The 113,696-nt window shown below is 64.5% G+C and carries 108 protein-coding genes and 1 other RNA gene (2 of these 109 only partly in view); 62 read left to right on the forward strand and 47 right to left on the reverse strand.

Annotation, left to right across the window (positions count from 1 at the left end):
* From DT603_RS00440 to DT603_RS00460, 5 genes are all read left to right on the forward strand, one after another.
* Positions 1-131, forward strand: partial view of a DUF885 domain-containing protein gene (locus tag DT603_RS00440; RefSeq protein ID WP_162347888.1) — the 3' portion only. It extends 1,651 nt beyond the left edge of the window; the window shows 131 of its 1,782 coding nt (coding positions 1,652-1,782); its start codon lies off the left edge, out of view; it ends in the stop codon at positions 129-131.
* A 160-nt stretch (positions 132-291) separates the two neighbouring features.
* Positions 292-726, forward strand: coding sequence for a 30S ribosomal protein S6 (rpsF, locus tag DT603_RS00445; RefSeq protein ID WP_162347889.1), 435 nt, complete (start codon positions 292-294; stop codon positions 724-726).
* Between the two features lie 11 nt (positions 727-737).
* A complete protein-coding gene (rpsR, locus tag DT603_RS00450) occupies positions 738-968 on the forward strand; it encodes a 30S ribosomal protein S18 (protein ID WP_162347890.1) in 231 nt (76 codons plus the stop codon).
* A gap of 180 nt (positions 969-1,148) precedes the next feature.
* Positions 1,149-1,598, forward strand: a complete 450-nt coding sequence (gene rplI, locus DT603_RS00455) for a 50S ribosomal protein L9 (RefSeq protein WP_162347891.1) — start codon at positions 1,149-1,151, stop codon at positions 1,596-1,598.
* 253 nt (positions 1,599-1,851) lie between these two features.
* Positions 1,852-3,246 carry a replicative DNA helicase gene (locus DT603_RS00460; protein WP_162348325.1) on the forward strand — a complete coding sequence of 465 codons (1,395 nt, stop codon included), beginning with the start codon at positions 1,852-1,854 and terminating at the stop codon, positions 3,244-3,246.
* Between the two features lie 36 nt (positions 3,247-3,282).
* Here the strand turns inward: DT603_RS00460 and DT603_RS00465 are convergent, their stop codons facing one another.
* The gene (locus DT603_RS00465; protein ID WP_162347892.1) at positions 3,283-4,143 is read right to left on the reverse strand and encodes a hypothetical protein; all 861 of its coding nucleotides are present in this window, start codon (positions 4,141-4,143) and stop codon (positions 3,283-3,285) included.
* Positions 4,144-4,277: 134 nt separating this feature from the next.
* On the opposite strand from DT603_RS00465, the gene alr reads away from it, so the two are divergent.
* From alr to DT603_RS00485, 4 genes are all read left to right on the forward strand, one after another.
* Entirely contained in the window at positions 4,278-5,477 is a 1,200-nt protein-coding gene (gene alr / locus DT603_RS00470; RefSeq protein WP_162347893.1) for an alanine racemase, read from the forward strand.
* Between the two features lie 24 nt (positions 5,478-5,501).
* Positions 5,502-6,932 carry a cryptochrome/photolyase family protein gene (locus DT603_RS00475; protein ID WP_162348326.1) on the forward strand — a complete coding sequence of 477 codons (1,431 nt, stop codon included), beginning with the start codon at positions 5,502-5,504 and terminating at the stop codon, positions 6,930-6,932.
* 49 nt (positions 6,933-6,981) lie between these two features.
* On the forward strand, positions 6,982-8,451 hold the full coding sequence (locus DT603_RS00480) for a WS/DGAT/MGAT family O-acyltransferase (protein ID WP_162347894.1): 1,470 nt from the start codon (positions 6,982-6,984) through the stop codon (positions 8,449-8,451).
* 111 nt (positions 8,452-8,562) lie between these two features.
* Positions 8,563-9,240: a YiaD family glycine zipper/OmpA-like lipoprotein gene (locus DT603_RS00485; protein ID WP_162347895.1), complete on the forward strand. Its 678-nt coding sequence runs from the start codon at positions 8,563-8,565 to the stop codon at positions 9,238-9,240.
* Positions 9,241-9,845: 605 nt separating this feature from the next.
* Here DT603_RS00485 and DT603_RS00490 read toward each other — a convergent pair.
* Positions 9,846-10,319 carry a hypothetical protein gene (locus DT603_RS00490; protein WP_162347896.1) on the reverse strand — a complete coding sequence of 158 codons (474 nt, stop codon included), beginning with the start codon at positions 10,317-10,319 and terminating at the stop codon, positions 9,846-9,848.
* A 458-nt stretch (positions 10,320-10,777) separates the two neighbouring features.
* On the opposite strand from DT603_RS00490, the gene DT603_RS00495 reads away from it, so the two are divergent.
* The 4 genes from DT603_RS00495 (at position 10,778) to DT603_RS00510 (ending at position 14,818) form a co-directional block, all read left to right on the forward strand.
* Positions 10,778-11,041, forward strand: coding sequence for a ribbon-helix-helix domain-containing protein (locus tag DT603_RS00495; RefSeq protein ID WP_343037698.1), 264 nt, complete (start codon positions 10,778-10,780; stop codon positions 11,039-11,041).
* Between the two features lie 242 nt (positions 11,042-11,283).
* On the forward strand, positions 11,284-13,017 hold the full coding sequence (locus DT603_RS00500; protein ID WP_211368219.1) for a class I SAM-dependent DNA methyltransferase: 1,734 nt from the start codon (positions 11,284-11,286) through the stop codon (positions 13,015-13,017).
* Positions 13,014-14,156 carry a restriction endonuclease subunit S gene (locus tag DT603_RS00505; protein ID WP_162347897.1) on the forward strand — a complete coding sequence of 381 codons (1,143 nt, stop codon included), beginning with the start codon at positions 13,014-13,016 and terminating at the stop codon, positions 14,154-14,156. The genes DT603_RS00500 and DT603_RS00505 overlap by 4 nt, the downstream gene beginning before the upstream one ends.
* Before the next feature lie 2 nt (positions 14,157-14,158).
* Positions 14,159-14,818 (forward strand): Fic/DOC family protein, encoded by a 660-nt coding sequence (locus DT603_RS00510; protein ID WP_162347898.1) that lies wholly within the window; start codon positions 14,159-14,161, stop codon positions 14,816-14,818.
* Here the strand turns inward: DT603_RS00510 and DT603_RS00515 are convergent.
* The 3 genes from DT603_RS00515 to DT603_RS00525 all read right to left on the reverse strand — a co-directional run bounded on the left by DT603_RS00515 (position 14,793) and on the right by DT603_RS00525 (position 16,176).
* Positions 14,793-14,993: a hypothetical protein gene (locus DT603_RS00515; RefSeq protein WP_162347899.1), complete on the reverse strand. Its 201-nt coding sequence runs from the start codon at positions 14,991-14,993 to the stop codon at positions 14,793-14,795. The genes DT603_RS00510 and DT603_RS00515 overlap by 26 nt on opposite strands.
* A 437-nt stretch (positions 14,994-15,430) precedes the next feature.
* Complete coding sequence (locus tag DT603_RS00520; RefSeq protein WP_162347900.1) at positions 15,431-15,814, reverse strand: HVO_A0114 family putative DNA-binding protein; 384 nt, start codon at positions 15,812-15,814, stop codon at positions 15,431-15,433.
* On the reverse strand, positions 15,811-16,176 hold the full coding sequence (locus tag DT603_RS00525) for a toxin-antitoxin system TumE family protein (protein WP_162347901.1): 366 nt from the start codon (positions 16,174-16,176) through the stop codon (positions 15,811-15,813). The genes DT603_RS00520 and DT603_RS00525 overlap by 4 nt, the downstream gene beginning before the upstream one ends.
* A gap of 101 nt (positions 16,177-16,277) precedes the next feature.
* On the opposite strand from DT603_RS00525, the gene hsdR reads away from it, so the two are divergent.
* The 8 genes from hsdR (at position 16,278) to DT603_RS00565 (ending at position 23,489) form a co-directional block, all read left to right on the forward strand.
* On the forward strand, positions 16,278-18,593 hold the full coding sequence (gene hsdR, locus DT603_RS00530) for an EcoAI/FtnUII family type I restriction enzme subunit R (protein WP_162347902.1): 2,316 nt from the start codon (positions 16,278-16,280) through the stop codon (positions 18,591-18,593).
* 135 nt (positions 18,594-18,728) lie between these two features.
* On the forward strand, positions 18,729-19,751 hold the full coding sequence (locus DT603_RS00535; RefSeq protein ID WP_162347903.1) for a PDDEXK family nuclease: 1,023 nt from the start codon (positions 18,729-18,731) through the stop codon (positions 19,749-19,751).
* A gap of 38 nt (positions 19,752-19,789) precedes the next feature.
* Complete coding sequence (locus DT603_RS00540) at positions 19,790-20,173, forward strand: hypothetical protein (protein ID WP_162347904.1); 384 nt, start codon at positions 19,790-19,792, stop codon at positions 20,171-20,173.
* A 14-nt stretch (positions 20,174-20,187) separates the two neighbouring features.
* A complete protein-coding gene (locus tag DT603_RS00545; RefSeq protein WP_162347905.1) occupies positions 20,188-21,054 on the forward strand; it encodes a competence protein CoiA family protein in 867 nt (288 codons plus the stop codon).
* A 158-nt stretch (positions 21,055-21,212) separates the two neighbouring features.
* Complete coding sequence (locus DT603_RS16175) at positions 21,213-21,653, forward strand: LuxR C-terminal-related transcriptional regulator (RefSeq protein ID WP_162347906.1); 441 nt, start codon at positions 21,213-21,215, stop codon at positions 21,651-21,653.
* 110 nt (positions 21,654-21,763) lie between these two features.
* The gene (locus DT603_RS00555; protein ID WP_162347907.1) at positions 21,764-22,303 is read left to right on the forward strand and encodes a DUF4199 domain-containing protein; all 540 of its coding nucleotides are present in this window, start codon (positions 21,764-21,766) and stop codon (positions 22,301-22,303) included.
* A 216-nt stretch (positions 22,304-22,519) separates the two neighbouring features.
* Positions 22,520-22,792 (forward strand): hypothetical protein, encoded by a 273-nt coding sequence (locus DT603_RS00560; RefSeq protein WP_162347908.1) that lies wholly within the window; start codon positions 22,520-22,522, stop codon positions 22,790-22,792.
* Between the two features lie 145 nt (positions 22,793-22,937).
* Positions 22,938-23,489, forward strand: coding sequence for a YdeI/OmpD-associated family protein (locus DT603_RS00565; protein WP_162347909.1), 552 nt, complete (start codon positions 22,938-22,940; stop codon positions 23,487-23,489).
* A 234-nt stretch (positions 23,490-23,723) separates the two neighbouring features.
* On the opposite strand, the gene ssrA is transcribed toward DT603_RS00565, so the two are convergent.
* Positions 23,724-24,123, reverse strand: a transfer-messenger RNA (tmRNA) gene (gene ssrA / locus DT603_RS00570).
* 174 nt (positions 24,124-24,297) lie between these two features.
* Here ssrA and DT603_RS00575 point away from each other — a divergent pair.
* Complete coding sequence (locus DT603_RS00575) at positions 24,298-25,368, forward strand: lipase family protein (RefSeq protein WP_162347910.1); 1,071 nt, start codon at positions 24,298-24,300, stop codon at positions 25,366-25,368.
* 43 nt (positions 25,369-25,411) lie between these two features.
* Here DT603_RS00575 and smpB read toward each other — a convergent pair whose 3' ends face one another.
* Positions 25,412-25,906, reverse strand: coding sequence for an SsrA-binding protein SmpB (smpB, locus tag DT603_RS00580; RefSeq protein WP_162347911.1), 495 nt, complete (start codon positions 25,904-25,906; stop codon positions 25,412-25,414).
* A gap of 66 nt (positions 25,907-25,972) precedes the next feature.
* On the opposite strand from smpB, the gene DT603_RS00585 reads away from it, so the two are divergent.
* A complete protein-coding gene (locus DT603_RS00585) occupies positions 25,973-26,401 on the forward strand; it encodes a type II toxin-antitoxin system RatA family toxin (RefSeq protein ID WP_162347912.1) in 429 nt (142 codons plus the stop codon).
* Positions 26,401-26,661, forward strand: coding sequence for an RnfH family protein (locus tag DT603_RS00590; protein ID WP_162347913.1), 261 nt, complete (start codon positions 26,401-26,403; stop codon positions 26,659-26,661). Before DT603_RS00585 ends, DT603_RS00590 begins: the two co-directional genes overlap by 1 nt.
* 14 nt (positions 26,662-26,675) lie before the next feature.
* Here the strand turns inward: DT603_RS00590 and DT603_RS00595 are convergent, their stop codons facing one another.
* Complete coding sequence (locus DT603_RS00595) at positions 26,676-27,071, reverse strand: outer membrane protein assembly factor BamE (protein ID WP_162347914.1); 396 nt, start codon at positions 27,069-27,071, stop codon at positions 26,676-26,678.
* A 115-nt stretch (positions 27,072-27,186) separates the two neighbouring features.
* Here DT603_RS00595 and fur point away from each other — a divergent pair, with 115 nt between their 5' ends.
* Positions 27,187-27,588 carry a ferric iron uptake transcriptional regulator gene (fur, locus tag DT603_RS00600; protein ID WP_162347915.1) on the forward strand — a complete coding sequence of 134 codons (402 nt, stop codon included), beginning with the start codon at positions 27,187-27,189 and terminating at the stop codon, positions 27,586-27,588.
* Between the two features lie 149 nt (positions 27,589-27,737).
* On the opposite strand, the gene recN is transcribed toward fur, so the two are convergent.
* The gene (gene recN / locus DT603_RS00605) at positions 27,738-29,405 is read right to left on the reverse strand and encodes a DNA repair protein RecN (protein ID WP_162347916.1); all 1,668 of its coding nucleotides are present in this window, start codon (positions 29,403-29,405) and stop codon (positions 27,738-27,740) included.
* A 95-nt stretch (positions 29,406-29,500) separates the two neighbouring features.
* On the opposite strand from recN, the gene hrcA reads away from it, so the two are divergent.
* From hrcA to recJ, 13 genes are all read left to right on the forward strand, one after another.
* Entirely contained in the window at positions 29,501-30,544 is a 1,044-nt protein-coding gene (gene hrcA, locus DT603_RS00610) for a heat-inducible transcriptional repressor HrcA (protein ID WP_162347917.1), read from the forward strand.
* 88 nt (positions 30,545-30,632) lie between these two features.
* Positions 30,633-31,163, forward strand: coding sequence for a nucleotide exchange factor GrpE (gene grpE / locus DT603_RS00615; protein WP_162347918.1), 531 nt, complete (start codon positions 30,633-30,635; stop codon positions 31,161-31,163).
* A 98-nt stretch (positions 31,164-31,261) separates the two neighbouring features.
* Entirely contained in the window at positions 31,262-33,181 is a 1,920-nt protein-coding gene (dnaK, locus tag DT603_RS00620; protein WP_162347919.1) for a molecular chaperone DnaK, read from the forward strand.
* A gap of 99 nt (positions 33,182-33,280) precedes the next feature.
* Positions 33,281-34,408, forward strand: coding sequence for a molecular chaperone DnaJ (gene dnaJ, locus DT603_RS00625; RefSeq protein WP_162347920.1), 1,128 nt, complete (start codon positions 33,281-33,283; stop codon positions 34,406-34,408).
* Positions 34,409-34,441: 33 nt separating this feature from the next.
* On the forward strand, positions 34,442-35,314 hold the full coding sequence (locus DT603_RS00630) for an alpha/beta fold hydrolase (RefSeq protein WP_162347921.1): 873 nt from the start codon (positions 34,442-34,444) through the stop codon (positions 35,312-35,314).
* A 414-nt stretch (positions 35,315-35,728) separates the two neighbouring features.
* Complete coding sequence (locus DT603_RS00635; RefSeq protein WP_162347922.1) at positions 35,729-36,937, forward strand: aminotransferase-like domain-containing protein; 1,209 nt, start codon at positions 35,729-35,731, stop codon at positions 36,935-36,937.
* Positions 36,938-37,124: 187 nt separating this feature from the next.
* Positions 37,125-37,838, forward strand: a complete 714-nt coding sequence (dapB, locus tag DT603_RS00640; RefSeq protein WP_162347923.1) for a 4-hydroxy-tetrahydrodipicolinate reductase — start codon at positions 37,125-37,127, stop codon at positions 37,836-37,838.
* 160 nt (positions 37,839-37,998) lie between these two features.
* Entirely contained in the window at positions 37,999-39,117 is a 1,119-nt protein-coding gene (gene carA / locus DT603_RS00645; RefSeq protein ID WP_162347924.1) for a glutamine-hydrolyzing carbamoyl-phosphate synthase small subunit, read from the forward strand.
* Positions 39,118-39,171: 54 nt separating this feature from the next.
* Entirely contained in the window at positions 39,172-41,079 is a 1,908-nt protein-coding gene (locus tag DT603_RS00650; RefSeq protein ID WP_162347925.1) for an alpha/beta hydrolase family protein, read from the forward strand.
* 19 nt (positions 41,080-41,098) lie between these two features.
* Positions 41,099-44,341, forward strand: a complete 3,243-nt coding sequence (carB, locus tag DT603_RS00655) for a carbamoyl-phosphate synthase large subunit (protein ID WP_162347926.1) — start codon at positions 41,099-41,101, stop codon at positions 44,339-44,341.
* 37 nt (positions 44,342-44,378) lie between these two features.
* Complete coding sequence (gene greA, locus DT603_RS00660; protein WP_162347927.1) at positions 44,379-44,855, forward strand: transcription elongation factor GreA; 477 nt, start codon at positions 44,379-44,381, stop codon at positions 44,853-44,855.
* 12 nt (positions 44,856-44,867) lie between these two features.
* Positions 44,868-45,794, forward strand: a complete 927-nt coding sequence (locus tag DT603_RS00665; protein ID WP_162347928.1) for a phosphoglycerate mutase — start codon at positions 44,868-44,870, stop codon at positions 45,792-45,794.
* Entirely contained in the window at positions 45,791-47,512 is a 1,722-nt protein-coding gene (gene recJ, locus DT603_RS00670) for a single-stranded-DNA-specific exonuclease RecJ (protein ID WP_162347929.1), read from the forward strand. Before DT603_RS00665 ends, recJ begins: the two co-directional genes overlap by 4 nt.
* On the opposite strand, the gene DT603_RS00675 is transcribed toward recJ, so the two are convergent.
* Positions 47,487-48,713: an acyltransferase family protein gene (locus DT603_RS00675; protein ID WP_162347930.1), complete on the reverse strand. Its 1,227-nt coding sequence runs from the start codon at positions 48,711-48,713 to the stop codon at positions 47,487-47,489. The two genes, recJ and DT603_RS00675, sit on opposite strands and share 26 nt — an antisense overlap.
* A 151-nt stretch (positions 48,714-48,864) precedes the next feature.
* Here DT603_RS00675 and DT603_RS00680 point away from each other — a divergent pair, with 151 nt between their 5' ends.
* The 5 genes from DT603_RS00680 to DT603_RS00700 all read left to right on the forward strand — a co-directional run bounded on the left by DT603_RS00680 (position 48,865) and on the right by DT603_RS00700 (position 56,227).
* A complete protein-coding gene (locus tag DT603_RS00680; protein WP_162347931.1) occupies positions 48,865-49,743 on the forward strand; it encodes a LytR/AlgR family response regulator transcription factor in 879 nt (292 codons plus the stop codon).
* A gap of 72 nt (positions 49,744-49,815) precedes the next feature.
* A protein-coding gene (gene prfB, locus DT603_RS00685) for a peptide chain release factor 2 (protein WP_162347932.1) occupies positions 49,816-50,941 on the forward strand; the annotation gives its coding sequence in 2 pieces (ribosomal slippage) (positions 49,816-49,890 and positions 49,892-50,941; 1,125 coding nt in all).
* A gap of 147 nt (positions 50,942-51,088) precedes the next feature.
* Entirely contained in the window at positions 51,089-52,609 is a 1,521-nt protein-coding gene (gene lysS / locus DT603_RS00690; RefSeq protein WP_162347933.1) for a lysine--tRNA ligase, read from the forward strand.
* Positions 52,610-52,910: 301 nt separating this feature from the next.
* A complete protein-coding gene (gene rpfG, locus DT603_RS00695; protein ID WP_162347934.1) occupies positions 52,911-54,050 on the forward strand; it encodes a cyclic di-GMP phosphodiesterase response regulator RpfG in 1,140 nt (379 codons plus the stop codon).
* Positions 54,051-54,052: 2 nt separating this feature from the next.
* On the forward strand, positions 54,053-56,227 hold the full coding sequence (locus tag DT603_RS00700) for an ATP-binding protein (RefSeq protein WP_162347935.1): 2,175 nt from the start codon (positions 54,053-54,055) through the stop codon (positions 56,225-56,227).
* A gap of 138 nt (positions 56,228-56,365) precedes the next feature.
* Here DT603_RS00700 and DT603_RS00705 read toward each other — a convergent pair whose 3' ends face one another.
* A complete protein-coding gene (locus DT603_RS00705) occupies positions 56,366-57,235 on the reverse strand; it encodes a crotonase/enoyl-CoA hydratase family protein (RefSeq protein WP_162347936.1) in 870 nt (289 codons plus the stop codon).
* A gap of 243 nt (positions 57,236-57,478) precedes the next feature.
* Positions 57,479-59,170 (reverse strand): long-chain fatty acid--CoA ligase, encoded by a 1,692-nt coding sequence (locus tag DT603_RS00710; RefSeq protein WP_162347937.1) that lies wholly within the window; start codon positions 59,168-59,170, stop codon positions 57,479-57,481.
* Positions 59,171-59,265: 95 nt separating this feature from the next.
* Here DT603_RS00710 and DT603_RS00715 point away from each other — a divergent pair, with 95 nt between their 5' ends.
* Positions 59,266-59,739, forward strand: a complete 474-nt coding sequence (locus DT603_RS00715) for a nuclear transport factor 2 family protein (protein ID WP_162347938.1) — start codon at positions 59,266-59,268, stop codon at positions 59,737-59,739.
* A 35-nt stretch (positions 59,740-59,774) separates the two neighbouring features.
* Here DT603_RS00715 and DT603_RS00720 read toward each other — a convergent pair whose 3' ends face one another.
* Complete coding sequence (locus tag DT603_RS00720; RefSeq protein WP_162347939.1) at positions 59,775-60,353, reverse strand: hypothetical protein; 579 nt, start codon at positions 60,351-60,353, stop codon at positions 59,775-59,777.
* 82 nt (positions 60,354-60,435) lie between these two features.
* Positions 60,436-63,198: an aconitate hydratase AcnA gene (gene acnA / locus DT603_RS00725; RefSeq protein WP_162347940.1), complete on the reverse strand. Its 2,763-nt coding sequence runs from the start codon at positions 63,196-63,198 to the stop codon at positions 60,436-60,438.
* Between the two features lie 206 nt (positions 63,199-63,404).
* Here acnA and DT603_RS00730 point away from each other — a divergent pair, with 206 nt between their 5' ends.
* The 3 genes from DT603_RS00730 to acnB are packed head-to-tail and all read left to right on the forward strand — an operon-like array spanning position 63,405 to position 66,672.
* Positions 63,405-63,650, forward strand: coding sequence for an AbrB/MazE/SpoVT family DNA-binding domain-containing protein (locus DT603_RS00730; RefSeq protein WP_162347941.1), 246 nt, complete (start codon positions 63,405-63,407; stop codon positions 63,648-63,650).
* Positions 63,647-64,054 (forward strand): PIN domain-containing protein, encoded by a 408-nt coding sequence (locus tag DT603_RS00735; RefSeq protein WP_162347942.1) that lies wholly within the window; start codon positions 63,647-63,649, stop codon positions 64,052-64,054. The genes DT603_RS00730 and DT603_RS00735 overlap by 4 nt, the downstream gene beginning before the upstream one ends.
* A 32-nt stretch (positions 64,055-64,086) precedes the next feature.
* Complete coding sequence (acnB, locus tag DT603_RS00740) at positions 64,087-66,672, forward strand: bifunctional aconitate hydratase 2/2-methylisocitrate dehydratase (RefSeq protein WP_162347943.1); 2,586 nt, start codon at positions 64,087-64,089, stop codon at positions 66,670-66,672.
* 70 nt (positions 66,673-66,742) lie between these two features.
* On the opposite strand, the gene hflD is transcribed toward acnB, so the two are convergent.
* Genes hflD through DT603_RS00760 form a run of 4 tightly spaced genes read right to left on the reverse strand, consistent with a single transcriptional unit; the run spans position 66,743 to position 69,443 of the window.
* Positions 66,743-67,357, reverse strand: a complete 615-nt coding sequence (hflD, locus tag DT603_RS00745; RefSeq protein WP_162347944.1) for a high frequency lysogenization protein HflD — start codon at positions 67,355-67,357, stop codon at positions 66,743-66,745.
* Entirely contained in the window at positions 67,354-68,472 is a 1,119-nt protein-coding gene (gene mnmA, locus DT603_RS00750; RefSeq protein WP_162347945.1) for a tRNA 2-thiouridine(34) synthase MnmA, read from the reverse strand. Before mnmA ends, hflD begins: the two co-directional genes overlap by 4 nt.
* Positions 68,469-68,945 carry an NUDIX hydrolase gene (locus DT603_RS00755; protein WP_162347946.1) on the reverse strand — a complete coding sequence of 159 codons (477 nt, stop codon included), beginning with the start codon at positions 68,943-68,945 and terminating at the stop codon, positions 68,469-68,471. Before DT603_RS00755 ends, mnmA begins: the two co-directional genes overlap by 4 nt.
* A complete protein-coding gene (locus DT603_RS00760; protein WP_211368220.1) occupies positions 68,946-69,443 on the reverse strand; it encodes a hypothetical protein in 498 nt (165 codons plus the stop codon). It abuts the gene before it with no gap.
* 83 nt (positions 69,444-69,526) lie between these two features.
* On the opposite strand from DT603_RS00760, the gene clpS reads away from it, so the two are divergent.
* Together clpS and clpA are read left to right on the forward strand one after the other, a co-directional pair.
* On the forward strand, positions 69,527-69,847 hold the full coding sequence (gene clpS, locus DT603_RS00765; protein WP_162347947.1) for an ATP-dependent Clp protease adapter ClpS: 321 nt from the start codon (positions 69,527-69,529) through the stop codon (positions 69,845-69,847).
* Positions 69,848-70,011: 164 nt separating this feature from the next.
* Complete coding sequence (clpA, locus tag DT603_RS00770) at positions 70,012-72,294, forward strand: ATP-dependent Clp protease ATP-binding subunit ClpA (protein ID WP_162347948.1); 2,283 nt, start codon at positions 70,012-70,014, stop codon at positions 72,292-72,294.
* Positions 72,295-72,316: 22 nt separating this feature from the next.
* Here the strand turns inward: clpA and DT603_RS00775 are convergent, their stop codons facing one another.
* From DT603_RS00775 to trxB, 6 genes are all read right to left on the reverse strand, one after another.
* Entirely contained in the window at positions 72,317-72,682 is a 366-nt protein-coding gene (locus DT603_RS00775) for a hypothetical protein (protein WP_162347949.1), read from the reverse strand.
* 194 nt (positions 72,683-72,876) lie between these two features.
* Positions 72,877-73,095 (reverse strand): translation initiation factor IF-1, encoded by a 219-nt coding sequence (gene infA / locus DT603_RS00780; RefSeq protein ID WP_055943174.1) that lies wholly within the window; start codon positions 73,093-73,095, stop codon positions 72,877-72,879.
* 83 nt (positions 73,096-73,178) lie between these two features.
* Positions 73,179-73,922: a leucyl/phenylalanyl-tRNA--protein transferase gene (gene aat, locus DT603_RS00785; protein ID WP_162347950.1), complete on the reverse strand. Its 744-nt coding sequence runs from the start codon at positions 73,920-73,922 to the stop codon at positions 73,179-73,181.
* Positions 73,923-73,930: 8 nt separating this feature from the next.
* Positions 73,931-75,070, reverse strand: a complete 1,140-nt coding sequence (locus DT603_RS00790) for a GNAT family N-acetyltransferase (protein WP_162347951.1) — start codon at positions 75,068-75,070, stop codon at positions 73,931-73,933.
* Positions 75,070-75,960 (reverse strand): metallophosphoesterase, encoded by an 891-nt coding sequence (locus DT603_RS00795; RefSeq protein ID WP_162347952.1) that lies wholly within the window; start codon positions 75,958-75,960, stop codon positions 75,070-75,072. The genes DT603_RS00790 and DT603_RS00795 overlap by 1 nt, the downstream gene beginning before the upstream one ends.
* A gap of 31 nt (positions 75,961-75,991) precedes the next feature.
* The gene (gene trxB, locus DT603_RS00800) at positions 75,992-76,960 is read right to left on the reverse strand and encodes a thioredoxin-disulfide reductase (protein WP_162347953.1); all 969 of its coding nucleotides are present in this window, start codon (positions 76,958-76,960) and stop codon (positions 75,992-75,994) included.
* A gap of 287 nt (positions 76,961-77,247) precedes the next feature.
* On the opposite strand from trxB, the gene DT603_RS00805 reads away from it, so the two are divergent.
* The 10 genes from DT603_RS00805 (at position 77,248) to DT603_RS00850 (ending at position 88,826) form a co-directional block, all read left to right on the forward strand.
* A complete protein-coding gene (locus DT603_RS00805) occupies positions 77,248-79,623 on the forward strand; it encodes a DNA translocase FtsK 4TM domain-containing protein (RefSeq protein ID WP_162347954.1) in 2,376 nt (791 codons plus the stop codon).
* 10 nt (positions 79,624-79,633) lie between these two features.
* On the forward strand, positions 79,634-81,595 hold the full coding sequence (locus DT603_RS00810; RefSeq protein WP_162347955.1) for a DUF3857 domain-containing protein: 1,962 nt from the start codon (positions 79,634-79,636) through the stop codon (positions 81,593-81,595).
* Positions 81,596-81,680: 85 nt separating this feature from the next.
* Positions 81,681-82,304, forward strand: coding sequence for an outer membrane lipoprotein periplasmic chaperone LolA (gene lolA, locus DT603_RS00815; RefSeq protein WP_162347956.1), 624 nt, complete (start codon positions 81,681-81,683; stop codon positions 82,302-82,304).
* A 121-nt stretch (positions 82,305-82,425) separates the two neighbouring features.
* A complete protein-coding gene (locus DT603_RS00820; RefSeq protein ID WP_246191534.1) occupies positions 82,426-83,727 on the forward strand; it encodes a replication-associated recombination protein A in 1,302 nt (433 codons plus the stop codon).
* Between the two features lie 3 nt (positions 83,728-83,730).
* Positions 83,731-84,135: a fluoride efflux transporter CrcB gene (gene crcB / locus DT603_RS00825; RefSeq protein WP_162347958.1), complete on the forward strand. Its 405-nt coding sequence runs from the start codon at positions 83,731-83,733 to the stop codon at positions 84,133-84,135.
* Between the two features lie 328 nt (positions 84,136-84,463).
* On the forward strand, positions 84,464-85,741 hold the full coding sequence (locus tag DT603_RS00830; protein WP_162347959.1) for a hypothetical protein: 1,278 nt from the start codon (positions 84,464-84,466) through the stop codon (positions 85,739-85,741).
* Between the two features lie 100 nt (positions 85,742-85,841).
* A complete protein-coding gene (locus tag DT603_RS16010) occupies positions 85,842-86,273 on the forward strand; it encodes a hypothetical protein (RefSeq protein ID WP_162347960.1) in 432 nt (143 codons plus the stop codon).
* Between the two features lies 1 nt (position 86,274).
* Complete coding sequence (locus tag DT603_RS00840; RefSeq protein ID WP_162347961.1) at positions 86,275-86,964, forward strand: C39 family peptidase; 690 nt, start codon at positions 86,275-86,277, stop codon at positions 86,962-86,964.
* 3 nt (positions 86,965-86,967) lie between these two features.
* The gene (locus DT603_RS00845) at positions 86,968-87,480 is read left to right on the forward strand and encodes a hypothetical protein (RefSeq protein ID WP_162347962.1); all 513 of its coding nucleotides are present in this window, start codon (positions 86,968-86,970) and stop codon (positions 87,478-87,480) included.
* Positions 87,477-88,826 (forward strand): acetate kinase, encoded by a 1,350-nt coding sequence (locus DT603_RS00850; RefSeq protein WP_211368222.1) that lies wholly within the window; start codon positions 87,477-87,479, stop codon positions 88,824-88,826. Before DT603_RS00845 ends, DT603_RS00850 begins: the two co-directional genes overlap by 4 nt.
* Before the next feature lie 63 nt (positions 88,827-88,889).
* Here DT603_RS00850 and DT603_RS00855 read toward each other — a convergent pair whose 3' ends face one another.
* From DT603_RS00855 to DT603_RS00900, 10 genes are all read right to left on the reverse strand, one after another.
* Positions 88,890-89,960: an SAM-dependent methyltransferase gene (locus tag DT603_RS00855; protein WP_162347963.1), complete on the reverse strand. Its 1,071-nt coding sequence runs from the start codon at positions 89,958-89,960 to the stop codon at positions 88,890-88,892.
* A gap of 20 nt (positions 89,961-89,980) precedes the next feature.
* Positions 89,981-90,760 carry a DUF1295 domain-containing protein gene (locus DT603_RS00860; protein WP_162347964.1) on the reverse strand — a complete coding sequence of 260 codons (780 nt, stop codon included), beginning with the start codon at positions 90,758-90,760 and terminating at the stop codon, positions 89,981-89,983.
* The gene (locus tag DT603_RS00865) at positions 90,757-91,302 is read right to left on the reverse strand and encodes a DUF2878 family protein (protein WP_162347965.1); all 546 of its coding nucleotides are present in this window, start codon (positions 91,300-91,302) and stop codon (positions 90,757-90,759) included. Before DT603_RS00865 ends, DT603_RS00860 begins: the two co-directional genes overlap by 4 nt.
* Positions 91,299-92,534 (reverse strand): SAM-dependent methyltransferase, encoded by a 1,236-nt coding sequence (locus DT603_RS00870; protein WP_162348331.1) that lies wholly within the window; start codon positions 92,532-92,534, stop codon positions 91,299-91,301. The genes DT603_RS00865 and DT603_RS00870 overlap by 4 nt, the downstream gene beginning before the upstream one ends.
* 53 nt (positions 92,535-92,587) lie before the next feature.
* Positions 92,588-93,442 carry a DUF1365 domain-containing protein gene (locus tag DT603_RS00875; RefSeq protein ID WP_425500912.1) on the reverse strand — a complete coding sequence of 285 codons (855 nt, stop codon included), beginning with the start codon at positions 93,440-93,442 and terminating at the stop codon, positions 92,588-92,590.
* The gene (locus DT603_RS00880; RefSeq protein ID WP_162347967.1) at positions 93,433-94,680 is read right to left on the reverse strand and encodes an NAD(P)/FAD-dependent oxidoreductase; all 1,248 of its coding nucleotides are present in this window, start codon (positions 94,678-94,680) and stop codon (positions 93,433-93,435) included. The genes DT603_RS00875 and DT603_RS00880 overlap by 10 nt, the downstream gene beginning before the upstream one ends.
* Positions 94,677-95,681: an acyl-CoA desaturase gene (locus tag DT603_RS00885; RefSeq protein WP_425500921.1), complete on the reverse strand. Its 1,005-nt coding sequence runs from the start codon at positions 95,679-95,681 to the stop codon at positions 94,677-94,679. The genes DT603_RS00880 and DT603_RS00885 overlap by 4 nt, the downstream gene beginning before the upstream one ends.
* 81 nt (positions 95,682-95,762) lie before the next feature.
* Positions 95,763-96,536, reverse strand: a complete 774-nt coding sequence (locus tag DT603_RS00890) for an anti-sigma factor (RefSeq protein WP_211368223.1) — start codon at positions 96,534-96,536, stop codon at positions 95,763-95,765.
* On the reverse strand, positions 96,533-97,105 hold the full coding sequence (locus DT603_RS00895; protein ID WP_162347969.1) for a sigma-70 family RNA polymerase sigma factor: 573 nt from the start codon (positions 97,103-97,105) through the stop codon (positions 96,533-96,535). The genes DT603_RS00890 and DT603_RS00895 overlap by 4 nt, the downstream gene beginning before the upstream one ends.
* Positions 97,106-97,172: 67 nt before the next feature.
* Complete coding sequence (locus tag DT603_RS00900; RefSeq protein ID WP_162348333.1) at positions 97,173-97,550, reverse strand: DUF4345 domain-containing protein; 378 nt, start codon at positions 97,548-97,550, stop codon at positions 97,173-97,175.
* 365 nt (positions 97,551-97,915) lie between these two features.
* On the opposite strand from DT603_RS00900, the gene DT603_RS00905 reads away from it, so the two are divergent.
* On the forward strand, positions 97,916-98,338 hold the full coding sequence (locus tag DT603_RS00905) for a hypothetical protein (RefSeq protein ID WP_162347970.1): 423 nt from the start codon (positions 97,916-97,918) through the stop codon (positions 98,336-98,338).
* A gap of 33 nt (positions 98,339-98,371) precedes the next feature.
* On the opposite strand, the gene DT603_RS00910 is transcribed toward DT603_RS00905, so the two are convergent.
* Entirely contained in the window at positions 98,372-100,138 is a 1,767-nt protein-coding gene (locus DT603_RS00910) for a M4 family metallopeptidase (protein WP_162347971.1), read from the reverse strand.
* A 33-nt stretch (positions 100,139-100,171) separates the two neighbouring features.
* On the reverse strand, positions 100,172-101,785 hold the full coding sequence (locus tag DT603_RS00915; RefSeq protein ID WP_162347972.1) for an amidohydrolase family protein: 1,614 nt from the start codon (positions 101,783-101,785) through the stop codon (positions 100,172-100,174).
* Between the two features lie 289 nt (positions 101,786-102,074).
* Here DT603_RS00915 and fnr point away from each other — a divergent pair, with 289 nt between their 5' ends.
* A complete protein-coding gene (fnr, locus tag DT603_RS00920; protein ID WP_162347973.1) occupies positions 102,075-102,839 on the forward strand; it encodes a fumarate/nitrate reduction transcriptional regulator Fnr in 765 nt (254 codons plus the stop codon).
* Between the two features lie 17 nt (positions 102,840-102,856).
* On the opposite strand, the gene DT603_RS00925 is transcribed toward fnr, so the two are convergent.
* The 11 genes from DT603_RS00925 to DT603_RS00975 all read right to left on the reverse strand — a co-directional run bounded on the left by DT603_RS00925 (position 102,857) and on the right by DT603_RS00975 (position 112,447).
* Positions 102,857-103,582, reverse strand: coding sequence for a sulfite exporter TauE/SafE family protein (locus DT603_RS00925; RefSeq protein ID WP_162347974.1), 726 nt, complete (start codon positions 103,580-103,582; stop codon positions 102,857-102,859).
* Positions 103,572-103,796, reverse strand: coding sequence for a cbb3-type cytochrome oxidase assembly protein CcoS (gene ccoS, locus DT603_RS00930; protein WP_162347975.1), 225 nt, complete (start codon positions 103,794-103,796; stop codon positions 103,572-103,574). Before ccoS ends, DT603_RS00925 begins: the two co-directional genes overlap by 11 nt.
* Complete coding sequence (locus tag DT603_RS00935; RefSeq protein WP_162347976.1) at positions 103,793-106,228, reverse strand: heavy metal translocating P-type ATPase; 2,436 nt, start codon at positions 106,226-106,228, stop codon at positions 103,793-103,795. The genes ccoS and DT603_RS00935 overlap by 4 nt, the downstream gene beginning before the upstream one ends.
* An 8-nt stretch (positions 106,229-106,236) precedes the next feature.
* The gene (locus tag DT603_RS00940; protein WP_162347977.1) at positions 106,237-106,794 is read right to left on the reverse strand and encodes a FixH family protein; all 558 of its coding nucleotides are present in this window, start codon (positions 106,792-106,794) and stop codon (positions 106,237-106,239) included.
* Positions 106,794-108,341, reverse strand: a complete 1,548-nt coding sequence (locus tag DT603_RS00945) for a 4Fe-4S dicluster domain-containing protein (RefSeq protein ID WP_162347978.1) — start codon at positions 108,339-108,341, stop codon at positions 106,794-106,796. Before DT603_RS00945 ends, DT603_RS00940 begins: the two co-directional genes overlap by 1 nt.
* Before the next feature lie 6 nt (positions 108,342-108,347).
* Entirely contained in the window at positions 108,348-108,644 is a 297-nt protein-coding gene (locus tag DT603_RS00950; protein WP_162347979.1) for a hypothetical protein, read from the reverse strand.
* Positions 108,641-109,603, reverse strand: coding sequence for a cytochrome-c oxidase, cbb3-type subunit III (gene ccoP / locus DT603_RS00955; protein WP_211368224.1), 963 nt, complete (start codon positions 109,601-109,603; stop codon positions 108,641-108,643). Before ccoP ends, DT603_RS00950 begins: the two co-directional genes overlap by 4 nt.
* Complete coding sequence (locus tag DT603_RS00960; RefSeq protein WP_162347980.1) at positions 109,600-109,758, reverse strand: cbb3-type cytochrome oxidase subunit 3; 159 nt, start codon at positions 109,756-109,758, stop codon at positions 109,600-109,602. Before DT603_RS00960 ends, ccoP begins: the two co-directional genes overlap by 4 nt.
* Before the next feature lie 3 nt (positions 109,759-109,761).
* Positions 109,762-110,376: a cytochrome-c oxidase, cbb3-type subunit II gene (gene ccoO, locus DT603_RS00965; RefSeq protein ID WP_162347981.1), complete on the reverse strand. Its 615-nt coding sequence runs from the start codon at positions 110,374-110,376 to the stop codon at positions 109,762-109,764.
* A 10-nt stretch (positions 110,377-110,386) separates the two neighbouring features.
* Complete coding sequence (gene ccoN, locus DT603_RS00970) at positions 110,387-111,862, reverse strand: cytochrome-c oxidase, cbb3-type subunit I (protein WP_162347982.1); 1,476 nt, start codon at positions 111,860-111,862, stop codon at positions 110,387-110,389.
* 255 nt (positions 111,863-112,117) lie between these two features.
* Positions 112,118-112,447 carry a hypothetical protein gene (locus tag DT603_RS00975; protein ID WP_162347983.1) on the reverse strand — a complete coding sequence of 110 codons (330 nt, stop codon included), beginning with the start codon at positions 112,445-112,447 and terminating at the stop codon, positions 112,118-112,120.
* A 98-nt stretch (positions 112,448-112,545) separates the two neighbouring features.
* Between DT603_RS00975 and DT603_RS00980 the strand changes: the two genes are divergently transcribed.
* A protein-coding gene (locus DT603_RS00980) for an aminotransferase-like domain-containing protein (protein ID WP_162347984.1) crosses the window boundary here: on the forward strand, positions 112,546-113,696 show its 5' portion. It continues 256 nt past the right edge of the window; the window shows 1,151 of its 1,407 coding nt (coding positions 1-1,151); it begins with the start codon at positions 112,546-112,548; its stop codon lies off the right edge, out of view.

Raw genomic sequence — 113,696 nt, forward strand, 5'->3', positions numbered from 1 at the left:
GCCGCGAGCTGGGGCCGAAATTCGACCTGCGCGAATACAACGATGCGGTCCTGGAAACCGGCTCGGTCCCGCTGGAGGCCCTGGAGCGCCATATCGACGCCTGGATTGCCGCCAAGAAGAGCGCCGGATAGCCTGCGGCTTGCAGCTAAGTCATTGAGCTGACATAATTTCCGGCTTCCCGCGGGCCTGGCTTGCGGGATTCCTTGCCCCACCGCGTCCCCCCATCTTCAGCCGGGGGACGGCCGGGGGGCTGTCCGGCCCATCAGGGCCACATCCGAAAGGGTTACAACGATGCGTCATTATGAAGTCGTGTTCCTGGTCCACCCTGACCAGAGCGAGCAAGTGCCGGCCATGATCGAGCGTTACAAGACGCTGGTCGAAAATGGCGGCGGCAAGATCCACCGCCTGGAAGACTGGGGCCGCCGTCAGCTGGCGTACCCGATCCAGAACCTGGTCAAGGCCCATTACGTGCTGTTCAACATCGAAGTCGAACAGGCGATCCTGGCCGAACTGACCGAAAGCTTCCGCTTCAACGATGCGGTGCTGCGCCACCTGATCATGAAGCGCGATGAAGCCGACACCGAAATGTCGATCATCATGAAGAGCAAGGACGAGAAGGGCGACAAGCCGGAGCGTGGCGAGCGTCGCCGTCGCGATGACGAGGAGGGTGGCGAAGTGGTTGAAGCCGCCGCCGCAACCGATTCCGACTCTGCCGAAGCCGCATAAGGAGTACCGCCATGTCCAAGTTCTTCCGTCGCCGCAAGTTCTGCAAGTTCACCGCCGAGGGCGTGAAAGAGATCGACTACAAGGATCTCAACACCCTGCGCCAGTACCTGACCGAAACCGGCAAGATCGTCCCCAGCCGCGTCACCGGCACCAAGGCGCGCTACCAGCGCCAGCTGCAGACGGCCGTCAAGCGTTCGCGCTTCCTGGCCCTGATCCCGTACACGGACAGCCACGACAATTGATTTTGCGGTAAGGGGTGAAGTCGGCGGCTGTTGCCGCCTGTAAATGGCAAAGAGTAGAAGCCTTTCATTCTTTGCAGCCCGCGCAGCGGGCGACTTCACTCTTGACCCTTCACCACTCCACTGTCATTCGGACAGCCCACCGCTGCGGGATCAACCCGCTAACGAATACGGAATAAAACCATGCAACTGATCCTCCTGCAGAAAGTGACCAACCTCGGCGTCCTTGGCGACAAGGTCGATGTGAAGCCGGGCTATGGCCGCAACTACCTGGTGCCGCAGGGCAAGGCCGTGCCGGCCACCGCCGCCAACGTCGCCGAGTTCGAAGCCAAGCGCGCCGACTACGAGGCCAAGGCCAAGTCCGTGCATGACGAAGCCGAAGCGCGTCGCGCCAAGCTGGAAGGCGCCAGCGTCACCATCAGCGCCAATGCCGCCACCGAAGGCAAGCTGTTCGGTTCGGTCGGTCCGCGCGATATCGCCGATGCCTTCACCAAGGCCGGCCATCCGCTGGAGAAGAGCGAAGTCATCCTCGGCGAAGGCGCGTTCCGCCACATCGGCGAGTACGACGTGCTGGTTCACCTGCATGCCGACGTCGAAACCACGGTCAAGGTCATCGTCATCGCCGACGCCTGATCCTGCCGCAAGCAAGACCCGGACGGGCGCCGCAAGGCGCCCGTTCTGTTTCCGGCGCCCGGACCGGTATCGCAGCGGCTGAGACCGTCGCCGGCTACAAGCAATCGTACTTATCCACAGGTTGTGCCATCGCGGGTACACAGGCGGAGCACCTACGATGGCGGACTGGAACCTCCAGGCGATGCGTTTCACCCGCGCGCCCCTCATCACCGGCCTGGCACAGGCAAGCTTCGCAAAGGAATACCCCGCCACCATGTCCGCACGCCCCGGCTTCCGTTACGACCAGCACGACGCCCGCATCGAACAGTTGCGCGTGCCACCGCATTCCATCGAGGCAGAGCAGGCGGTGCTGGGCGGGTTGATGCTGGCGCCTGAGGCCTACGACCGCATCAACGACAAGCTCAACGACACCGACTTCTACCGTCGCGACCACCAGCTCATCTATCGGGCGATCAGCGAACTGGCGGAGAAAAGCCGCCCCTATGACGCGGTCACCCTGGGCGAGTGGTTCGAGTCGCAAGGCCAGATCGAACAGGTCGCCGGCGGCGCCTACCTGGTGGAACTGGCCACCACCACGCCTTCGGCCGCCAACATCGTGGCCTATGCGGAAATCGTGCGCGACAAGGCGGTCATGCGCCAGCTGATCGAGGTCGGCACGGCGATCATCAACGACGGCTTCCAGCCCGACGGCCGCGACAGCTCCGAACTGCTGGCCAAGGCCGAGCAGGACGTCTTCGCCATTGCCGAGGCCGGCGCGCGCGGACGCACCGATTTCACCGCGGTCAACACCGCCCTGAAGGATGCCTTCGAGGTGCTGCAAAGCCGCTTCGAGAACGGCGGCAGCATCACCGGCCTGCCCACCGGCTACCACGACTTCGACGAGATGACCGCGGGCCTGCAGCCCACCGACCTGCTGATCCTGGCCGCCCGGCCGGCCATGGGCAAGACCACCCTGGCCCTGAACATCGCCGAGTACGCGGCGATCAAGTCGAAGAAGGCGGTCGCCGTGTTCTCGATGGAAATGTCGGCCTCGCAGCTGGCCTTGCGCCTGATTTCCTCCAACGGCCGCGTCAACGCCACCCGCCTGCGTACCGGCCAGCTGGAGGACGAGGACTGGAGCCGGGTCACCAGCGCCATCCGCATGCTGAAGGAAACCAAGATCTTCATCGACGACACGCCGGGCCTGTCGCCGGACGTGCTGCGCTCCAAGGCGCGCCGCCTCAAGCGCGAGCACGACCTCGGCCTGATCGTCATCGATTACCTGCAGCTGATGGGAGTGCCGGGCAACAGCGAAAACCGCGCCACCGAGATCTCCGAGATCTCGCGCTCGCTCAAGGGCCTGGCCAAGGAACTCAATGTGCCGGTGATCGCGCTGTCGCAGCTCAACCGCTCGCTGGAAACCCGCGCCGACAAGCGCCCGGTGATGGCCGACCTGCGCGAATCCGGCGCCATCGAGCAGGATGCCGACGTCATCATCTTTATTTACCGCGATGACTACTACAACAAGGATTCGCCGGACAAGGGCCTGGCCGAAGTGATCATCGGCAAGCAGCGTAACGGCCCCACCGGCTCGATCAAGCTCAAGTTCTTCGGCGAGTACACCCGCTTCGACAACCTGGCCCACGATGCGGTGGGCAGCTTCGAATAAGCGTGGCCGCCGCGCGGGGCGGGTGCCTGCCCGGGCTCAGGAAGTGCCGGTCGCGGGTTTGTCCTGGGTCACCTTGTTGAGCAGCTTGACCGCATAGCCACTGCCGGGCACCACCGCCGAGGCCACCTCGGCGCCGAGTTCGAACAACATGTCGCGTGACATGGCAATTTCGACCTTTTCGCGGAACCATTCGCCGTTCTCCACCACCTCGCCGGTCAGGCCGTCGATCTCGATCACGCCCAGCTTGTTGTTCCACGCGTACTCGAAGGCGAACACCGGCCGGAAGTAGAGGTGCGCGGTGGTGAACTCCAGCGTATCGGCCTCGATGGAGTGGGCATCGATGGGTTCGGCCGCCAGCTTCGCCTTGACCATCTGCACGGCCGCGTTGAACGGCAGTTGCGGCGGAATGGTGCCTTCCACGTCCAGCTGGTTGCGTTCGACGGCTTTGTAGCGGTCGATGTAGCCCTGCATCCTGGCCGTTTTCAAATTGCGCTTGAGTGCGTCCTGGTGCACGACCGCGTCGATCTTGCGATGGCAGAACTCGTGCAATGGCACATCCACGCGCGGCTTGCCGTTGGCGGGAATGATCTCGAAGGCGGTGCCGGCGATCTCGATCCTGCGCGCATGCGGGTTGGTGACCTGCAGCGCATACACCGACTCATGCATGTAATCGACCTGGCGCCTGGCCACCAAGTGCCAGAAAGGCTCGTAGCGAAGTTCCCACTTCGAAAGCTTGACCGTTTCCGGCCGGGGGCGATTCAGGGGATTGAGGCGGGCGAGGGTGCCGAATGCGTCCAGCTTGCGCTTCTCGGCCTGCTCTTCGGCGGCCCGGCCTGGATATACCTCTTCGAAGTAGAGGATGCGGTAAACCGAACTGTCCGGCGTGGGCGTTTCCATCATCGATCCTGCGCGGCGGCAATCCTCATTCCTACGCAATCCGCCGCCGCGGCAGGCCAAGCGCCGATCGATGCGGGAGGCTTCACGGCGCCCTGTTCGCGCTGCAAACCAGGGCGGCCCGCTACAATTCCACGATGCCCGATACGCTTCCTGCCAGCACGCCCAGCACGGGCACCCACTACCGCGCCGAGGCCAGTGACCGCCCCACGCGCATCCGCGTGGACCTGGATGCCCTGGCCCACAACCTGCACGCCCTGCAGCGCCATGTCTCGGTGCCGGTCATGGGCATTGTCAAGGCCAATGCCTACGGACATGGCCTGGTGCCGGTGGCGCGCCACCTGGAAGCGCAGGGAATCGCCCAGTTGGGTGTCGCCTTCGTCGAAGAGGGCCTGGCCCTGCGCCGCGCGGGAGTGCAGGCGCCGATCCTGGTGCTGGGCGGCATCCACGCGCCGCAGGTCAGCCAGTTCCTCATCCACGACCTGGAAGTGACGGTGTCCTCGGTCGACAAGCTTCGCCAGGTCGAGCGTGCGGCCGAATCGATTGGCCGCAAGGCCGTCATCCACCTGAAGATCGACACCGGCATGGAGCGGATCGGCGTGCACAGCGAGAGCGCGGCTCCATTCATCGAAGCGGCCGCGGCGTCGCGCTGGTGCACGGTCAAGGGCCTCTATTCGCATCTGGCCTGTTCCGACGATCCGGCCTCGCCGATGACCGCCGTGCAGTTGCAGCGTTTCCTCGCGGCCAGCTCCCACTTCGACCGCATCGGTGCGCCCATGCCATTGCGGCACCTGGCAAATTCGGGTGGCGTGCTGCACTTCCCGGACACCTGGCTGGACATGGTGCGTCCGGGCATCGTGCTGTACGGGGTGCTGCCGGACCCGGCATCCCGGCGCAGCTTTCCGCTGAAGCCGGCGCTGTCGCTGGTGTCCAGCGTGGTGTACTTCAAGGTGGTGAAAGCCGGTCGTACCGTGAGCTATGGCGCGACCTGGACCGCCGGGTCGGACACGCGTGTCATCACCCTTCCCATCGGCTACGGCGACGGTTACCCGCGCGCGCTGTCCTCGCGCGGCGAAGTGCTGGTGCGCGGCCACCGCCATCCCATCGTGGGCCGCATCTGCATGGACCAGTTCATGGTCGACATCGGCCCGGCCGGCAGCGCCTACAACGGTGACGAAGCGGTGCTGATCGGTCGCCAGGGCGATGCGATGATCGATTGCGAAGCGGTGGCGCAGGCCGCCGGCACCATTCCCTATGAAATCCTGACCGGGCTCAACGAGCGCATCCCACGCGAGTACGCGCTCGCGAGCGCCCGCACCGGCACGGGCGGCGCGTAGCACGTGCAGGCCAGGTCCGCGTCGCTGCCTCTCGCCCTGGTCTGGTTCCGCCAGGACCTGCGCCTGGACGACAACCCGGCCCTGCATGAGGCCCTGGAACAAGGCTATGCGCCGGTGCCGGTCTACGTGCATGCGCCGGAAGAAGAGAGCGGCTGGGCACCAGGAGGCGCTTCGCGGGCCTGGCTGCACCGCTCGCTGCAAGCCCTGGATGCGGACCTGCGCGCACGTGGCTCACGCCTGCTGCTGCGCAACGGCCCCACCGGACCGGCGCTGTCCGCGCTCTTGCGGGAAACCGGCGCCGACGCCATTTTCTGGAACCGCAAGTACGAACCCGCCACCCAGCCGCGTGATGCCGCACTGAAACGTGAGTGGCGCGAGCAGGGCCTGGTGGCCGAAAGCTTCAACGGCGCGCTGCTTTTCGAACCCTGGGAACTGGCGACCCAGCAGGGCGGCCCGTACAAGGTGTTCACCCCGTTCTGGCGCAATGCGCTGGGGCGCCTGCGCGTGCCTGCGCCGCAGGCCGTTCCGGCAACCTTGCCGTCTGTCGCTGAGACTTTCGCCAGTGAGGACCTCGATGCACTGGGTCTTGCCGCGCGGCCTGCCTGGGACAGCGGCTTCTGGGACAAGTGGCATGCGGGCGAGGCGGGCGCGCACGAGGCACTCGAAGTTTTCCTGGATGGCGCGTTGCATGGCTACCGCAGCGACCGCGACCGTCCCGATCGCGTCGGCACCTCCCTGCTGTCGCCGCACCTGCATTTCGGCGAGATCGCGCCCTGGCGCGTGGTGGGCGCGCTGGAACAGGTGCGCACCGCCGCCAATGCCGCCGATGTGGATGCCTACCTACGCGAACTGGGCTGGCGCGAGTTCGCCTATCACCTGCTGCATCATTTTCCGGCCACCACCACCGCCAACCTCAATCCGCGCTTCGAACATTTCGAATGGGCGCCGGGCGACGACAGGCAACTGCAGGCGTGGCGTCATGGGCTGACCGGCGTGCCCATCGTCGATGCGGGCATGCGCGAGCTGTGGGCCACCGGCTACATGCACAACCGCGTGCGCATGATCGTCGGCAGCTGGCTGACCAAGCACATGCGCCAGCACTGGCTGCACGGGGCGCGCTGGTTCTGGGACACGCTGGTGGACGCCGACCTGGCCAACAACACGCTGGGTTGGCAGTGGGTCGCCGGCACCGGTGCGGATGCCTCGCCTTATTTCCGCGTATTCAATCCGGTTACACAGGCGCAGAAATTCGACCCGGCGGCGACTTACATCAGCCGCTGGGTTCCCGAGCTGCAAGCGCTGCCCGTGGCCGCGCGTTTCGCGCCGTGGCTGCATGCGGAACTGGCCAGGCGCCTGGCACCTTCGTACCCGCGCGCGCCCATGGTTGACCTGGCCCAAGGACGCGATGCCGCGCTGGCGGCCTACAAGCGCAGCGCGCCCGCCGAATCGCGTTGACGCCCTTCGTTGCCGCGTGCTTCACTCGGGCAGGGGAGAGGAGAGCACGATGGCAACGACCAAGGCGCCGCGAAAGCCACGCAAGGAGCCCATGTCGCGGGTCGATACCGCATGGCTGCGCATGGAACGCCCCACCAACCCGATGATGATCACCGGGGTGATGATGTTCGACGAGCCGATGAGCATCCAGCGGCTCAGGGAAGTCATCATGAAACGCTTCCTGGCCTATCCGCGCTTCCGGCAGAAGGCCGTGGACACGCCTGCCGGCGCGTCGTGGGTGGAAGACGAGAATTTCGACATCGACCTGCATGTGCGCCTGACCGCGCTGCCGGGGCGTGCCGACCGGAAATCGGAGAAGAAAGCCTTCGAGCGCTTCGTCAGCCAGCTGGCTTCCTCGCCGCTCGACAAGTCCAAGCCGCTCTGGCAATTCCACCTGATCGAGAAATACGGCACCGGCTCGGCCGTGGTCGCCCGCATCCACCACTGCTACGCCGATGGCATGGCCCTGGTGCAGGTGATGCTGTCGATGACCGATACCGCGCGCAAGCCGGTCAAGGACAGCGACCTGCGTGCGGCGTGGCTGAAAAGCGACGGTGCCAACGTGGAGCGCCGCATCGGTGCCATCGGCCGCTACATGAAGATCGGCGGCAAGGTGCTGGACAAGGGCATGGACCTGTACCACCACCCCAGCCTGGCCAAGGTGCTGGCCAAGGAAGGCGGAGAGATCGGCCGCGAACTGCTGGCCGCACTGGCCCTGCCTGATGAACCGCCCACCCTGTTGCGCGGCGCCCTGGGCGTAAGCAAGCGGGTGGCCTGGGCCGAGCCGCTGGACCTGGATGAAGTGAAGGCCGTTGGCCGCGCCTGCGACTGCACGGTCAACGACGTGCTGATGGCCACCGCCGCCGGGGCCTTGCGCAGCTACATGCTGGAGCGTGGCGAATGCCTCGAAGGCGTGACCCTGCGCGCCACCGTGCCGGTGAACCTGCGTCCGCTGGAACACGCCAAGAAGCTGGGCAACCACTTCGGACTGGTGTTCCTGGAGCTGCCGGTGGGCGAGGACAATCCGATCCGCCGCGTGGAGCGGGTGGCCCGCTGCATGACCGATCTGAAGAACTCGCGGCAAGCCGTGGTCACGTTCGGATTGCTGGCCGCCCTGGGCATGGCGCCGGCGGCGGTGCAGGGCATGGCCCTGGACCTGTTCAGCCGCAAGGCCACTGCGGTGGCGACCAACGTGCCGGGCCCGCACCAGCAGTTGTACATGGGCGGCAGCGCGATGCGGGAGATGATGTTCTGGGTGCCGCAGACCGGCTCCGTCGGCATCGGCATCTCGATCCTGAGCTACAACAACAAGGTCCATTTCGGTCTGATTTCCGATGCCAAGCTGGTGCCGGATCCGGATGCGGTCATCAAGCGCTTCGGCCCCGAGTTTGAAAAGCTTCTTTACCTGGCGCTGATGGGCGACTGGGACCACAGCCTGGACGCGGCCGCGGCAGAAAAGCTGATGGCGTCTGCAAACTGAACGGATCCCAATGAAAAGTTAACGTCTTCACCTGGCTTTAGCCAGCAGATCTCCGTTGTTGGGTACTTTGCCCGGGCCAACCACCCGGTTCCAGTCAAGGAGAATTCTGAAATGAAGACACAAGCAATCAAGGCCACGGTCGCCGCCCTCATCGCCACGCTCACGCTTGGCGGTTGCGCCACCTACACGGGCCAGACCAGCGACCCCAACGATCCGAACCGCACCCGCAACAACGCCTTGATTGGCGCCGGCATCGGCGCAGTGGCCGGCCTGCTCAGTGGTGGCGACGCCACCGAACGCCGCCAGCGCGCCTTGGTTGGCGTGGGCGTGGGTGGTCTGGCCGGTGGCGCGATCGGCGCCTACCAGGACCGCCAGGAAGCCGAGCTGCGCCGCCAGACGGCCGGCACCGGCATCGAAGTCAGCCGCGACGGCGACGTGATCAAGCTCAACCTGCCCGATGGCGTGACCTTCGATTTCGGCAAGGCCAACCTGAAGTCGCAGTTCTATCCGGCGCTCGACAACGTGGCTTCCACGCTGGCGCAGTACAACCAGACCATCGTGGAAGTGTCCGGCCATACCGACAGCGTCGGCAGCGATGCCGCCAACCAGACCCTGTCCATCCAGCGCGCCAATTCGGTGGGTAACTACCTGATCGGCAAGGGCCTGGTACGCGAGCGCTTCGAGATCGTCGGCTTCGGCGAGACCCGTCCGGTGGCCAGCAACGACAACGATTCGGGCCGTGCCCTGAATCGCCGTGTCGAGATCCGCGTGCTGCCGCTGAAGTCGTAATCCCCAGGCTGTACCAGTGACCAGGAAAGGGCCGCGCAAGCGGCCCTTTCTTTTTGGGCGACAGGCAGTGGGAGCGGGGTGTGTCGAGCGGACCGCAGCTTGAACACAGGCTCCCCGGCTTGAACGCAGGCTCGGCGACTCCGGGTGCCTGCCCAAACACCCCGCGCGCTGGCTCCGCAACCCCGCGTGCGGGCTCAGCAACCCCGTGCGCCACCTCCAGCACCCCACGCGCCGCCTCGCGAACCCCACGCACGGGGTCCGCGACCCCGCACGCCGACTCCAGCACCCCATGCGCCACCTCGCGAACCCCACGCACGGGGTCCGCGACCCCGCACGCGGGCTCGGCGACCCCGCACGCCGACTCCAGCACCCCGCGCGCCACCTCGCGAACCCCACGCACGAGGTCCACGACCCCACACGCGGGCTTGGCGACCCCGCGCGCCGACTCCAGCACCCCACGCGCCGCCTCGCGAACCCCACGCACGGGGTCCGCGACCCCACGCGCGGGCTTGCCGACCCCGCACGCCGGCTCGGCGACCCCGCGCGGCTGTCTTCCATAAAAAAAAGCCGCCTGTGCGGCGGCTTTTTCCTGTTGCGGTTCCCGCTCAGGCAGCGGGGTTGGAATCGCTGGACTTGCGAGAGGGGCGTGCGAAGCGCCCGCCAATCTCCTTCCGCAGTTCCTTCAGGCCGTAGGCATCGCCGACCAGCTTGATCTGGCCGTAGCCGTCCAGGGATACATCCATGATGTCGTTGCCCAAGGCGGCGGTGGTGTCGTCCAGCTGGGAATAAAGCCGTCCCAGCCGTTCCAACACCGGGCGCAGCCGGTCCAGGGTCACGAAGTCGGCCTGGGCGCCGGCCACGTCCAGCATGGGCGGGACGATGTCGGGGTTGTCGCCCAGCACGCGGATGGTGGTGCGGCAGAACACTTCGCTCTTGTCGCCCATCCACAGCAGCTTGCGGCGTTCGTCCGGTTCCAGCGAAAGCAGCCCGGGCAGGGCGGCCTCCACCTGGGCCAGGGCGGCCAGGGCCGCGGCCTGCTGTTCGGGGGTGATGTCCAGCGAGATAAGGTTGAGGCTCATCGGTAACTCTCCATGTTCGATCTGATCAGTGGGTGACCCGGGGACCCGGGCCGGTCGTGCCCCGCCGCGTTTTTGGGTGTGCGGCGGGACGAGGGGAAGCGTGGCAGGGGAAGACGGGCGCGGAAATCAGCGGACTGCCCGTTGTGGGGTAGGGCATTTGCGTCAATTTGGGTAGGGGAATTCCTACGGGCCCGCGACGTGCCCGACCACCCCCAGCAGGCCCAGCCCCGCAGCCGCTCACCCGGCCGGCCCGAAACGCCCCCTTTGCCAAAGGGGGCAGGCGCCCGCGCAGCGGGCGACGGGGATTTGCTCTTGATCTTGATCTTGATCTTGATCTTGCTTGGGCGGTCCCTCAGCCGAAAGGCCAGAGCAAATCCCCCTCAATCCCCCTTTGCCAAGGGGGAGGCAGACCAAGGTCCGTGAATGTTGCAGGTGCGCCGCTTGAGGAACACAGTCCCGTGACACTCGCCACAAGGTTCGCCATGGCCACCCTGAAGATATCCATGCCCGACGACCTCAAGGACTTCATTGACGCCCAGATCGGCGCAAAGGGCTACGGGTCCCGCAGCGAATATCTATGCGAACTGGTCTCGCGGCAGCGTGATGTGGAAAAGCTGCGCAATCTGCTGCTGGAAGGCGCCAATACCGGACCCGGCAAGGTCGTAACTGAAGACACCTTCAAACGCATGCGGGAAGAACTGCGCGGGCGTGTGCTGGATTGAAGCCAGGTATCTGGCGGAGCGACGGAACGCAGTACGTCGCCCGGAACAGTCACCTACCGGCAAGGGCAAGCGAGAAGTTGCTTCAGCTTTCGTCGTGTGGGTGGAGGATGGGACGATCCACGTTCTAGTCACTGCCCCTGCCCACATTGGTTTTTAGGGAAACTCTGACGCCCCCGGTAAGATCGACCCAGGGGACCTGCATTGCGGGTGCTGCGCTGGCCGGAAAACAACAAGAAGAGTCCATGTCCGAGAAGAACAACGAACGTTTCATAGCCGCCCTCCAGGAGTTGGGAGGGTCCGCCGGTAACGGCAAGCTGCGTGGCGAATTGGGGTGGCAGGAATCCACCTACGAACGGGTCAAGGACGGGTTGATCGAATCCGGTGCGATCGTGGCGGGGCGCGGCAGAGGGGGCTCGGTGCGCGTTGCGGACTTCAAAGCGTCGACCGAAGAGACGGCAATCCCACCGCAAAAAGCGGCGCCTGCGCCCAAGCCAGGCCGGCCGGCGGCAGGCCGTGGCTCTGCTTTCGAACAGACCTTCAAGAACATCGACGACATCCTGCACAAGGATGCCGGCTGCACCAGCGAGCTGGATTACACCGAGCAGTCGTCCTGGCTGCTGTTCCTGAAGTACCTGGACGCGCTGGAGCGCGAAAAGGCAATGGAAGCGGAGCTGGAAGGCCGGAAGTACACCTTCCTGTTGGACAAGCCGTATCGCTGGGAGAGCTGGGCCGCGCCCAGGGGCAAGGACGGCCAAGTCGACCACAACGCGGCCATGATCGGCGATGACCTGCGCGACTTCGTCAACGCCAGGCTGTTTCCCTACCTGCATGGCTTCAAGGCCAAGGCCAGTGGGCCGCAGACGCTGGAATACAAGATTGGCGAGATCTTTGGCGAGATCAAGAACAAGATCCAGTCCGGCTACAACCTGCGCGATGTGATCGAGCGGGTGGACGAGCTGAGTTTCGGCTCGCACAAGGAAAAGCACGAGCTGTCGCATCTGTACGAGGCGAAGATCCGCAACATGGGCAATGCGGGACGCAATGGTGGCGAGTACTACACGCCGCGTCCCTTGATCCGCGCCATGATCCAGGTGATCGATCCGAAGATCGGCGAGCGCATCTACGACGGGGCCTGCGGGTCGGCCGGCTTCCTGTGCGAAGCCTTCGATTACCTGACCAGCAAAGGCAATCTGTCCACCAGCGACGCGAAGGCGCTGCAGCAGAAGACCTTCTACGGAAAGGAGAAGAAGTCGCTGGCCTATGTCATCGGTATCATGAACATGATCCTGCATGGCATCGAGGCGCCGAACATCGTTCACGCCAATACGCTGGCGGAGAACCTGGCCGATATCCAGGACAAGGATCGCTACGACATCGTGCTGGCCAATCCGCCGTTCGGTGGCAAGGAGCGGCCGGAGGTGCAGCAGAATTTCCCGATCAAGACGGGGGAGACGGCGTTCCTGTTCCTGCAGCACTTCATCAAGAGCCTGAAGCCGGGTGGCCGTGCGGCCATCGTCATCAAGAATACGTTCCTGTCCAATACGGACAATGCGTCGACCAGCATCCGCAAGTTGCTGCTGGAAAGCTGCAACCTGCATACGGTGCTGGACTGCCCGGGCGGTACGTTCCTGGGTGCGGGCGTGAAGACGGTGGTGTTGTTCTTCGAGAAGGGCGCGCCGACGCGCAGCGTCTGGTATTACGCGCTGGATCCCAGTCGCAATATGGGCAAGACCAACCCGTTGAATGATGCGGACTTGGTCGAGTTTGTGACGTTGCAGAAGACGTTTGGGGTGTCGGGCAAGAGTTGGCGGGTGGATGCGGCAGGCATTGATGAGGCGACGTTCGATCTGTCGGTGAAGAATCCGGATAGTGGCGAAGTAGTTGTGCATCGCAGTCCGCAGGAGATTCTCGAGGAGATTGCTGGGTTGGATGTGCAGAGTGCCGAGGTGCTGGCTGGGATCGGGGCGCTGTTATGAGTAATGGGTGGCATCGAGCGACATTAAAAGACTTGTGTGTCGTCGACTGGGGTAATACAGACCTGACAAAAGCTGCGTATGTCGCTGGTGGTGAATTTCTCGCGGTGTCTGCTGCTGGGTGTGATGGAAGAATTGGCCACAAGGAGCACTCCAAACACACACCTGTCTTGTCAGCCATCGGTGCGCAATGTGGGAAGATGTTTTTCCCCGACGAAGACTTCACTGCGATCAAGAACACAATCACGCTCACGCCAAGAGATGGGCAGTGCACCGGCAGGTTTCTCTATTACCTACTAACGTTCGTTGAACTTCCGCAACGAGGCGCGGGGCAGCCTTTCATATCGAAAGGAGACATACAGAGTTTTGCAATAACCTTTCCGTCGCTCCATGAGCAGCAACGGATCGTCCGCATCCTCGACGATGCGCTTGCGGGCATCGCCACCGCCAAAGCCAACGCCGAAAAGAACCTCCGGAACGCTCGCGCGATCTTTGAGGCTCATATCCAATCCGTATTTACTCAGCATGCCGATGGTCGGAAATCGACAACGCTTGGCGAGGTGATCGACTTGATTGTTGGCTTCGCATTCAAGAGCGCAAAATACACGGATAACGACGATGGCGTCCGCCTGCTCCGGGGCGATAACATCGTTCAGGGCCGCCTGCGATGGGATGACGTGAAGAAATGGTCGGCCAATGATGTTGAAGATTACAAGCGCTACTGGCTTCGGGAGGATGATGTCGTTCTGGCCATGGATCGCCCTTGGGTTAAGGCTGGTCTGAAGCGCGCGACAATTGCTTCTGACGATCTTCCGGCTTTACTGGTTCAGCGAACCGCTAGTCTCCGTAGTCGAGCCAATATAGACAGCCGATTCCTGATGCACTTGATTGGCAGTGAAGGGTTTGTCCGTCACATCCTTGGCGTCCAAACAGGAATCGGCGTTCCTCATATCAGTGGACAGCAGATCAAGGATTTCAAATTCTCCCTGCCTACCTTGGCTGAGCAACGACAAATATCGAATATTCTGGAGTCCCTGCGAGTCGAAACCCAACGCCTCGAATCCCTATACCGTCGCAAACTCGCCGCCCTCGACGCCCTCAAGAAATCCCTGCTGCACCAGGCCTTCTCCGGCCAACTCTGACGATGACGACCGGGCGCTACGCAGTTGATGGCAACGAAGGCGCGTTCCAGCCCGGATCACGAGGCCGCGTACTCGCCAACCAACTCGGCATCGTCCGCGTCGGTGACATGCAAGCCGCCGAAACCGCTGCGCTGCTTCAACTCACCGATGCGCTGCTGGACGAAGTCGGAGAAGCGCAACAGTTCAGCGTGCAGGATCTGTGCAACTGGCATCTCCGCTGGTTGGGCCCCATCTACCCATGGGCAGGCGAATACAGGCAGGTCAACATGGGCAAGGGCGGCTTCCAGTTCGCCAGCGCCCACCTCATCCACGGGTTGATGGCCAGCTACGAACGCGATGTGCTTGCCGTGCAAACACCGTGCAATGACATGGACGAAACACAGCTGTTGCCAGCACTGGCACGAACCCATGCCGAATTCATCCTGATCCACCCCTTCCGCGAGGGCAACGGACGCTTGGCGCGACTGCTCAATACCCTGATGGCATTGCAGGCAGGTTTGCCAGTACTGGATTTCGGCGGGCTAAGCGGGCGTGCCAAACAGGAGTACATCGCCGCCATCCATGCGGCTGTCGGCTGCAACTACGCGCCTTTGGAGCAAGTGTTCGCCAACGTGGTGCGGCGTACCCGCAAGACCGCTATTTCTTCGGCCGCTGCTCTTTGACGACAATCCTGCCCCGGTCCTTGGAACCGGTCACATACTGGCCGGTGGCCGCGTTGCGGAATACCTTGCTGGAGACGCCTTCGATAGCGGACGAACTGCGTACATTGCGCTCCACGCCGTCCTTGCGGGCCGAAGCGGTGCTTAGATGACGGTTACTGGCGGCAAGCGTTTTCATGGACACATTTTACCATCCGGTCGCTGTATGGGCTGCGGGTGGAAGCGAAGGGCCCCGGCGTACGCGCCGGAACCACAACGCCGGCCAAGATCGCCCAACCCACTTGCCAGTCATGGTACCCGTCAGGGCGCCAGCTGCAACCAGGATGCGGTAAGCCGCAGGCACACCGCCTGGATCGCGTGGTCATGGAGGTAGAGCGCGAGGTTGCGGAAGGTTCGCGACCGATTCCGTTCGCGGTGCACACCACTTCCTGCCGGCTTCACCTGTGGGAGGGGCTTCAGCCCCGACGCGCGTGATCCCAAAAGCGTCGGGGCTGAAGCCCCTCCTACAACGGCTGCTCTTGTAGGTCGGAGCTTGCTCGGATGCGGTTGGCGGAGGATCAAGAGCATCCGAGCAAGCTCGGACCTACATGGCGGGCTGGCTGAGGCGCCTGTTGATCAGGCCGCAAGAATCTTGAACTCGGTCGCCATCGCCACCGGCCTCACGGTGTTGTTGTTGCGCTCCATCTCCACGATGCCGTAGTGCGCCATGGTCTTCAGCGTCCGCGACAGGTTGCCAGGCTTGCGCCCGGTGGCATCAGCCAGTGCCGCAATCGATTCGGGATGGGTTTCGCGGATCACCCGCAGCAGGGCACGGTTGTCATCGCTCAGCACCTCGGCCATCGACTTCATCGACGTGAACCACACCTTCGGATCACCCGGCTTGGGCTTCAACGCACCCTTGGCAATGGCCAGCGCCCGCTCGCGGATGGCCTGCTGGGACGCGATGCCGATCGTGATCGGCCGGCTGGTGCGTTTTCCGGCGGATTTGGTGACTTTCATGCGGACCTCACTTGTTCCAGTACCCGGTCGACCTCGGCAAAGAAATCGACCAGCAATTGATGGGCGGTGGTGTAACCGTAGGGCGTTCCCTTGTCGCTGGCATGCCGGTGCCTGTGGTCGTAGGGGAATACGCGACCGGCATACTTGAACTTCTTCGGCGGTTTGATGGCGTGGGCGTTGTCGAAACCAAGGATGCGTTTGCCATAAGGCTCATGCAGGGTCAGGCAATAGCGGATGCCATGCGGAATACCGGTGTCCGGCTGCACCCGCCAGGCCTCGATCTTCAACCAGTAGCCGTCGCCCTGGTCGAAAATGCTGCCATGCAGGTCCAGCAGGGTCTCGACGTCCTTGTCTTCAGCCATGACCAACAGTATCACCCGGTGATATGAAGTCAACACGCCCCGTACTGCGCGTTGAAGCGTTCCCGGGCTGTTATCCTCGCCAATCAAGGGGATAAGCACGCATGAACGAAGCGGAGACCAGGGCAGAGCACATCGACCCGGCCCTCAAGGCCGCCGGCTGGGGCGTGGTCGAGGGCAGCCGCATCCTGCGCGAGCACGCCATCACCCAAGGCCGTCTGCAAGGCAACGGCCAGCGCGCCAAGGCCGAGATCGCCGACTACGTGCTGGTCTACCGCAACACCAAGCTGGGTGTGGTCGAAGCCAAGGCCTGGGACAAGTCGACCAGTGAGGGCGTAGGCCAGGCCAAGAGTTACGCCGCCAAGCTGGCCGTGCGTTTCACCTATGCCACCAATGGCAAAACCATTTACGGCATGGACATGGCCGACGGGACCGAGGGCGATGTGGCCGCGTTCCCCAGTCCCGACCAATTGTGGGCGCGCACCTTCGCCATCGCCAATGCTTGGCGCGACCGCTTCGCCGCAATTCCCTTCGAGGACAAGGGCGGCGCCTGGCAGGGCCGCTATTACCAGGACATCGCCATACAGCGCGTGCTCGACGCCGTCGCCGACGGTGACGACCGCATCCTGTTGACGCTGGCCACCGGCACCGGCAAGACCTTCATCGCCTTCCAGCTGGCGTGGAAGCTGTTCCACAGCCGCTGGAACCTCAGTGACTGGAAGGGAGAAGGTGAACCCACCCGCCGGCCACGCATCCTGTTCCTCGCCGACCGCAACATCCTTGCCGACCAGGCCTACAACGCCTTCTCCGCATTCCCGGATGACGCATTGGTTCGCATCGCACCCGACGAGATCAAGAAGACGGGCAGGGTGCCCAAGAACGGCAGCATCTTCTTCACAATCTTCCAGACCTTCACCAGCGGACCCGGCGACACCCCGTACTTCGGCGACTACCCGCCGGACTTCTTCGACTTCATCGTCATCGACGAATGCCACCGCGGCGGCGCCAAGGACGAAAGCAGCTGGCGCGAGATCCTGGAACACTTCAAGCCCGCCGTGCAGCTGGGCCTGACCGCCACCCCCAAGCGCCGTAACAACGCCGACACCTATGCCTACTTCGGCGAGCCGGTCTACAGCTACTCGTTGAAGGAAGGCATCAACGACGGCTTCCTGACCCCGTTCAAGGTCAAGCAGTTCGCAACGACTATCGACGATTACCTCTACACCCCCGATGACGCCGTGGTGGAAGGCGAAGTCGTGCAGGGCAAGCGCTACAGCGAAGCCGAGTTCAACAAGATCATCTTCATCCGCGAACGCGAGGCCTACCGGGTCAAGTTGTTCATGGACCTGATCGATCAGCGGGAAAAGACCCTGGTGTTTTGCGCCACCCAGGAACACGCGGCGATGGTTCGTGACCTGATCAACCAGACCAGCAAAAGCACCGATCCCTTCTACTGCGTCCGCGTGACCGCTGACGACGGTGGCCGAGGCGATCAGTTTCTGCGTGAGTTCCAGGACAACGAAAAGACCATCCCGACCATCCTGACCACATCGCAGAAGCTTTCTACAGGGGTGGACGCCCGCAACGTGCGCAATATCGTGCTGATGCGGCCGATCAACTCCATGATCGAGTTCAAGCAGATCATCGGGCGCGGAACTCGCCTTTACGATGGCAAGGACTTCTTCACCGTCTACGACTTCGTCAAGGCGCACCAGCATTTCAGCGACCCCGAGTGGGATGGCGAACCGCTGGAGCCCGATCCCCCCAGGCCGCCCAAACCGCAGGATGAGGGCGGTGATAAACCACCGGTTGGTGATCCCCCTCCCAAGGAACCCCGCGCTGCGAAGATCCAGGTCAAGCTCGCCGACGGCAAAGTCCGCCAGCTCCAGAGCATGGTGGCCACCACTTTCTGGAGCGCCGACGGCCGGCCGATGTCCGCCGCCCAGTTCCTCGAAAGCCTGTTCGGTGCCTTGCCCGACTTCTTCAGGGACGAAGATCAGTTGCGGGAAATCTGGAGCGACCCCTCAACCCGCAAGGTGCTACTGCTAGGCCTGGCCGACAAAGGCTTCAGCAGGGACGCCCTGGCCGAGATGCAGAAAGCAATCGAGGCCGAGAACAGCGACCTGTTCGACGTGCTCGCCTACGTGGCCTATACCCGCGCCCCGATTTCCCGCGAGGAGCGCGCGGTGCAGGCCAAGGCCGCCATCAATACGAGCTACAAGAGCAACAAGCAGCTGGCCTTCCTTGAGTTCGTGCTGAGCCACTACGTGGAAGAGGGCGTGGACGAACTGGACCTGGACAAGTTGTCCCCGCTGTTGAGGCTCAAGTACAACGTTATAGCCGATGCAGCGGCGGAGCTGGGCACGCCGCAGCAGATACGGGAGGTGTTTGTGGGGTTTCAGAAATATCTGTACGCATAAGCGAGACCTGACGATGCCAACGCTGCATTGTGATCGGGCTCACGACCATCGCAACAAGCGCGGAGGCAGTTAGGCAAGAGCAAAAGCACGGAGGCGGCGAGTGCCGTATTCAGACGATCATAGGGGTGGTAGGACATGATTTACTCGATTTCCAGCGACTCAAGCAAGGCGATGAAAATTGCACAAAGCAGTTTCGTTGGCCTGAATATATGGGAGCGGACTCATATCCAGGAATGGGTTAGGTCCAGCCCAGAGATTCTTGGCGAAGATCTGCTTGTCGTTAGTATTGAATTCGACCGGTTCAGCAATAGCAGCGACCGTCTGGATCTTCTGGCCGTAGATCGGCAAGGAAATCTGGTTGTAATTGAGTTAAAGCGCGATGCCGCTGCCGGATACGCTGATTTGCAGGCAATACGATATGCCGCAATGGTGTCATCCATGACAATTGAGAAGCTGGTTCCGTACTATCTGGCATATAAAAAGAAATATGACAATGAGGTTTTGTCAGATCTCGACGCCAAAGAGCAGATCATAGAGTTTGTGGAATCAGATTCTTTTGTCGAACTATCAACGCAGCCGAGAATCATTCTATGTTCGGAAGGTTTTTCGCAGGAAATAACCACAACCGTGCTGTGGCTACGGGCATCCAAGATCGACATAAGTTGCGTATCGATTACTCCCTATAAAGTTGACGGGAAAGTCGTCATCGTTCCGAAGCTAGTGATTCCCCTGCAAGAAGCAAAGCAGTATCTGATTGATATTAAACAGAAGCAGGAGCAACGCGAATCGGTGGGCCGTCGAGCACGGCCAAAGACCATGAAGATTCTTCTTGATAATGCGCTGGTCGCCGAAGGACAGAAGCTTTCTCTAAAGAACGCACTGCCAACGTGGATCAAGTATGAAGACGCTAATCCAGTTTTTCACGCAACAATTACCGGCAAGCGTGGCCAAAGCAATGCAGTATTGTGGGAGAAAGATGGTCAGGAGTACGCCGTCTCTGCGCTAGCATGGAAGATTTTCAAAGAAAGCCACCCAGACAATACGGATCCAGGCGGTGTGAACGGAAATTGGCACTGGGTGCGTGAGGATGGCAAGTCACTATGGGAAGTCGCAGAATCATTCCTTGCTCAAGAAGCCGACGCTGAAACTGCGGTATAGGCTGCAGGCGCGCTTCGGAAACAGAAGAGGGGAAGGTTTTGGGAATAACTTCGGAGTTCGCCCGGTATGGGGCGAAACTGGTCAATCATCAATGGGCGGTTTCCGCACTTACGGATGACGAATGGGTGGCCAGTCTCTGGTTCCACAGAATTTCTTCCGAAGAGGGGCAGTTGGTCTATCGCGACCTTCTTAGCCGCTGGACCGGTAATGGGAACCGCCTGTTCGCAAAACACCTGGAGCTGGTTTTCGCAGATCAACGTCCGGTGCGGCTGGTCATAGCCAAGACGGATAACGTGGCCTTGATAGAGGGCGGCGGCGACGGTTCGAAGGCCAAGAATACGTTCAAGGCCAGGCCGGAATGGATCGGGCGGGTCACTGATTTCGATGGGAACAATTTCACCATCAAGTTCGATAAGAGCTAATCGGATCGAGGGACATGGATCTCACTCTTGTTCCGTTTGGACTCCATGAAGCCTCCAATCAGTTGGTGGATGTCGCCGAAGTTCAGCGTGGCAAGGCGTCGGGGTGTATTTGCCCCTCGTGCCGAGCTCCGCTTGTAGCGAAGCATGGAGAGGTGAATCAATGGCACTTTGCGCACCTGACCCGGGGCACATTCACACGGACGCATAACGAATGTCATTTCTCGTTCTTCGTTTCGGTGCGGATGATGGCGCGCCAGGTGATCGGGCAATCGATGCAGATCGACCTGCCGACATGGACGGACAAGGTCTCGTACCAGACGAGCGATTACAGTCGGCCAAGAGAACGAAAGTTCTTGGTCACGGAAGCAAGGACAGTGACCCTCACGAACGTCGAGGTTGAAAGGGATTTTGCCGGTGTCCCGGTCGACCTTCGCGGACTGATTGGCGAGTTCCGATTCGTCATTTACTTCCTTCATCCCGGCCGGCCGCTGCCGGAGGCACTACAGTCCGAGCAAATGGAAGAGAGGAAATGCGGTGTGATCGCCATCGACCTCAGTGGATTACAGCCCCTGTTTTCGGAAGCGAAGCTCAAAGGGGAAACCTATGCCGCGCTACTTGAGCGATTCATTGCGCATGACTTGCGCTCCAAACGTTGGGTATTCCATCCGCGCTACAAAAAAGCCAGGGAGTCGGCCCTGGAGCAATTGAGCAGATATGTGTCGGATACTGCTGTCATTCCAATGACCATGCCGTTCAAGACTCAGGCTGGAGAAGTGAAGAAGTTTGAATGCGTAATCTGCCCATTCGCTTGGGATAGCAATGATGCAGGGTTACCCGCATGCCCAAAGTGCAATAGCCACCTCTACGTCAGAACCATGTGAGCCAATGTTGCCCGGCTAAGCGCAACGCATCCGGGGCATTTCGACGCCTCGCGATAGAAGCCCCTGGGTGCAGCCTTCGGCTTTATCCGGGCTACCCGGTCCGGTCGGCTTCCCTTCCACCACTGCCTTCCCACACCACCGCGCAGTAGCATGCACCCATGCGACCCCACCGTTTCCCCGTCCCCTGGACCCAGATCGCGCTGTATGCCGCCTTGCTCGCGGCCGGCACGCTGCTCCTGCAATGGCTGGACTACCAGCGACTGGTGCGCAGCCATGCCTCGGTGGTGTACGAGGCGCTGCTGGCGACCGGGTTCCTGGCCCTGGGCGTGTGGCTGGGCGTGCGCCTGCTGGCGCGGCGCCCGCCGGGGGAGCAGGGCGAGGGCAATCCCCAGGCGGTCGCGGCGCTGGGCATCAGCCCGCGCGAACTGGAGGTGCTGCAGCAGATCGCCGCCGGCCATTCCAACAAGGAGATCGCGGCCCGGCTGCACGTCTCCCCCAACACCGTGAAAACCCACGTCGCCCGGCTGCTGGAAAAGCTCGAAGCGCGGCGCCGCACCGACGCCCTGCGCCGCGCGCGCGAGCTGGGCCTGGTGCCTTGAACGGTCGTGACGACGGGTGATCCGGTCGAAATCACCCTTTCGGACGATGGACGCAACGCCGCCGATGGCCTGCAATCGCGCTCCAATTCGCACAGCAACGGAGGTGGGGCATGTGGCGTGACATCCTGAAGTACGGCGTGATTGCGGGGCTGGTGGTGGGCGGCGCGATGGTGGCCACGTTCGCCGCGACCGGCGGGCAGATGCCGCATGGCGGGCTGGGCATGGCGGTGGGCTACGCCACCATGCTGGTGGCCTTCAGCGCGGTGTTCGTGGGCATCAAGCACCAGCGCGACGTCGGCGGAGGCGGGGTGATCCGGTTCTGGCCCGCGTTCGGCATGGGGCTGGCGATCTCGTTCATCGCCGCGTTGTTCTACGTGGCCGCATGGGAACTGGTGCAGGCCACGATCGTGAAGGACTTCGCCGGCAGCTACGCCGAATCGGTGATCGCCGCGCAGCGGGCCAAGGGCATCGACCCGGCGGCGCTGGCCAAGCTCACTGCGGAGATGGACGCGTTCAAGGTCCAGTACGCCAACCCGATGTTCCGCCTGCCGATGACCTTCTCCGAAATCTTCCCGGTCGGCGTGCTGGTGTCGCTGGTGTCGGCGCTGGTGCTGCGCAACCCGCGGGTGCTGCCCGCGCGCGCAGGCTGAAGACGGTGCAACCGATGCGACAGGGCCGCAGGATCCCGCAGGCCTCCGGTGCAATGCCTGTCCTGCGGGGTCGACCACGATGACGTGTGCAACAGCCAACAAAACACGCTCTGTGCTGATGAGGTGCTGACTCAGGGCTGCGCCACCCCAATGCGGGCACCCGGTTCATCGCCGCTGTGAGATGGTCGGGGTACTCATCCCCCCAAGGGGAAACGCATGACCGACTTCTCGTGGCTCGATGCCACCGCGGACCAGGACTGGCAGAGCCAGAGCAACGGCTCCTGCTTCAGGCAGATGAAGTGGTCCGAGTTCTGCCTGCGCTCCCATGATGGCTCGACCCGGCAGGTCGTCGTCGACCGCTTCGACCTGTGGGCCGACCACCATCCGCTGCACAACTACTCGCTGGCCTGGGACCAGCCCTGCAGCCTGCGCAGCGATGTTTACATCTGCAGGGACTCGCGGCTCAACACGCGGCCGCGCGAGCACTAACTGTTTCTCCCGGGTCCGCGTGCAGTGACTGCGGTGGACGTGCCGTGGGGGGCTTGCGCGGGCCACGGGGTGATCCCACTCCGGGCCCGCACAGCCTGCGCGAGATGATCTGGAAGCGGCGCCGGGCGCGGTGTACCTTTTGCCCATGGCCAAGCCCGTCGCATCCATCATCTTCAAGGCGAAGCTCTCCCGCCCCGCAGAGCCGAAGGCCGCCACCTGGAGTTTCGTGGTGCTGCCCGCCGCCGCCAGCAAGCAACTGCCCACGCGCAGCATGGTCACCGTCGACGGCACGATGGAAGGCCAGGCGTTCCAGGCCACGCTGGAGCCGGACGGGCAGGGCAGCCACTGGTTCAAGGTGGAAAAGAAACTGCGTGAAGCGGCCGGTGTCGCAATCGGCGACAGCGTCGCCTTCGAAATCGCGCCGGTGGAAAAGGAACCCGAACCCAGCGTGCCCGCCGACCTGAAACAGGCGCTGGCCGGCAACGCCGCTGCCAAGGCGACCTGGGCCGACATCACTACGGTGGCGCGGCGCGACTGGATCCACTGGATCACGTCCGGCAAGAAGGCTGAGACCCGCGAGAAACGCATCGCTGTGGCCTGCGACAAACTCGCCAGCGGCAGCCGCCGCGCCTGCTGCTTCGACCGCTCCGGCATGTACAGCAAGGGCAACATGGGCGCGCCCGCAGAAGCGGAGTAGGGTGGGCCCCGGCCCACCATTGCCATCCCTCCGTTCGCGATGGCGGCGGAGCGAAAACGGTGGACCAAGGCCCGCCTGCACACCTGCTCAACAGGGGGGCGCCGGAAATGGTGAGAAGGGTTCCACGTAGCCCGCATGCCCGGGTAGCAGCTCGCGGCGGCAACCCAACGCCCACCACGGGCTATTCCCACCCAAAAAAAACGGGCCGCTTTCGCGGCCCGTTTCTACACTGGATGGTGGAGATGGCGGGAATCGAACCCGCGTCCGAAGGTACTCCATCCCCGGTACTACATGCTTAGCGTTCCGTTAGGTCTCATCCCCGAGCAGCACGGCACGCAAAGCGCACCCGGAGACCAGCCTGTTTTGGTTAAGCCGTGACTGACAGGCAGCCGTCACAGCCGGTTCCGTGATAATGACCCTACATCCACGAGCACGGGCACAAGTGGGTTCGGGGGTTCGCCTTAGGCGGCTTTAGAACTACAACTCACACTGCTGTTTAGGCGGCGAGAGCGAAGTCCGAACCGTAGTTGTCGTCGTTGGCAACTAGAAGTTTGCTACTGGATTAACGAGGAAAGTCGCCCCCTCGGCATGCACCAGGCAATTTCGCAACCCCCGTCGAAACCAGTGCATCCCCGGGGATCAGATTTCGCTGATGGCCGCAGTGTAGGCCTCATGGACCCGGGTCACAACTTTTGCGACTGCCGCTGGTTAGCATCGCTTCATCACTTTCCAGCGCTCCAGCTCCTGCAAGGGATGCGGGGCAGGGCGAGGCTTCGGCATGGCCACCAGGAAGACAGTAAGGCGCGCAGTGACCCCGCCACCCGTGGGCGGAACGGCCAGCAAACGCGCCACTGCCAGGTCCGCCAAGGGGGCATCGCCCAAGCCGGTCGCGCCGCAGCGTTCCGCCTCCAGGGCCGCAGCCGAGGCAGAAGCCAGGACCGTCATCTACATGCACGGCATGGGCAACAAACCGACCCAGGCCGTGCTGCGCTGCCAGTGGGACAACGCACTGTTCGGACGTGCGATGGGCAAACGCACGCGGTTGGCGTACTGGGTGAACCGCGAACGCTATCCCACGCCCGAACCCGGCACCTGCGACGACCGCGACCAGGGACCCACCCTCAACCTGGCCGAACAACGCGTGCTGCGCGCGCTGGGAATGGAAGCGGGCCCTGATCTGATGGAACTGGCAAACGCGGTGGCCGCCACGCCCGCTGAAGCGGCCTTGCTGAAGACCATGCTCAAGGAACTTGGCGCCACGACGCCGCGCGCGACGCTGGACCCGGCCAGACGCGGCGCGTTCGACGTGTTCAACCGGATCCTGCTGCGCCTGATCTCCGTGGCGCTGCTGCAGGACGTGCACGACTTCTTCTTCGACCGCGTGCGGCGCGAGTCAATGGAGCGCAGCCTGCTGGAGCGGATGGAACCAGGCGGCGGCCCCTTTGTGGTCATCTCCCACAGCCTGGGCTCGGTGATCGCCTATGAAGCGCTGCGCAAGCTCGATCCGGCCCGGTATGACGTGGCGCTGTTCGTGACCTTGGGCTCGCCGCTCGGCCTTCCCAGCATCCGCAGCATGTTCAAGCGTTCGCTGAAGGAACAGGGGTTGCCGAAACCGGACAAGTTGCCGTTCCCCGCCTGCGTTCGCCACTGGTACAACGTCGCCGACCGCCAGGACCCGGTGGCGCTGGACGGCAACCTGAGCGATGACATCGACACTCCCGGGCAGCGTTTCTCCAACCTGCAGGGCATGGACGTGAATGCGGACAGCCCGCGCAACCCGCACTCGGGGTCGGGTTATCTGTCGAATCTGCACGTCCGGGCCAAGGTGCGCCAGGTGTTCGGGCCGGCGTCGGCCAGCCGGTTTCCAACCCCGTCCTGATCCTTGTTCTGATCAAGGACCTGCCCGAAGGCAGGCCGTGCGATCAGGCGTCGCGGTTGTGCCGGCGCATCACGCGCTGCTTGTCGCGTTCCCAGTCGCGATCCTTGGCGGCGTCGCGCTTGTCGTGGGTCTGCTTGCCCTTGGCCAGGGAAATGCCGGCCTTGACCTTGTTGCCTTTCCAGTACAGCGACGTCGGCACGATGGTGTAGCCGTCGCGTTCCACCTTGCCGATCAGCACGTCGATCTCGCGCTTGTGCAGCAGCAGCTTGCGCGTGCGGCGGTCATCGGCGACCACGTGGCTGGAGGCCTGGATCAGGGGCGTGATCTGGGCACCGAACAGGTACAGCTCGCCCTTGCGGACTACCGCATAGGCCTCGGTGATGTTGGCGCGCCCGGCGCGTATCGCCTTGACTTCCCAGCCCTGCAGCGCCATGCCCGCCTCGTAATGTTCCTCGAGGTGGTACTCGTGGCGCGCGCGCTTGTTCTGGGCAATCGTGCCAGTGCTGTTTGCTTTATCCTTGCCGGGTTTCTTCGCCATGGCGCTATTGTCGCCGATGGTGCAGGTGCAAGCGAGTCCAGTCGCCATACGAGAGCCCGTTCCACCATGCAAACCATCCGCCGCAGCGCCCTGGTCGAACATTCCACCGCGCGCATGTTCGACCTGGTGAACGACATCGCCGCCTATCCGGCCCGTTTCGACTGGTGCAGCGCCGCGCAACTGGTCGAAGCCGGCGCCGAGCGCGTGGTCGCGCGACTGGACCTGGGGCTGGGCGCCCTGAGCACCTGGTTCACCACTGAAAACACCCTGGACCGTCCGCACAGCATCGACATGAACCTGGTCGACGGTCCGTTCCGCAAATTGCATGGGCGCTGGGAATTCCATGCGCTGGACGAATGCGCCAGCAAGGTCACGCTGACCCTGGAGTTCGATCCCAGCAATCGCCTGCTGGGTCCTGCCATTGCCCTGGGATTCCAGGGCCTGGCCGACCGCATGGTGGATGACTTCGTGCGGGTAGCCGACCGGGGCGAGTGATGCGGGTCGAACTGCTCATGGCCTGGCCGCGGCGGCACCAGTCGTTGCAGGTGGATGTGGCCGAGGGAACGACCCTGGCGCAAGCGCTGCAAGGTGCCGGCTGGGCTGACATCGAAGGAGTGCAGGGCTACGCCATCTTCGGCGTCATGGCCGGGCCCGGGACACTGTTGCGCGAGGGTGATCGCGTGGAACTGTTGCGGCCCCTGCAGGCCGATCCCAAGGATGCACGCCGGCGGCGTGCGTCACGACCTGGGAGCTAGGGAGCCGCCTGGTATCAGCGACGCGCGCCCTTCTTCTTCTTGTCCTTGGCCAGGTTGGGACCGAACTTGCGCACGTCCTTGGCCAGTTGGATGTCGTTCTCGGGGAAATATTCGCCTTCCCATTTCGAAACCGTGTCGCCTTCGAAGAACACCGTCAGGTTCTTGATTTCGGTACTTCCGCGGCGATTGGTACGTTCGCTGGCGGTGTAGTCCCAGCGCTGCGCATGGAAGGGGTCGGCGATGGACGGGGTGCCCAGCAGCGCCACGACCTGCTGCTTGCTCTGGCCGACGGCCAGCTGGTCGGCGTTGGTCTTCTCGATCAGGTTGCCCTGGTAGATAGGCTGCTTGTAGAGGATGCCGCAGCCGGAAACTGCGAAGGTGACGGCGGCGATCAACAGGTATTTACGCATCGGGAAGGGCACCGCGATTCGACAGAGGGGTCAGCGGGCGATGATACACTTCGGACGACCGCCGCAACCCAGTCCGAGGCAGCTGGCGTTAAACCGCCAATGAACGGAGAAGGCCATGGAATCCCAGGACCTGCGCAAAGTGGGACTCAAGGTGACGCATCCGCGGATGCGGGTATTGGAATTGCTGGAACAGAGCCAGCCGCGGCACATGACCGCCGAGGACATCTACCGGCACCTGCTGGACCATGGCGACGAGATCGGCCTGGCCACGGTGTATCGCGTGCTGACCCAGTTCGAGGCGGCGGGCCTGGTGCTCAAGCACAATTTCGAAGGCGGCCAGGCAGTGTACGAACTGGACCGCGGCCAGCATCACGACCACATGGTCGACATCGACACCGGCAAGGTCATCGAATTCTCCAGCGAGGAGATCGAGGACCTGCAGGCCAAGGTGGCTGCAGCACACGGCTACGAGATCGAAGAACACTCACTGGTGCTGTACGTGCGCAAGAAGCGGTAGGGCGGGCCCCGGCCCGCCGTTGGCATCCTTTAGATTGCGATGGCAACCCGCTGATCCAGCTTTCCCACTTGGTCTCGCGATCAGGCCGCTGACGCGCAAGGCGAGGCCAGGCATGGCCGTGGCGGGTCAAGACCGCCCGCGCCTGCGGATCAAGTGACGTCGCTGAGCAGGCGCTTGGCTGCCGCGCGCGCTTCCTTGCTGACTTCCACGCCACCCAGCATCCGGGCCAGTTCTTCCTCGCGTTGGCTGGCCTGCAGCAATTCCACCGAGCTCTGGGTCATGCCTTCGACCGGCGCCTTGCTGACCCGGTAATGCGCGTGGCCCTGCGCCGCGACTTGCGGCAGATGGGTCACGCACAGCACCTGGCATTTCTCGCCCAGGGCGCGCAACTTCTGGCCGACGATGTCGGAGACCGCACCGCCGATGCCGGAGTCAACCTCGTCGAAGACCATGGTCGGCACCGCATCCAGTCCCAGTGCGGCCACTTCAATGGCCAGCGAGATGCGGGAAAGTTCGCCACCCGACGCCACCTTGCGCAGCGCGCGGGGCGGTTGGCCTGCGTTGGCCGAGACCAGGAATTCCACCCGTTCGCTGCCCAGGGGGTCGGGGCGTTCGGCCTCGTTCGGCTCGATGGCGATTTCAAAGCGGCCGCCACCCATGCCCAGTTCGGCAATCAGCGCGGTGGTCGCGCGGGCCAGCTGGGTGCCGGCCTTCTGCCGGGTTTTTGCAAGTGCGGCGGCCGCCTCGCGCCACGCGCTGCTGGCCGTGGCGATTTCGTTGTTGAGGCCAAGCAATCGTTCGCCTGCACCGCGCAGGCTGTCCAGCTCGATGGCGATGACATCGCGACGCGCTTCCAGTTGCTCGGGCGCGATGCGGTGCTTGCGTGCCAGGTCGTGGATGCGGGTCAGCTTGCGCTCCAGTTCCATGAACTGGGCCGGATCGGCATCCAGGTCATCGCGCACGCGGTCCAGCACCACCAGGGCCTCGTCGAGCTGGATGTTGGCGCTGTCCAGCAGGGCGTCGACCTCGCGCAACCGGGGTTCGTGCTGGGCCATGCGTGCCAGTTCACTGCGGGTCTGCTGCAACTGGCGCAGGGCCGACGGCGCTTCCTCGCCGGCCAGGCGGGAGAAGGCGGCATTGCATGCGTCGATCAGGCCCGAGGCGTTGGCCTGGCGCCGGTGGCTGGCCGACAGCGCTTCGATGGCGGTCGCCGCCAGCTCCTCGCGCTCCAGTTCCTTGAACTGGTGCTCCAGGTAATTGATGCGGTCGGACACGTCGCCTTGCGCCGACAGCGCGTCGCGCTCCTGCAGCAGCGCGTTCCAGACGCCCGCGGCTTCGCGCACCGCACGGCGCTGGGCCTCGTTGCGCGCATAGGCATCGAGCAGGCCAAGCTGGCTGGGACGCGAAAGCAGCGCCTGGTGCTCATGCTGGCCGTGGATCTCGACCAGCAGCCCGGACAGCTCGGCCAACTGGGCCAGGGTCACGCTGCGGCCGTTGATGAAGGCGCGCGAACCGCCATCGGCGCGGATGACCCGGCGCAACTGGCATTCAAGGCCGTCATCAAGCTCGTGCTCGCGCAGCCAGGCCTGCGCCGCGGAGGAATCACCCAGGCCGAATTCGGCGGACAGTTCGGCGCGCTCGGCGCCGTGGCGTACCACGCCGCTGTCGGCGCGCAGACCGGAGAGAAAGCCCAGCGCGTCGACCAGCAAGGACTTGCCGGCGCCGGTTTCGCCGGAAATCACGGTCATGCCCGGGCCGAATTCAAGCTCGGCGGTGCTGACGACGGCGAAATCCTTGAGGGCGAGGTGTCTGAGCATGGCCCGGCATTGTAGTGGCATGCGGCGCATGGGCTGAGACGCCAGTTTCGATTTGCGCGCTTGCATTGGCTTGCCGCTGGGGCTATCTATCCCGCATGTCGTTCCAGCCCAATTCCCTAGATCCGCGCTCCCGCCACCTGCTGCGCACGCTGATCTCCCGCTACATCCGCGATGGCGAGCCGGTAGGGTCGCAGACCCTGGCCCGGCACGCCGGCCTGGATGTCAGCGCGGCCACCATCCGCAACATCCTGGGCGACCTGGAGGAAGCCGGGCTGCTGGCCTCGCCGCATACCTCGGCCGGGCGCGTGCCCACCGCCCAGGGCTACCGGATGTTCGTCGACAGCCTGGTGCAGATGCAGCCACTGGGCGAGGGCGAGGTGGCGCGGCTGCGCGCTGAACTGCCGGCCGGATCCGGTACCCAGGCCCTGCTGGGCAATGCCTCCGAACTGCTGTCGGCCATGACCCATTTCGTGGGCGTGGTCGGCGCGCCCAAGCGCGAGCAGTTCGCTTTCCGGCACATCGATTTCGTGCCGCTGGACGGGCGCCGGGTCCTGGCCATCCTGGTATTCGCCGACAACGACGTGCAGAACCGGGTCATCGAACCGCGCCGCGCCTATGACCCGTCCGAACTCGAGCGCGTCGCCAATTACCTCAACTCCCATTTCGCCGGCCGCCCACTGGTGGATATCCGCGCCACCCTGCTGCGTGAGCTGCGCAACGCGCAGTCCGAAATGGAAGGACTGCTGGCCCATACGGTGGAGCTGGCCGAACACGCCTTCGTCCCGGCCGACGACGACATGGTGCTGACCGGGCAGACCCGCCTGATCGGCGTGCAGGACCTGTCGGACCTGGATCGCCTGCGCGAACTGTTCGAGACCTTCGCCCGCAAGCGCGAAATCCTGCAGTTGCTGGAACGCACCCTGCAGGCCCCGGGCGTGCGCATCTTCATTGGCGAAGAAACCGGCCTGGCGCCACTGGACGGGGTCTCGGTGGTCACTGCGCCCTATCTGGCCGGCGGCAAGGTGCTGGGCGTGCTGGGGGTGATCGGGCCCACGCGCATGGCCTATGAACGGGTCATTCCGGTCGTCCAGGCGGCCGCCGACGCGCTGGGTGCGGCCATGGATCGGCCGGAAGCCTGACCGCTCCGCCTTGAATCCCGCCGGGCCGGGCCCCATAGGTTGGGCTGACGCTGCCCGCCACCGGGGCGGCCCCGCCACGGAAGTCCTCATGACCCAGATCCAGAACGAATCCAATCCCGCCGCCGAACTCGATCCGGCCGAAGCCGATGACAAGCTGCAGGACCAGCTGGCCAACCAGGTCGAGCACCTGCGCGCCGAGCTGGAACAGACCCGCGCCGATGTGCTGCGCGAACGTGCCGACCTGGAAAACCAGCGCAAGCGCGTCAGCCGCGACCTGGAGCAGCTGCGCAAGTTCGCCAATGAGCGCCTGCTCGGCGACCTGTTGCCGGTATTCGACAGCTTGGATGCCGGCCTGGCGGCGGCGGGCGACGAACCCAGTCCGTTGCGCGATGGCCTTGAGCTGACCTTCCGGCAGTTGCTGAAGGTAGCGGCCGACAACGGCCTGAGCATGGTCGATCCGGTCGGCGAGACCTTCAACCCGCAGTTCCACCAGGCCATCAGCCATGTGGAATCGCCCGGCGCGGCGCCGGACAGCGTGGTCCAGGTGTTCCAGAAGGGCTACGTGCTCAATGACCGCCTGTTGCGGCCGGCGCTGGTCGTGGTCGCCAAGCACGAATGATTTTCCGGGCTTTCCCTTGAAGGGGAAGGCTTGAACCCCACATTCCAACCATCACCGGCGCGTCGCCGGCCAAAGACACACCTTAGGGAGCAAGCAACATGGGCAAGATCATCGGCATCGACCTCGGTACGACCAACTCGTGCGTGGCGATCATGGATGGCGGCAAGGCGCGCGTCATCGAGAATTCGGAAGGCGACCGCACCACGCCCTCCATCGTCGCCTACACCAAGGACGGCGAAGTGCTGGTCGGGGCCTCGGCCAAGCGCCAGGCGGTCACCAATCCCAAGAACACCTTCTACGCGGTGAAGCGCCTGATCGGCCGCAAGTTCACCGACGCCGAAGTGCAGAAGGACATCGGCCTGGTCTCCTACGGCATCGCCGCGCATGACAACGGCGACGCCTGGGTCACCACCGCCGACGGCAAGAAGCTGTCGGCGCAGGAAATCTCCGCGCGCATCCTCGAGAAGATGAAGAAGACCGCCGAAGCCTTCCTCGGCGAGACCGTCACCGAAGCGGTGATCACCGTGCCGGCCTACTTCAACGACAGCCAGCGCCAGGCCACCAAGGACGCCGGCAAGATCGCCGGCCTGGACGTCAAGCGCATCATCAACGAACCCACCGCGGCCGCGCTGGCCTACGGCCTGGACAAGGACGGCGGCGACCGCAAGATCGTGGTCTATGACCTGGGCGGCGGCACCTTCGACGTGTCCATCATCGAGATCGCCAACGTCGATGGCGAGAAGCAGTTCGAGGTGCTGGCCACCAACGGCGACACCTTCCTGGGCGGCGAAGACTTCGACAAGCGCGTCATCGACTACCTGGTGGAAGAGTTCCAGAAGGACCAGGGCATCGACCTGCGCAAGGATCCTTTGGCCCTGCAGCGCCTGAAGGATGCCGCCGAGCGCGCCAAGATCGAGCTGTCGTCCTCGCAGCAGACCGAAGTCAACCTGCCGTACGTGACCGCCGATGCCTCCGGACCGAAGCACCTCAACATCAAGCTGACCCGGGCCAAGCTCGAGGCGCTGGTGGAAGACCTGGTCAAGAAGACCATCGAGCCGTGCCGCATCGCCATGAACGACGCCGGCATCCGCACCAGCGACATCGGTGAAGTGATCCTGGTCGGCGGCCAGACCCGCATGCCCAAGGTGCAGGCGGCGGTGACAGAGTTCTTCGGCAAGGAGCCGCGCAAGGACGTCAACCCCGACGAGGCCGTGGCACTGGGCGCCGCGATCCAGGGCGGCGTGCTGGGCGGCGACGTCAAGGACGTGCTGCTGCTGGACGTGACCCCGCTGAGCCTGGGCATCGAGACCCTGGGTGGCGTGTTCACCAAGATCATCGAGAAGAACACCACCATCCCGACCAAGGCATCGCAGACCTTCAGCACCGCCGAGGACAACCAGTCCGCCGTGACCGTGCACGTGCTGCAGGGCGAGCGCGAGCAGGCCCGCTTCAACAAGTCGATGGCCCGCTTCGACCTGTCGGGCATCGAGCCGGCGCCGCGCGGCCTGCCGCAGGTGGAGGTGTCCTTCGACATCGACGCCAACGGCATCATCCACGTCAGTGCCAAGGACAAGAAGACCAACAAGGAACAGAAGGTCGAGATCAAGTCCGGTTCGGGCCTGTCCGAAGCCGAGATCCAGCAGATGGTGGCCGACGCCGAAGCCCATCGCGAGGAGGACAAGAAGTTCCACGAGCTGGTGCAGGCGCGCAACCAGGCCGACGGCCTGATCCACGCCACCCGCAACGCCATCACCGAGCATGGCAGCAAGGTCGACGGCAGCGTCATCGGCACCGTGGAATCGGCCCTGGCCGACCTGGAAACGGCGATGAAGGGCGACGACAAGGGCCAGATCGAAGCCAAGACCAAGAACCTGGAAGAAGCCGGCCAGTCGCTGTACGCGGCCGCCGCCGCCGCTTCGCAGGGCGGCGACGCCGGTGCGGCGCCGCAGTCCGGTACCGCCGAGGACGTGGTGGATGCCGAGTTCACCGAGGTCAAAGAAGAAGACGGGAAGAAGTGACCGGGAAACGATCGTGATCCCGTGACACCGATGGAGCGGGGCACCTGCCTCGCTCCATCTTGTTTTCCGATCCACTGAACCCTGGTCCTGATTTCCGACATGAGCAAGCGCGACTACTACGAAATTCTGGGCGTGGCCCGCAACGCCAGCGAGGAAGAGCTGAAGAAGGCTTACCGGCGCTGTGCGATGAAGCACCACCCCGACCGCAATCCGGGCGACGCGGCTGCGGAAGCGGCGTTCAAGGAATGCAAGCAGGCCTATGAAGTGCTGTCCGATGGCGGCAAGCGCCGCATGTACGACCAGCATGGCCACGCCGCTTTTGAGCACGGCATGGGCGGTGGCGGGCCGGGCCCCAACCCGGCGGACATGGGCGACATCTTCGGCGACATCTTCGGCAACATCTTCGGAGGGGGCGGTGGCGCCCGTGGCGCGCGTCGTGGCGCCGACGTGGGCTACGTGATGGAGCTTGACCTGGAAGAAGCCGTGGCCGGCGTCGAGAAGCGCATCGAGATCCCGACCCTGGCCGCTTGCGAACCCTGCCACGGTTCGGGTTCGGAAGACGGCAAGACCGAAACCTGCACCACCTGCGGCGGACGCGGCCAGGTGCGCATGCAGCGCGGCATCTTTGCCATGCAGCAGGCTTGCCCGCATTGCGAAGGACGCGGGCGGATCATCCGCAACCCCTGCAACACCTGCCATGGCGCCGGCCGCGTGGAGGAAGAGAAAGTCCTGTCGGTGAAGATCCCGGCCGGCGTCGACAACGGCGACCGCATCCGCCTGGCGGGCGAGGGCGAGGCGGGCCCCACCGGCACGCCGCCCGGCGACCTGTACGTGGAAGTGCGCGTGCGCGAGCACGACATCTTCCAGCGCGATGGCGACGACCTGCATTGCGAAGTGCCGATCCGCATTTCCCAGGCCGCGCTTGGCGATACGGTGCGGGTGCCGACGCTTGATGGCGAAGCCGAGATCCGCATTCCCGCCGAAACCCAGACCGGCAAGCTGTTCCGCCTGCGTGGCAAGGGCGTGAAGTCGGTGCGCAGCCGCAGCCATGGCGACCTGTTCTGCCGGGTGGCGGTGGAAACCCCGGTCAACCTGACTCCCGAACAGCGCGAGCTGATGGAGCGGTTCGAGGCGACCTTCACCGGCGAGGACGCGCGCCGGCATTCGCCGAAGTCGGCGACCTTCCTGGACGGGGTGAAGTCGTTCTGGGACCGGATGACCTCGTAAGTCCCGGCCTGGCGCGCGTGCGATACTCGCTGCATGCATAAAGGCGAGATCACGGCCAACGGCTTGCGGTTCGCGTACCTGGAGCAGGGGCAGGGTCCCCTGGTCCTGCTGCTGCACGGGTTTCCCGACAACGCCCATACCTGGGAGCGGCAACTGCCGATGCTGGCCGATGCCGGATATCGCGTGGTGGCGCCATTCCTGCGCGGCTATCCACCGACGGAAATCCCGCATGGCGGGTATTTCGACCTGGCCACCCTGGCCACGGACATCAAGTGCCTGATCGAAGTGCTTAACGACGGCAAGCCGTGTTTCCTGGTCGGCCAGGACTGGGGCGCGGCGATCTCCTATGCAGTGCTGGCGGCCTATCCCGAAAGCTTGCGCCGAGCCGTCATCCTGGCCGTGCCGCATCCGCTGGAAGTGCGTCGCACCCTGCGCAGATCGCCCCGACACATCCTGCGCTCCTTCCACTGGTTCCTGTTCCAGCTGCCATGGCTGCCTGAAGTGCTGTGCAAGGCGAATGACTTCGCCTTCATCGAGTTCCTGTGGAAGCTGTGGTCGCCGGCCTACGACGATCGCGAGCACGTGGCGCAGGTCAAGCGGATGCTCGCGCAACCCGGCGCCATGGAAGCCACGCTGGCCTACTACCGCGCAATGATGAACCCGGCCAGGGCCGACCCGTCGCTCGCCGCCATCACGGCACGGTTGGGCGATCCGATCGCCACGCCCACCCGCGTGCTGTGCGGATCACACGACATGCGCAGGGAAATGCTCGGCAGGCAGCAGGATCTGTTCAGCGGTCCGTATGAGTGGGGCGTGGTCGAGGGCGCCGGCCACTTCCTGCACCGCGAGCGTCCGGAGGAAGTGGGCGCTTCGATACTCGAGTGGCTGGGGAAGGCCGGAGCCTGATCACCGGCCATGGCCGTCACCAGGCCGGCACCACAACACCTGCTGGTTGTTCCGGCCAGCCTTGCAATCGGGCGATTGTGCGGCGCCGGCACCAGTGGCCTTTACCCAGCTACGTAGGGCGGGTCTTGACCCGCCATTGCCATCTCCCCGCTTGCGATGGCAATTGGATGCAGCCCATGGGTCGCCATGCCCTTAAACGCGGATCGCGGCCGGGCGTTACCTGCGTCGGGCGTCGTCGACGCTCGCGGGACGGTAATGGCGGGTCAAGACCCGCCCTGCGCGGGGATGACGACCGCCGAGGGCGGCTTGTCGCAGGTGCGACGCACTTCGCGAAGCCTGGAAATCAGGGGCGCGAACAAGGGCCGCTCAGCCCCTTGGCGTGATAGCCCGGGCAGGAGCCGTTAAACTGCGGGCATGACAAACCCAATCCAGATATCCAAGCGCGCCCAGGGCCTGACCAGCTCGGCAATCCGTGAAATTCTGAAAGTGACCGAACGCCCCGAAGTGATTTCCTTCGCCGGCGGACTGCCTTCCCCCGATACCTTCCCCATCGAGCGCATGCGCTGGGCCTGCACCAAGGTGCTGGACGAGGCCCCGCAGGCCGCGCTGCAGTACGGCCCCACCGAGGGTTACACGCCGCTGCGCGAGTGGGTGGCGGCACGCTTGAGCAAGAACGGCGTCACCATCCGCCCCAGCCAGGTGCTGATCACCACCGGCTCGCAGCAGGGCCTGGACCTGCTGGGCAAGGTCCTGATCGACGAAGGCAGCAAGGTGCTGGTGGAAACACCCAGCTACCTGGGCGCGCTGCAGGCGTTCTCGCTGTTCCAGCCGGCGTTCTCGGCCATGGAAACCGACGAGCAGGGCATCGTCACCGACGCATTGACTCCCGAACAGCTGGCCGGCGCGCGTTTCATGTACTGCCTGCCCAACTTCCAGAACCCGACCGGCCGGCGCATGCCGCTGGAGCGTCGCAAGGCGCTGCTGGAAAAGGCCATTGCCGCCGGCGTGCCGGTGGTCGAGGACGACCCCTACGGCGAGCTCTGCTACAGCGGCGACATCCTGCCCAGCCTGCTGTCGATGGCGCCGGAGCACGTGATCTACATGGGCTCGTTCTCCAAGGTGCTGGCCCCGGGCCTGCGCCTGGGCTTCGTGGTGGCGCCGGAGGAACTGCACGGCAAGCTCGTACAGGCCAAGCAGGCCGCCGACCTGCATACGCCCTCGTTCTCGCAGCGCATCGTCTATGAAGCGGTGCAGGACGGTTTCCTGGACGCGCACATCCCGACCATCCGCACCCTGTATGCGCACCAGTGCCAGCTGATGCTGGCGGCGCTGGACAAATACTTCCCCAACGAAGCGCGCTGGAACCAGCCCGAAGGCGGCATGTTCATCTGGGTCGACCTGCCCGAGGGCGTCGACAGCAGCAAGCTGCTGGCCAAGGCCATCCAGGAGAACGTGGCGTTCGTGCCGGGCGCGCCGTTCTACGCGACCAACCCCAAGCCCAACACGCTGCGACTCTCGTTCGTCACCGTGCCCGCCGACAAGATCGAGGCCGGCGTGAAGATCCTCGGCAAGCTGCTGAAGGCCGAGATCGCCGCTACGCGCGAAGGCCTGGCCACCGCCTGAGGCAGGCCAGGAACGAGGCCGGGAAGCCCGGGCGGCTCGCCCGGGTCGTCCGCCGGGCAGTCGCAAGGGGCTCCGGGTCCTGATCGCATGGCTCGGAGCGTTGCCCTCAAGGCTCCTGAGCCCCGGGCGCAAGGCAGATGAGCCCCGGTTGCTCTGCACATCGGCCTGCGGACGTTATCCTGAAGCCATGACCGCACCCATCCGACTTCTCATCCATGGCGCTTCCGGTCGCATGGGCCAGGCCTTGCTGCGGCTGTGCAACGAATCCGGCAATTGCCAGGTCGTCGCGGCGGTGACCCGCAAATCCCCGCCCCAGCGCGTGGTTGATGGCGTGCCTTTCTTCGCCGCCAGCGAACTGTCCGGCGTGCCGGCATTCGACGTGGCCATCGACTTCAGCCTGCCCGAAGGCTTCGACCCGGTGCTGGCGCTGTGCGTGGCCCGCCGCGCGGCCCTGGTCTCGGGCACTACCGGCCTGTCCGAGGCCCAGCGTGGCGAGCTGGCTTCGGCGGCCAGCGTGATCCCGGTCCTGTGGGCCTCCAACTTCAGCCTGGGCGTGGCCGTGCTGAACGAATTGGTCGAGCGCGCCGCTGTGGCCCTGAAGGGCTGGGACGTGGACGTGGTGGAGGCGCACCACGCGCAGAAGAAGGACGCACCTTCGGGCACCGCGCTGACCCTGGGCGAAGCCGCCGCCGCGGCCGGCGCCCACGTCAGCTATGCCAGCCTGCGCGCCGGCGACATCATCGGCGAGCACACCGTCCAGTTCAGCGGGCCGGGAGAGCGCATCGAGCTGGTCCATCGGGCCGGCAGCCGCGACATCTTTGCCCGCGGCGCCCTTCACGCGGCCTCGCGCATCGCCGGCAAACCGCCGGCGGCCTACCGGGTGCGGGATTTGCTGGACTGAGGCCGGCAGCGGGCAGAAACGGCTGGCGCAGCGGGGCACTCCTCCGTACAATTCCCGCTCGCCTGTTACCCACCGCCACGGACCGGAGAAATACCGAGTTCGCGGTTTCTTGCAGCCGCAAGTTGGAGGGGCAGGGTTCCTCCACCCCAAGGCGAACCCAGTGACGCAACCCGCAATCCTCGTACTCGAAGACGGAACAGTGTTCGAGGGCGAATCCGTAGGCGCGGCCGGCCTGTCCGCCGGCGAAGTGGTGTTCAACACCGCCATGACGGGCTACCAGGAAGTCCTGACCGATCCTTCGTACGCGCGCCAGCTGGTCACCCTGACCTATCCCCATGTCGGCAACACCGGCTGCACCGCCCAGGACGACGAAGCACGCCAGGTGTGGTCGGCCGGACTGATCGTGCGCGACGTGCCGCGCCGCCCCAGCAACTGGCGCAACCAGCAGGCGCTGCCCGAGTGGCTGGCCCAGCGTGGCGTGGTTGCCATCGCCGGCATCGATACCCGCAAGCTGACCCGCATCCTGCGTGACCGCGGTGCCCAGAACGGCGCGCTGATGGCCGGCGCGATCGATGTCGAAAAAGCCCTCGAGACCGCGCGCAAGTTTCCCGGCCTGAAGGGCATGGACCTGGCCAAGGTGGTTTCCACCCCGAACAGCTATCCGTGGACCGAAGGACAGCTGGACCTGGACACGGGCAACCCGGTCAACGCGGCGCCCCGTTTCAAGGTCGTGGCCTACGATTTCGGGGTCAAGCTCAACATCCTGCGCATGCTGGCCGAGCGCGGCTGCGAGGTGACCGTGGTCCCGGCGCAGACCCCGGCTGCCAAGGTCCTGGCGCTGAAGCCGGACGGCGTGTTCCTGTCCAACGGACCGGGTGATCCTGAGCCGTGCGACTACGCCATCAGCGCAATCCGCGAATTCGTGGACAAGAAGATCCCGACCTTCGGCATCTGTCTCGGACACCAGCTGCTCGCGCTGGCCGCGGGCGCCCGGACGTTGAAGATGAGCCATGGCCACCACGGCGCCAACCATCCGGTCCAGGACCTCGACTCGGGCCGGGTGATGATCACCTCGCAGAACCACGGTTTCGCGGTCGACGAAGCCAGCCTGCCGGCGAACGTGCGCGTGACCCATCGCTCGCTGTTCGACGGCACCAACCAGGGCATCGAACTGACTGACGCGCCGGCGTTCTCGTTCCAGGGCCATCCGGAAGCATCGCCGGGCCCGCGCGACGTGGCGCCGCTGTTCGACCGTTTCGTAAAAATGATGAAATCTTGACTCGCGGGCGCTTGTCCCGGGTTTTCTTGTTGCAAAGATGAAAGGGGAGTTTTGATGAGGATCACGAGCATTGGTTTTGCGCTGCTACTGGCTTTTCTATCGGGCACCGCCATGGCGCGGGAAATTCCAATCGACGATTTCTTCAGGGATTCGGAGTTCACCAGCGTCAGGCTTTCGCCAGACGGCAAGCATTTGGCGGTAATAGTGCCGCAGGCTGATCGCACCGTTCTGGCTGTTCTGGATACCTCGAACCGCAAGGTCGTGGGCAAGTGGGATTACGGCCAGGACCGGCATTTCTCCGAAGTTGTTTGGGCGAACAACAAGCGATTGCTGTTCTGGGTCGGGATCAAGACCGGCAGCTTAGATTTCAAGGTCGCCAAGGGCGACCTTTACTCCTCGAACCTTGATGGCAGCGGCCGCATCGATATTCCGAACGGCGCCTTCTACAGCATCGTCGACCTGACGCCCGAGGACCCTGACACCATTCTTGTGGAACGATCGCTTGGCTCTGCGTTCCTCTTCAAGCTCAACGTCAACAATGGCCGCACTACCACGGTCGCAAGCGCACCGGTGGACGGTGGCGGCTTCCTCGTTGACCACGATGGAAACGCGCGTTACGCCTACGGCGAAATGGAAGACGGGCGTGAAGTAACTTACCGTCGCGATGGCGAGAAGTGGAAATTGGTGCATGAAGTGCCGCGCAGCGGCGCCGTGTACCGGCCCTTGGGCTTTGCCGCCGACAACCAGCATGTCTATGTTTCCAAGGGGGATGAAGGCAAGCCCGAGGCACTGATGCTGATCGATCCGGAAACCAACACCGAGAGGCAGCTTTCAAGCGACGGCATCGTCGATCCAAGCGGCTACCTGTGGAGCAGCGACGACAAAACCTTGCTTGCAGTGCGCTACGACGAAGGTATCCCCTATTGGGATTTCGTTGCCCCCGAACATCCCGAGGCCAAGGTCTATGCGGGCGTGATCAAGGCCTTCCCAGGCAAGGCCGTCCTGTTCGGCGGCATCACCGATGATGGCGGCCGTTTCGCTTTCCGCGTCTATTCGGACACCGATCCGGGCGAGGTGTACCTGTTCGACATCGCAGGTGGAAAAGCCACCTACATGCTGTCGTCACGTGAGTGGATCAAGCCGGCAGAGATGTCCAAGATGAAGCCGGTAGAGGTTACTGCTCGCGACGGCAAGAAAATCTACGGTTACTTGACGATCCCGACAGCGAGCAATGGTCGTAATCTTCCGCTGATCATCAACCCGCACGGCGGCCCGCATGGCGTGCGTGATGACTGGGGTTTCAACCCGGAAGTGCAACTGCTTGCAAACCGTGGCTACGCCGTTCTGCAGATGAACTACCGCGGCTCTGGCGGATATGGAAACGCCTTCATCAGCGCCGGCTACCGCAACTGGGGTACGTCCATGCAGGACGACCTGACCGATTCGGTGAAGTCACTCGTCAGCCAGGGCATCGTCGACGGCAACCGGGTCTGCATCTACGGGGCTTCCTATGGTGGATATGCTGCCTTGATGAGCGTCGTGCGCGAGCCCGACCTGTACAAGTGCACCGTGGGCTACGTGGGCGTCTATTCACTGCCGATGATGTTCGCCAAGGGCGACATCCAGGAACGAAAGAGCGGGCGCAACTTCCAGAAGGATGTACTGCCGCAGGGCAATGCCGCGCTGGAAGCCAACAGCCCGGCGTACAACGTGGCCAAGATCCATACCCCGATCATGCTGGTCCACGGCGCAAAGGATCAGCGCGTGCCGATCCAGCAGATGCACTTCCTGATTGGCGAGCTGAAGAAGGCGGGCAAGCAGCCGGAGGTAATGGTTGTGGAGGAAAAGGAAGCCCATGGATTCCGCGACCTAAAGAACAACGTGAACCTGTACACCAAGATGCTGGCGTTCTTCGACAAATATATTGGCCCGAAAGCCGCCCCCGCATCCGCGACCCAGTAAACCAATAAAGCGATTTCCCATGCCCAAGCGCACTGACCTGAAAACCATCCTGATCATCGGTGCCGGCCCCATCGTCATCGGCCAGGCCTGCGAGTTCGATTATTCGGGCGCGCAGGCCTGCAAGGCCCTGCGCGACGAGGGTTACCGGGTGGTGCTGGTCAACAGCAATCCCGCCACGATCATGACCGACCCGGAAATGGCGGATGCGGTCTACATCGAGCCGATCACCTGGCAGATGGTCGAGAAGATCATCGACAAGGAACGGCCCGATGCGTTGCTGCCGACCATGGGCGGGCAGACCGCCCTGAACTGCGCACTGGACCTGGCCGACAACGGGGTGCTGGAGAAGTACGGCGTCGAGCTGATCGGCGCCAAGCGCGAGGCGATCATGATGGCCGAGGACCGCGAGCTGTTCCGCGTGGCCATGGGCGAGATCGGCCTGGAATGCCCGAAGGCCGAAGTGGCGCGTTCGCTGGAACAGGCGCTGGATATCCAGACCCGCGTCGGCTATCCCACCATCATCCGCCCCAGCTTCACCCTGGGCGGCAGCGGCGGCGGCATCGCCTACAACCGCGAGGAGCTCGTCGACATCGTCACCCGCGGCCTGGAACTGTCGCCGACCAGTGAAGTGCTGGTGGAAGAGTCGGTGCTGGGCTGGAAGGAATTCGAGATGGAAGTGGTCCGCGACACCGCGGACAACTGCATCATCGTCTGCTCGATCGAGAACCTCGACCCGATGGGCGTGCACACCGGCGATTCGATCACCGTGGCGCCGGCGCAGACCCTGACCGACAAGGAATACCAGCGCCTGCGCGATGCCTCCATCGCGGTGCTGCGCAAGATCGGCGTGGACACCGGCGGATCCAACGTGCAGTTCGGCATCAATGCGCAGACCGGCCGGGTGGTGGTGATCGAGATGAACCCGCGCGTGTCGCGCTCGTCGGCGTTGGCATCGAAGGCCACTGGCTTCCCGATCGCCAAGGTGGCGGCCAAGCTGGCGGTCGGCTACACCCTGGACGAGTTGCGCAACGAGATCACGGGCGGTTTGACCCCGGCCTCGTTCGAGCCGGCGATCGACTACGTGGTGACCAAGATCCCGCGTTTCGCCTTCGAGAAGTTCCCGGCCGCCGACGCGCGCCTGACCACCCAGATGAAATCGGTGGGCGAGGTGATGGCCATGGGCCGCACCTTCCAGGAATCGCTGCAGAAGGCGCTGCGTGGGCTGGAAACCGGCAAGGTCGGCCTGGACCCCACCGGGCTGAACCTGCATGACGCAGACGACCTGACCATCCTGCGCCGCGAGATGAAGGAACCCGGCCCGGAACGCCTGTTCTACGTGGCCGATGCCTTCCGCGCCGGCATGAGCGTGGAGGACGTGCATGCGCTGTCGTTCATCGATCCCTGGTTCCTTGACCAGATCGAGGAGCTGATCGCCGAAGAGAAGCAGGTCGCCGCCGAAGGCCTGCGCGCACTGGATGCCGCGCGCCTGCGCAAGCTCAAGCGCGCCGGTTTCTCCGATGCACGCCTGGCCCAGCTGGCCTCCACCGACGAAGGCGCAGTGCGTGCGCTGCGCAACCTGCACAAGGTCAAGCCGGTGTACAAGCGTGTGGACTCGTGCGCGGCAGAATTCTCCACCAGCACCGCCTACCTCTACTCGACCTACGAGGACGAGTGCGAAGCCGAGCCCACGGGTCGCGACAAGATCATGATCCTGGGCGGCGGGCCGAACCGTATCGGCCAGGGCATCGAGTTCGACTACTGCTGCGTGCACGCCGCGCTGGCGCTGCGCGAGGATGGTTTCGAGACCATCATGGTCAACTGCAACCCGGAAACGGTCTCCACCGACTACGACACCTCCGACCGCCTGTACTTCGAGCCGCTGACGCTGGAGGACGTGCTGGAGATCGTCGAGCTGGAGAAGCCCAAGGGCGTGATCGTGCAGTACGGCGGCCAGACCCCGCTGAAGCTGGCGCAGGCGCTGGAAGCCAATGGCGTGCCGGTGATCGGCACCTCACCGGACTCCATCGATCTGGCCGAGGATCGCGAGCGCTTCCAGCAACTGGTCGACAAGCTGGGGCTGAAGCAGCCGCCCAACCGCATTGCCCGCAACGACCAGGAGGCGCTGGTGCTGGCGCGCGAGATCGGCTACCCGCTGGTGGTGCGCCCGTCCTATGTGCTGGGCGGCCGCGCCATGGAAATCGTGTACGGCGAATCCGACCTGGCGCGCTACGTGCGCGACGCGGTCAAGGTCTCCAATGATTCGCCGGTGCTGCTGGACCGCTTCCTCGACAACGCCGTGGAAGTGGACGTGGACATCATTGCCGACAACACCGGCGCGGTGCTGGTCGGCGGCGTCATGGAACACATCGAGGAAGCCGGCGTGCATTCCGGCGACTCGTCGTGTTCGCTGCCGCCGTACTCGCTGTCCGCGAAAACCCAGGCCGAACTGCGCAGGCAGGTGGTCGAACTGGCCAAGGCGCTCAACGTGGTCGGCCTGATGAACACCCAGTTCGCCATCCAGACCAGCGACGAGGGCGACGACACCATCTACCTGCTGGAAGTGAACCCGCGCGCCTCGCGCACGGTGCCGTTCGTGTCCAAGGCCACCGGCATGCCGCTGGCCAAGATCGCGGCGCGTTGCATGGCCGGCAAGTCGCTGGCCGAGCAGGGCGCGCTCAAGGAGATCGTGCCGCACTACTACTCGGTCAAGGAAGCCATCTTCCCATTCGCCAAGTTCCAGGGTGTAGACCCGATCCTCGGCCCGGAGATGCGTTCCACCGGCGAGGTGATGGGCGTGGGCCGCAACTTCGGCGCCGCCTTCGCCCGCGCCCAGGAAGCCGGCGGCATCAAGGCGCCGCCCGTGGGCAAGGTGTTCCTGTCGGTGCGCGACCCGGACAAGTCACGCGTATTGCCGGTGGCCAGGGACCTGATCGAGCGCGGCTACACGCTGGTGGCCACCCGCGGCACCTGCGCCTGGCTGCAGCAGAACGGCCATGCCTGCGAACAGATCAACAAGGTGGTGGAAGGCCGGCCGCACATCGTCGACCTGATCAAGAACGGCGAAATCGTGTATATCGTCAACACTACCGAGGGGCGCCAGGCGATCAACGACTCCTTCTCGATCCGGCGCGAGGCCTTGCAGCACCGCGTCACCTATTCCACCACCATTGCCGGCGCCAAGGCGCTGGTGCATTCGCTGGAGTTCCGCGGCACCGGCCCCGTATGGGCGCTGCAGGAACTGCACAAGGAGTTGCAGGCGTGAATACATTTCCCATGAGCATCCACGCGGGCACAACCGCATGAGGGCGCCATTGACCATGAAGGGCGCGCAGCGCCTGCGCGAGGAACTCGACCAGCTGAAATCGGTGAAGCGGCCCGAGGTGATCAATGCGATCGCCGAGGCGCGCGCGCACGGCGATCTCAAGGAAAATGCCGAGTACCACGCCGCGCGCGAACAGCAGAGCTTCATCGAGGGCCGCATCAAGCAGCTCGAGGGCGAGCTGTCGCATGCCGAGGTGATCGACGTGGCCCAGCTCAATGCGGGCACGCGCGTGGTCTTCGGTGCGACGGTGACCCTGGCCGACGTGGAGACCGACGAAGAGAAGAAGTACCAGATCGTCGGCGACCTGGAAGCGGACATCAAGCTGGCCATGATCGCCATTTCCTCGCCGCTGGCGCGCGCGCTGATCGGCAAGAACGAGGGCGATTCGGTGGTCATCGAGGCCCCGGCCGGGCAGCGTGAGTACGAGATCGTCAGCGTCGCGTACGCGGGCTGAGCGCGCGCACTGATGGCGTCGGCCACGCTGCTGCTGCCGCTGCGTTCGCGCTTTGCCGGACAGGCGTTGCCGGCCGGTCTTGCCGGTGCGCTGGCGCGGGCGGACCGGGACACCGGTGATGCCGGTGAGCGGGCGCAACTGCGCCGCCACTTCCAGTTGATCCCGGACCACTGGCCGGTGGCCGCGCTGACCCGGCAACGGGATGCCGGTGATGCCGCCCAATCATCCTGGCTGCGTGTCGACCCGGCCCACGTGGCCCCGGACATGGGAGGGGCCCGCATGCTCTCCCATGGCGAAGCGCTGGCCCTGACCGCCGAAGATGTTGCCCAGTTGCTGCCCGCGCTGCGGCCATTGTTCGGCGATGCCGGATTCACCCTGGACGCACCCCATCCCGCGCGCTGGTACCTGCGACTTCCGCGCGAATCGAAATTGCCGGCGTTCGCCAGCCCCGATGAAGTCCTGGGTGAGGACCTGTTCGCGCACCTGCCAGAAGGCGACCTGGGACGGCGCTGGCGCGCCCTGCTCACCGAGGCCCAGGTGATCCTGCACAACCACCCGTGGAACGCGATGCGCATCTCGCTGGGAAAACCGGCGGTCAACTCGTTGTGGTTCTGGGGCGCGGGCGCGGCGCCGGACTTCGTGCGCACGCACTACCGCCAGGTGAAGGGCAATGACATTTTGCTGCGCTCGCTGGCCGGGGTGGCAGGCGTTGTCGATGGCAGCGGCGAAGCCGAAGAGGTCGATGCACTGGTCGACCTTCGCCACCTGCGTGACCTGGCCGTGCTGGCGCGCGACGCGGTCCAGCCACTGATGGACGCGGTACGCAAGCGCGAACTGCAATCGCTGAGCCTGGACTTCGAGGACGGCGCTATCTTCCACCTGCGTCGCGACCAGCGCTGGCGTTTCTGGCGCAAACCGCTGTCGAAGCTGGACGCATGACCGCCGCACCCAGGATCCGTCGCCGCCAGATGGAAATGGAGGGAACCTGGCCGGAAGGTCTTTCCCCGCTGTTGCGACGCATCTATGCCGGGCGCGGCGCGTCCAGCCTGGAGCAGGCGCAGCCGAAGTTGGCCCAGTTGCTGCCACCGGACAGCCTGGGCGGGCTGGCCGCAGCCACCGATTTGCTGGCCGCGGCCATCGCCACCGACAAGCACATCGTGGTGGTCGGCGATTTCGACTGCGATGGCGCCACCGCCTGCGCGGTGGGCGTGCGCGGCCTGCGCATGCTGGGCGCCACGCGGGTGACGCCGGCGGTTCCCAACCGCATGATCCATGGCTACGGATTGTCGGCGGCGCTGGTGCAGGAACTGGCCGCGCTGCAACCCGACCTGCTGGTGACCGTCGACCACGGCATCGCCTGCCATGCCGGCATCGCGGCGGCCAAGGCATTGGGCTGGCAAGTGCTGGTCACCGACCATCATCTTCCGGGCGAGCAGTTGCCGCCGGCCGATGCCATCGTCAATCCCAACCTGCGCGGCGATGCCTTCCCCAGCAAGATGCTGGCCGGTGTGGGGGTGATGTTCTATGTACTGCTGGCACTGCGCAGGAAACTGCGCGATGCCGGCGTGGTGGCAGGCAACGGGCCCGATCTTTCCGTGCTGCTCGACCTGGTGGCGGTGGGCACGATTGCCGACCTGGTTCCCCTGGACGTCAACAACCGCGCCCTGGTGGGCGCCGGGCTGCGACGCCTGCGTGCGGGACAGGGCTGCGCCGGCTTGCGCGCGCTGATCGAAGTCTCGGGGCGTGACGCCGCGCGGCTGACCGCCGCCGACATAGGTTTTGCCATCGGCCCGCGCCTCAATGCGGCCGGTCGCCTGGAAGACATGGCCATCGGCATCGAATGCCTGCTCAGCGATGATCCGGTCCAAGCCTACGAGCTGGCGCAGGTGTTGAACGGCATCAATGCCGAACGCCGCGGCGTGCAGCAGCAGATGGTCGATGAAGCCGAAGCAGCCCTGGCCAGGGTCGACCAGGGACTGCAGGACGCGCCCATCGCGCTGTGCCTGTACGACGCCGAGTGGCATCCGGGCGTGGTCGGCCTGGTGGCATCGAAGATGAAGGAGAAGCTGCACCGCCCGGTGATCGCCTTCGCCCCGGCCGAGCCCGGCGGCAGCAGCCTGCGCGGCTCGGCGCGCTCCATCCCCGGTTTCCACATCCGCGATGCGCTGGCCAATGTCGACGCCGCCCATCCGGGCTTGATGGGCAAGTTCGGCGGCCACGCCATGGCCGCGGGCCTGAGCCTGGAAGAAAGCGAACTGGCCCGCTTCCAGGCGGCCTTCATCGCGCAGGTCGAAGCGATGATGGACCCGGCCATGCTGCATGCCGAGCTGCTGAGCGACGGCGAACTGTCGTCCGACGAATTCGTTGCGGTGAACGCCGAAGCCCTGCGCAACGGCGGGCCCTGGGGCCAGGGCTATGGCGAACCGCTTTTCGACGGCGTGTTCGAGGTACTGGACTGGCGCGTGGTCGGCGAGCGCCACCTCAAGTACAGCCTGCGCCTCGACGGACGCCGCGAGCCGCTCAACGCCATCCATTTTGGCGGCTGGCATGACCAGCAACCCGGCTCGCGCCTGCGCATGGCCTATCGCATGGTGCCGGACGACTACCGCGGCGGTAACGCCATCCAGCTGATCATCGAGTGCCACGAGCCGGCGTGAGCCGCGTGCCCGGTGTCGCCGAGGCCACCGTGCGGCTCCGGCGTTTCAGTCCGAACAGGGGTCGCAGCAGGTTCGAGCGACGGATCAGCAATTCGTGCAGCAGCAGGCAACCCGCGAATGTGCCAGCCAGCACCAGGACCGGTTCCCATACGGGTCCCAACCGCAACGGGATCAGCAGGAAGGCGATCGGCACGATCAGGCTCTGGTGCAGGATGTAGCACGGGTACACCGCCTCGGTGGCGTACGGCAGCCAGCGGAACGGCCTGTTCAACCACACATGCGACCAGGCAAACACCGCCAGCAGCGCCGTCCATGCGTAGGTGGCGCGCGCGATGCGCTCGACGGTGCCCCATGGAACAGCCTGCAGGAATTCCGGAACGCGACTGGCAGGCAGGTATTTGCCCGCCGCCCGCAACGACAGCTCCACCGTGATGCAGGCCAGCGCGATGGCCAGCGTAGTCCAGCGCAAGCGCTGCAGACGGTCCCAGAATCGGGCGTCGCGAGCCACGGCATAGCCGAGCAGGAACAAGGGGAACGACTCGGCATGCACGTACCAGTCGCCGAACAGCGCATGGGTCTCCGGATAGCGCGGCGCCAGCCACAGCAGGCAGGTCGCCATCAGGACCGCGGGCAGCAGGACCAGCAGCGCGCCAGGCAGGCGGCCGGGCAGGGCCAGCAGCATTTGGCCGGCACGCGTGCGCAGCAGTGGCATCAGCGCCAGCAGCAACATGGTGTAGGTCCACAGGTAGGCCAGGTACCAGAGATGGTTCCAGGTGATGCCGTGTTCCCAGCCCGCGAAGCTGCCTTCAGGCCACGGCCTGACCTGCCAGTAGCGCAGCAGGAACGATCCGAAACCCGGCGCCACCAGGCCGTTGGCCACCCCTTCGCAGTAGGCCTGCACCGGCACCACCGCGAACATGCCGAACAGCAATGGCAGCAGCAGGCGCCAGCAGCGCGACCAGGCGAAACGGCCGGGCGCGGCCTCGGGCCGGAACAGGCCGATCGCCATGCCTGAAATCATGAACAGCAAGGGCATGCGCCAGCGGTTGAGCACGATCATCGGCCACTGCAGCCATTCAGCCTGGTAGCCGCTCTTGATGTGGTAACCCCAGTCGGCCACGTAGACCATGGCAACGTGGTAGAGGATCAGGAGGCTGAAGGCGATGACGCGCAGGGCGTCGATGTCGTGGCGGCGTGGCATGGGCGGTTCCGTTGTCGGCGATGTGCGCATGCTGGGCAGCAAGGGGCTCGCCCGGTACCTGGAGTGACCGCATGAAGCCCGGTGGTGACCAATGGCGGGATGCAGGGACCAAATGCGGTGGCAGGGCGGGGCGTCTGGCTAGAATGCGCGGATGACCAATGCCCCGGCGCCCGCTGCGCCACAGCCAGCCGCCGACCGCTACCTGCCTCTGCGCCGCAGTGTCGAAGTCGGCTACTGGGTGGTTTCGTTCTGCCTGAGCGCCGCGGTCAACACCGCCACCGCGCTCATGGACTACCAGCGCGACGGGCGTCCCATCCAGGCCTGGGAACCCATGGCATGGGAATGGAGCAGCGCGCTGGTTTCCCTGGCCCTGGTGCCGGCCGTGATCTGGTTCACCCGGCGGTATCCGCTGCATTTCGACACCTGGCTGCGCCGGCTTGCGCCCTACCTGGCTGCAAGCGTTGCCTGGTCACTGCTGCACGTGCTGGGAATGGTCGCCCTGCGCAAGCTGGCCTATGCAGCGCAGGGCAGCAGCTACGATTTCGGCGACTGGCCCAGGGAGCTGTTCTACGAATATCTCAAGGACGCACTGACCTTTGCCGGCATGGTGGTGACCATCCACGTCTACCGGATGCTGCTGCGCAGGATGCAGGGTGAAGCCAGCCTGCTGGCGGCGCCGGATGCCGGGCCGCCGGTCGAGCCGGTGGAACGCCCGCAACGTTTCCTGGTCAGGAAGCTCAACCGCGAGTTCCTGGTCGCTACCGACGACATCGAGTGGATGCAGGCATCCGGTAACTACGTGAACCTGCGCGTGAGCGGTCGTGACTACCCGCTGCGCAGCACCATCGCCGCCATGGAGTCCAGGCTGGACCCACTGCGTTTCAAGCGGGTGCAGCGCAGCTATATCGTCAACCTGGACCACATCGCCTCCATCGAGCCGCTGGACAGCGGCGATGCGCGCGTCCACCTGAAAGATGGCGCCACCATCCCCTGCAGCCGCCGTTACCGCGAGGCCCTGAAGCCCGGCTAGGGGCGGCGGCGCGGCGCAGGGAACCACCGTCTGGGCTACAATCGGCGGCCAATTTCCAGCGTGTTTCGCCCCATGATCGAGCTCAATCCCGTCCGCCAGCGCATCGCCGATCTCCAGCAGCGGCTGCTTTCGCTTCGGGGGTATCTTTGACTACGATTCCAAGCGCGAGCGCCTGGAAGAAGTAAACCGGGAGCTGGAAAACCCGGATATCTGGAACAACGCCGAGTACGCGCAAACCCTGGGCCGTGAGCGCGCCGGCCTGGAGAAGAACGTCAACGGCATCGCCAGCCTGGAAGACGGCCTTGGCGAGGCAAGCGAACTGCTGGAACTGGCAGAGGGCGAAAACGACGAGGAAACCGCACTTGCGGTGGTAGCCGACGTGGAGGGCTTCAATACCCATGTCGAGAAGCTTGAATTCCAGCGCATGTTCTCGGGCGAACTGGATCCGGCCAACTGCTTCGTCGACATCCAGGCTGGCGCTGGCGGGACCGAGGCCCAGGACTGGGCCGAGATGATGCTGCGCATGTACCTGCGCTGGTGCGAGTCGCGCGGCTGGAAGACCGAACTGATGGAAGTCAGCGCCGGCGAAGTGGCGGGCATCAAGTCGGCCACCTTCCGGGTGGAAGGTGAATATGCCTACGGCTGGCTGAAGACTGAAATCGGGGTGCACCGGCTGGTGCGCAAGTCGCCGTTCGATTCGGACAATCGCCGCCACACCTCGTTCACCTCCGTGTTCGTTTCGCCGGAAGTCGACGACAACATCCAGATCGACATCAATCCGGCCGACCTGCGCACCGACGTCTACCGTTCCTCGGGCGCCGGCGGACAGCACGTCAACAAGACCGAGTCGGCGGTGCGCATCACCCACATCCCGACCAACACCGTGGTTGCCTGCCAGACCGGCCGCAGCCAGCACCAGAACCGCGACAACGCGATGAAGATGCTGGCCGCCAAGCTGTACGAGCTGGAGATCCAGAAGCGCAATACCGAACGCGATGCGCTGGAAGCCACCAAGTCCGATATCGGCTGGGGCAGCCAGATCCGCAATTACGTGCTGGACCAGAGCCGCATCAAGGACCTGCGCACGGGCGTCGAGCGCACCGACACACAGAAGGTGCTGGACGGCGACCTGGATGAGTTCGTCGAGGCCAGCCTGAAGTCCGGCCTGGAAGCCGGCTCCAAACGCAGCGATGCGTGAACGAGGGAGGAGGGAGGAGTGCTAGCTCCCGCCCCTCACTCCTCACTCCTCACTCCTCACTCCTCACTCCTCACTCCTCACTCCTCACTCCTCACTCCTCACTCCTCACTCCTCACTCCTCACTCCTCACTCCTCACTCCTTGCCCTATGACCGACATCACCCCCGCGCCGCCTTCCCCCGACGAGAACAGCCTCATCGCCGAGCGCCGCGCGAAACTCACGGCATTGCGCGCGCAGGGCGTCGCCTTCCCCAATGACTTTCGCCGCGTGGAATACGCAGGCGACCTGCAGGCGCAGTACGGCGACGCCGAACTGTGGTCGGCCGAGGCGCTGGAAGGCACGCAACGCCAGGTGAAGATGGCCGGCCGCCTGATGGCCAAGCGGGTGATGGGCAAGGCCAGCTTCGCGCAGATCCAGGACGAGTCGGGCCGCGTGCAATTGTTCCTGCAGTCCAACACGCTGGGCGAGGTCTACGACGCCTTCAAGGGCTGGGACGTGGGCGACATCGTCGGCGTGGAAGGCAGCCTGACCCGCACGCGCACGGGCGAGCTGTCGGTCAAGGTCTCGCAACTGCGCCTGCTGACCAAGTCATTGCGCCCGCTGCCGGACAAGTGGCACGGCCTGTCGGACGTGGAACAGCGTTACCGCCAGCGCTACGTCGACCTGATCGTCACCCCGGAAGCGCGCGAAGTCTTCATCAAGCGTTCGCGGATCATCCGCGCCATCCGCGAATGGCTGGATGCGCGGCGTTTCCTGGAAGTGGAGACGCCGATGATGCATTACATACCCGGCGGCGCGACGGCCAAGCCCTTCACCACCCACCACAACGCGCTGGGCATGGACCTGTATCTGCGCGTGGCGCCGGAGCTGTACCTGAAGCGCCTGGTCGTCGGTGGCATGGAGCGCGTGTACGAGATCAACCGCAACTTCCGCAACGAAGGCGTCAGCACCCGCCACAACCCTGAATTCACCATGCTGGAGTTGTACGAGGCCTACGCCACCTACAACGAGATCATGGACCTGACCGAGGGCGTGATCCGCGACGTGGCCCAAGAGGTGCTGGCAACTGGCCAGGTGACCTGGGATGGCGAGCATATCGACCTGGTCCCGGCGTTCCGCCGCTGGCGCATGGACGAAGCGGTGCGCCACCACAACCCGGAGATCTCGCTGGCCGACTGCACCGATCGCGATGCGCTGGCAAGCCATTGCGAGCGCCTGAAGATCCACGTCAAGCCGGGCTACGGCTGGGGCAGGCTGCTGCTGGAGATCTTCGAACAGACCGTCGAACACACACTGATCCAGCCGACCTTCATTACCGACCACCCGGTGGAGGTCTCGCCGCTGGCGCGCGCCAAGGACGACCAGCCCGGCTACACCGACCGTTTCGAGCTGTTCGTCAACGGCAAGGAACTGGCGAACGGATTCTCCGAGCTCAACGATCCGGAAGACCAGGCGGCCCGTTTCCTGGCCCAGGTCGAAGCGAAGGAGGGCGGGGATGACGAGGCCATGCATTTCGATGCCGACTACATCCGCGCCCTGGAAGTGGGCCTGGCGCCGACCGGTGGCCTGGGCGTCGGCATAGACCGGCTGGTCATGCTGTTGACCGGATCGGATTCGATCCGCGACGTGCTGCTGTTCCCGTACATGCGGCCAGAAAGCGGCAGTTGAGCTAACACGCCTGAGCGGGCAGGTGACGCCTGGCGGCAGCTTCTGCCTGTCCAGGCCGGGATCATCGCGGCAACCAACCGCCGGGATGGCCTCTCCTGCGCCAGCGAGCCCCGCCGAATCGTGACGCTGGCCGCGTTTCTTCCGGGAACCGTACCGGAACGGCGTGAATGGCATGGTTTCTGCGTTACTTTCACATACCAGGCCGTCCTCCGTTCCCCCTGAACTGCGGGCGACGGTCCCCCAGTTCCGCAGCGCCGGTATATTCGCCAATCAAGGCGGATCGCCGGGAGGTCCCCAAGCAATGCTAGATGCCACCAGAGTCTTCAGCGGAGTATCCTCCCCCGATAGCCACACAGCGTGGCCCAATGGGGTAGGAAGCGCCTTGGATATCGTCATCGTCGACGATCAGACGTCTGCGCGCACGATGCTGCGGCATGTAATAGAGGACATCGCCCCGGAGCTGTCGGTGCACGACTTCGGCGATCCGACGGTTGCGCTGGCATGGTGCGAAGCCAATCGCACCGACCTGCTGCTGCTGGACTACCGCATGCCGGGCATGGATGGCCTGGAGTTCGCCCGGCGCTTCCGGCGCCTGCCGATGCATCGCGACATTCCCATCATCCTGATTACCGTGGTGGGCGACGAACCGGTCCGCCAGGCAGCGTTGGAGGCCGGCGTCATCGATTTCCTGGTGAAGCCGGTGCGTCCGCGCGAACTGCGCGCCCGCTGCCGCAACCTGCTGCAACTTCGCCAGCAGAGCGAAAACATCAAGCAGCGCGCCATGTCGCTCGAGCAGCGCCTGCTGTCCAGCATGCATGAGGTGGAGGAACGCGAACGCGAGACCCTTTCCCGGCTTGCCCGTGCCATCGAATACCGCGATACCGGCACCAGCGCCTACCTGGAGCGCATGGCCCATGTCGCCGGGCTCATCGCCGAACAGATGGGCCTGCCCGAAGACGAAGTGCGCGCCATCGAGATGGCCGCCCCCCTGCACGACATGGGCAAGATCGCCATTCCCGATTCGGTGCTGATGAAGCCGGGCCCGCTGACCGAGGAAGAGACCGAGATCATGCGCCGCCACCCGCGCATCGGCCACGAACTGCTGAGCGGCAGCCACAACCGTTTCATCCAGGCCGGCGCGATCATCGCGCTGCGCCACCATGAGCGTTACGACGGCAGCGGCTACCCCGATGGACTCAAGGGTGACGCCATTCCGCTGGAAGCCCGCATCGTGGCGGTCGCCGACGTCTTCGACGCGCTGATTTCCCCGCGTCCCTACAAGAAGGCCTGGGACAAGGACGCAGCGCTGGCTTACCTGTACGCACAGCGCGGCCGTCTGTTCGACCCGGCCTGCGTGGATGCGCTGGGTCGGGGTCGCGCCAGGCTCGATGAGATCTGCGAACAGTATTCGACCGTCAACGTCCGTCCTGGCATGCAATAACCATGCAGAAGCTGGCTACATGGGTGACCGGCAGGTTGTCGAATCGACCCGACAGCGAACACGGGCAGGCCCTGGTCCGCATCGGCTTGATTACGCTGATCCTGGCCTATGCATTGCTGCCGTCTTCGCGGCAATTGCTCAGTGAGCGTGACTATGCGGTCGTGCTTGCCATCGTACTGTCCGGCCTGGCCAACGGCATCGGCATCATCCTGTGGCTGCTGGCACGACCCGGCAAGTCCGGCCCGCGCCGCGCGCTTGGCATGGTGGCCGACTACGGCCTGATGGCGGCAGCGATGATCGGCATGGGCGAGCCGCTGGCCTGGGCCTACGTCGTGCTGATGTGGGTCACGGTCGGCAATGGTCTCAGATATGGCAACAGGTATCTGACCATTGCCGTCGCCATGGCCTGCGTGAGCTTCAGCTTCGTGCTGGTGCTGAGCCAATACTGGGTCGAGAACCGCACCCTGGGCATCGGCCTGCTGCTCGGTCTGATTGCCGTGCCGATGTACCTTTCGGGATTGCTGCGCCAGCTGACCAACGCGACCGAAGAGGCGCACCGCGCCAACGAGGCCAAGAGCCGGTTCCTGGCCAACATGAGCCATGAGTTCCGCACGCCACTCAACGGCTTGTCGGGCATGTCGGAATTGCTGGCGACCACGCAGCTGGACAGCGAGCAGCGTGAATGCCTGTCCACGATCCAGGCCTCCACCCGCAGCATGCTTGCCCTGGTCGAAGACGTGCTGGACATTTCGGCCATCGAGGCAGGCAAGCTGAAACTCGACGTCGCCGAGTTCTCGCCGCGCGAACTCACCGACAGCATCGGCATGATCCTGCTGCCGCAGGCACGCGCCAAGCAACTGAAATACGAGGTGTGCATCGCGCCCGACGTGCCGGCGAAACTGCGTGGCGACATCCGCCACCTTCGCCAGATCATGCTTAATCTGGCGGGCAACGCGGTCAAGTTCACCAACGCCGGCACCGTGCGCCTCGAAATCAAGCTGGCTGCGACGCAGGGCGACAAGGTCAACCTGCGCTTCATCGTCAGCGATACCGGCATTGGCATACCGGCCAGCATCCGCGCACGTCTGTTCGAGGCCTTCGAACAGGCCGACGTCAGCATGGCCCGGCATTACGGCGGCACCGGCCTGGGCACAACGATTGCCAAGGGCCTCACCGAAGCCATGGGTGGAAGCATCGGCTTCGAGAGCACCGAGCACCGTGGCAGCAGCTTCTGGGTGGAACTGCCCTTCGACCCGGCCGTAACCTCCGCCGCACCAGTCACGCCGGCCTGGATCGAAGACCAGGTGCCGCACGGTGCCGAGAACATCATCGCGTTCTCCGACCCGTTCCTGCGCCACCGCGCGCGCGTTCGCAGCATGCAGATCCTGGTGGCCGATGATCATGAAGCGAACCGCATGGTGCTGCAGCGGCTCCTGCAGAAGGCAGGCCATCGCGTGGTCTGCGTCAATGGCGGTGAAGAAGTGCTGGACGCGCTTGAAATAGCCGACTACGACACCGTCATAGTCGACCTGCACATGCCGGGCGTGAGTGGTCTGGACCTGCTGAAGCAACTGCGTGTCATGGAAGCCGGCGGCGGCCCACGCACGCCGGTGCTCGTGCTCAGCGCCGACGTCACGCCCGATGCCATATCGCGCTGCGAGCAGGCAGGCGCACGTGCTTTCATGGCCAAGCCGATCGTGGCTACACGCCTCCTGGATATCCTGGCGGAAATCGCGCTCAACGGACGCGTCACCACGCCGGTCGTGGCAAGCAGGGTCTCCGCATCGGCGACCGCGTCGGATGAAGTGCTGGATCCAGGGGTTCTCGACGAGTTGAGCGCGCTCGGCATGGGTGAAGGCTTCGAGCGGGAATTCATCACCCAATGCCTCAACGATGCCGATGGGTGCCTGGGCGCGATGGCGCATGCGATGGAGTCGGGCGATGGCGCGCACATGCGCGAGCACGCGCACGCACTGAAGGGCGTGGCCAGCAACCTGGGCCTGGTGAAGCTTGCAGCCGCGAGTGGCGAGTTGATGCAGCTGGCCGATTCACTGATCGCGAAGGAATGGCGCCATCGGCTGGCAATGCTGAATGCCAACCTCAGCCACGGCCGCACTGCGCTGGAGGCGAGAGGCCGCGCTCGCGAAACCACTGAAAAAGGCACCGATCGCCTGTAGTGGAGGTGGCCGTGGCAACAGCTGGCAGTCACATGATTGCAGTGACGGTTCCAGCCCTGCTGGAACCGTAATTGACCCACGCTACTTGGCGGCGCGCCACTTGCAAACGCGCCGCATAGCCGGAATTATCCGAAGCAATCAGGCAGCCCGCACCGCCGCGCGTTTTTCCTGCGCCCTCACGATGCGCTCCATCATGCGCAGCGATTTATCGCCCAGGGCCAGTGCTGTCTCCACCCACACCTCTGTGATGCGCATCAATTCGTCGTAGCCGACGGGTTGGGCCAGGTTGCGGCATGCGTTCATCGCAAGATAGGCATGCGATGAGCGTCGCTGCTTGTTGATCAGGTCTTGTACGGCCGATGCGCCCTGGCCCTTCGGGACGAGCACGTCCACCACGCCCATCCTGTACATCTCGTCACTGGTATGGATATTGCCTTCCAGGATCATCTTCTCGGCGAGCTGTGGCGACATGCGCTTGCACAGGAAGGAGTAGGCGCCCATCCCCGGGAAGAGGCCGAACAGTACTTCCGGCAGGCCCATGTCGACGCCTTCCTCGGCCACGATCGTGTGGCATGACAGCGCGATCTCCAGTCCGCCGCCCAGCGCATCGCCCTGGATCAATGCGATGGTGCGCACGTCCCCGCCCAGGCCGGTGTTGAGGTGGTACACGCCATCAATGCAGCGCCGCGCATAGCTCAGCAGGCGGTCGCGATTGCCTTCGCGGATCAACTGCGAGAAAAGGGCCAGGTCCCCACCCAGGTTGAATGCCGAGCCTTCCGAGGCCACCACCAGGTGGCGCAGTTTTCCGGACTGCCGCTGTGATTCGCGCAGGGTGATTGAATTCATGAAACTCAGCACGTCGTCGAGCATGTTGCTGTGGAAGCAGGGACGGACGCCCGGGGCGGAGTCGGCATGCATGTACATCCAGTGGCTGTCCCCACTGGGCTCGGAGTCAACACGCAGTGTCTGGTAAGGGCGGCTTCGCAGCAGTTTTTCGACGTTGTTCATCTGGTTCTTCCTCGGCAAGGTTTTCCCCGATGTGCGGCATCGGGGAATCGGCGGCTATTGTGAGTGGGTTCACACACGCGCCGATCGTACACTTGAACCGCGTACCGGCAAGCCCGTCCACACGCCGTTGCTGCGCGACGGTGGCATTCCACGAGGTCACCCTTCCAGAAAAGTGTGACGTCCGTCATATTCAGCGGGAAATAGAAGGATAAAAAAAGGCCGGCTATCAGCCGGCCTTTCGATTCATGCCACCTCGGCGGGTGGCGATGGGTCGCGCAACTCCTTGCGCAGTATCTTGCCCACGTTGGTCTTGGGCAGGTCGGCGCGGAACTCGACGGTTTTAGGCTGCTTGTAACCGGTCAGGTTTTCGCGGCAATACGCCTTGACCTGTTCGGCGGTAAGTGCCGGATCCTTCTTGACGACGAATACCTTCACCGCCTCGCCAGATTTCTCGTCCGGCACGCCGATCGCGGCCACTTCGAGTACGCCTTCCATGCCCGCGATGACGTCCTCGACCTCGTTCGGATACACGTTGAAACCCGACACCAGGATCATGTCCTTCTTGCGGTCCACGATATAGAAGAAGCCCTTCTCGTCCATCTTGGCCATGTCGCCGGTATGCAACCAGCCCTCGGCATCCATCACGTTGGCCGTCTCCTCCGGGCGTTGCCAGTATCCCTTCATGACCTGCGGACCCTTGATGCAGAGCTCGCCCACTTCTCCCAGCGTGGTGATCGTCACGCCGGCGTCGTCCTTCAGGCAGACGTCGGTGGACGGGATGGGCAGGCCGATGGCGCCGTTGTAGTCCTTCAGGTCCATGGGATTGATGCAGGCGGCCGGCGAGGTTTCAGTCAGGCCGTAGGCTTCGACCAGGGTGACGCCGGTGACCTTCTTCCACTTCTCCGCAACCGCACGTTGCACGGCCATGCCGCCGCCGAGGGTCATCTTGAGGTTGGAGAAATCCACCTGGTCGAAACCCGGTGTATTGAGCAGGCCGTTGAACAGGGTGTTCACGCCAGTGATGGCGGTGAAACGCGTCTTCTGCAACTCCTTCACGAAACCGGGCATGTCGCGCGGATTGCTGATCAGGTGATTCAGACCGCCCAGTTTCATGAAGACCAGTCCGTTCGCCGTCAACGCGAAGATGTGGTACAGCGGCAACGCGGTGATGATGACTTCGTTGCCAAAATCCAGGCCGTTACCCACCCACACGCCTGACTGCTGCATGTTGGCCACCATGTTGCGATGGGTCAGCATGGCGCCCTTGGAGACGCCCGTGGTGCCGCCGGTGTATTGCAGGAATGCGATGTCCTCGCTGTCGATGTCGATCTCGGGAAGCTTGTGCATGCGTCCCAGCGTCAGCGTGTCCTTGAAGCGGATGGCGCCGGGGATATCGTAGTCGGGCACCAGTTTCTTGACGTACTTGAGTACGAAATTGATCAGCGCACCCTTCGGGAAACCCAGCAGGTCGCCGAGGCCGGTGGTGATCACCTGCTTGAGCGGCGTTGAGGCCACCACTTCCTGCACCGTGTGTCCGAAATTGTCCACGACCAGCAGGGCCGACGCGCCAGAGTCGATCAGCTGGTGCTTGAGCTCGCGCGCGGTGTACATGGGATTGACGTTCACCACGGTCAGCCCCGCACGCAGGATGCCGAAGATGGCGATGGGATACTGCAGGCAGTTCGGCATCATGATGGCGACACGGTCGCCCTTCTTCAGTTTCAGCTCGCCCAGCAGATAAGAGGCGAAGTGGCGGCTTTGCACCTCGATATCGCTATAGGTGAGGGATTTTCCGAAGTTGGAGAACGCTGGGCGATCGCTGAACTTGCTGACCGCTGTGTCGAACACCGAAACGATGGAACGGTACTCGTCCATGTCGACTTCATGCGGCACGCCTTGCGGATAACTCTTGAACCACGGACGATCCTGACTCATCTTGAACTCCCTCCCCAGGGCCTTGGTTTGTTTGCGCCGGGCGCAAGCTGCGCATGGCGACTGTGGGGTTCCACCATGCGAGCATACCGCCCCGGATGGAAAAGGCGAAGCCATTGCACTTGATGGGACTGCACGGAGTTCAACGGTTGCGGCGACCACTCATCCTCCTGTTGCTGGCGGGCCTGGTGGCTTGCAAGCGTGATACGCCCGAAGCGGCCCTGCGCGTTCAACTGGCGCAGATGCAGGCCGCGGTCGGGGAGCGCCGGGCAGGGGATTTCATGCAGGCAGTGGCCTCCGGTTTTTCCGGCAACGACTGCATGGATCGTGCTGCACTGCACAACCTGCTGCGAATGCAAGCGCACGGCAATTCGGCCTTGATCGTTACGACCGGTCCAGTGCAGGTGCAAATGCACGGCCAACAGGCCACGATGAAGTTCAAAGCGCACCTGGCGGGTGGCAGCGGACGCTTGCTGCCCGATAGTGCGCAGACCTATTCAATCACCAGCGGCTGGCGCCAGGAAGAAGGAGAGTGGCGCGCGTATTACGCACAGTGGGAAGCCGTGCATTGATTGATACGGAGGATCAGCGCGTCCCCCACGCGCACTCATCTACATCTGGAATAGGGCGATCCGGCTACCAGTGCCTTGTTGAGTGGGGTCAACGGTGGGCCGCCTTTCCAGCCCTCATCCTGTCCCGCTACGGTAAGAATGCCTTTCTTCTCGTCCGCATTGAACATCATGATGATCGGGTAACCGTCTGCCTGCTTGTTGCGGAAGGGAAAGAAAACCCTGCTGATCCCTTCATAGCTGTCGCTGGCACCGCCAAAAAAACTGGCCGCGAATTCAGGGTTGGTGACCCGGGTCCGCGCCGTGGCGACTTCGAAGGTCATGCCGCCTGCGTCGATGACAATCCGCGGTTGCCGCTTGCAGTCGCCTGCCGGGGCGTAGCGGCCATGAAGATCGCTGAAATCCTTCATGTCACTGATTTCCACCGCCTGCACCTGCAGGCAAGCGCCGGCGAGCAGCCACAGTGCACTGATTCCCCATACGGATTTCAGTCGTTGCATGCGCAGGACCTCCAGCAAGCGAGGGATGGAAACGAGGGACCCGTTCGCGCTATGCCGCGATGCGCCGAATCGCTCCACTCGATGACAACAACGCCCGCTGGCGCTGACGGCGGCCATCCTTTCCGGCGCGTCACCATCCTGGTCGTGAGCGCGCCCTGCAGTAGCGGGGCAGCGGACTGATCCGTTGCCCCGTGCGGAATCACGCCGCCTTCTTGGCCGCCAGTTGCCGCAGTACGTAGTGCAGCAGTCCGCCATTGCGGAAATACTCCACTTCCTTGGGCGTAAGCAGCAGGACCTTGGCCTCGAATGCAAGGATGCTGCCATTGGCGCGGGTGGCGGTTATGGTCGCCTGCTTGCCGGCGCCATCCTGCAAGCCAGTGACGTCGAATACCTCGGACCCGTCCAGGCCCAGGGTCTGGGCGTTCTCGCCTTCCTTGAACTGCAGTGGCAGGACGCCCATGCCGACCAGGTTGGCGCGATGGATGCGCTCGAAGCTTTCGGCCACGACTGCTTTCACGCCCAGCAGGTTGGTGCCCTTGGCTGCCCAGTCGCGCGACGAGCCGGTACCGTATTCCTTGCCCGCGAACACTACCAGCGGCACCCCGGCGGCCTTGTATTTCATCGCCGCGTCGTAGATCGGGAGCTTCTCGCCCGCAGGGTTGGAAGCGCTGAAATAGAGCGTATTCCCACCTTCCTCGCCACCGAACATCAGGTTCTTGATGCGGATGTTGGCGAACGTGCCGCGCACCATCACATCGTCGTTGCCGCGCCGCGAGCCGTAGCTGTTGAAGTCGGCCGGCTGCACGCCGCGCTCCTGCAGGAAGCGCCCCGCGGGCGACTCCTTCTTGATGTTGCCGGCAGGCGAGATGTGGTCGGTGGTGATGGAATCCCCGAACAGGCCGAGCACCCGAGCGCCGTGCACATCGTCGATGCTGCCGACGTCCATGGTCATGCCGTCGAAGTACGGCGGGTTCTTGATGTAGGTCGAAGCCTGGTCCCAGGCATAGGATTCGCCATCGGGCGATTCGATCCTGGCCCAGCGGCTGTCGCCCTTGAACACGTCGGCGTAATTCTGCGCGAACAGTTCCGGCCCGACGGTTGCCGCGATGGTGTCGCCTATTTCCTTGTTGCTGGGCCAGATATCGCGCAGGAACACCTCCTTCCCCTGGGTGTCCTTGCCCAGCGGCTGCGTGGTCAGGTCGATGTTGACGGTGCCGGCGATCGCATAGGCCACTACCAACGGCGGCGATGCGAGGTAGTTCGCCTTTACTTCGGGATGCACACGGCCTTCGAAATTGCGGTTGCCGGACAGTACCGAGGCGACAACCAGTTCGTTCTCAGCGATTCCTTTGGAGACCGCATCCGGTAGTGGGCCGGAGTTGCCGATGCACGTGGTGCAGCCATAGCCGACGACGTAGAAGCCGAGCTTCTCCAGGTCACCCAGCACGTTGGCCTTGCGCAGGTAGTCGGTGACCACCAGCGAGCCCGGCCCAAGCGAGGTCTTGACCCACGGCGCGGACTTGAGTCCCTTGGCCACGGCGTTGCGTGCCAGCAGGCCGGCCCCCAGCATCACCGCCGGGTTGGACGTATTGGTGCACGAGGTGATCGCGGCGATGACGACCGAGCCATCGCCCAGTTCGGCATCCTGGTCCTGGATGCGGATCTTCGACACCGGCTTGGCGGCCAGTTGCTCGGCCTGCGGTTGCGCCCCGCCTTCCGCCTTGAACTCGTCGACAGCCAGGCCAACCTTCTTGCGCGTCGCGATAAGAGGCCCGAGGTTTTCGGCGAAATTCGCACCCACCTCCTCCAGCAATACGCGGTCCTGCGGACGCTTGGGACCCGCCAGCGAAGGACGCACCTCGGCCATGTCCAGTTGCAGGGTGGCCGAATAGATTGCCTCGGGTTGGCCGGGCTCATGCCACAGGCCCTGGGCCCTGGCGTAGCTCTCCACCAATGCGATCAGCTCGGGCGGACGGCCTGAAAGTCGCAGGTAGGTCAATGATTCCGAATCGATGGGGAAGATGCCACAGGTGGCGCCGTACTCCGGCGCCATGTTGGCGATGGTGGCGCGATCGGCCAGCGGAAGATGCTGCAGGCCTTCGCCAAAGAATTCCACGAACTTCCCGACCACGCCGAACTTGCGCAGCATCTGGGTGACGGTCAGCACCAGGTCGGTGGCGGTGGCGCCTTCGGGCATGCGGCCGGTCAACTTGAAACCCACCACCTGGGGAATGAGCATGGAAGAAGGCTGCCCCAGCATGGCGGCTTCAGCTTCGATGCCGCCCACGCCCCAGCCCAGCACGCCGAGCCCATTGATCATGGTGGTATGGGAATCGGTGCCGAACACCGTGTCCGGGAAGGCAAGCAACTCGCCGTCCACCTCACGCTCCATCACTACGCGCGCCAAGTTCTCCAGGTTGACCTGGTGGACGATGCCAGTGTTGGGCGGCACCACCTTGAAGTTGCCGAAGGATTTCTGGCCCCAGCGCAGGAAGCTGTACCGCTCCTTGTTGCGCTCGAATTCGATCTTGCCGTTGAGGTCCAGCGCATCGGGCCGGCCGAACACATCCACCTGCACGGAATGGTCGATGACCAGTTCAGAGGGAATCAGCGGATTGATCTGGCTGGCCTTGCCGCCCAGCCTGCCGACCGCATCGCGCATGGCCGCGAGGTCCACGACGCATGGCACTCCGGTGAAGTCCTGCAGCACCACGCGTGCTGGCATGAAGGCGATCTCGGTGTCCGGTTCGCGGGTGGCATCCCATTGCGCCACGGCTTCGATATGGTTCCGGCCCACCGTCATGCCGCCGTCTTCGTGGCGCAACAGGTTCTCCAGCAAAATTTTCATGGAGTAGGGCAGGCGGGCGATATCGAAGTGCCGACCCAGCGCGGGCAGGCTGAAATAGGTATAGGACTTGCCATTGACCTGCAATGAGGTACGGGTGGCGAAGGAATCACTCATTCGGAGGCTCCTGTAGCAGGGGAAAGACGCGAAGCGCGCCGGTGAGAAGCCAGAAACCGTAGGTCCTGGCAGGCAGTCGCTGATTATCGCCGCATGTGGGCGCGCAGGCCCTGCGACCAAGGCCGCATGACCGGCACTGGGCAGTATGCGCGCTTGAGTATGGATAATGAAGTACGTATTATTCAGGCATACCGAGGAGCGCCACGATGGAAGCAACCGTTGCCGAAAGAGGCCAGATCACGCTGCCCAAGGCGGTCCGGGATGCGCTGGGCCTGACCAAGGGCACCACCCTGAAGGTCGAACTGGACGGGGGTCGCATCATCCTGCGCAAGGACGTGAGTGAGGCACTGCGCAAGGTCCGCGGCCAATTCAAGCTGGTCGATGGACTGGGCAGCACCGATGAGGCACTGCGTGCGATCCGGGGCCGCGCCCCCGGGGACCCGCTGGAGTGATCGCGCTCGACTCATCGGTACTGCTCGACATCCTGGTCGGCGATCCGGTCCACGCCGAAGCGTCCGAACAATGCGTCGCCGATGCCCTCGCGCGCGAGGACGTGGTCGTATGCGACGCGGTGGTAGCCGAGGTGCAGGCCATGCTGGATACCTCGGTCAGCCTGATGGATACGCTGACATCGCTGGGCATCCGCTTCCTGCCCACCCAGGAAGCCGCGGCGATGCGGGCAGGGCACATGAACAAGCGGTTCCGCGCGCGCGGCGGCAAGCGCGAACGCGTCGTCGCCGATTTCCTGATCGGTGCGCACGCACTTCTGCAATGCGACGGGTTGATCACCCGCGATGAAGATTTTTTCCACGACTACTACAAAGGGTTGAAGGTCGTCGTTCCCAAGACGTCCTGAAATCCGCAACTGACCTATTCACGGAGAACACCATGCTGCAAGCCTACCGCCAACACGTTGCCGAACGCGCAGCGCTCGGAATCCCGCCGCTGCCATTGTCGGCGCACCAGACCGCCGACGTGATCGAACTGCTGAAGGCGCCGCCCGCGGGCGAGGAAGCCTTCCTGGTGGATCTCATCACCTATCGCGTGCCCGCAGGCGTCGATGACGCCGCCAAGGTGAAGGCGTCCTATTTGGCCGCCGTGGCTTTCGGCAGCGAGCAGTGCGCGCTGATCTCCCGTGAACGCGCTACCGAACTGCTCGGCACCATGCTGGGCGGCTACAACATCCACCCGCTGGTGGAGCTTCTGGATGATGCGCGGCTTGCCCAGATCGCCGCCGAGGCTTTGAAGAAGACCCTGCTGGTGTTCGACGCCTTCCACGACGTCAAGGACAAGGCTGACGCCGGCAACGCGCAGGCGCAAGCCGTGCTGAAGAGCTGGGCCGAAGCCGAGTGGTTCACCAGCCGTCCGGAAGTACCGCAAAGCCTGACCGTCACCGTGCTCAAGGTCACTGGCGAAACCAATACCGACGACCTGTCGCCTGCGCCCGATGCGACCACGCGTCCTGATATCCCGTTGCATGCGCTGGCAATGCTGAAGAACCGACGCGACGGCATCACCCCGGAAGAAGACGGCAAGCGCGGCCCGGTGAAGTTCATCGAGTCTCTGAAGGAAAAGGGCAACCTGGTCGCCTATGTCGGCGACGTGGTGGGTACCGGGTCTTCGCGCAAATCGGCCACCAATTCGGTACTTTGGTTCACCGGTGAAGACATCCCGTTCATACCGAACAAGCGCTTCGGCGGTGTGTGCCTGGGCAGCAAGATCGCGCCCATCTTCTACAACACCATGGAAGACGCCGGCGCGCTGCCGATCGAGCTCGATGTCACCCAGATGCACATGGGCGACGTGGTGGAGCTGCGTCCGTACGAGGGCAAGGCACTCAAGAACGGCGTAGTGATCGCAGAATTCCAGGTCAAGTCAGAAGTGCTGTTCGACGAGGTCCGCGCCGGTGGCCGCATTCCGTTGATCATCGGCCGCGGCCTGACCGCCAAGGCGCGTGAGGCGCTGGGTTTGCCGGCCTCCACCCTGTTCCGCCTGCCGCAGGTACCCGCCGACACCGGAAAGGGTTTCACCCTGGCGCAGAAGATGGTCGGCCGCGCCTGCGGCCTGCCGGAAGGCGAGGGCATGCGCCCGGGCACGTACTGCGAACCCAGGATGACCTCGGTCGGTTCGCAGGACACCACCGGCCCGATGACCCGCGACGAGCTGAAGGACCTGGCCTGCCTGGGCTTCAGCGCCGACCTCGTTATGCAGTCGTTCTGCCATACCGCGGCCTATCCGAAATCGGTGGACGTGAAGACCCACCACGAGCTGCCTGCCTTCATCAGCACGCGCGGCGGCATTCCGCTGCGTCCAGGTGACGGCATCATCCACAGCTGGCTCAATCGCATGCTGCTGCCCGATACCGTGGGCACCGGCGGCGACTCGCACACGCGTTTCCCGATCGGCATCTCCTTCCCGGCCGGCTCCGGCCTGGTGGCCTTCGCGGCTGCCACCGGGGTGATGCCGCTGGACATGCCCGAGTCGGTGCTGGTGCGCTTCAAGGGCGAGTTGCAGCCCGGCGTCACCCTGCGCGACCTGGTCAATGCGATCCCGCTGTACGCCATCAAGGCGGGCCTGCTGACCGTGGCCAAGCAGGGCAAGAAGAACATCTTTTCCGGGCGCATCCTCGAGATCGAGGGCTTGCCGGACCTGAAGGTCGAGCAGGCGTTCGAACTGTCCGACGCGTCGGCCGAACGCTCCGCCGCCGGCTGCACCGTGCACCTGGACAAGGCGCCGATCATCGAATACATCAACAGCAACATCGTGATGCTGAAGTGGATGATCGCCGAGGGCTACCAGGACGTGCGTTCCATCACCCGCCGCATCAAGGCCATGGAAGCCTGGCTGGCCAATCCGCAGCTGTTGGCCCGCGATGCGGATGCCGAATACGCGGCCGTCATCGACATCGACCTGGCCGACGTGCATGAACCCATCGTGGCCTGCCCGAACGATCCGGATGACGTCAGGACGCTGTCGGAAGTGGCCGGCGCGGTGATCGAGGAAGTGTTCATCGGCTCGTGCATGACCAACATCGGCCATTTCCGCGCGGCTTCGAAACTACTGGAAGGCAGGCGCGACATTCCGACCAAGCTGTGGGTGGCGCCGCCGACCAAAATGGATGCTGCTGAACTGACCAAGGAAGGCCACTACGGCACCTTCGGTGCGGCCGGTGCACGGATGGAAATGCCGGGTTGCTCGCTGTGCATGGGCAACCAGGCCCAGGTGCGCGAAGGCGCCACCGTGTTTTCCACCAGCACCCGCAACTTCCCCAATCGCCTGGGCAAGAACTCCAATGTGTACCTGGGATCGGCCGAGCTGGCAGCGATCTGCTCACGCTTGGGACGCATTCCGACGAAGGCCGAATACATGGCTGACATCGGCGTGCTGGATGCGAGCAGCGCCGACATCTACCGCTACATGAACTTCGACCAGATCGAGGACTACAAGGACGTAGCCGACACCGTAACTGCCTGAAATATTTCTTGATCGACCTGAACAAAAAAAGCCCGGCATGCGCCGGGCTTTTTTCATGCTTCAGTCGGGTTCAGCGCAAGTGGTCGCTGGCGGCATCGGCCATGGCCCGGCGCGAGAGCAGGAAGTCCCAGTAGCTGCCACCCAGTTGGCGCCACAGCACGGCAGAGCGCACGGCAGCGAGCAGGATGGCGCGGATCTCGGCCACCACGCCCGGCTGGCCCAGGTAATGCGGATTGCCCTGGATCATGACCCGGGGACGCAGGTGGCTGATCGTGTCCGCATAAAGGCCTCCCAACGCAGACAGCACGTCAGGATGCGTGCTGCCTTTTTCCTCTGCCTGCGAGGCGATTTCCGCGATGCCGCCGCTGACCGCGGCCACGGTGTTGGTTTCCCCCACGAAACGCCGCTCCAGTTGCAGCACCGACAGCGCAAGCCTCGGCAGTCCCTCGTCGCCGGCGGGCTCCTTGTTGAAGTAGTCGCGCAACAGCTTCAGTCCGGGCGCCAGCGCCGCAGCTTGGCCATAGACCTCGCCGGGCGAGTCGGCATCGATGCGGAAGATGCTGTCCACTGCGGTCTGCACGACCGCCGCATCGGATTGCCCGGTCTCGGCGATGCGCCGGACCTGCGCCAGTGCCTGGACCACGCCGGCCAGGGCCAGCACGCGTTCCGAAAGGGGTCTGCTCAAGCTGCCTGCTCCGATAATTGTTGTTCAAGTGGTGCATTGGTCCGCGCAATCACCGCCCCGCCCAGGCATTCGTCGTCCCGGTAAAGGACCACCGATTGACCAGGGGTTACCGCACGCTGCGGCTGGCTGAATTGCACGGTGAGGGTTCCATCTTCGGCCACGTCGACGCTGCACGGTTCGTCGGCCTGCCGGTAACGGGTCTGTGCAGTGCATTGGAAGCTGGCTGCAGGCGCAGTGCCTGCCACCCAGTGGACCGCCTCGGACCACAGCCGGGTGGAGTGCAGGAACGGGCTCGCCGTATCCTGGTCCACATAGAGGATGTTGCGCGCCACGTCCTTGCCGACCACGTACCAGGGCGCGGCGCCACGGCCGCGCACGCCACCGATCTGCAGGCCCTCGCGCTGGCCAAGGGTGAAATAGAAGACGCCCGGATGCTCGCCGATCCTCACTCCGTTCGGGTCCTGCATCTCACCGGCCTTGGCCGGCAGGTAACGCCCCAGGAATTCGCGGAAGTCGCGTTCGCCGATGAAACAGATGCCGGTGGAGTCCTTCTTGTCGTGCGTGGGCAAACCGGCGTCGCGGGCGATCCCGCGCAACTGCGATTTGTGGATATCGCCAATTGGAAACAGGGTCGCCGACAAGGCTGCCTGCCCCAGCTGGTGCAGGAAATAGCTCTGATCCTTGCTGCGGTCGACTGCGCGAAGCAGCTTGAAGATTCCGCCTTCGCCGGCAATGCGCGCGTAATGCCCTGTCGCGATTTTCTCCGCGCCCAGTTCGCGCGCCGCATCGAGGAAATGCTTGAATTTCACCTCGCGATTGCACAACACATCCGGATTAGGGGTGCGGCCGCGCGCGTACTCGGCAAGGAAATGCGAGAACACGCCTTCCCAGTATTCAGCGGAGAAATCGCGGAAATGGAAGGGCATGCCGAGCTTGCCGCACACCGCCACGGCGTCGCGGCGGTCGTCCTCGGCACGGCAATCGCCGCTGCCGTCATCGGCCCAGTTCTGCATGAAAAGGCCGGCTGCCGACTCGCCGGCACGCGCCAGCTTAAGTGCCGCGACCGAAGAATCGACGCCACCGGACATGCCCACGATGACGCGCGGCGCGCTCATGCGAGCTGCTGGACCATGGACAGCGGCGAACGCCGGCCCGCGAGGAAATCCTGCACCACCTGCCAGACCAGCGGGCTGCGGTGGCGTGAGTGCTCGGCCTGCAGCTCCTCGGGGGTCATCCACAGCGCCTGCACGATGCCTTCGTCCAGCGCACGGGTCGCGTCATGGGCCACGGGTTCGGCGGCGAATGCGAAACGGAGATAGTGGCGGCCACCGGCTCCGTCCGAATCGGCGGCCTTCCACTGATAGGCACCGATGAAGGCGGTGAGGTTCACGTCCCAACCGGTTTCCTCGCGCGTTTCGCGCAGGGCCGCGTCGGCCAGACTTTCGTCAGGCTCCAGGTGCCCAGCCGGCTGGTTGAACACCAGCTTGCCCTGCGCGCGTTCCTCGACCATCAACAGCCGGCCTTCCCGCACCACCACCGTGGCCACGGTGACGTCGGGCTGCCAGAAGCGGCCTTCGCGGTAGCTCATTTACAAATCGTCCTTGCCAGGCGTCAATTCGGCTTCCATCTGGTCGGCCAGCGTGACCGCCGAATCGATGGCGTCATCGAGCTCTTCCTTGCCGGCGTCGGCGGCGATCTTGACCACGAACACCGCGTTCCGGCCCTGCTTGACCCAGCCGCCCAGCTTGGCGTCGCCGGAAGCCTCCAGCAGGCGGTTGGCAATCCGCGCGGGGAAGTCTCCGTCCGGAGACGCGTATCCCGGCGACCAGATTTCGCGCACCGCATGGCTTCCATAGGTTTCAACCGGCGAACGCACGTACACGATCTGGCTGCGGTCCGTCTCGTCCACTGCGAACACCAGCTTGAAATCGTTGTCTTCATCGACCTCGTAGTCGTACTCCAGCGCTGACAGCTGGGCCTTTATTCGGGCATCGGCAGACGAGCCGTCGCGGGCAGCCTCGGCGTGGGCGGGCAGGGACAGGGCAAGGATCACTCCTGCGGCAAGCACAAGCGGGGAGTGGGACAATTTCGAGTGCAAAGCGGTTCTCCGGTCCGGACACTGAATTGTGCGGGCAGTCGCCCAGCCCGTCCAATCCGTATAATTCTCCCATGCCCCCGAATACCGAACACGAACGCGACCATGGCGTGATGGTCGAGACCAGCAAGCCTGAAGTGGCGCGACCGCCGCTTTACCAGGTGATGCTGCTCAATGACGACTACACACCGATGGATTTCGTGGTGCTGGTGCTGCAGCAGTTCTTCGCCATGGATATCGAGAAAGCCACCCAGGTGATGCTGCACGTGCATACCCGGGGCCGCGGCGTCTGTGGCGTGTACACCCGTGAAGTGGCTGAATCGAAGGTCTCGCAGGTCAACGAGTACGCCCGCATGAGCCAGCATCCGTTGCTCTGCACGATGGAAAAGGCCTGAGGGCCGGGAAGGGGGAAGGGCAAAGAGGGAAAGCCGCCTTAACCCTTTGCCATTTACCCTTCACCCTTCACTGCTTTCCATATCCTGAACAGTGAAACCCGACAGGGCTGTGGAAATCGGCTATACAGGCCTCATATTGTGGGGAACGGCAGTCGGAGTAACCCATGTTCAGCAAAGACCTCGAGCAAACCATTGGCCAGTGCTACAAGCGTGCACGGGAGGCCCGGCATGAATTCATGACCGTGGAACACCTGCTGCTGGCGCTGCTGGACAACGTATCGGCCCAGGCGGTGCTCAAGGCTTGTGGCGGCGACGCTCCACGCCTGCGCAACGACCTGGAGCAGGCCATCGAAGCCTCGGTCTCCCGGCTCGCCGAGGACGACGGGCGCGATACCCAGCCCACCCTGGGCTTCCAGCGGGTACTGCAGCGTGCGGTCTACCACGTCCAGTCTTCGGGCAAGAAGGAAGTGACTGGCGCCAACGTGTTGGTCGCCATTTTCGGCGAGAAGGACTCGCATGCGGTCTATTTCCTGACCCAGCAGGATGTCACCCGCCTGGACGTGGTCAATTACCTGTCGCACGGCATCGCCAAGCAGGGCGAGGAAAGTGACTCGGGCAGCCAGCCTGACGGCGAGGGCAGGGCCGGTGAAGGCGCTGAAGCCGAAGGCAAGGGCGATGCCCTGGCTGAATTCGCCAGCAACCTCAACGAGCTGGCGCGGGCCGGCAGGATCGACCCGCTGGTGGGTCGTGCCGATGAGGTGGAGCGCACCATCCAGGTCCTGTGCCGTCGCCGCAAGAACAACCCGCTTTACGTAGGCGAGGCCGGCGTGGGCAAGACCGCCCTGGCCGAAGGGCTGGCCAAGCGCATCGTCGAAGGCCAGGTGCCCGAGGTGCTGCTGGACGCCACCATCTACTCGCTGGACCTGGGCGCGCTGGTTGCGGGCACCAAGTACCGCGGCGATTTCGAGAAGCGCCTGAAGGGCGTGCTGTCGGCGATCAAGAAGCTGCCCGGCGCGATCCTGTTCATCGATGAGATCCACACCATCATCGGCGCCGGCTCGGCCAGCGGCGGCACCATGGACGCAAGCAACCTGATCAAGCCGGCACTGGCCTCCGGCGACCTGCGCTGCATCGGTTCCACCACGTTCCAGGAATACCGGGGCATCTTCGAGAAGGACCGCGCCCTGGCGCGGCGCTTCCAGAAGATCGACATCGTCGAGCCCACCGTGGGCGAGACCTTCGAGATCCTGCAAGGCCTCAAGCCCAAGTACGAGGCCCACCACAACGTCACCTATGCCGACGATGCGCTGCAGGCGGCGGTGGACCTTTCGGTCAAGCATATCGGCGACCGGCTGCTTCCGGACAAGGCCATCGACGTCATCGACGAAGCCGGCGCCCGCCAGCAGCTGTTGCCCGAGGGCGTGCGCAAGAGCCTGATCGACGTCGAGGAAATCGAGACCATCGTTGCCAAGATGGCGCGCATTCCCGCCAAGCAGGTGTCCTCGTCCGACAAGGACGTGCTGCAGCACCTGGAGCGCAACCTGAAGATGGTGATCTTCGGCCAGGATCCGGCCATCGAGACCCTGGCGTCGGCGATCAAGCTGGCCCGCTCTGGCCTGGCCAATCCCGACAAGCCGATCGGCAACTTCCTGTTTGCCGGCCCCACCGGCGTGGGCAAGACCGAGGTGACCAAGCAGCTGGCGCTGCAGCTGGGCATCGAACTGGTGCGCTTCGACATGAGCGAATACATGGAATCGCATTCGGTCAGCCGGCTGATCGGCGCGCCTCCGGGCTATGTGGGTTTCGACCAGGGCGGCCTGCTGACCGAGAAGATCGTCAAGACCCCGCATTGCGTGCTGCTGCTGGACGAAGTGGAGAAAGCCCACCCGGATATCTTCAACATCCTGCTGCAGGTCATGGACCGCGGCATCCTCACCGATACCAACGGCCGTGAAGCCAACTTCAAGAACGTGATCCTGGTGATGACCACCAATGCCGGGGCCACCCAGGCCGCCCGGCGCACGATTGGTTTTACCCAGCAGGACCACTCCACCGACGCCATGGAAGTGATCCGCAAGAGCTTCACCCCGGAGTTCCGCAACCGCCTGGATGCGGTCGTGCAGTTCCAGGGGCTGGGCTTCGACCACATCCAGCGCGTGGTGGACAAGTTCCTGATCGAGCTGGAGATGCTGTTGCAGGAGAAGCACGTCAGCCTGTCCAGCACGCCGGCCGCCCGCGACTGGCTGGCCAAGCATGGCTTCGACCCGCTGATGGGCGCGCGCCCGATGGCACGCCTGATCCAGGACAAGGTCAAGCGCCCACTGGCGGACGAACTGCTTTTCGGCAAGCTGGTCGGCGGTGGCCGCGTCAGCATCGACGTGAAGGACGACGAGCTGGTGGTGGAAGCACAGTCCGAACCCGAAAGGTTGCTGCCGGCCACCGTGTGATCCGGCGCATCGGCTACGCCCGCTAGCGACGCTTGCGGGCGTAGACCTCGTATTCGTGCTCGTCGATGCGCACTACTTCGCGAACCGTGCAGTAGTCGCGCCTGCCTGATACCTCGGTTTCCCTGGGGCACAGGCGGTTGGGCTGCCCGTCGGTGGTTATCTTCACGCTTGCGGACATCGCGATTGCGCTGCAACTGCTGCCGAATCCGATGCGGTAGTAGTTGTTGCCGTCCTTGACCAGAAGATACTGGGAGCCGAAACGCGCGGCTTCATAGTCTGCAGGCAGGACGACGCACTCGGACAGCGGCTCGGGTTTATCGCGCGAATGGGCCGCAGGGGAGAACGCGATCAGCGTGGCAAGCGATATCAGGGATGCGGATTTCGGCATGGCTGCTGGCCTGTGACGACCCAAGGCGGGCCTGGTGCAGGCTAGGCCAGCCTCCGCGCAATCGAATCTGCCTGAAGTGCGGGTGACGTTACGCAGGGCGTCGCGACAAACGATGCAAAAGTACCTCGGCCATAACCCTCCAAAGCAAAAGGCGACCCTGGGGTCGCCTTCTTTTGTGCCGGCAGTCGAGCCTGCTACTTCATCCGGTAGGTAATACGACCCTTGGTCAGGTCGTACGGCGTCATCTCAACCTTGACCTTGTCGCCGGTGAGGATGCGGATGTAGTTCTTGCGCATGCGGCCGGAGATGTGGGCGATGATTTCGTGCCCATTCTCCAGTTTCACCCGGAACATGGTATTGGGCAGCGTCTCGGCAACGGTGCCTTCGAATTCAATTGAGTCGTCTTTCGACATGTAGACCTGCAGGTAGAGCGGGCGGCGCGGGGCCGTAAGAGCGAGGATTCTACGCGCCGGCCGGCCTGCATGCAAAAAAAGCGTTAACCGGCACTGACTTCGGCCAGTACAGACGCCGGCAGGATGCCGAAGCGATCTGTCCAGGGGCCTTCGATTCCCGGCATGGCGGTCAACTCCCGGACGCGCGCCAGGAACAGGGGTCGCGGCAGGCTCTCGGCACCGAGGGTCAGCAGGTGGGGGTTCTCCACCTGGGCATCGATCAGCGGCCAGCCCCAACTGCGCAGGCGATGTGCCAGCGCGGCCAGGGCAATCTTGGACCCGCCGGAGGCGCCGCTGTACATGCTTTCGCCAAAGAACATGCGACCGATCGCCACGCCATAGATGCCGCCGACCAGCTGCTCGCCGTCGAACACCTCAACCGAGTGCGCGTGACCCAGCCGATGAAGTTCCAGGTAGGCGGCCTGCATCTCCGCCGTGATCCAGGTGCCATCCTGGCCCGGCCGCGGTGCCGTGGCACAGGCCGCGACCACGTTCGCGAATGCGGTGTCGGCACGCACCTGCCATGGGCTGGATCGCAACCCCCGCCGGAAACGCGAGGAGAGGCGGATGGCTTCAGTGAACAGGACCATGCGTGGATCCGGCGTCCACCAGAGCAGCGGCTGCCTGTCGGAGTACCAGGGGAAAATGCCATGCCGATAGGCATTGAGCAGCCTTGCAGGACGAAGGTCTCCGCCCATGGCCAGCAACCCCTCCGGTTCACGCAGCGCCTGGCTGGCCGGAGGGAAGGGCGAGTCGGGGTCAGGGGACAGGAGAACAGGGCGGCGCACGGGCGAAATCAGTGTGGCGCCTGGGCGGGCGACTTGAAAGGAGAGTGCGCCTGCAGCGTGGTCGCATAGCGCTGGATCGAGTGCGCCTCCTCGACGCACCAACGCCGCAATGCATCGGAGAAGTCGCCATCGGCGATCCAGTGGCGGCTGTGCACGAAATGCGGCAGGAACCCGCGCGCCAGCTTGTGTTCGCCCTGCGCGCCGGGTTCGAATGCGGTCAGGCCCTCACGCAGGCAGTACTCGATGCCCTGGTAGTAGCAGGTCTCGAAATGCAGTCCCGGTGCGGTTTCGCTGGCGCCCCAGTAGCGTCCATACAGGGTGTCGCCGCCACGCAGGCACATCGCGCCGGCAATGGCGCGGCCACCGCGTTCGGCCAGGAAGATGACCAGGTTGCGCGGCATGGTATGGGCCAGGTGGCGAACGAATTGCAGCGTCAGTGCCGGCGAATTCCCGTAGTCGCGGAAGGTCAGCAGGTAGAAGGCGAACATGGTGGCCAGGTCCTCGTCGCTGGCTTCATCCCCGTGCACCACCCGGAACACGATGCCCTCGCGGGCGACCTTGGCGCGTTCCTGGCGGATGTTCTTGCGATGCTTGTGGTCGAACGCAGCCAGGAATCCGTCGAAGTCGCGCCAGCCCGACTCGTTGCGCCAGTGGTACTGGATATCGATGCGCGGCAACCATTCCATCCCGAATGCACCTTCCTCGCCGGCGGCATGGAAGTTGATGTGCGCCGAAGAAGCATGGACCGCCCTGGCCTGCGCGATCACAGCATCCAGCAGGGCCGTGCGGTGGCCGTCGTCGACTGCCAGCAGACGCGGACCGGTCACCGGCGAGTAGGGCACGGCGCCCAGCCATTTCGGGAAATAGTCCAGGCCGTGCTGCGCGTAGGCGTGGGCCCAGGCATGGTCGAATACGAACTCGCCGTGGGAATTGGTCTTCATATAGCCCGGTGCCGCCGCAACCAGCCGGTCGGCTTCCCACAGGGTCACGTGACGGGGAGTCCAGCCCCATTCCTCGCGCAGGCAGCCATGCTGTTCCAGCCCGGACAGGAAGGCGTGCGACACGAACGGATTACGGCCGTCGTGCAACGCATCCCAGCTCGCAGCCGGGAGTTCGGTCAACGCGGCCAGCATGCGCACCGAAGCCATCAGGGGCGCAGGTACAGCAGGTCGATGGTCGGCGGGTTGAACAAGCGCATGGGCAATCCGATCTCGCCAAGTCCCGTGGTGGTGAAGACCCGCACATTTCCCTGGGGCGTATGTGCCAGCTGCTCGCCACGGTCGAAGTCGTAGGCGGTGGGAATCACCTTCCGGTACAGCCACGGGATTCGGATCTGGCCGCCATGGGTGTGCCCCGCCAGCACCAGCGTCGCATCGGCCGGTGCAAGGCGCATGGCGCTGTCGGGGTTGTGTACGAGCACCACGGTAGGCAGGGAGCTCGGCGCGGCCTTGAGGAAGGCCGGATCGTCGTTGCCACCCCAATGATCCCCCAACCCGGCCCAGCGGAAACCGGCTCGGGTGTCTGTGATGCGGCCCTCGATGATCTGGACACCATGGCCCTTCAATGCCTTGCGCAGGGCCCGGTCGATATCCGCGCCGGGAGCCTGCTGGTCATGGTTGCCAAGCACGGCATACACGGGCGTCCGCAGGCGGGCCAGCGGGGAAAACAGGGCCTGCAACGAAGCCGTGCCGGGTTCGTAGGTCAGGTCCCCCGCAATCACAACCGCATCGACGGGGAGGGCGTTGAGGCGGGCGACGACGCGCTCCAGGAAGGCGCTGTCCTTGTAGACACCCAGGTGGACGTCGCTGATCAAGGCGATCCGCGCATGCACGCCGGTGCCGGAGAGCGTGGTTTCCCGCACCCGGATCATCTGCGGTTCGACGAACCGGGACCACGCGAACAGCAGGCTGGCCGCAAGCAGGCAGGCAGCGATCGCGCGACTGCCCGGCTTGCTCATTTTCCAGACCAGCCAACCGATGAACGGGAATACGAGATAACTCCCGTAGAACAGGCACTGCTTGATCAGGATCTTGTCCACGCGTAATGCGCCGTTGCCGGGGGACGGTTCTTCAGGCGTCCTTGTCGAGATAGCGTTCGGCGTCCAGCGCCGCCATGCAGCCGAAGCCGGCCGAGGTGATGGCCTGGCGGTAGTGCTGGTCGGTGACATCGCCAGCGGCGAACACGCCTGGCACGTTGGTGGCCGTGGCATTGCCTTCGGTGCCCGAATGGATCTTCAGGTAGCCGTTGCTCATGTCCAGCTGGCCTTCGAACAGCCCGGTGTTGGGCGTGTGGCCAATGGCCACGAACAGGCCGTGCACGGTGATGTCACGGGTACTGCCGTCCAGCACCGATTTGACCCGCACGCCCGTGACGCCCGCCTCGTTGCCCAGCACTTCGTCGATGGCGTGGTGCCAGACCAGTTCGATCTTGCCCGCCTGGACCTTGGCGAACAGCTTGTCCTGCATGATCTTTTCAGCGCGCAGGGTGTCGCGGCGATGCACCAGGTAGACCTTGCGGGCGATGTTGACCAGGTACAGCGCCTCTTCGACCGCCGTATTGCCGCCGCCGACCACCACCACGTCCTGGTCGCGGTAGAAGAAGCCGTCGCAGGTAGCGCAGGCCGACACGCCGCGGCCCTTGAAGGCCTCTTCAGAGGCCAGGCCCAGGTACTTGGCGGTGGCGCCGGTGGCGATGACCAGGGCATCGGCGGTGTACTCGCCGCTGTCACCAATCAGCTTGAAGGGACGCTGGGCCAGGTCGACCGTATGGATGTGGTCGAAGATCACTTCCGTATCGAAGCGCTCGGCGTGGGCCTGCATCCTCGTCATCAGGTCCGGCCCCATCAGCCCATGGGCATCGCCCGGCCAGTTGTCCACTTCGGTGGTCGTCATCAGCTGGCCGCCCTGCTGCAGGCCGGTGATCAGGACGGGCTTCAGGTTCGCGCGTGCGGCATAGACAGCGGCGGTCCAGCCGGCCGGACCAGAGCCCAGGATCAACAGACGGCAGTGCTTGGAGGAATTGATCGAAGAAAGGCTCATGTATACTCAAAATGAGGGGGAAAAGAACGATGCGCGGGCTTTTTCGGCCCCTCATCGGAGTTGCATAGAGTGGCGGCGGGGCGCAGTTGAAGCAAGGCACGCACGTGGAACGCGAAGATGCACAGGGGTCACGCGACATGCCGGTCGAGACGCGCATAGCCTGCGACTTTCCACTTGTCCGCAGGCATGGCCACTTTCAGCCACACTGCCTTTGATGCTACTGAAATTGCAGCTCGATTCGTTTATTATCAAAGACTAATGAAGCATTCCTAAGGTCTGGTCGATAGGTGGCAAAGCAGGTTCCGGAAACTTCCAAGGCCAAGGGTGCCAATTCGGCCGCCCGCAAGCAGGCGTCGGTGGCCAATCCACGTCGCCAGCGCCTGTGGCGCGACCTGGCGCTGATCGCCATCGCTCCGCTGCTGCTTTATCTGCTGGCGAGTCTCTTCACTTATTCACCCGATGATCCGAGCTGGTCGCAATCGGGCAGCCTCACCGCACCCATCCACAACCTGGGTGGCAGGGTAGGGGCCTGGGTCGCCGACATGCTGCTGTACCTGTGCGGCTATGTCGCCTTCCTGCTTCCCATCATGCTGGGCGTGGTGGCCTGGATCGCCTTGTTCGGCATGGACACCGATGGCGATGGCGAAGCCGACCTGGGGCCGGCGCTGCGCCTGATCGGCATCGTGGGTTTCCTGATTTCCTCCACCGGCCTGCTGTTCATGCGCGCGGTTCCGGCGGCGGATTTTTCAGCAGGGCCGGGCGGCATCCTGGGCCGCTTGGTGGGCGGCTCGCTCAACAGCCTGTTTGGCAGCCTGGGCGGCAATCTTTTCCTGCTGGCGCTGTTCCTGGTGTCGGTAACGCTGGCCACGGGCCTGTCCTGGTTCGCGGTGATGGAACGCATCGGCAAGGGCGTGATGGCGCTGCCGGCGCTGTTCCGTCGCGGCACCCACCAGGCCGCCGAGTGGCAGCAGACCCGGGTTTTGCGCGAGGAACGCGAGGAAGTGCGCAAGGTCGAAGCGGTCAAGCGCGCACGCCGCGAGCCCGTGCACATCGAACCGCCACCGACGCCAGTCATCGAGAAGAGCGACCGCGCCAAGCGCGAGCAGCAGATTCCGCTTTTCCACGGCACCGGTGGCGACCAGTCGGGCATTCCGCCGCTGTCGTTGCTGGATGACCCCAAGCCGCAGACCAAGGGCTATTCCGAGGAAACGCTGGAAACGGTGTCGCGGCAGATCGAGTTCAAGCTCAAGGACTTCCGCATCGACGTCAATGTGGTCGGCGCCTATCCCGGCCCGGTCATCACCCGCTTCGAGATGCAGCCCGCACCCGGCGTCAAGGTCAGCCAGGTCAATTCGCTGGACAAGGACATCGCCCGCGGACTCAGCGTGAAGTCGGTGCGCGTGGTCGACGTGATTCCCGGCAAGTCGGTGATCGGCCTGGAAATACCCAACACCAGCCGCGAGATGATCTACCTCAGCGAGCTGTTGCGGTCCAAGGAATACGACAAGTCGCCCAGCCCGCTGACCATTGCCCTGGGCAAGGACATCGCCGGCCGGCCCACCGTCGCCGACCTGCAGCGCATGCCGCACCTGCTGGTGGCCGGCACCACCGGTTCGGGCAAGTCGGTTGCGGTCAATGCCATGGTCCTGAGCCTGCTGTACAAGGCCAGCGCCAAGGACGTGCGCATCCTGATGATCGACCCGAAGATGCTGGAGCTTTCGGTCTACCAGGGCATCCCACACCTGCTGGCGCCGGTGGTCACCGACATGAAGGAGGCCGCCAACGGCCTGCGCTGGTGCGTGGCCGAGATGGAGCGCCGTTACAAGCTGATGAGCGCAGTCGGCGTGCGCAACCTGGGCGGCTTCAACAAGAAGGTCAAGGATGCGCAGGACGCCGGCCAGCCATTGATGGACCCGCTGTTCAAGCCGGGTTCCAACACCGGCTTCGCCGACCTGGGCGATGCGCCGCAGCCGCTGGAAACCCTGCCTTTCATCGTCATCTTCATCGACGAATTCGCCGACATGATGATGATCGTCGGCAAGAAGGTCGAAGAACTGATCGCCCGCCTGGCGCAGAAATCCCGCGCCGCCGGCATGCACCTGATCCTGGCCACGCAGCGTCCGTCGGTGGACGTGATCACCGGCCTGATCAAGGCCAATATCCCCACACGCATCGCGTTCCAGGTTTCCAGCAAGATCGACTCGCGCACCATCCTGGACCAGTCCGGCGCGGAGACGCTGCTGGGCATGGGCGACATGCTGTACCTGCCTCCCGGTACCGCCATGCCGGAACGCATCCACGGCGCCTTCGTCAGCGACGAGGAAGTGCACCGCGTGGTTGAACACCTGAAGGCGACCGGCAAGGCCGACTACATCGAAGGCGTGCTCGAGGAAGTCCAGACCATGGGCGACGGCACGGTCGTCGGCGCAACCGGCCTGCCGGAAGCTGCCTCTTCCGGTGATGCGGAAAGCGACCCACTCTATGACGAGGCGGTGAAGATCGTCACCGAAACGCGCCGGGCTTCCATTTCCGGGGTGCAGCGACGGCTGAAGATCGGCTACAACCGGGCCGCGCGACTGGTGGAGGCAATGGAAGCGGCCGGTGTGGTGACGCCACCGGAACACAACGGTGACCGCAGCGTGCTGGCGCCGCCGCCACGCTGACCGGACACCGATGCAACGCATAGCCCTGCTATTGCTGGCCGCCCTTGTCGCATTGCCCTCGCAGGCGCAGCAGGCGGCGCAGGCCCAGCCGCAAACGGCGGTGTTGCCTCCCGCGCCCGAAGCCAGCGCGGCGCAGGAACCGGCCAACAGCTTCAGCATCGTGCGCTATCGCGCCGACCACCAGGTCAAGGCCGATGCCACCAGCGTCGAGACCAGCGAATACGAAATCCTTATCAAGACCAAGGCCGGCGTCGACAACTTCAGCCAGGTACGGCTGAGCTACAGCGAAAAGATGGAAACGCTGGAGGTGCTCGCCGCCTACACGATCACCGCGGACGGAACGCGCCACGACGTGGCGGCAGACAAGATCTACACGCAGGAAAGCTATTCCAGCGCCTCGGCGGCCATGTATGCCGACCGCAAGGTCAGGATCATCGTATTCCCCAACCTGGCGCCCGGCACCCGGCTGGTCTACCGCTACCGGCAAAGCCAGAACACCGCCTATTTCCCCGGTTATTTCGGCCTGTGGGAGAACTTCAGCCCATTCGCCCAGTACGACAACGCCGAAGTCACCCTGACCGCTCCGCAGGGTCTGCCTCTGCATCTGTACACACGCGGCGTGCAAGGCAGTGACCAACCCGTCATCAAGGACGGCATCGCGCACTGGTCGTGGTCGTACAGCCGCAGCCAGCCGATGCAGAACCAGAACTGGACGGCGGCCGCCTGGGAATACGGCCCGACCATCATGGCAAGCACCTACGCCGATTTTTCGGCCATGGGACGCGCTTACCAGTTGAAGGCGGGCGAAGCGGCAAGCGTCACTCCGCCGATACGCGAACTCGCCGCGGAACTCACCCGCGGCATCAGCGGGCGTCGCCAGCAGGCCGCCGCGATCTACGCATGGGTGGCCCGGAATATCCGCTACGTGGCCGTATACCTGGGCAACGGCGGGCTGGAGCCCAATTCGGCGGGCAGCATCCTCGCCACCCGTTATGGCGACTGCAAGGACCACACCGTTATCCTGCAAGCGTTGCTGGCAGCCAAAGGCATCGCCAGTTCCCCCGTGTTGATCGGCGCTGACGGCGGACCCACGCTTCCGCCCATCGCGGTGCTGGGCCGCTTCAACCACGCCATCAACTACCTGCCCGAATTCGATCTGTACGTGGATTCGACCAATCCCTACGCCCGCTTTGGCCAGCTGCCGGCAAGCGACCTGGGCGCACCGGTCGTGCATACGGCAGATGGCAGGATTGCGCGTACGCCGGCCAACGACCCCAGCGTCAGCGCCTACAGGTCGCAAAGCTTCTATGACTTCAAGACCGACGGCAGCGTCAGTGGGCGAACCTTGCAGGACAGCGGTGCCTCGGGAGAAATCGGCCTGCGCAGCACCTTCTCGCAACTGACCTCGCAAAACCGTTCGCGCATCGAGGAATCGATCATGTCCGCATCCGGGTTCACCGGGTCGGGACGGATCACCATGCAGGGCGACGTAAACGACCTGGAACGGCCATTCGGCTACTCGTTCGATTTCGATGCAAGCGATTACGTGGACTTTTCGGTCGTGGGCGCAATGATCCTCCCGGACCCGCCCGGCGCCGAGTCCATGCGCAATATCCACGCCACCGCATCCAGCCCGGCCAATGCCACGCCGTTCTACTGCAACAGCAGCCTGCGCGAAGAAACCTATACGCTCCGATTCCCGGCCAGCGTTCCCCTGATCGCAGTACCCCACAACAGCCGCTTCAGCAACCCGGCCGGGCAATACGAAAGCCACTGGAAGCGCCAGGGCGGCCAGGTCGTGGCTACGCACCGGCTCATCCTCAACGCGATCCACGGCAGCGACAGGTTGTGCCAGCCCGACGATTACCCCGCGTTCCGCGAGCTCTACCAGCACGTGCGCCGTGGCTTCCGTGCACAGATCGTCTATGGCGACCTGCGTAAAACCCTCGAAAACACCGGGACCGCGGATTGAGCATTCAGCCTCCGGCCGGCATGCTCGGTACGTATTCAGCTTCGGCTGGCGACACTGTCGCCATTCGATTTACCAGGAAACCCCCATGAAGCAGACCCTCCGCTACGCATTGATCGGCTCGCTCCTGTTCGCGGGCACCGCGTTGGCCGGCGCCCGTGACGACCTCAAGACCTTCACCAATGGGCTGAAGGGACTGGACGGCCAGTTCACCCAGCAGGTCTACGATGCCAAGGGCAAGCTGAAGGAATCGTCGAGTGGTCGCGTAGCACTGTCCGCACCGCGCCTGTTCCGGTGGGAATATGCCAAGCCCTATCCACAGCTGATCGTGGCCGATGGCAGGAAGGTCTGGGTCTATGATCCGGACCTGCAACAGGTCACGGTGCGCGAGCAGGGAAGCGAGGAGCAGAACAGCCCGCTGTCCGCCCTCATCGACCCGACCAAGCTGGACAAGCAATTCAACGTGAAAGAGTCCGGCACCTCCGACGGCCTGCAATGGCTGACGCTGACGCCGAAGAACGAAGGTGATGCCAGCTTCCAGTCCGCGCGTCTGGGCTTCGGCAAGTCCGGCCTGGCCCGCATGGATGTCGTAGATGCGGTCGGCCAGAACACCCGCATCAGTTTCGTCGGCTGGAAGCGCAATCCGGCCTTCGCGGGTACCACGTTCAAGTACACGCCAGCCCGCGGCGTCGATGTGGTCGGCGACATCTGAGCATCGCGGCCCCGGGTTGCTTGCCATGGCCCGGGACCCGGGACGCTAGAATGGTGGCGTGGCCAAAGCCAAGTCAAAACTGACCGACGAACCCGATCTGCTCAGCGTGGATCGCAGTGCCATGCGTCCGCTGGCCGAACGCATCCGTCCGCGCAACCTGGATGAAATGGTCGGCCAGCGCCGTCTGCTGGCCCCGGGTACCGCCTTGAGGCGGGCGGTCGAGTCGGGACACGTGCACTCGATGATCCTCTGGGGCCCGCCGGGGTGTGGGAAGACCACGCTGGCTTTGTTACTGGCCAAGTACGCCGATGCGGAATTCAAGGCGATCTCGGCGGTGCTTTCCGGCTTGCCCGAAGTGCGCCAGGTGCTTGCCGAAGCCGCGCACCGTTTCGCCGACGGTCGCCACACGGTTCTGTTCGTCGATGAAGTGCACCGCTTCAACAAGGCCCAGCAGGATGCGTTCCTGCCACATATCGAGCGCGGCACCATCATTTTCGTTGGTGCGACTACCGAGAATCCGTCCTTCGAATTGAATTCTGCCTTGTTGTCGCGATGCCGCGTGCACGTGATGGAGTCCGTTTCCCGGGACGACATCATGGCGGCCCTGAGGCATGCGCTGAAAGATGGGGAACGCGGTCTGGGCGGGCAGGGCATACAGGTGCCGGACAACCTGCTGGGCGAGATAGCTGGTGCGGCCGATGGCGACGTGCGCCGTGCGTTGACCCTGCTGGAGATCGCCGCCGAACTGGCGCTTGGCGAAGGTGGCGAGATCACCGAACAGACGCTGCTGCAGGTGCTGGCCGACCGCACGCGCCGTTTCGACAAGGGTGGCGAACAGTTCTACGACCAGATCTCGGCATTGCACAAGTCGGTGCGCAGTTCCAATCCCGATGGCGCGCTGTACTGGCTCACGCGCATGCTAGATGGTGGCTGCGACCCTGGCTACCTGGCGCGCAGGATGACGCGCATGGCGGTGGAGGATGTGGGCCTGGCCGATCCGCGTGCCCTGCAGATGGCTATCGAAGCCTGGGAAACCTACGACCGCCTTGGCAGTCCCGAGGGCGAACTTGCACTGGCGCAGTTGGTCATCTACCTGGCGAGCACCGCAAAATCTAATGCCGGGTACAGGGCCTTCGGTGCCGCCAAGCGTGACGTGCGCGAATACGGAACCCAGGACGTGCCCCTGCACCTGCGCAATGCACCGACCAAGCTGATGAAGGAGCTTGGTTATTCCAAGGGTTACCAGTACGACCATGATGCGGAAGGCGGCATCGCCCTGGACCAGACGGCGTTCCCAGATGCCATGGGCGAGCGTGTGTACTACGAACCGGTGGAGCGCGGCATGGAGATCAAGTTGAAGGAAAAGATCGATCACCTGCGGGCCGCGCGTGCGCAAGCCGTGCGCAATGCGCGGAAGTCCTGACGCATGCTGCCAATGGTCTGGTGGCAACAGCTTGCCCTGGTGATGGCGGGCGGGGCGCTGGGTGCCGCGGGAAGGTTCTGGTTGAGCGGGCTGTTGCTGCGGCAGCTTGGCCAGGGATTTCCATGGGGGACGCTGGCGGTCAACCTGATCGGCTCGTTTTTCGCTGGATTCCTGATCATCTGGCTGGAAGCACGCGGTCCTTCGGCGATCTATTGGCGCGCGTTCCTGCTGGTAGGAATCATGGGCGGACTGACTACTTTCTCGGCGTTGATGGTGGAATGCCTGATGTTCGCGAAGACAGATCGAAATGAGCTGATGCTGCTCTATCTCGGCACCAGCCTGATCGCCGGACTGCTGGCGATCTGGATGGGCAGCCGGTTCGCACAGGCTTTCGTGACTTCAATCTGATGGCGCTTCCCGGGCATCTGCATCATGGTGCAGTGCGATAGTGGTTTACCTGCAGTGGCAACTCCCGATACTTATTTTTTTCGTTAATTTGCCGCCGACCGTTCGGCGGTTTTTTTATCGGGTTTGTCCTGATTCTTTTTTTTGCGGCGTTCTTGCCGCAATTACGCGGTAATCACCGATACACACGCAATGCCCGCCAAGGCTTTTTTTTCGCTTCTTTGTTATTAACCATTCGTGGACAGGCCACTAACAAATTCTCTTGTAAATCGGGTGGGCGTCGTCTTCATCAAGCCTCCCCTGGGCTTCTGGCGGCGTGTAGGAGAACAAAATGTTTACGAGAAAAACCCTGATCGCGTCGGCGATAGCGTTGGGCCTCGGACTTCTGGGACCAGCCTACGCGGCGGAAAACAACGAGAGCGGAGATGGCGACGATGTGCTGACCGCAACGGACGCCACTGACAACAGCAATAACAGCGACAACAGTGACAACAGTGACAACAGTGCCAACGGCGTCGCCGGAGCCGAAGGCTATGGCAACGCTGCCGCGAACAACGGCGGTACGGCCACGGCCAACTTCTCCAATTCCTTCAATCACAGCAAGGCCATCGCCACGACCAAGCTTGAAGGCTATGTGAGCGATGTCTACGTGCATGACATTGGCAATGTCGCCAAGAACTACGGCGACGCCAATGGAGGAAAGGGCGGTAAAGGCGGTGCTGGCTATGGTGGTGATGGCTACGGTGGCGAAGGCTACGGCGGCAATGGCGGCGACGGCGGCAACGGCGGCGACGGCGGCAGCGGTGGCGATGCCGACAACGGCAGCGCATCGGCAGGCGATTCCAGCAATGGCAGTGCCACCATTGGCGATGCCTATGCTGGAAACGGCGGTCGTGGCGGGCGTTCCGACCACAACGACAGCGGCCGGGGCGGCGATGGCGAAGGCTATGGCGGTCCGGCCGGCAGCGCGAGCGGTGCGGGCGGTGGCGACGGCTACGCAGATGGCGGCCATGGCGGCGGCCTCAGCGCATCGGCTGGCGGTGACGGCAGCGGCACGAGCGGCGACGACACCTTCGGCGATACCACGGGCACCGGCGGCGCCGGCACATCCGGCGATGGCACCGGAACCGGTGGCTCCGGCACTGCAACCGGTGGCGCCGGCACGGCAGGCGCAGCGACTGCAACCGGTGGAGCGGGCAGTGGCACTGCCGGCAACAGCGGCGACGTGGCAAGCACCGCAGGCAACGGCGGCGATGGCGGATCGGCCACCAATGGCGATGCCACCAATGGCGGTGCGTCCTCCAGTGCAACCAACGGCGATGCCCTGGCAGGCGACGGCGCGACTGGCGCGGTCGGCGCAGAAGGCGGCGTTGGCGGCGATGGCAACGGTGGCGTCGGCAACGGCGGCGTCGGCAATGGCGCTACGGGCGGAGCTGGCGGCGGCGGCGGATCGGTTGTCAACGACGCTGGCGCGTTCGACATGTCCAACAACATGACCAGTGTCGGGCAGTCGGCGGCGGGCATCATGGTGGCAGCGCAGAACAGCGGCATGGCGTCGCTGATCCAGCAGGGCATCACGGTGCAGGCCAACCTGACCGTAGGTCCGTAAAGCGCAGGACGGCATGCATCGGGCCGCCCTTCGCGGCCCGGTGCATCTCACGGAAAGCCGTAGGGGCGGTGATTACGTGCGGGACGTATGGGAGAAGATCATGAGTATTGCTCGTACGATTTTTCTGCTTGCGTGCGTCGTGGGATCCAATACCTGCCTTGCCGAGGAAGAAGCGTTCCCTGTACAGGGGCAGGGCGCTGATTCCCTGGAAATCCAGGTTGAGGCTCCGGGCCTGCTGCCTTCGGCTGATGCCGGGCCGGTCGCGCTGGAGGATTCCAGCGCCATCGGCATTCCGGTCGATGTCGGGATACTGCAGGACCTGCGTGGAGGCGAAAGCAGCGTAGACAACAAGGTCCAGATCGACGGATGGGTGGATGGCAACGTGGCCGAGGATGTGGTCACCGGTTCCAACGCCATCAATGGCGATGCGTTCGCCAATAGCACCGGGATCAGCACCGTAATCCAGAACACCGGGAACAATGTCCTGATCCAGAACGGCATGGTGGTCAACGTGCAGTTCGTCGGTCCCTGACATGGACGTTGGCAGGCTGTGCCTGGCCTTGGCCTTGGCCGCGGTAATTGCGGTGCCGACACGGGCCAGGGAGATGTCATTGCGCGTGCCGCCTGGCGGAAGCTATGCGGTGCGCGTCACCAGCCTGAAGGAGGCGCGGTACCAGACCACCATCGCCCAGCAGTACGACTTCAGCTGCGGCTCGGCGGCTACCGCCACCTTGCTCACTTACCAGTACGGACACCCGGTGGATGAGCGACAGGTTTTCGTGAAGATGTACCAGAGCGGCGACCAGGCCAAGATCCGCCAGCAGGGATTCTCGCTGCTGGACATGCGCAGGTACCTCGAGTCGGAGGGTTTCCAGGCTGATGGTTTCGAACTGCCACTGGAGAAACTCTCGGACGAGGGCCTGCCCGCGATCGTCCTGCTCAATGACCGTGGCTACCGGCATTTCGTGGTGGTCAAGGGCCTGCGCAATGGGCGGGTATTGCTGGGAGATCCTGCACGTGGCACGCGCGCCATGCCGCGTTCGCGTTTCGAGGCCCTGTGGGACAACCGCTTGCTGTTCGTGGTGCACAACCGGCGCGACAGCGCCCGCTTCAACCAGGGCGCGGACTGGCGTACCGCGCCGCCGGCACCACTGGAACTTGGCGTCCAGCGCGACGGCCTGCGCAACATTGCGCTGCCCAGGCGCGGCGTGGGAGATATCTGAGCCATGAACAGAATCCTTTTCCTCGGGTGGCTGGCTGGAATCTGCGCCAGCCCCCCTGCTGTTTCCGCGGATGCTGCGCCGCCTGACGTCGCTGCCGACGCGCTTGGCAGCGAATGGGTGCCGGTCGATCCCGCCCTCCTTGCCGACATGCGCGGCGGAATGGTGCTGCCTTCGGGACTATCGCTTTCGTTCGGCATAGACAGGCTGGTCTACGTCAACGGCGACCTGGTCGCCAGCACGCGCCTGCATATCGCCGACATCGCACAGATGACCCAGGAAGACGCGGCGGCGCTGGTGGCGCTCAACCAAGGCACTGTCATCCAGGTAGGCAGTGGCAACGCCATCAGCCCGGGCCCGGCCACCAATGGGCTGGTGATCCAGAACACGTTGGACAACCAGGACATCCGCGCCCTCACCAGCCTGCAGGTTGGCGTGGATACGTTGGGGCTGTTGCAGGAAATCAATAGCTACGACGCGCTGCATAACGCCTTGATCGCGTCGCCCGGTGGCCCATGAACAGGGAGAAGGCTGTGCAACGGAAATCAATTAAGCATGCTGGGACCCTGATTCCGCTTGTCTGCGCCACCATTTCGTTCTGCTACGGCGCCCATGCCCAGGAGCCTGCCGACACGTGGGATGCGGGTCGGCTGGCGGTCCTTCAGCAGCAGATCAACGAACAATCACAGAAGCTGGAAGACATGCGCCAGTCGATAGGCGTCCAGGAGGAAAACCTGTTCCGTCTGCAGCGTGCGCTGGATGAAGAGGTGCTGGCCAATGCGCGCGCACGCGGTATCCAGCCACCGCCGCCGCATCCGATGCTGCAGGCGGCCCCGGCATATGCACAGGCCCAGGGTCGCCCTGCGGAATCGCGGCAACCCGTCGGTCAGGCGCCGGAAACGGATTCGCGGCCGCCAGAGGTGGCGCAGATCTTCGACCAGCCAGGCGTGTTGACTCCGCCGGGGAAGTTCGTGCTGGAGCCTTCGCTGCAGTACGGTTATTCGTCCAACGACCGGGTTGCGCTGGTTGGCTACACCATCATCCCCGCACTGCTCATCGGGCTGATCGACGTGCGCCAGGTGAAGACCACTTCGGCAACGGCCACGCTGACTGGGCGCTATGGGTTGAACAACCGGTTCGAGCTGGAGGCAAAGATTCCCTACGTCTATGTCAACGGCGACACGGTCAGCCGCGAGATCTTCACCGGCACGGCGGTGGACAATGTATTCAACTCGCACGGCAGCGGACTGGGAGACGTGGAAATCACCGGGCGTTACCAGCTCAACCGGGGTGGCCCGGACAAACCGTTCTACGTGGCCTGGCTGCGCTACAAGAGCCGGACAGGCACGGACCTGTTCGAAGTGGTGACCGACTGCATCACCCGTTGCGTCGGCAACACCACCGGCACCGGCCTGCCATTGGACCTGCCGACCGGCAGTGGCTTCGATGCGATACAGCCGGGCATCACCTGGCTGTTTCCGTCCGACCCGGTGGTTTTTTTCGGCAGCCTGAGCTACCTGCACAATTTCCCCCGCAACAACGTTTCCCGTACGCTGATCGACGGACAGCGGGAATTCCTCGGCGACGTGGAAGCCGGTGACATCATCGGCTTCAACATGGGCATGGGCCTGGCCTTGAATGAGAAAGCGGCCATCAGCATCGGCTACGACCAGAACCTGGTGGCCAAGACCAAGCAGAACGGCGAGGCGGTCGCCGGCTCGGTCAATGTCACCCTGGCCACCCTGTTGCTGGGGGCCACGTACCGCTTCAATGAAAAAGCCTCGCTCAACGTGGCGCTGGGGGCGGGCCTGACCCGTGATACGCCCGACGTCAGCGTGACGGTGCGCGTGCCGGTTACTTTCTGAGAAGTCGTTCGCGCATAGGCAGGGGCGGGTGCACACCCACCCTGGATTTGTCGCTGCAACCCGTCAACGCTTGAAGCGGTAGTGCGCCACCATCCACTCGTTGCCGTTGTCATAGCCGAACAGCTCGGCGCATGCCATCCAGAACATGCGCCAGCGCTGGTACCACAACGGCGCGTCGACCATTCCGTACACGCTCTGCAGGACCCGCATGACCTGGTCGCGGTTGTTGTCCTGGTTCTGCAGCCAGGCGTTGGCGGTCTTCTCGTAGTGCGTTCCCGACAACAGCCAGCGTTGCTCGATGCTGATCTTGTCCTGGAAGGCGAGCAGGGTGTCAGCCGAGGGCATCAGCCCGCCAGTGAAAAAGTGCCGGCCCATCCAGTTGCCTTCGCCCTTGGCCTCGAACAGGTACAGCAGCTCGCGGTGGCAGAAGATGTGCACGAAAAGCTTGCCGCCTGGCACCAGCCAGCTGCCGATGCGCGATAGAAGCTCCTGGTAATTGCGCATGTGCTCGAACATTTCCACGGAGACCACGCGGTCGAAGCTTTCGTCCTGCAGACGCAGGTTGTTGACGTCGGCGGTGATCACCTCGACGTTGAAGATCGCACGTTCGCGGCAGCGCGCTTCGATGAACTCGCGTTGCATCTTCGAGTTGGAAACGGCGGTGATCCGGGATTCGGGATACTGCTTGGCCATCCACAAGGTCAAAGACCCCCAGCCACAGCCCAGCTCCAGGATGCGCTGCCCGTTGCCGAGTTCGGCACGCTCTCCGTACAGGCGCAGCATGTGGTCCTCGGCCATGCTGAGGCTGGTGGTGGCCTCGTCCCAGTAGCAACTGCTGTATTTCAATTGCCGGCCCAGGCAGAGCTGGAAGAACTCCGGCGGCAGCTCGTAGTGCTGGCGGTTGGCGGCCTGGGTTTCAACGGCGATGTCGCTGTTGCGCAGGCCTTCCAGCCAGGCCTGCTGGCGGGCGAAGACCTCTTCGGCGCCACCCTTGCGCTCGTCCTTGAGGCGCTGCGCGCATTGCCGACGGATACCGAGACGCAGCAGATTGTCGGGCAGGCGACCGGACTCGGCCAGGCGGGTGGCGAAGCTTTCCTTTTCGGTGTCTACGATGAAAGGTGAAGAGGTTGACATGCAGGCTCCAGGGATGGACATCAATGCTTCGGGGGAAGCGGTACGAAAGGACTGGTGGTGCGCTGGTACTCGGCGTAATCCGCACCGCGCGTGCGCAAGGCCTGCGCCTCGGTGTAGGGAATGCCGGTGACCCGATACAGGAACGCCAGCATCAGCGCCGGCCCGATGAGACTGACGGCCACCCAGCCCGTGCCCATGCCGATGGACAGGAACACATAGGTGAACCAGTGCAGGAATTCGAAGAAGTAGTTCGGGTGCCGCGAATAGCGCCACAGGCCACTGCGGCAGGTCTTGCCGCGGTTGGCAGGATCCATGCGGTGCGCGGCCAACTGGCTGTCGGCCATGCCTTCACCCATCACTGCGACCAGCCAGACCACGACGGCGATTGCCTTCCACAACGTCCAATGCGCAACCGGGTTGTGTGCGGCAATCCAGAACGGCAGGGAGAACAGCACCACGAATCCCGCCTGTGCCTGGAAGAACAGGAAGAAATTGCGTTGATTGCCGCTCCAGCGCACACGCAGGTTGCGGTAGCGCCCGTCTTCCTCTTCGCTGAAGACGCGCCTGGCCAGATGCAAGGCCAGGCGCGCGCCCCACAGGCCGCCCATCAGGGCCACCAGCACGCGGGGCAGGGCGGCGCCCGGCAACACCAACGCGTAATAGACCGCGGCCACGGCCATGCCGGCCGACCACAACACGTCAACGATGCCAGCGTTGGCCGTCTTCCGTTGCCACAGCCAGCCACCGCCCATCAGCACGGACGCAGCCAGCAATACCCAGAGCAAGGGCCACGCGTTCATCCTGGAACTCCGCTGGACGAGGGTAGGGGGGTTCTCGCGAGGCGCAGCGTGGCATAACTCAACAGCCCCATTGCCGCTCCCCACAGCGCAGCCAAAGGTACCAGTACCGCCGCACAATAATCTGTGAATTGAACCGCACCCCACGTACGCGACGCAATCCAGTACGAGAGCGCTCCGCCCAGCGCGCCAAAGGCGATGGCCAGCAACGGGCGGCGCATGATGCCGGACATCGAATGATTGAAGGTCAGGGCAAAGCCCATCCAGAGCGACAGTATCCACACGGGGGCGAGCGCGGCAGATGGGACGGGCGAGGCATAGCGCAGCAAACCGCTGGCCGCCATGGTCGTATCGACCACGAGGCCCACCGGCAGGGCAAGCAGCATCAGGCCCACGTCACCGCGGGCGCGGAATCGGGGCAAGAGCTGGACCGCGGCAAACAGCAACAGGCACAGCGGGCCCAGCCAGGCAAGTCCACGTGCCGCACCCCCTACCGCTGCCATCCATAGCAGTTGCGAGGCAATGAAATTCAGCCAATTGCTCACGCCGCCGCCATTGCATACGGATATTGCGGCGGGCGCGCATCCGGACGCGTCAGCCACAGGTGCACGTCGCCGATGGAACGTTCGCGGAACCCGCCCTCGCAATAGGCCAGGTAGAAGTTCCACATGCGCACGAAGCGGGTGTCGTAACCCAGCGCCCTGACCCGGGGCAAGTTCGCATGGAAGCGCTCGCGCCAGGCCTTGAGCGTCAACGCGTAACTGGGGCCGATGTCCTCCAGGTTGAACACGCGCAGGTCACTGGCCCGCCCAATGGCGCCAGCCATCGCCGACACGCTGGGTATGAAGCTGCCCGGGAAGATGAAACGCTTGATGAAGTCGACCGACTTCAGGGCCTGCAGGTAGCGGTGGTCCTCGATGGTGATCGCCTGCACCAGGGCCTCGCCGTCGGGCTTGAGCAGGCCGGCGACCTTGGCGAAGTAGGTGTCCAGGTACTGGTGGCCGATGGCTTCGATCATCTCGATCGAGACCAGCCGATCGTACTGCCCGTCCAGGTCACGGTAGTCCTTGAGCATCACCTCGACGCGGTCTCCCAGCCCTGCCTGCTGGATGCGCTGGCAGGCCAGCTCGTGCTGCTCGCGGGAGATGGTGGTGGTGGTGACGTGGCAGCCATGCTCACGGGCGGCATGCAGCGCGAACCCGCCCCAGCCCGTGCCGATCTCCACCACGTGGTGCTGTGGGCCCAGGCGCAGTTTCTCGCATATGCGCGCCAGCTTTCGTGTCGAAGCAACTTCCAGGGTCTCGTCCTCGCTCTCGAATATCGCGGAGGAATACATGAGGTTGTCGTCCAGGAACAGCTGGAACAGCGGATTCCCCAGGTCATAGTGCGCGGCGATGTTGCGGCGGCTGCCCCTGCGCGTATTGCGGGCAAGCGCATGCATGGCCTGCATCGCCCAGCCGCCCAGTTTTGCCAGCCCGGAGTCCATTGCGTCCAGGCGTTCCCGATTGCGTACCAGGATACGCACGAGGGCGACCAGGTCGTCGCAGTCCCACAAGCCCTCCAGATAGGCCTCGCCTGCGCCAACGCTGCCGTTGAGCGCGGCCATGCGGTAGAAGGCCGGGTCGTGGATCCGCAGGTGCGCGTGCAGCGTTGCATCGGCATGGGCCGCGGGTGTGCCAAGGACCATGGTTTCGCCGCTTTCCTCGATCGACAGTCGGCAGTCGCGCAACTCGCCCAGCGTTGCAAGCAAGCGCTTGCGCAGTACCTTTTCAACCATCGAAGATGCAGCCTGCTGGGTGGCGCCATCGAGCACGGGCACATGCGGACGATTCACGGGGATATCCTTTTCTGTGGATGGTCATGGACGGGATTGCCGCGTAGCCAAAGGCGCAGGGCTTGCCAGTGGATGGCGGCCAGCACTTGCAGCGTCATCAGCGGGAAGCGGAGCAGCGCCGCTGCCAGGTGGCGTGAATCGATGGGAGCCCGCCGCAGGACCAGGGTGGCGTCGAACTCACGATCTGTTGGATCACCTTGCGACTCCGGCGACAACACATCCATGTGCACGTGCAAGCTGTCACCAGGAACGTCTAATCGCCATGCGTAGGCGTGTTGCATCGCCATGAAGGGCGAGACATGGAATCGCTTTTCGAATTTCCAGGCGTGCATCCTGCCGTGGGGATTGGCGTCAGCGGCCGCAAGCACATAGACATATCGCTGCTTCCAGGGCGTGTTGGTGATTTCAGCCACCACGGTATCCAGCGTCTGTCCGTCTTCGGCGAAGCAGTAATAGAAGCTGACCGGATTGAAGCACTTGCCGAAGTAGCGCAGGTGGGCAAGCAGGCGTATCGGACCGCGCGGCCGTGGGTGGCCGTGCTGCTCCACGCAGTCACGCACGGCCAAGTCCAGTGGCACTGCAGGGTCGCCCAGGTAGTCACTGCGCCTGAATTCGGCCACGTTGCGCCGCCCCACCGACCACAGCCAGCGACCCGCGAACACCTGCTCGACTTCGGCAAGGTCCAGGTAGGCCATGAACAGGCGATAGCGGAACGCATGCGGATGGGGTGCATGGCGTCGATGCCGCACCCAGCCCGTGTAGAGCCCGCTCGCAAGGTCCGCGGCGCGCGGGCATGCATTGATTTCACTGTGCTGCGGATCCGCCGCAGGGCGCAACAGGGTCATGGCCACTGCACTCCCAGTCCACGTGCGACCTCCACTCCGCTGCGCAATCCATCTTCGTGGAAACCGAACCCCCAGCCCGCACCGGCGAACCAGGTGTGCGCAAGCCCCTGGATTTCCTGCTTGCGTGCCTGTGCCGCTACCGAGGCATGATCCTGCAGCGGATGGCGGTAGTGCAGCCGCCGATGGATCCGTGCCGGGTCAATGTCGGCGTGCCGGTTGAGCGAGACGATGAACTGCTGCGGCGCCTGCAGCGACTGCAACGCATTCATCCAATAGCTGACACTGCAGGGCGCGTTTTTGTCCGCAGGCACCCAGGCGTTCCACGCCGCCCAGGCGCCACGGCGCGTGGGCAGTACGCGGATATCCGAATGCAGGATGGCCTCGTTGTCCTGGTACTGGATCGCGCCGAGGATTTCCCGTTCCCGGGCGGTCGCATCGACAAGCAGGGACAGCGCATCGTCGGCATGGCAGGCAAGCACCACTTCGTCGAAAAATTCGCTGCCAAGCCTGCTGGTCACGCTGGCACCGCCGGTCACCCGACGTACCGAAGTCACTGGCGTCGCCAGTCGTTCCTGCACCGTCCAGCGCGAGCGCAGCGCGCGTACATACGATTGCGAGCCGCCACCGACCACCCGCCATTGCGGCCGGCCCGTCAGTTGCAGCATGTCGTGGTTGGCCATGAAGGCGACCAGGTGCTTCATGGGAAACCCGAGGATGCCGCGCGCGGGCGACGACCACAGCGCCGACGCCATCGGGATGAGGTGGTTGTCGCGGAACATGGCCGAATACCGGTTCGATGCGAGGTACTCGCCCAGCGTGGGGCCTGGAGTACCCGTGCCCAGCACGGCCGGCGCATCGCGGTAGAAGCCCCGAAGCTCGGCCAGCATCCGCCAGAACGACGGGTTCAGCAGGTTGCCGGGCTGGCAGAACAGGCCGCGGACGCTACCGGCGTTGTATTCCAGCCCACTGGCTTCATCGTGGACCGAGAAGCTCATCGTGGTGGGCTGTGATACGACGCCAAGCTCGGCGAACATCGCAGTCAGCAGCGGATAGTGCGCCTGGTTGAAGACAATGAAGCCCGAATCCACCAGGTGGTGCCGGCCATCGACTTCAATGTCGTGGGTGTGGGTATGGCCGCCAAGGTAATCGCCGCTTTCGAACAGCACGACCTGGTGCTGGCGCGAAAGCAGCCATGCCGCGCCCAGCCCCGCAATGCCGGAGCCCACCACTGCAATGCGACTCATGCCGGGCGGCGCCCCGGTCGCGACAGTCCTGCAGGCACCGGTTTAAGGTCGCGCACCAGGCCGAGCCAGGACATCAGTTTCAGGCCATACCAGGTGACGTCGACTTCCCACCAGCGGAAACCCTGGCGTGCCGAGCCTGGGAAATGGTGGTGGTTGTTGTGCCAGCCTTCGCCAAAGGTGATCAGCGCCAGCCACAGGTTGTTGCGGCTGTCGTCCCTGGTGTCGAAGCGGCGGCTGCCGAACACGTGTGCCAGCGAGTTGATGGTGACGGTGGCGTGGAACAGCACGATGGTGGAGATGAAGAATCCCCACACCAGCAGTTGCGGGCCGTTGGTGGCCAATGCCGGATGCGCGTGCTGCAGCCAGTTGCCGCACTGGAAAAGGCCCACGGCCAGCAGTAGCGGCAGAACGATGTCGAAGCGGTCCAGCAACCTGAGTTCGGGAAACTTGCGCAGGTCGGGAATTGCGTCCCAGTCGGTGCGGAAGCCGCGCGGGGTCAGGAACCAGCCCATGTGGCTCCACCAGAAGCCGTGCTGGCGCGGCGAGTGCGGATCGGCCGGGGTATCGGTATGGCGGTGGTGCTGGCGATGGTGCGCGGCCCACCACAACGGCCCGCGCTGCACGCAGGTGGCTCCGATCGCCGCGAACACGAACTGCACCACGCGCGAGGTACGGAACGACTTGTGCGAAAAATAACGGTGGTAGAAGCCGGTCAGCGCGAACATCCGCAGCCCGTACAGCGCCACTGCCACGCCCAGTGCGAACCAGGAGAAACCCACCCAGACCACGGCCAAGCAGGCCAGGTGCATGGCGACGAAGGGCGCGGTGCGCAGCCAATCGATGCGATCGGCGTGTTCTCCGCATTCGGCCGGCGATCCCTCCACGCTGGAATCAAACCAGCTGAGCAGCGTGCGCAACCCGGCGTGGCGCTCGTCGGCAGGCCCGGGGGCAGGAGAAACGGGCGGTGGGCACGGCACGGCGTGGACTCTCGGAGAAGGGATGCTCCGACCTATACGTTCCGCACCTTGTTATGGATGCAGCTGGCCCGACGCAACTTCGCCGGGGCCGAGGGCGTCATGCGCTCAGAGCATTGCGATCGAACCCTTGGCCGTGACCGGGCCGCTGGGATTGCCACCCGGTCCTCCGCCTGGCGGTTCCAGCGTGATCGCGAGAATCGCGCGCGCGTCGAGCAGAGCCAGCCACTTCTCCGGTACCTGGGCCGATTGCGCGCGCTCGGCGCTGACGAGGCCGAGCGAACGCGGGGTGCCGTCGGCCGGGATCAGCCACAGTTCCTGCACGCGCCCCGGCTCGACCACCGGATCGAGCGGGGTGATGGTCATGCGACCACTGCGCTGGTCGACGGTGGCGACGAATCCAGGCCGACCGTCATCGCGAGCCAGGGTGGATGCCATCGGAACCGGTGTCGGGATCGGCGGCGCAACCACGACCGGAGGTGCCGGCGCGGTGTCGGGCATGCGTACGGAATTCAAGAGTGCCAGCAAACATACGGCCGCGGTGACGAAACCACCCACGCCCAACCAGCGCCAGAATCCAAGGCTGTTCCAGAACGGGCCGCGCTCGGCGGCGACCACGCTGCGGGGCGAGGGACCGAATCCGAGCGCGCTGCCGATCCGCGCCCAGACATAGTCGGGGACCGGAACGGGAGCGATCTGTGCGGCCAGCGCCATGAAGCCCTGTTCCCAGCCGGCGACCTCGTCGGCGAAGGCGGGCTCGCGGGCAATGCGCGACTCGACAGCGCGTCGCTGCGCGGTATCGAGCACGCCCAGGACATATTCGCCGGCCAGCACGTCGTCCTCGGGTGGCATCTGATCCATCGGCAGGGAGGGTGTGTTCATCGTTCCAGGCACGCCTTCAGTTTTACCAGGCTGCGCCTGATCCAGCTCTTGACCGTGCCGAGCGGCGTGCCGCTGCGCTGGGCCAGTTCCTCATAGGTAATGCCTTCGAAAAATGCAGTGCGCACCAGTTGCTGGCGTGGCACTTCCAGCTCGCCAAGGCAGACATCCAGCCGATGTCCTTCGAGCATGGCCTCCGCGGCGCCCTGGGCATCGGGCGCGGCGTCCACCAGTTCCTCGGCCAGGTCGATCGGGACCGACTGGCGGCTGGCGCGGCCCGAACGGATATGGTCGATGGCGCGATTGCGCGCCATCATCGTCAGCCAGGTAAGGCCGCTTGCGCGTGCCGGATCGAACTGGGTCGCCTTGCGCCAGACGTTGGTGAACACTTCCTGCAGCACGTCCTCGGCCTCGGCACGCTGCGGAATGATGCGCATGCAGACTCCGAACAGGCGCGGCGAGGTGCTGCGGTAAAGTCTCTCGAAAGCGGCGCGGTCGCCGTTGGCGGTCGCCAGCAGCAGTTGGCCGGGCTCGTCGTGGTCGGACGTGTCTGCGAATCGGGGGACCGGCATGCGTGGGCCTGTGGCGCGGGAGGGTGGACTGACCACCGATGCTACCCCACGCGAGATCGCTGCGTTTTCACTTGCGCGGCCGCGATATCTTCCATAGCAGGACCGCGGCAATGAGCAGCATCCATTCGAGCAGGGCAAGCAGCAGCGTGGCCGGCTCCAGCGGCCACAGTCGCGCCATGCTGACGGCGCGGTACAGCACGATGGGTATGTAGAAGGCCAGCGCCAGCACGACCCCGTTGCGCGGCTGCCGCGTCCGCGCGAAGTAGGCGAACAGGAACGCCATGCCGAGTTGCAGGCCTCCGTAGATGACCAGGTATTCGGACTGCCCGGACCTGCTGAGCACCTGGTAACCCACAGCGGATGCCGTGGTCCCGGGAAACAGCGTGCACCAGAGTGCCAGCAGGGCGTAGAGCACGGCATTGAGGTAGAGATAGGCGTTGACCATGCAAGGCTCACTGGCTGGGGTAGGGGAAGACATCTCATAAGCCGGCACAGCTCTTGACTGCGGATGGATCCATTGGGTGGGTCTTGTCCGCGGGGATCATGCAATGGCGGCCCAGAACGGCCACATGGCCCGGCTGCGAGAGGGCGAATACGTCATTCCTGCGGATCCGTCCGCGCAGGAAGTTCGGTCGCCAGCGGACGGCCCGCTGCCCGAATGCAGCGCCTGTGCAGGCAGTGGGCAGGAAACGAATGCATGTGGCGGGTCCGTTGACGGGCTTCACTGACCATTACGTGAGGCGCCGTCCTACGGATGCACGCGATGCAGCCCGCTTTGCCGCAGCCGTGCAATCGGACACGCTTGCTGCCATGCCGGCACCGGTGCTGAAGGACCAGTCGATGCGCTTGACGATGCTGTTGTTGCTGCTTTCCACCACTGCGTCCGTGCAGGCGCAGCAGGTATACAAATGCGCCGGAACCACCGGCGTGGCCTATCAGTCGCAGCCCTGCCTGCCGTCGCAACGCACGCTGAAGCAATGGGACGCTGCACCGGATCCACCGCCTGCCCCGACAAAGGGCAAGGCCGTCGCTTCCGCCAGGGTGAAACCGCCGTCGAAACCGGCGCGCCGGTCCAGGGGCCCCAATAACATGCGGCAACGCGCCGATCCTGCGGAGGCGCGCTGCAATGCGGCCAAGGCCCGCCGCGTGTCGAAGCTCGAAGCGGTGGGGCTGAAGCGGACCTTCGACCTGCTGCGGAAGCTGGACGACGCCGTGCACCTGGCTTGCCGTTAGCGGACCGGCTGCTGGCGGCTGCCAACGCTCAGCCTATTTGATCCCCACGGCCGCAAATGCGCTTGCCACTGCGGCAACCTTGTACTTCAAGGTTGCGGGCGGGTCTTTGCGGAACAGCGATCGGGTGGCGGCCAGCACGGCGCGGCGGCTGGCAGCGAAATCCGAGGTGCGGGACAGGTGGATGGTAAGGGCCAGGAAAAACATCGCCGCCACCTGTTCGGGGCTGAACAGGAATTTCGAACCGCGCTTCCTGGTCAGGATCTTGTAGGCGGCGAAATTATGGATGCCGCTGTTGTCGTGGACCCAGCCATAGTCGTTGCGCTCGTAGGTGTACGGCGGCACGGACCTGCGGAAATTGCGCATGTGCCTGGGCTGGTCGAAGCGCGTCGGGTCGGCCAGGCTGCGCAGGAACGTGCCAGGCCCGTTGAAATCACGGCCGACTTCCCAGGTCCACTTGCCGACCGGCTTGCCGCGGTTGCTGATGATCACGCCGAAGATGTCCGAGTAGGATTCATTGAGCGCGCCGGCCTGGCTCTGGTATTCCAGGCGCGAAGTTGCCTCGGTCACGCCATGGAACAGCTCGTGCGCCACCACGTCCAGCATCGAGGCGATCGACAGCATCGAGCCATCGGGAAAGGCGACCTGGCCATACACCATCTGTTCGCCATTCCAGTAGGCGTTGCGCCATTCGCGATCGGTGCCGGTGCTTTCCTCGCGATCCCAGCAGTTGACCGTGGAAACCACTTCGCCGCCGCGGTTGTCGATGTTGTTGCGTTTGAGCACGTCGCGCAGGAAACGCACGGTTTCAGCGACGTTTGCATGTGCTCCGATCGCCTCCAGCGGCCAGGGCTTCGGCGGATTTTTATACAGGCTGCCAGGCAGCTTGTCGGCGTCAGCGGTCGGGTCGCGGAAGCGGAAGCCGTAGGTGGTCAGGTTCAGCGTGCTGTCGTGCATCCGGCGCCTGCTGCCGGTTTTCTCGACCGCAATGGTCCGCGCGCGGCCCAGCGCGTCGACCACGGTTTCGTGCACTGCCGACATGGCGGGAATACGGGGCAGGGCGGCGAGCAGGCTACCGGTCAAGGCATCGACGACATAGTCCTTGACGCTGGCGTCGACGCCGCGCCTGCCCGCCTTGGTCACTGGCTGCCTGACGTCTTCCACGATGTAGACGAGTTTCCAACTGGCCCGTCGCTGGTCGAAGTAGTAGTTCAGCCTGGGGGTCTGCGCCAGTCGCGAGACCGCGACGCCAGCCGCCTTCGCCGCGACCGCCAATGCCTCGGCGGGTGCCACCTTGGCCACGTTGGCCACCGCCTTGGGCGTGCCGATGGAAGAATTGATGGCCAGGCACTGGTTGTCGGCACCCAGCTCCACCACCACCAGCGAGCCATAGACCGGAATCTTGTTGAGATGCTGGCGGAACTTGACCAGCGTGGTCCCGGTGAGCGGGCTCACTTCGGTGCCCAGGCTCTTGAAATCACTGGGCACGCCACCGGCGACCGGGCGCGAGAATTTCCGCACCTCCCTGCTTTCAAGCGCCTGGTCCAGGTAATGGCTCGCAGCGGTCTCCGGGTCGAGCCTGCCTAAGTCCAGAGCCGGCCCCGAGGCCACGCGCATTGCACTGCGCGTGCGGGGCAGGGCCGCCAGCTTCGCCCGCTCGCCGGCTGCCGACAGGTCGATGGAAAACCCACTCATGCCGTTCTCCGGCAGCAGCGCCTTGCGCGCCGTGGGCTTGCTGGCGGCGGCGGGCGCTGGCTTCGCGGCACGCTTGGGGGCGGCTCTGGGTGACTTGGACGCCGTCATGTCTGCATGCTCCGGTAGGACTTCGTCGACTTGCTAATCGTAGGCCTTGAGCAGGGCAATCCTGAAATCGGGGGGCAGGTTCGGCTGCGCCCGCAGACGATCCAGGAAGCTGCGGTCGCCCGCGACCGTCAGCGGATCCAGCGTCAGCGGCCCCAGTAATTTCGACAGCGGCGTGGCCAGCGCCTCGCTCGCAACCATGGCCGAAATCCTGCGGGGAGCATCGGGCTCGCCGCGAAAGCGCGTGCGGAGGGACAGTCCGGCCGGCTCCTCATGTTCCAGTTCCAGGAACCAGCGCGGCCTGGCCTTGGCAGCCGCGGTACGCAAGCGCTGCGGCGGGTGCTCGATTGCATGGGCCAGGGCAGGCAAATCCTTCAGGCCAGCCTGCAGGCGATCCACCGCCTGGCGCAAGGTCAGCCGCGAAGCAGAAGCCAGCGGATCGGCAATCCGCAGGTCCAGGCGCCTGCGCAGTCCGGCCACTTTCCAGTCTTCCAGCCGCGCTTCATCGGGCATGAGCCTGGGCAGGCCGTAACGTCGTATTCCGTCGATCACGACCAGGCTGAGGTCGGTTTCGCTGGCTTTGATCAGCTGCAGGTAGGGATCGGCCTCGACCCCGCGCACCACGATCAGGTCGGCGCGCTTGCCCGCTTCCAGCGAACCCAGGCCCTGGTCCCACTTGAGCATTTTCGCCGCGTTGCGCGTGGCCATGGCGACGATGTCCCTGGCCGGAAACAGCCCCCCGTTCTGCTCGCTGTAGGCATGGGCGGCCTTGAGTTCGCCGAGCAGGCTCTTGCTGCCACTGGGTGACCAGTCCGAGCCCAGGCCGATGGTCACGCCTTCGGCCTGGGCAGCGGCCATGTCCGCAGTCTTGCCATACAGCAGCAGGTTGCTGAGCGGGGACCACACCATGCCGCCGCCATGCGCGGCCAGCAGCTTGAAATCGGCGCGCTGCAGGGCCACGCAGTGGATGCCGACCAGGGCATCGGTGATGGCGACCCGGCCGTCTGGAAGGCTGAGGCTGTGGAAGTGGTTGCGCGCTCGTGCATCGGTGCCTTCGCTCAGGTGCAGCAAGAGGCAAGTGCAGGTCTGCAGATGGGCCAGGAACCGGGTGGCGGATTTCGCCTCGACGTCGCCAATGCGTGCCTTGGCCGCGGGCAGGTCCGGCCCGTCGGAGATCTCGACGTTGCGCAGCAGGCCATCGTAATAGCGGCGTATGCCGGAGTTGCTGAAAAGGGCGATGCCCTGCGAGGTCGTGACGCCGCCGAGCAGGCTCTTGCATTCGGCGAAACGCGCGATGGCCTCCGGAAAACCGTCGGTCTGTCCAAGCACGTTCATCGGGCCGCTGATCAGCCGCCGATAGTCCGCGTGCGCACCCCAGTCGTCCCGGTTGGTGTACTGCTTCGGCACCTGCCACAACGCCAATGCGTCATAGCTGAGGTGGTTGTGCAGGTCCATCAATCCGGGATACAGCGTGCCGCCGGTAGCAAGCACCTTGATGCTTTCGAAGCCAGGCGGAGGCGGCGCAGCGGCCGGCGCGATGGCCGTAATCCTGTTTGCATCGATATAGACGACTGCGTTGGCGTGCACACGATCGCCTGCATCCATGCTGACCACGCGGCCCTTGAGTGCAAGCTTCGCTGCTTCGGGCATGGCGTGCGGCTCTCCAGACCAGTCCGGTCGATGGCGCGGGTAAGGGAATGCATTGGCAAGGCCGGCGAAAACAACGCGTCGTTTCCAGCCGTGCAAAGGCCAACCCAGTAGTCAACGCCAGTAGCGAAATTCTGCGGACACTCGTTTGCCTGTGCGGTGGCTTGCCCATGACTGCAGTGGCACCTAGTGCAGGAATTGCGCAGCGGCGGCCGGCATGACGTCGCAGCTGCAGCCTGAGCAGCTGGTCGCGCCTTACCGGCCATCGCGCTTCATGGCATCATTATCGGCAATGAGCGAACCCATCCCCCTGGACCTTGCGCATCTGCGCAAGAGTTGCGCGCATTGCTCGCTGCAACAGTTGTGCCTGCCTGCCGGCATCGATGCGGAAGAACTGGCGCGGCTGGACCAGATCGTCAAGCTGCGGCGCCCCACCCAGCGCAACGAACGCCTGTTCCGCATCTCCGATCCCCTGGTTTCCCTGTACATCGCGCGCGATGGCGCCTTCAAGACGGTCAGCATCAGCGAGGAAGGCGAAGAGCAGATCGTCGGCTTCCATCTTCCCGGCGAGCTGATCGGACTGGATGCGCTGGGTCATGGCGTCCACCGCTGCGAAGCGATCGCGTTGACCACGGCCAGCGTATGCGAAGTGCCGCTGGTGCAACTCACTGCGGTGGCCGCGCAACTCCCGCGACTGCAGCAGCAACTGCTGCGCGTCATCGGGCAGGGCATGGGCCGCGACCAGGACCATCTCAATATCCTGGTGAAGCGCCAGGCCAACGAACGCATCGCGCTGTTCCTGCACGGGCTCGGCGAGCGCTACCAGCTGATCGGGCAATCCGGCCTGCAGTTCAAGCTGCCGATGAGCCGCGAAGACATCGCCAACTACCTGGGGCTGGCGCTGGAAACGGTGAGTCGCGGTTTCACCCGGCTGCAGGAAGACGGTGTCATTTCAGTGCATGGACGCCTGATCGAAATCAGCGATCCCGGCCAGCTCAACCGCCTGGCGCATGTCCGCGAAGCAGCGCCTCTGCCGTTGCGCGGCTCGGCCGGCTGAGCAGTTCGGCGAGCATCTCAGCCAGGCAGGCTGGCGCAGCCCAGGGCAGTCAGCAGTGCGTGTGCAGCAGGCACGTGCATGAGCCACGGCGCGGCCACGGTAAGCAGTCCGGCAAGCAGGATCACGGCGGCGGCAGTGCCGCGCCAGGCCGGTCTTTGCAGCCACCGTCCCAGGCGCTGACCCGACCAGGTCAGCGGCAGCATCACCGGCAGGGTCGCCAGGCCGAAGGCGGCCATGGTCAGACCGCCATTCACCGCATCGGCCTGCAGCCATGCTGCCGCCAGCAGCGTGGTGCTCAGTCCGCACGGCATCCAGCCCCACAGCATGCCCAGCGCAATGCGTTTGCCGCGCGTGTCGGCCGGCAGCAGGCGCCGCTGCAGCGGCTGCAGTTTCCGCCAGACGCCCGCGCCGGGGCGTGACAGGAAGCCGAGCCGGCCGCGGCGGTCGAGCAGGCGCAGCGCGGCAAGTATCAGCACCAGTCCAACGGTTGCCCGCAACGCAGTGCTGAGCCATTCGACGCGTGCCAGGTTGAGGATGCTGCTGCCAAACGCGCCCGCGATCACCCCGGCCAGCGTGTAGCCGAGGATGCGGCCGAGGTTGGGTTCCAGCGCTGCCATCCAGCCGCCGCGCGGCGCCATTGCCGAGAAGCCGGTGGCAATGCCGCCGCACATCGCCGCGCAGTGCACGCCGCCCATCAATCCGGTCAGCGCGGCCGCGCCCAGGGTCAGCCAGTCAATCGGCATCTGGGTTCTGGTCGTTGCCTGCGGCGTCCACATGGGTCGCCGCCGGTGTTGACGGCGCATGGCGCGGCCGCTCGTGCGGATCATCGCGCAGGATGTCGAGTGCGGGCGTGTCCATGTCGTCGAACTGGCCGCGCCGGACCGCCCACACGAATGCCCAGGCGGCGGCGGCCAGCAGGACCAGGCTGAGCGGAATCAGGAACAGCAGGATGTTCATGGCGACATGGCCGCAGGCGCGCAGGTCAGGCGCAAGGCATTCAACGTGACGATCAGCGAAGACACCGCCATGCCCAGCGCAGCGACCCAAGGCGTCACCATGCCGGCGGCAGCCAAAGGCAACGCCAACAGGTTGTAGCCCAGGGCCCAGCCCAGGTTCTGGCGGATCACCTGGCGGGTACGCCGCGCCACGATGACAGCCTGGGGGATGCGCATGAGCGAGGCGCCGGTCAGCACCAGGTCGGCGGCACGCTGGGCCAGGGCCGCGCCTTCGCCCATGGCCAGGGAGACATCGGCGCCGGCCAGCACGGGAGCGTCATTGAGGCCGTCGCCGACCATGGCTACGCGGCGGCCGAGGCCCTGCAGTTCGTGGACGTAGGCGAGCTTGTCCTCGGGCGACTGTCGCGCACGTGCGTGATCGATACCCACCTGCGCGGCAAAGTGGCCCACGGCGGCTTCGCCATCACCGCTCGACAGATGCACGCACAGGCCCTGTGCGCGCAGCGCGTCAATGGCCATGCATGCGTCCTTGCGTTGCGATTCCTGCAGGATGAAACGGGCCGACGGGCGCGTGCCGTCGCCCAGCCAGATGCAGCCATCATCGGCGGCCGCCGCGGCGAAGCCGGCCTGGCCCAGTCGCCAGTGGCGTCCGTCGACCATGCCCTCGATTCCCTGTCCGGCCACGGCTCGCACGGACTGCACGTCCATGCCGGCATCAGTGCCAGCGCCGGCGGCGGCGAGGGCCCGCGCGATCGGATGGCCGCCGTCGCGTTCCAGTGCAGCAGCGACGCGCAGCGCCTGCGCTTCGTCCATGCCGGGGAAGGCCTCGATCCTGACCAGCACCGGCTTGCCGTCGCTCAGCGTGCCGGTCTTGTCGAAAACGATGTCGGTGGCGCCAGCCAGTCGTTCCAGCGCGTTGTCGCGCAGCGGCAGCACGCCCAGCTTCGCCAGCGCGCCGTGCGCGGCGGCCAGTGCGGCGGGCACGGCCAGCGACAGCGCGCAGGGACAGCTGATCACCAGCAACGCCAGGGTGACTTCGAAGGCGCGCGCAGGATCATGCACGCGCCAGAACAGGTATACCGCCACGGCGACCACCAGCAGGACGGTGACGAAGTGGCGGGCAATGCGCTCGGCGCCACGGGCCAGGGCCGGGCGTTGCGCCTGGGCCTGGCCAACCAGTCGCGCCAGTTGCGACAGCCGCGTGGCGCTGCCGGTTTCGGTGACGCGCAGGCGCGCCGGTTGTTCACGGCATACGGTGCCGGCGAATACCCGGTCGCCGGCGGCTTTTTCCATGGGATGCGATTCACCGGTAAGCAGTGCTTCCTCGAAGCGCGCCGGCTCCAGCAGCACGCCATCGGCCGGCACCACCTCGCCCACTGCCACGCAGGCAACGTCGTCGGCAAGCAGTGCACTGATCGGCACGGTTTCACGGCTGCCATCGCCGCGCTGGCGGGTGGCGAAGGCGGGACGGGCGCGGGCCAGGGCGTCCACCTGGGAAGTGGCGATGCGGCGGGCGCGCTGTTCCAGCATGCGCGCGCCCAGCAGCAGGAACACGAACATCACCGCCGCGTCGTACCAGACGTGGGCGCCGCCGCGCATGGTTTCGAACACGCTGGCGAAATAGGCCAGCAAGGTTGAGCCGCCGATCAGCGTGTCCATGCCGGGCTGGCGCTGGCGCAGCTCGCGCCAGGCCCCGGCCAGGAACGGCCAGCCGGCGTAGAACACCACCGGCGTGGACACCAGGAACGTGATCCAGCGGAAAAAATCGCGGGTCGGTACCGACATGGTGTTGCCGAAGTCCAGATACAGCGCCTCGGCGAACATCATGGCCTGCATCGATCCCAGCCCGGCGATGCCGATACGGGCCAGGGCACGGTTGCGTTCGCGGCGGCGTTCGCGCTCGCTGGCCTCGCCACCACCCAGGTAGGGCCGGTAGCCCAAGGTCACCAGGCGCTGCAGCGGCTGCGAGAGGGTAGTGCGGGCGGGATCCCAGGCCAGGCGGATGCGGCCGGTCATCGCATTGGCCCCGGCTTCGATCACACCGGGCTCGCGCGCCAGCACGCGATCGATTAGCCAGGCGCAGGCCGCGCAGCGCATGCCGTCGGTGAGCAGGGTGATCTCGCGGCCGCCTTCCACTTCGTAGGCATGCTCGGCCAGTACCTCGTCGCGATCCCACACCGAAAGGTCGACCGGTTCGGTGCCCACGCGCGCAGCCAGCTGGCTGCGCAACCGGTAGTAGTCGTCCAGGTCGGCTTCGCCGATCCACTGCGCGGCAGCGGCGCAGCCATCGCAGCAGAACTGGCGCCAGCTGCCGTCGACCAGCACGCGCGCGGGCAGGGCGGGCAGGGGTTCGCCGCAATGATGGCAACCCGGGTGGGTGCCCAGGAGCCCGTCATCGCGCGCAGGCACGCCGGGGGTCAGCGCCACCGCCATTGCATCGCCTACCGTGCTTCCAGCCGCGGCTGCAGGTTGGTGGCCAATTGGCCGCGGGGCAGGCGGCCCTGCAGGCGCCAGTGGCCGTCGGCCGGGCCCAGGCGGATGTTCCAGTCATGGCTGGCGTCCAGGTCGGCGGCCGCGCGCCAACCCAGCTCGGTGGGCTGCAGCAGCAGGGCAACATCCAGTTCCGCACGGGTCGGGTGCGCCAGGGCCAGCCGCAGCGGGACGTTGCGCTCGAAGTCGCCGCTCACCGGCAGCACTTCCACCAGTTTTCGCTCAGGGTCCAGCCGCACGATCGCACTGAGCCTGGCCGCGCCCGCGGCTTCGTCCGGGCCCAGGTCGGTGGTCTGGATCTGCGCGGTGCGCCTGACCTGGTCGGGCGAGGTGTCAATGGCGTCACTGCCGCCGGCCACGATGACCATGATGATGCCCGCCACCACCGAGGCCAGCGGCAGGCCGATCACCAGCCACATCACCGGCTGCCGCCAGGGCGACGTCCGCGGCCTGTCATGCGCGGGCTTGCCTTGCGGGGTCGGGTCTTGCGTGGGCTTGGGGGAATTCATCACAGGGGTCCGAAGAAACTGCTTTCAACCGTCTTGCGGGTCTTGCCGTCGGTGGTCTGGATGATGAAGCGCAGATCGTGGCGGCCGTGGATGGTTTCCGGGGCGGTCACTTCCAGCGGCATCGACAGGACCTGCTCGGCGGCGGCGGTGATCGTGGCCGGTGTCGCTGGCGCCAGGGCGATGCCTGGCGTGGCCGACTCCAGCACGATGCGGTAATGCTGCACGGCATCGGTCTTGTTGACCAGCTTGAGCGTGTAGCCGTTCTCGATGCCGTCGGCGCCAACCCGGTACAGCGCATTGCGGTCGCGCAGCACTTCGGCGATCAGCGGGCTGCGGGTGCCGACGCCCCAGATGAAGGCGGCGATCAGCCCCAGCAACAGCAGGCCGTACATGATGATGCGCGGCCGCAGGACCCGCGACGGCTTGCCGTCGATGGCGTTCTGGGTGGAATAGCGGATCAGCCCGCGCCGGAATCCCATCAGGTCCATGACGTTGTCGCAGGCATCGATGCACAGGCCGCAGGCGATGCATTCGTATTGCAGGCCGTTGCGGATATCGATGCCGACCGGGCACACCTGCACGCACATCGTACAATCGATGCAGTCGCCCAGCTGTTCGGCCGCGAACTTCGGCAACGGCTCGACCACCGTGCTGGACGCATCGAAGGTGATGGTGCCGCGCGCCTGGGCGCGCGAATCGGCGGCGCTGGGGTGGTGGGCCGCGCGGAACACGTAGTCGTAAGCGGTGAACTTGTCCAGCAGGCCGCGGCCGCGTTCGATCACGTCACCCAGGCCGCGCTTGCGCGGGCCGCGCGGTTCGCCGCGCATCGGGTCGTAGGCGATGATCAGCGTGTTGCGGTCGAACATCGCGCTCTGGAAGCGCGCGTACGGGCACATGTACTTGCACATCTGCTCGCGCAGGATGCCGGCCCACATCCAGGTGGCGAAGGAATAGAACAGCACCCAGAAGGTTTCCCAGCCATTCCACGAAAACGGCCACAGGCGCGCGCCCAGGCCGGTGATCGGGGTGAAGAAGCCGACGAAGGTGAAACCGGTCCACAACGCGAACACCAGCCACAGCAGGTGCTTGCTGCCCTTGCGCAGCACCTTTTCGCGATTCCACGGGCCCGCATCCAGCTTCATCCGCTTGGTGCGGTCGCCTTCGGTCCAGCGCTCCATCCACAGGAAGGTTTCAGTCCACACCGTCTGCGGGCAGGCGAAGCCGCACCACAGGCGGCCGCCCAGCGCAGTGACGAAGAACAGCACCAGGGCCAGGATCACCAGCAACATGGCCAGGAAACTGAAATCCTGCGGCCAGAAGGTCAGGCCGAAGATGTAGAACTTGCGCGCCGGCAGGTCGAACAACACGGCCTGGCGGGCGTCCCAGTTCAACCACGGAAACAGGTAGTACATCCCCAGCAGCCAGAACACCGACGCCTTGCGCAGCTTGTCCATGCGCCCGGACACATCGCGCGGATAGACCTTGCGCTCCTTGGTGTAATGCGACCCGCCGTCATCCAGCAGGTCTATGTCGATTTTCCTGGTCACGAACGTCTACTCGGGCGGCAATGCCCGGTTGAAGCGGCTGGCCGGGCGCAGCAGCAGCCAGGTGAACAGGCTGGACGAGGCCGTGGCCAGCCAGAACATGAAGAAGGCAATGGTGTAGCCCATGCTGCGGCTGATGTCGACGTCCGGGAAGGTGATGTCACGCAGGTCCAGTGGATCGACGAAAGCGAAGAACACCATCGAGGCCACGCATGCGGCGAAAAAGCTGGGCCAGGCAATGGCCCCGATCCGCTGGGCCAGCGGACGCGGGGGATGGTCGAACGGCGGTGGCGCGAACACGCTCAATGCGCGCTACCGGCAGGTGCGGATGCGGGCACAGGCTTCTTGCCGCCTGGCGGGTTGGACAGCGACCAGACGTAGGCCGCGACCAGGCGCGCACGGGTTTCACCCAGCATTGCGCGGTGCGCCGGCATGACTCCGTGGCGGCCCTTGGCGATGCTCTGGCGCAGGGCTTCCTTGCTGCTGCCGTACAGCCAGTAGCGGTCGGTCAGGTCGGGTGCGCCCAGTTCACGGTTGCCCTTGCCCTCGACGCCATGGCAGGCCACGCAGACGCCGTCATAGAGCTTCTTGCCCTGTGAGGCCAGGTAGTCGTTCTGCAGCGACTGGCCGGGCGTGCCCAGTGCGCGCACGTAGGCCACGGTGTAGTCGATGGCGTTGTCGCCGCCCATGCTGGTCAGCACCGGTCCCCATTCGGGCATCACACCTTCGCGTCCGTCCAGCACGGTCTGGAGGATGGTCTGCGGTTCGCCGCCCCAGTGCCAGATGTCGTCGGTCAGGTTGGGATAACCGATCGCACCCTGGGCCGAGGAGCCATGGCAGGTGGCGCAGGTGTTGGCGAAGATCGAAGCGCCCAGCTTGCGTGCTTCGGGCTCCGCGGCCAGCCGATCGATCGGCTGGCCATCGTAGGGACGGAAGGTCTCGGCCAGGTTGGCGTCCGAGGCGGCCTTGTCGATCTCGTGTTCCTTTTGCGAAGTCCAGCCGCTGTAGCCGGCGTAGTGGCCCATGCCGCCGTACCACGCCACGTAGGCGATGGCGAAGACGATGGTCAGGTAGAAGCCCTGGATCCACCAGCGTGGCATCGGCTTGTTGTATTCGGTGATGTCGCCATCCCAGTAGTGGCTGGTTTCCTCCGGCTTGGGATCGCCCGGCCGGCGCCTGGCCGTGTACCAGAGCAGCCAGACCAGGCCAAGGATGTTGAGGGCCGACAGGGCGATGACGAACCATGACCACGCAGTCGAGATCATGGGCGCTGCCCTTCGTGGTCGCCAGCGGCTTCCAGGTCATCCAGCGGCAGGCGTGCCGCCGCGTCGAAGCCGGCCTTGCGCGCCGGTCGCCATGCCCAGATCCAGCCGCCCACGAACAGCACCAGCAGGGCCAGGGTAATAATTCCCGAAAGCATGTCTCAGCCCCCCTTGGGTGCGTGCTTGCCGAGGCCTTGCAGGTAGGCGACCACGGCGTCCAGTTCGGTGCTGTCGACCACGTCCTTCGGCGCCTGCGCGATCTCCGCATCGGTATAGGGGTCGCCCATGCCCTGCAGGGTGCGCATCTTGTGGGCCAGCTGCGCGCCGTCGATGGAGTTGCGCGACAGCCACGGGAAGGCGGGCATGTTCGATTCGGGCACCACCGCACGCGGATCGTCCAGGTGGACGCGATGCCAGTCGTCGGAATAGCGACCGCCGATGCGCGCCAGGTCAGGCCCGGTGCGCTTGGAACCCCACAGGAACGGGCGGTCGTAGACCGATTCGCCGGCCAGCGAATAATGGCCGTAGCGTTCGGTCTCGAAGCGCAAGGTGCGCACCATCTGCGAATGGCAGTTGCCGCAGCCTTCGCGCACGTAGACGTCACGTCCGGCCAGTTGCAGGGCCGGGTAGGGCTTCACCCCGGGCAACGGGGTGACCGCTTCGGCCTGGTGCATCAGCGGCACGATCTCGGCCAGCCCGCCCAGGGAAACCGCGACCGCAATCAATACGATCAGCAGGCCGACGTTCTTCTCGATTTTTTCGTGTCCAAGGCTCATCCGTGTCTCCTCAAGCCCGCGCCGCTGCGGCTTCGGGGGCCAGCACCGGCATCGGTGCGGCTTCCCGGCCCAGTTCCCAGGTACGCCAGAAATTCCATGCCATCACGAACATGCCCGCCAGCACCAGCAACCCACCAGCCAGCCGGCCGAGGTAATAGGGATAGGTGGCGTTGAGCGCTTCGACGAAGGCATAGGTGAGGGTGCCGTCGGCATTGGTGGCCCGCCACATCAGGCCCTGGGTGACGCCGGCGATCCACATCGCGCAGATGTAGAACACCACGCCTATGGTGTGCATCCAGAAGTGCAGGTCGATCAGCCGGGTCGAGAACATGCCCTGCAGGCCCAGCGTGCGCGGATACATCGAGTACAGCGAGCCGATGGTGATCATTGCCACCCAGCCCAGCGCACCAGCGTGCACATGGCCCACGGTCCAGTCGGTGTAGTGGCTCAGCGAATTGACGGTCTTGATCGAAAGCAGTGGGCCTTCGAAGGTCGCGATCATGTAGAAGCTCAGCGCGACGATCAGGAACTTCAGGATCGGGTCGGTGCGCAGCTTATGCCACACGCCCGACAGGGTCATGATGCCGTTGATAGCACCACCCCACGACGGCGCCAGCAGCACGATCGAGAACACCATGCCCACCGACTGCACCCAGTCGGGCAGGGCGGTGTAGTGGAGGTGATGCGGGCCGGCCCACATGTACACCGAGATCAGCGCCCAGAAGTGCACGATCGAAAGGCGGTAGGAATAGATCGGGCGCCCGGCCTGCTTGGGCACGAAGTAATACATCATGCCCAGGTAGCTGGTGGTCAGCATGAAGCCGACCGCGTTGTGGCCGTACCACCATTGCGCCATCGCATCGACCGCGCCGGTGTAGATCGAGTAGGACTTGGTCAGGCTGACCGGGATCGCCAGGTTGTTGACGATGTGCAGCAGGGCGATGGTGACGATGTAGGCGGCGAAGAACCAGTTGGCCACGTAGATGTGCTTGACCTTGCGCTTGGCGATCGTGCCGAAGAACAGCACCGCATAGGCCACCCAGACGATGGTGATCAGCAGGTCCACCGGCCATTCCATCTCGGCGTATTCCTTGCCCTGGGTCATGCCGCCGGCCAGCGTCACCACCGCCAGCACCAGGCAAAGCTGCCAGCCCCAGAACACGAACGCGGCCAGCTTGTCCGACATCAGCCGCACGTGGCAGGTGCGCTGGACGATGTACAGGCTGGTGGCGAACAGTGCCGAACCACCGAAAGCGAAGATCACGCCATTGGTGTGGATGGGTCGCAGGCGACCGAAGCTGAGCCAGGCGGTATCGAAGTTCAGTGCCGGCCAATACAGCTGCGCGGCGATCAGTGCGCCCACCGCCATGCCGACGATGCCCCAGAAGATCGAGGCGATGGTGAACTGGCGCACCACCTTGTCGTTGTAGAAGCCGGCCAGGCCGGTGTCACCGCTGGCTGCCGGCCGAATGCCTTGCTCGCTCATGATCTGCCTTTGAATGTTCTGGGGTGCATTTTCCGGACACGGGCGCCGGATGACTTGATCTGGATCAAACCAGCTCCGGTATCGCCATGCCTGCCGCACAGGGTACGCGCCCATCCCGCTTCGTGCCTGTCGCAGGACACGAGCGGAGCCGGTGGATTCGGGACCGCAACAGCAACGCAAGTCGCGAAGCCCGTGGCAATCCAGACATTGAGAGCTTCGCGACTCGCTTCGCTCATGCAGTGAAAGCCATCACGCTCATTCCTGCCGCGGAACGGCCGCGGCCTGTTGCAGCCAGGCCCAGCGCAGCATCACCGCGATCGTCATGACCATCAGGAATCCGCCATACGCCATCATCGTGGCCAGGATCTGCTGCCACATGTGGCCGTAGCCGGGTTCGGCGTTGTGCACGCTCCATTGCATGCCGGCAGTGGCGACGCCGGTGGCAAGCAGCAGGGAGGCGATGTCGAAGGCCTTGCGGGCGCCGCCGCGCGGCTGCCGCGGGAACATCCAGAACAGCACAGCCAGGATAGAGAACCACGGGATGAACAGGATCATCGCCAGGTTGAGTTCCACTACGGGATTCACGGCCGCGCCTCTAGGCTCATTGGACCCGCCCATCATCGGCGGACCGTATCAGTTTTAGTAGAATCAGTTCCCGTGTAAAAAACCAGATCAGTTCAGGCATGAAGCGCTACGAGTCGCTGGCGGGGGATATCGCCCGCTCCATCCACGAGGGCCTGCTGAAGCCAGGCCAGCGGCTGCCTTCGGTGCGCCAGGCTGCGGCCACCCGCCAGGTCAGCCCGTCCACGGTGTTCCAGGCCTATTACCTGCTGGAGGCGCGCGGGCTGGTGCAGTCGCGGCCGCGATCCGGTTATTACGTCGCCACGCATGCCAGGCCGCTGCCGCTGGAACCGGAAACCGCCTCACGTCCCGATGGCGAATCACGCGACGTGGATGTAAGCGAGCTGGTATTCGAAGTCCTGCAATCGGCCATGGCCCTCAACGTGGTCCCCCTGGGATCCGCATTCCCCAGTCCGCTGCTGTTCCCATTGGACCGGATCGGCCGCGCGGTGGCCTCTGCAGCGGTGCACCTGGATCCGTGGAGCACGGTCGACGACCTGACTCCGGGCAACGCGGCGCTGCGGCGGCAGATCGCGCTGCGCTACCAGATGGCCGGCATGGACGTGGGCATCGACGAGATCGTCATCACCAACGGCGCGCTGGAGGCATTGAACCTGTGCGTGGCGGCGGTGACCCGGCCCGGCGACGCGGTGCTGGTCGAATCGCCGTGCTTTTATGCCACCTTGCAGGCGCTGGAGCGCAACGGCCTGCGCGCCGTCGAAGTACAGACCCACCCACGCGACGGCATCGACCTCGATGCGCTGGAAATGGCGATCGCGCGACATGCGCCGCGCGCCTGCTGGCTGATGCCGACCTTCCACAACCCGCTCGGCAGCAGCATGCCGGAGGAGCGCAAGCGCGCACTGGTGACGCTGCTGGCGCGGCATGCCATTCCTCTGATCGAGGACGATGTCTACGCCGAGCTGCATTACGCCAGCCAGCGCGCCTTGCCGGCCAAGGCCTTCGATCGCGAAGGACTGGTGATGCATTGCTCTTCGTTTTCCAAGAGCCTGGCGCCCGGCTATCGCATCGGCTGGGTGGCGGCCGGGCGCGAGGCTCGCAAGGTGGCCCGGCTGAAGTTGACCACGACCCTGAACAGCAACGTGCCGACCCAGATCGGTCTTGCCCACTACCTGGAACGCGGCGGATTCGATCGCCACCTGCGACGCCTGCGCGCCACGCTTGCCGCCCAGCAGCAACAGTACGTCGCCGC

Source organism: Pseudoxanthomonas gei (assembly GCF_010119615.1).
Taxonomy (GTDB): Bacteria; Pseudomonadota; Gammaproteobacteria; order Xanthomonadales; family Xanthomonadaceae; genus Pseudoxanthomonas_A; species Pseudoxanthomonas_A gei.

What these genes read in the sequence shown, in the direction of transcription:
- rpsR (WP_162347890.1), top strand. Translation starts at nt 738, where the DNA reads ATGTCCAAGTTCTTCCGTCGCCGCAAGTTCTGCAAGTTCACCGCCGAG.
- alr (WP_162347893.1), top strand. Translation starts at nt 4,278, where the DNA reads ATGCCCGATACGCTTCCTGCCAGCACGCCCAGCACGGGCACCCACTAC.
- DT603_RS00935 (WP_162347976.1), bottom strand. Translation starts at nt 106,228, where the DNA reads ATGGCGGTGGCGCTGACCCCCGGCGTGCCTGCGCGCGATGACGGGCTC.
- DT603_RS00515 (WP_162347899.1), bottom strand. Translation starts at nt 14,993, where the DNA reads ATGAAAACGCTTGCCGCCAGTAACCGTCATCTAAGCACCGCTTCGGCC.
- DT603_RS00490 (WP_162347896.1), bottom strand. Translation starts at nt 10,319, where the DNA reads ATGAGCCTCAACCTTATCTCGCTGGACATCACCCCCGAACAGCAGGCC.
- acnA (WP_162347940.1), bottom strand. Translation starts at nt 63,198, where the DNA reads ATGAGTGATTCCTTCGCCACCCGTACCTCATTGCAGGTCAATGGCAAG.
- ccoP (WP_211368224.1), bottom strand. Translation starts at nt 109,603, where the DNA reads ATGATCTCGACTGCGTGGTCATGGTTCGTCATCGCCCTGTCGGCCCTC.
- dnaK (WP_162347919.1), top strand. Translation starts at nt 31,262, where the DNA reads ATGGGCAAGATCATCGGCATCGACCTCGGTACGACCAACTCGTGCGTG.
- dapB (WP_162347923.1), top strand. Translation starts at nt 37,125, where the DNA reads ATGACCGCACCCATCCGACTTCTCATCCATGGCGCTTCCGGTCGCATG.
- infA (WP_055943174.1), bottom strand. Translation starts at nt 73,095, where the DNA reads ATGTCGAAAGACGACTCAATTGAATTCGAAGGCACCGTTGCCGAGACG.
- DT603_RS00860 (WP_162347964.1), bottom strand. Translation starts at nt 90,760, where the DNA reads ATGAACGCGTGGCCCTTGCTCTGGGTATTGCTGGCTGCGTCCGTGCTG.
- DT603_RS00790 (WP_162347951.1), bottom strand. Translation starts at nt 75,070, where the DNA reads ATGGCTTCGGTGCGCATGCTGGCCGCGTTGACCGAACTCCCGGCTGCG.
- DT603_RS00960 (WP_162347980.1), bottom strand. Translation starts at nt 109,758, where the DNA reads ATGCTTTCGGGAATTATTACCCTGGCCCTGCTGGTGCTGTTCGTGGGC.
- DT603_RS00585 (WP_162347912.1), top strand. Translation starts at nt 25,973, where the DNA reads ATGCAAACCATCCGCCGCAGCGCCCTGGTCGAACATTCCACCGCGCGC.
- DT603_RS00810 (WP_162347955.1), top strand. Translation starts at nt 79,634, where the DNA reads ATGCAACGCATAGCCCTGCTATTGCTGGCCGCCCTTGTCGCATTGCCC.
- DT603_RS00480 (WP_162347894.1), top strand. Translation starts at nt 6,982, where the DNA reads ATGGCAACGACCAAGGCGCCGCGAAAGCCACGCAAGGAGCCCATGTCG.
- smpB (WP_162347911.1), bottom strand. Translation starts at nt 25,906, where the DNA reads ATGGCGAAGAAACCCGGCAAGGATAAAGCAAACAGCACTGGCACGATT.
- DT603_RS16175 (WP_162347906.1), top strand. Translation starts at nt 21,213, where the DNA reads ATGCGACCCCACCGTTTCCCCGTCCCCTGGACCCAGATCGCGCTGTAT.
- DT603_RS00880 (WP_162347967.1), bottom strand. Translation starts at nt 94,680, where the DNA reads ATGAGTCGCATTGCAGTGGTGGGCTCCGGCATTGCGGGGCTGGGCGCG.
- DT603_RS00850 (WP_211368222.1), top strand. Translation starts at nt 87,477, where the DNA reads ATGAACAGGGAGAAGGCTGTGCAACGGAAATCAATTAAGCATGCTGGG.
- ccoS (WP_162347975.1), bottom strand. Translation starts at nt 103,796, where the DNA reads ATGAACATCCTGCTGTTCCTGATTCCGCTCAGCCTGGTCCTGCTGGCC.
- DT603_RS00870 (WP_162348331.1), bottom strand. Translation starts at nt 92,534, where the DNA reads ATGGTTGAAAAGGTACTGCGCAAGCGCTTGCTTGCAACGCTGGGCGAG.
- ccoO (WP_162347981.1), bottom strand. Translation starts at nt 110,376, where the DNA reads ATGAGCCTTGGACACGAAAAAATCGAGAAGAACGTCGGCCTGCTGATC.
- DT603_RS00665 (WP_162347928.1), top strand. Translation starts at nt 44,868, where the DNA reads ATGGCGTCGGCCACGCTGCTGCTGCCGCTGCGTTCGCGCTTTGCCGGA.
- greA (WP_162347927.1), top strand. Translation starts at nt 44,379, where the DNA reads ATGAGGGCGCCATTGACCATGAAGGGCGCGCAGCGCCTGCGCGAGGAA.
- carB (WP_162347926.1), top strand. Translation starts at nt 41,099, where the DNA reads ATGCCCAAGCGCACTGACCTGAAAACCATCCTGATCATCGGTGCCGGC.
- grpE (WP_162347918.1), top strand. Translation starts at nt 30,633, where the DNA reads ATGACCCAGATCCAGAACGAATCCAATCCCGCCGCCGAACTCGATCCG.
- hsdR (WP_162347902.1), top strand. Translation starts at nt 16,278, where the DNA reads ATGAACGAAGCGGAGACCAGGGCAGAGCACATCGACCCGGCCCTCAAG.
- DT603_RS00635 (WP_162347922.1), top strand. Translation starts at nt 35,729, where the DNA reads ATGACAAACCCAATCCAGATATCCAAGCGCGCCCAGGGCCTGACCAGC.
- DT603_RS00820 (WP_246191534.1), top strand. Translation starts at nt 82,426, where the DNA reads ATGCGTCCGCTGGCCGAACGCATCCGTCCGCGCAACCTGGATGAAATG.
- fnr (WP_162347973.1), top strand. Translation starts at nt 102,075, where the DNA reads ATGAGCGAACCCATCCCCCTGGACCTTGCGCATCTGCGCAAGAGTTGC.
- clpS (WP_162347947.1), top strand. Translation starts at nt 69,527, where the DNA reads ATGCCCCCGAATACCGAACACGAACGCGACCATGGCGTGATGGTCGAG.
- DT603_RS00705 (WP_162347936.1), bottom strand. Translation starts at nt 57,235, where the DNA reads ATGAACAACGTCGAAAAACTGCTGCGAAGCCGCCCTTACCAGACACTG.
- DT603_RS00700 (WP_162347935.1), top strand. Translation starts at nt 54,053, where the DNA reads ATGCAGAAGCTGGCTACATGGGTGACCGGCAGGTTGTCGAATCGACCC.
- acnB (WP_162347943.1), top strand. Translation starts at nt 64,087, where the DNA reads ATGCTGCAAGCCTACCGCCAACACGTTGCCGAACGCGCAGCGCTCGGA.
- DT603_RS00545 (WP_162347905.1), top strand. Translation starts at nt 20,188, where the DNA reads ATGGATCTCACTCTTGTTCCGTTTGGACTCCATGAAGCCTCCAATCAG.
- DT603_RS00520 (WP_162347900.1), bottom strand. Translation starts at nt 15,814, where the DNA reads ATGAAAGTCACCAAATCCGCCGGAAAACGCACCAGCCGGCCGATCACG.
- DT603_RS00715 (WP_162347938.1), top strand. Translation starts at nt 59,266, where the DNA reads ATGGAAAAGGCGAAGCCATTGCACTTGATGGGACTGCACGGAGTTCAA.
- DT603_RS00565 (WP_162347909.1), top strand. Translation starts at nt 22,938, where the DNA reads ATGGCCAAGCCCGTCGCATCCATCATCTTCAAGGCGAAGCTCTCCCGC.
- hrcA (WP_162347917.1), top strand. Translation starts at nt 29,501, where the DNA reads ATGTCGTTCCAGCCCAATTCCCTAGATCCGCGCTCCCGCCACCTGCTG.
- DT603_RS00535 (WP_162347903.1), top strand. Translation starts at nt 18,729, where the DNA reads ATGATTTACTCGATTTCCAGCGACTCAAGCAAGGCGATGAAAATTGCA.
- DT603_RS00460 (WP_162348325.1), top strand. Translation starts at nt 1,852, where the DNA reads ATGTCCGCACGCCCCGGCTTCCGTTACGACCAGCACGACGCCCGCATC.
- DT603_RS00830 (WP_162347959.1), top strand. Translation starts at nt 84,464, where the DNA reads ATGTTTACGAGAAAAACCCTGATCGCGTCGGCGATAGCGTTGGGCCTC.
- lolA (WP_162347956.1), top strand. Translation starts at nt 81,681, where the DNA reads ATGAAGCAGACCCTCCGCTACGCATTGATCGGCTCGCTCCTGTTCGCG.
- DT603_RS00525 (WP_162347901.1), bottom strand. Translation starts at nt 16,176, where the DNA reads ATGGCTGAAGACAAGGACGTCGAGACCCTGCTGGACCTGCATGGCAGC.
- DT603_RS00915 (WP_162347972.1), bottom strand. Translation starts at nt 101,785, where the DNA reads ATGCCCGAAGCAGCGAAGCTTGCACTCAAGGGCCGCGTGGTCAGCATG.
- DT603_RS00465 (WP_162347892.1), bottom strand. Translation starts at nt 4,143, where the DNA reads ATGGAAACGCCCACGCCGGACAGTTCGGTTTACCGCATCCTCTACTTC.
- DT603_RS00500 (WP_211368219.1), top strand. Translation starts at nt 11,284, where the DNA reads ATGTCCGAGAAGAACAACGAACGTTTCATAGCCGCCCTCCAGGAGTTG.
- DT603_RS00555 (WP_162347907.1), top strand. Translation starts at nt 21,764, where the DNA reads ATGTGGCGTGACATCCTGAAGTACGGCGTGATTGCGGGGCTGGTGGTG.
- DT603_RS00720 (WP_162347939.1), bottom strand. Translation starts at nt 60,353, where the DNA reads ATGGCCGCCGTCAGCGCCAGCGGGCGTTGTTGTCATCGAGTGGAGCGA.
- DT603_RS00925 (WP_162347974.1), bottom strand. Translation starts at nt 103,582, where the DNA reads ATGCCGATTGACTGGCTGACCCTGGGCGCGGCCGCGCTGACCGGATTG.
- DT603_RS00940 (WP_162347977.1), bottom strand. Translation starts at nt 106,794, where the DNA reads ATGAATTCCCCCAAGCCCACGCAAGACCCGACCCCGCAAGGCAAGCCC.
- DT603_RS00595 (WP_162347914.1), bottom strand. Translation starts at nt 27,071, where the DNA reads ATGCGTAAATACCTGTTGATCGCCGCCGTCACCTTCGCAGTTTCCGGC.
- DT603_RS00890 (WP_211368223.1), bottom strand. Translation starts at nt 96,536, where the DNA reads ATGAACACACCCTCCCTGCCGATGGATCAGATGCCACCCGAGGACGAC.
- DT603_RS00680 (WP_162347931.1), top strand. Translation starts at nt 48,865, where the DNA reads ATGACCAATGCCCCGGCGCCCGCTGCGCCACAGCCAGCCGCCGACCGC.
- DT603_RS00730 (WP_162347941.1), top strand. Translation starts at nt 63,405, where the DNA reads ATGGAAGCAACCGTTGCCGAAAGAGGCCAGATCACGCTGCCCAAGGCG.
- DT603_RS00900 (WP_162348333.1), bottom strand. Translation starts at nt 97,550, where the DNA reads ATGGTCAACGCCTATCTCTACCTCAATGCCGTGCTCTACGCCCTGCTG.
- DT603_RS16010 (WP_162347960.1), top strand. Translation starts at nt 85,842, where the DNA reads ATGAGTATTGCTCGTACGATTTTTCTGCTTGCGTGCGTCGTGGGATCC.
- dnaJ (WP_162347920.1), top strand. Translation starts at nt 33,281, where the DNA reads ATGAGCAAGCGCGACTACTACGAAATTCTGGGCGTGGCCCGCAACGCC.
- DT603_RS00755 (WP_162347946.1), bottom strand. Translation starts at nt 68,945, where the DNA reads ATGAGCTACCGCGAAGGCCGCTTCTGGCAGCCCGACGTCACCGTGGCC.
- DT603_RS00675 (WP_162347930.1), bottom strand. Translation starts at nt 48,713, where the DNA reads ATGCCACGCCGCCACGACATCGACGCCCTGCGCGTCATCGCCTTCAGC.
- DT603_RS00560 (WP_162347908.1), top strand. Translation starts at nt 22,520, where the DNA reads ATGACCGACTTCTCGTGGCTCGATGCCACCGCGGACCAGGACTGGCAG.
- DT603_RS00505 (WP_162347897.1), top strand. Translation starts at nt 13,014, where the DNA reads ATGAGTAATGGGTGGCATCGAGCGACATTAAAAGACTTGTGTGTCGTC.
- DT603_RS00590 (WP_162347913.1), top strand. Translation starts at nt 26,401, where the DNA reads ATGCGGGTCGAACTGCTCATGGCCTGGCCGCGGCGGCACCAGTCGTTG.
- rpfG (WP_162347934.1), top strand. Translation starts at nt 52,911, where the DNA reads ATGCTAGATGCCACCAGAGTCTTCAGCGGAGTATCCTCCCCCGATAGC.
- DT603_RS00910 (WP_162347971.1), bottom strand. Translation starts at nt 100,138, where the DNA reads ATGACGGCGTCCAAGTCACCCAGAGCCGCCCCCAAGCGTGCCGCGAAG.
- DT603_RS00905 (WP_162347970.1), top strand. Translation starts at nt 97,916, where the DNA reads ATGCCGGCACCGGTGCTGAAGGACCAGTCGATGCGCTTGACGATGCTG.
- DT603_RS00630 (WP_162347921.1), top strand. Translation starts at nt 34,442, where the DNA reads ATGCATAAAGGCGAGATCACGGCCAACGGCTTGCGGTTCGCGTACCTG.
- ccoN (WP_162347982.1), bottom strand. Translation starts at nt 111,862, where the DNA reads ATGAGCGAGCAAGGCATTCGGCCGGCAGCCAGCGGTGACACCGGCCTG.
- DT603_RS00840 (WP_162347961.1), top strand. Translation starts at nt 86,275, where the DNA reads ATGGACGTTGGCAGGCTGTGCCTGGCCTTGGCCTTGGCCGCGGTAATT.
- rplI (WP_162347891.1), top strand. Translation starts at nt 1,149, where the DNA reads ATGCAACTGATCCTCCTGCAGAAAGTGACCAACCTCGGCGTCCTTGGC.
- DT603_RS00775 (WP_162347949.1), bottom strand. Translation starts at nt 72,682, where the DNA reads ATGCCGAAATCCGCATCCCTGATATCGCTTGCCACGCTGATCGCGTTC.
- mnmA (WP_162347945.1), bottom strand. Translation starts at nt 68,472, where the DNA reads ATGAGCGCGCCGCGCGTCATCGTGGGCATGTCCGGTGGCGTCGATTCT.
- DT603_RS00510 (WP_162347898.1), top strand. Translation starts at nt 14,159, where the DNA reads ATGACGACCGGGCGCTACGCAGTTGATGGCAACGAAGGCGCGTTCCAG.
- crcB (WP_162347958.1), top strand. Translation starts at nt 83,731, where the DNA reads ATGCTGCCAATGGTCTGGTGGCAACAGCTTGCCCTGGTGATGGCGGGC.
- DT603_RS00485 (WP_162347895.1), top strand. Translation starts at nt 8,563, where the DNA reads ATGAAGACACAAGCAATCAAGGCCACGGTCGCCGCCCTCATCGCCACG.
- DT603_RS00845 (WP_162347962.1), top strand. Translation starts at nt 86,968, where the DNA reads ATGAACAGAATCCTTTTCCTCGGGTGGCTGGCTGGAATCTGCGCCAGC.
- rpsF (WP_162347889.1), top strand. Translation starts at nt 292, where the DNA reads ATGCGTCATTATGAAGTCGTGTTCCTGGTCCACCCTGACCAGAGCGAG.
- DT603_RS00710 (WP_162347937.1), bottom strand. Translation starts at nt 59,170, where the DNA reads ATGAGTCAGGATCGTCCGTGGTTCAAGAGTTATCCGCAAGGCGTGCCG.
- recJ (WP_162347929.1), top strand. Translation starts at nt 45,791, where the DNA reads ATGACCGCCGCACCCAGGATCCGTCGCCGCCAGATGGAAATGGAGGGA.
- lysS (WP_162347933.1), top strand. Translation starts at nt 51,089, where the DNA reads ATGACCGACATCACCCCCGCGCCGCCTTCCCCCGACGAGAACAGCCTC.
- DT603_RS00855 (WP_162347963.1), bottom strand. Translation starts at nt 89,960, where the DNA reads ATGTCAACCTCTTCACCTTTCATCGTAGACACCGAAAAGGAAAGCTTC.
- trxB (WP_162347953.1), bottom strand. Translation starts at nt 76,960, where the DNA reads ATGAGCCTTTCTTCGATCAATTCCTCCAAGCACTGCCGTCTGTTGATC.
- DT603_RS00895 (WP_162347969.1), bottom strand. Translation starts at nt 97,105, where the DNA reads ATGCCGGTCCCCCGATTCGCAGACACGTCCGACCACGACGAGCCCGGC.
- fur (WP_162347915.1), top strand. Translation starts at nt 27,187, where the DNA reads ATGGAATCCCAGGACCTGCGCAAAGTGGGACTCAAGGTGACGCATCCG.
- recN (WP_162347916.1), bottom strand. Translation starts at nt 29,405, where the DNA reads ATGCTCAGACACCTCGCCCTCAAGGATTTCGCCGTCGTCAGCACCGCC.
- clpA (WP_162347948.1), top strand. Translation starts at nt 70,012, where the DNA reads ATGTTCAGCAAAGACCTCGAGCAAACCATTGGCCAGTGCTACAAGCGT.
- DT603_RS00650 (WP_162347925.1), top strand. Translation starts at nt 39,172, where the DNA reads ATGAGGATCACGAGCATTGGTTTTGCGCTGCTACTGGCTTTTCTATCG.